This window comes from Xanthomonas sp. NCPPB 3005 (assembly GCF_041228095.2).
Taxonomy (GTDB): domain Bacteria; phylum Pseudomonadota; class Gammaproteobacteria; order Xanthomonadales; family Xanthomonadaceae; genus Xanthomonas_A; species Xanthomonas_A bonasiae.
In genome coordinates, this window is the sequence record NZ_CP166096.2 from 4093331 (window position 1) to 4205899 (window position 112569).

Below are 112569 nucleotides of genomic sequence, written 5' to 3' on the forward strand. Positions count from 1 at the left end.
CGACAGCTGCGCCCAGGTCATCTCGGCGACCTTGCCGTTGCCGTCGGTGGTGCGCTCGACGGTGGCGTCGTGGAACATCACCAGGGTGCCGTCGGCCGCGCGGCGGATGTCGGTTTCCAGCATGTCCACGCCCAGCGCCACGCAGCGCTCCAGGCCGGACAGCGAGTTCTCCGGCGCATGCCCGGGGAAGCCGTGCGCGGGCGCCGGATTGTGGCAGCCGCGATGGGCGACGACGAAGATGCCGCCGGCGGGATCGGCCAGGCGCGCCTGGCTGGCGGCGCTGTCGGCGGGGGCCGCAGCGACGGGACCGGTCAGCGCGCTGCCCAGCAGCAGGAGCGGCAACAGAGTGGATTTCATGGCGATGGGCGTCCGAAGGATTGAAGGGTTTAAAGAGAAGGCGTGAAGCGGATGCCGAACCAGTAGGTGGTCGGCACCGAGTAGGTGTCCTTCAACAGGTTCTCGCCCGGCCCGGTCACGCTGGTGATGCGGCTGTGGGTGACGTTGCTGACCTGGCCGACCACGCTGACCTGCTTGTTGACCGCATAGGTCGCCGACAGGTCCAGCTGCGAGCGCGGCGCCCAGTACAGATCCTGCCAGTCGATGTTGCTGACGATGGCGCGCAGCGCCTTGCCCTGGCGGTTGTAGGCCGCGCGCAGCTCCAGCCCGCCGACGCTGTAGAACAGCGAAGCGTTGGCGGTGTAGCCGGGCTGGCCGACCAGGCGATCGACGCTGCGCTGGCGCTGGCTCACGTTCGGCGCGCTGCCGACGCTGTACGGCACGTCCATGCCGCCGTCGAGCAAGGCCAGGTTGGCGCTGCCGCCCAGCCCGGACAGCGCCGGCACGCCGGGCAGCAAGGTGTTGAGCACCGCGCTCAGTTCCAGCCCGCGGATATGCGCCTTGGACGCATTGGCCGGGGTGCTGATCAGCACGTTCGAATAGGTGGTGCCGTTGTAGCTGAACTGGTCGGTGCGCGACAGAGTGAAGATCTCGTCCTGGATGCGCTTGTTGAACACCGCCGCGGCGAGCATGCCGTCGACCTCGTCGGGCAGGCGCCATTCCAGTGACAGGTCCAGGTTGGTCGACACGCGCGGCTTGATGTCCGGATTGCCCACGGTCACGGTCACGCCCTGCGCGTTGGGATTGCCGGCGTCGGTGCTGTTGACGAAACCGATCGAGGTGCGCGCGGCGTAGGCGTCGTAGGGCGGACGGCCGAGCGTGCGGCTGGCGCCGGCGCGCAGGTCGAGGCGGTCGCTGAGGTGGTAGGTCATGATCGCCGACGGCAGCAGGTTGGCGTAATGCGAATCGGTCGGCGCATCGACGTAGACGTACTTGCCGCTGGCCGTATCCAGCTGGCGCTGGCGGCCGACAGTGGACTGGTCGGTGTCGTCGTAGTGCAGGCCTGCTTCCACGTTGAACGCCTCGGCACGGTAGCTGACCAGGCCGTAGGCGCCGAAGATCTTTTCGGTATGGGTGAAGTTGTCCTGGTTGCTGAAGGCCGACTGGTCGGTGCTGTTGAACGCGCTCAGCGGCGTGGACTGCAGCACGTGCCGGGCCTTGTTCGGATCGATGGTGATCAGGTTCAGGCCCAGATAGCGCAGCGGCGCGTTGGACGGCGCCAGCACGTCGGCGATGTTCAGTGCCGGCGCGCTGCGGTTGGGCTCGTAGTCGTCGCGGTAGATGTCGAACGACGGCTTGTCGGTGGTGTACGACACGCCGGCGCCGAAGCCCAGGCCGCGGTCCTGCTCGCCCTGGTTGAAGCCGTAGTCCAGGCGTCCGGTGAGGATGCGGTCGCGCGCGCTGCGCTTGTAGTCCGGACGCCAGTACAACAGGCTGTAGTTGTCGTAGTTGGAGTACGCCTGCGGCGCCACCGGGAAGCGCTGGTTCAGCGCCGAGGTGTCGTAGGTGAAGGCGTAGTCGGCGCTGGGAACGACGGTAACGCCGGGGCCGGTCTGGCCGACCGGAACCGCCGCCGGGCGCGATGCGCCGGTGACATACTTGAACATCTGGATCGGCTCGTCGTAGGTCGCATCCGACCACGAACCGCGTGCGGAGAACATCTGGTGGTCGTCCGGCCGCCATTCCATGCCGGCCTGGCCGAGCTTGGTGCGGGTGGTGGTGACCTGGTTGGAATAGCCGACCTCGATGTCGCCGGCCGGATAGCTGCCGGAGGTCGCGGTCTGGTTGGCGACGCGGTTGCGGTTGCGCGGATCGATGATCAGCTCGTTGCGCTGCATGTCGTCCTTGAAATAGTAGTAACCGGCGGTGACGTAGGCCTGCAGGTCGGCGCTGGGGTGCGCCTCGAACTTGCCGGTCAGGCCGTAGCGGTCGCGCTTGTCCATCACGTACCAGTACTTGTCCTGCTGCGGCACCGCCCAGCCGTTGCCGAGGTTGCTGCCGCTCTGCAGCACGCCGTTGCCGTCGTAGAACCCGTAGTGCACCGTGTCGGTGGTCATGTGGGTTTCGGTGTAGCTGCTCAACGTCTGGTAGTTGCCCGACAGGGTCAGGCCGTATTGGCGGTCGCTGCCGAAGGTGGTGCTGCCGGTGGCGCCGAGGCGGTAGCCGGGATCGTCCTGGTCGCGCGGCTTGCCGACATCGTTGGCATGGCCGAGCGAGGCTTCGCTGGTGAAGAACGGCTTGCCGCCGTTCTCGAACGCGCTGCGCGTGCGCAGGTTGATCGCGCCGCCGGTGGCGTTGGGATCCAGATCGGGAGTGAAGGTCTTGACCACCTGCAGTTCGCTGACCATCGACGCCGGCAGGATGTCCAGGCGCACGCCGCGGGTGATCGAGCCGAGCGTGCCGTTCGGCGTGCCCGGCGACGCCACGGTCAGGCCGTCGATGGTGACGTTGTTGTAGGACGGGCCGAGGCCGCGCAGCACCGGCGTGGCGGCCTCGTCGCGCGGATGCTCGTTGTCGGTCGCCGGCAGCACCGACAGGCCGGGGATGCGGCGCAGCGCCTCGACGATGGTGGTGTCCGGCAGCGCGCGCACGTCGGTGGAACTGACCACGTCGGTGATGTTGGTCGCCGCGCGCTTGCTCTCCATCGCCGCGGCATTGGCCTTGCGCACGCCGGTGACGACCACGCTGTCCAGGGTCTTGGCCGCGCCCGCAGCGGCGGCGGCCGGCGGCGATGCGGCGGCCGGCGCAGCGGCGGCGATATCGGTGGTGTCGCCGTCCGCGGCGGAAGGCGGCAACGGCCTCGTGGCCTGCTGCGCGAGGGCGGCCTGGCAACTGGCGGCAAGCAGGCACACCAGCAACGTGCGCTGGTGGCGGTTGTGCGATCGCGTCATCTCGTATCCCCTGGAAAATTTCAAAATTAATTAATAACTTCAAAGTAGTTAATTTTATCCAGGGGGCGATGACAGGCCCATGTCACCGGGTTGGCAGTTGCGAGAGCGGCGGGTTGGCTGCAGGTCCGCCGCTGCGGGCGCCAGGTGTGGGGGATGGAGTCCAGGGTGTCGAGAGCGCGGCGAAAGGGTTGGGAGTGAGGGGGACGGTGAAACCGATCGCCGGGTGTTGCCGAACGTTCAAGGCTTCGCCGTACCCTCATCCGCCCCTTCGGGGCACCTTCTCCCGCAGGGAGAAGGGAAATGCCGGCAGGTGCGGACGGCGCGGATGCAGGGACTGCAAGCACCAAGGCCACGAGACATCCGCACAATGCGCCGCTCGCGATTGTCCAGCACGGCGCGGCAGCGTCGCGACGGTGGCGCACGGCTCACGGCCGCCCAAAACGACGATAGGGCCGCAAGGGCCCTATCGTCGTCTCCGTTCTACCTGCGGCCGGCACGCTGGCGCGTGCCCGGACCGTCGCCCGCTAGGGCTGCACGACGCTGATCGTGCCCGGGTTGCTGCGCCCCACCCCGCGCAGGTCGGGACGGTACATGTCCTCGACCAGCGGCGGCGGCACCGTGTAGGTCCCCGGGGTCACGGCGCGCACCAGGTAGAACACCTGTGCCTTGCCGCCCTGCGCCAGGCTCAGCGCGGCCACGTAGCGGTCGTCGCGGAACTCCTCGTGCTTGACGTCGGCGGCGTTGGAACGGTCGCTGATCTCGATGCCGTCCACCACCACGTCGGCCCACTGCTTGGCATCGCCCAGGTTGAAGTTCTCGATCTCCAGGCCGGCCGGCAGCAGGTCGGTCAACAGCGCGTCGGGCATGCCCACGTTGGAGGTGATGGTGACGCGCACGATCAGCGCCTCGCCTTCCTTCAGCGGCCGCGGCGTCCACGGCTTGCCGTCGGTGCCGTACCACTCACGCTCCACCTTCAGCGTGCTCTCGTCCACCTCCGGCGCCTTGCGCGGGATGCCGGCGATTTCCAGGCTGGCGTACAGCGGCGCCTCGCCCTGCGGCACGAAGCTGACCCCGCGCGCCAGCTCGGCCTCGCCGAACTGGCGGCCGAACGCCTTGGCCGCGCCGATCGCCTCGCTGCTGTCGCCGACCGCCAACTGCCCGGACACCAGCTTGCTCTGGTTGACCAGCAAGGCCTTGCCCATCCGCGCAAGGGCCACCTGCTCCTGGGTGCTCAGCCACAGCCAGCCACTGCGGCGGCGCGCGTCGATCTCGCGGCCCAGCGCCACCGCGCGCGCGTCGTACTCGGGCTTGGCCAGGCCGCGCTCGTGCAGCAGCGCGATCATCAACGCGTCGTCGCGGATCACGCTGCCGTAGTCGCCGAAGTAAGGCGGGCGGTCGCCGCTGTCCTTGGCGAAGCCGGCCGCGATCGCCGCTTCGCCGCGCTTCTTGTCGCCCTGCAGCGACAACGCCACGCCCAGGTGCACCAGCGACAGGCCGGTCAGCGCCTTGCCGCGGTCGTTGTCGTACAGCGCACGCAACGTGCCCAGCGGCGCACGATTGACGCGGGCCAGCACATAGCCGGACCAGGCCTGGTTGGCAAACTTCAGGTTCTCGCGGCGATCCTGGCCGTAGAAGTTGTTGCCGCCGGACAGCAGGTCCTCGCTGAGCCGGTTCAGGGCCTTCTGCAGCACGTTGTCGGGCACCGCGAAACCGGCGTCCTTGGCGTCGAGCAGGAACTCGGCGATGTACGGGGTCAGGCCCGGATTGACGTAGCCGTCGTCGCCCCACATCGAGAAGTGGCCGCTGGAGATCTGCATCGAGGCCAGCCGGCCGAACGCGCCTTCCATGCGCTCGCGGCGGGTCGCCGCGTCCAGCCCCTTGGCGCCGAGCAGCCTGGCGGTGGCGTCGTCGAGCAGCAGCGCGGCGTAGCCCTTGCTGGTGGTCTGCTCGGCGCAACCGTACGGGTAGTTCAGCGCGCCCTGCAGCGCGCTGGCGAACGGGATCGGCGGCAACGCGCTGACCAGCATGCGCGCGTTGACCGAACCGGCCATCAGGCCTTCGGCGTCGCTCATGCCCAGCGTCACCGGCGCCAGCGGATCCAGCACGCGGGTCTGCGCGCGCAGCACCGACGGCCACGCCGCGCGCACCGGCAGGTCGTAGCGGCGGTCGACGCTGAAGCCGTTGCCGTCGACCCGCACCCGCACCTTGGCCACGGTATAGCCCTCCTGCGCCACCAGCGGGAAGCTGAGCGTGGCCTTGCCGTCCTTGCCGAGCTTGGCGCTGCGCGCGTTCTCGGCGATCGCCAGCGGGCCTTCGCCGTCCACCTGCACCTTGAACTCGCCCGCCTGCCCGGTGAAGTTCTGCACGTCCAGGGTGACCGTGCTGCGGTCGCCCGGCGCCATCACCCGCGGCATGCTGGCCTCGGCCACGATCGGCGCGCGCACCAGCGTCTCCACGTCGCGGTTGCCGTAGCGCTCGTCCGAATACACCAGCGCCGAGACCCGCAGCGTGCCGTTGAAGTCCGGCACCGGCAGCTGCACCCGCGCATTGCCCTTGGCGTCGAGCTTCACCGAACCGGAGAACAGGTCCACGGTCTGCACCCGCGCGGTCGGGCGCTTGGCCTGCGGCAATGCCGCCAATGCCATGTCGCCGCCGAAGCGCAGCTTGCCGGTCCCGCCCTCGAAGCTCTCGATCACCCGGCCATAGATGTCGTACGCGTCCACGCCCAGGCGCCGCTGCGCGAAGAACTGCGCGTTGGCGTCGGGCACCGGGAAGCGGGTGATGTTGAGGATGCCCACGTCCACCGCGGAAATGGTCACGTGCGCCTGCTTGCCGGCCAGTTCCGGCACGCTGACCGTCACCGGCAGCGGCTGCTCCGGACGCATCTGCTTGGGCGCGACCAGGCCCACCGCCACGCGCCGGCTCTTGCGCTCCATCGGCACGAAGGCCACGCCGACCGCACGCGCCGGGGTGATCTTGCTCGGCGCCGAACCGCCGCGGAACACCAGCGCGGTGACGTAGACGTCGTGGCGCTCCCAGTCCTTGGTCACCGGGATCTCGAAGCTGCTGCCCGGCTTCACGTCGATGTCCTGCACGTACAGCATCTTGTCGCTCTCGACCATCAGCACGCCGGGACCGGCATGCGGCGGGGTCAGGGTGACCTTGAGCGTGTCGCCGGCCTTGTAGCCGGTCTTGTCCAGCGCCAGCTTGACCTTGTCCGGGCGCGCGTCCAGGCCGCGGTTCTCGTCGTTCCAGCTCCAGCCGGCGCGGAACGGATAGCGCGTGGTCAGGCCGGTGGACGGATCGAACACGTCCACGCGGTACTCGCCCCACTCCACCGGGAAATCGAACTTGGCCGCGGCGCTGCCGGCATCGACGGTGAGGGTCTGCTTGTTCTCGAAGCGGCGGGTGAAATCGTAGTCCCAGCGGTTGTCGGCGAACGCCCAGTGGTAGTCGCGCAGCTCGCGCACCAGGGTCACCTTCAGCCCCTTGGCCGGCTGCGGCTTGCCCTGCGCGTCGACCCGCATCAGCTCGAAGCGGGCGTTGGCGTTGGCATCGGCGCCGTCCTTGTCGTCGAACAGCGGGCGCACGCCGACCAGCGCCGGCGCCGGCCACAGCACGCGCTTGAGCGTGCGGGTGACGGTGCGGCCGCCGGTCTCGTACACGCTGGCGGAAACCAGCGCGGCGATGGTGCTGGTCGGCTTGGCTTCGTCCGGCAACGCGAGGTCTTCGGCGATCTTGCCGTCGGCGCCGAATTCGGTATCGATCACGTCCTTGGCTTCGCGCGGCAGCTGCAGCGTCGAGTCGCCGAAGAAATAACCGGGCAGCGACTCGACCGGATGCTGCTCGACCGCCACCGCCAGCTTGGCGGTGAAGCGGTTGCCGTCGGCCGGCGCGCCGTACAGATAGGCGGCGGTGGCCTGCAGCTTGAACGGCTCGCCCGGCTTGAGCGTCTTCTGCGCGCTGTCCAGGTCCAGCTTCATGCGCTCGGGCAGGAACTCCTCGATGCGCAGGGTCATGCCCTGCACCGCTTCCTTGCTGGACGGATCGGTGCGGAACTCCACCTGCCAGCGCCCGGTCGGCGCATCGGCGGGAATCAGCTGCTCGAAGCTGAAATAGCCCTGCTCGCCCGGCTGCAGGCGGGTCTCGCGGAAGATCTTGCCGTCGGGCTGCTTCAGCCGCAGGAACACCGGCTGCGCCCCCTTGCCGCTGGTCGCCACCGGCTTGCCGTCGTTGTCGCGCAGCAGCGCCGACACGCGGACCGTCTCGCCGGGGCGGTACAGGTCGCGACCGGACCAGGCGAACACGTCGAACCAGGCGTTCTCGCGCCCGGCCACGGCGAACTCGCTCAGGTCCAGCGCCGGCTGGTTGAACGGCAGCATCGACAGGTCGGTGCCGCTGCGCGCCACCAGCACCTGGCCGGCGTCGAGCGTGTAGTTCAGCAGCGCGTTGCCGTTGGCGTCGGTCTCGCCCTTCAGGAACAGCTCGCCCTTGGCGTCGAGGATGCGCAGTTCCACCTTCTTCAACGGCTCCCCGCTCTGCAGCGAGGCGGTGTGCACGAACAGCTTGTCCTTGTAGGCGCGCGCGTGCAGGCCGATGTCGCTGACGGTGAAGAACGCGGTGTCGTATTCGTTCTCGAACCGGCCCGGGCGCTTCATCACCGCGAAGTACAGGCCCGGTTCCTGCAGTTCCTTGATGTCCTGGATCGGCAGATAGGTCAGCGCGCGTTCGTTCTTGTCGCCGCCGAGCACGAAGCGGTTGACGTAGACCGACTCGGCCAGCTGCGAGATCGGGGTGTGGTCGCTGTAGTCGCTGTCCATTTCCCAGCTGCCGCGGCGGCCGCCGCGCTGGTACTGGGCGAAGAACGCCGGCAGCGAGCCTTCCTTGACCCGCATGAATTCCACGTCCACTTCCGGCACGTTGAGCGACACCACCGGCAGGCCGCGGCTCTCGCGCGCCGGCAGCACGCTGCCCTGCGAGGCGAAGCCGACCGCCGGCTCCAGTTCGCCGGTGTAGACCTTCTGCTTGAGCGGCTTGCCCAGGCGGCTGCCGTCGGCGGCGAGCAGGTCGGCGGAGATCAGTACGGTGTAGTCCTTGGCCGCCTCCACGTACGGATAGCGCAGGGTCTTGCCGTCGTCGGACAGCGACCAGGCGCTCTCGTCGGTGCCGACCTTCTCTTCGAAGCGCAGCAGCTTGTCGAAGTCCTGGGTGCCGACCAGCGGCCGCGAGAACTCCAGCGCCAGCGACAGCCCGTCGCCCTTCTGGTCGGGATAGGCGCGAACCAGGCCGAAGCCCTTCATCGCTTCCTTCTGGCCCTTGACCGGCTCGCCGCTGGCGTCGGGCAACTGCCCGGATTCGTTGCGCTTGCAGCCGCCCAGTGCCAACGCCAGGCCCAGCAGCAGGAAGGTGCTCAACAGCCCCGCGCGCAGGAGGCGCCACTGCCGCTTCGAATCCGTGTGCATACGTTCGCTCCGTGAAAGTGGCGCGAGTATAGAACGCGGACGCGACCGCCGGAGACTCGGAATCGAGATTGCGGACGCGGCGTTCGCCGGCGCCCGGCAAGGCGGCCGTGGACGGCGGCGGGCACCCGCCGCCGGACCGTGCACGCGGCGATTTCTGTGTATGCGGTGCGGGCTCTGTGGAAGCAGCCGATGAGGCCACAGGTTACCCAGACCGGATGCCGTCGGGACTGAAGTCCCTCCCACAGTGCACCCGACCAGTCGGCCACAAGCCCTTGTAGGAGCGGCTTCAGCCGCGACGAGCGAAGCCTGGAATCGCGGCGGCTCGGCAATCGGTCGGGGCTGAAGCCCCTCCTACAGTGCACCCGGCTGGATGGCCGCAAGTTCCCTGTAGGAGCGGCTTCAGCCGCGACGAGCGGAACCTGGAATCGCGACGGTTTCGATAACCGGTCGGGGCTGAAGCCCCTCCTACAGTGCACCCAGCTGGATGACCGCAAGTTCCCTGTAGGAGCGGCTTCAGCCGCGACGAGCGGAGCCTGGAATCGCGACGGTTTCGGTAACCGGCCGGGGCTGAAGCCCCTTCTACAGTGCACCCAGCTGGATGGCCGCAAGTTCCCTGTAGGAGCGGCTTCAGCCGCGACGAGCGGAGCCTGGAATCGCGACGGTTTCGGTAACCGGCCGGGGCTGAAGCCCCTTCTACAGTGCATCCAGTTGGATGACCGCAAGTTCCCTGTAGGAGCGGCTTCAGCCGCGACGAGCGGAACCTGGAATCGCGACGGCTCGGCAATCGGTCGGGGCTGAAGCCCCTCCTACAGTGCACCCAGCTGGATGGCCGCAAGTTCCCTGTAGGAGCGGCTTCAGCCGCGACGAGCGAAGCCTGGAATCGCGACGGTTCGGCAATCGGTCGGGGCTGAAGCCCCTCCTACAGTGCAGCCGGTTGGATGGCCGCAAGTTCCCTGTAGGAGCGGCTTCAGCCGCGACGAGCGAAGCGGCGGACTCGCCGCCGCCTCAATGCAACAAGCGCTGCATGTACAGCGCGATCAGCCGCGGCCGGTCCAGCGCAAGGCAGACCTGGGCGTTGGCGGCGCCGGGCGCCGCATGGCCGCCATCCGACGCGTCGTCGACGGCCACAGTGCCGCCAGTTGCCCTCGCGCCAGGCGGCACTTCCCGCGTATACCCCTGGTCGTCGACCGCGATGCGCAACGGCACGGTCGGGCACAGGCTCGGGTCGAGCAGTTGCGCCACCGGCACCACGTCGAACAGGGTCGGCGTGGCGCTGGCCCAGGGCTGGTCGGTGTCGCGCCACTGGTAGTAGAGCTGGGTCAGCGCATCGGTCAGCGGATCGCCATGCGCGAACAGCGCCACCCGCTCCGGTTCCTCCAGGGTCACCTGGGTCGCGTCCAGCGGCAGCATCACGATCGGCACGCCGGCGGCGAACACGCGCTGCGCGGCGCCGATGTCGGAGACGATGTTGTATTCCGGCGCCGGCGCGCTCGGCGGCCGGTAGCGCGACTTGCCGTAGCCCGCCCGCACCGACCCGCCCATCAGCACCACCTGCTTGAGCTGGGCGAAGCCCTGCGGGTCGCGCTGCAACGCGCGCGCCGCATCGGTCAGCGGTCCGAGCACCAGCAAGGTGACCTGGCCGGGATGGCGCCGCGCCTGCGCCAGAATGAAGTCCGCCGCGTCCGGCGCCTTGCGCGGCCGCGTGCCCTGCGCCGCCCAGCGCGCCTGGCTGAAGGGAATCGTGGAGGGCGTGGCATGGCCGATCGCCAACGGGATCTCGCTGCGCCCGGCCTGTTGCAACAACCGCTGCAGCAGCTGCGCGCGCAGCCCGGTGTCGCCCCACGCCGAGGCGATGCCGAGCACGTCCAGCTCCGGGCTGCGCAGCAGCAGCGCCAGCGCGAAGGCATCGTCGATGTCGTCGCCGATGTCGGTGGACACCACCACCTTCTGTGCCGGCGGCGCCGCCGCGGCGGCAACCGATGCCAACGCCAGCAGCGCCAGCGCCGCCCACCGTTTCAGACTGCGCATGCGCGCCTCCCATAAAAAGAAACCGCCGGCATGATAGCCGGCGGTCCCTGGTTCATCGCATCGCTGGCACGCCGATCAGAAATTGGCGCGGAACTGCGCGCCGACGATGCGCGGATCGTTGATGAAGCCGGTGAGGTTGTTGAAGTCGATCGCACCGGTGGCGCGGATCTGGTTGGTGCAGTTGCGGCAGAACACCGACACCTCGTACGCGCCGGCGCCCCAGTTGTAGCCGATCTTGGCGCCGCCTTCGAGCAGCGGCTGGCCGACGAATTCGCGCGAGTCGTACAGGAAGAAGTTGATCTCGCTGCGGTAGGACCAGTCGGTGTAGAAGAAGAACTCGGCGTCGTCGCCGACCGGGATGCCGTAGCGCAGCGTGGCGTTGCCCATCCACTTGGCCGCCTGCGGCAGCACGTTGCCGTCGATGATGGCGTTGCCGGCGGCGTTGAGCGGATCGGTCACGGTGCAGGTGCGGCACACGCCGACCGACAGGGTCGGATCCTCGATGCGGGTCCAGTTGTAGGCGCCGCCGAGGGTGAAGCGCAGGTTCTGGGTGAGCAGCGCCTCGAAGTCGAACTCGGCGCCGCGCGCCTTGGACTTGTCGGCGTTGAGCAGGCGCACGTCGTTGGAGGTGCCGCCGACCGCGGTCAGCTGCTGGTTCTTCACCTGGAAATCGTAGATGTCGAAGCTGATCCGCGCGCGCTTGTCGAACAGGTCGGACTTGATGCCGATCTCGTACGAGTCCACGGTCTCCGGCGCTGCCACGGTCAGCGGCGCGGTCGCCGACGGCACGCCGAAGCTGGCGCCGCGGAAACCGCGCGCGGCGCGGGCGTAGACGTTGACGTTGTCGTTGATGGTGTAGGTCGCGCTGACGTCGCCGGTGACCTTGGAATTGTCGGTGCTGCCGGTGGACGGCTCGAGCAGGGTGACGCGATCCAGCGCCAGCACGTCGAAGGTCTTCTTGTCGTAGGTGTAGCGGATGCCGGCGCGCAGGTTCAGGCGATCGGTGGCCGCATAGTTCAGCGAGCCGAATGCCGCCCACGAGGTGTTGCGCTGGCGGGTCAGCTGGTAGCTGCTGAGGGTGCCGCCGCCGAAGGTGTCGTAGGTGTAGTTCTCGCCTTCCACCGAATCGTGGAAGTAGTACAGGCCGGCCTGCCAGTTGAGCGGGCCGGCGTACTGCGACTCGGCGCGCAGCTCCTGCGAGTACTGGTCCAGGTTCTTGATGCCGCCGGCGGTTTCCACCGGGAACGCGATCACGCCGGGGCCGGACGGCGGCGCGAACACCGCGCCGTAGCCGCCGTCGATGTCGCCGCGGCTGTAGTACTTGCCGATGCCTTCGTAGCCGGTGATCGAGTGCAGCACGATGTCGCCCAGGTCCCAGGTCAGGTTGGCGCTGCCGCCGTAGGTTTGCAGTTCCTGGGTGTTGCCGCCGTCGATGGACACCTTGTCCGGATCGAAGCCGTCGACCAGCTTGTTGCTGCCCGGCTGGAAGATGTTGGCGCGGAACAGCCGCGCGGTGCCGTCGAGATGCCGCGCATGCGCGTTGAACAGCGCGCTGAAGTCCTCGCCCGGCTGGAACAGCAGCTGCACCCGCACCGCCGAGTCGGTGTAGCCCTCGAACGAACGGTTGTCCACGGTGTTGTCGACCCAGTCGTCGCGGCGCTGGCCCAGCGCCGACACGCGCGCGGCCCACTTGTCGCCCATGGCGATGCTCAGGCCGGTTTCCATGGTCATGGTGCCGTAGGTGCCGTAGGACAGGCTGGCGTAGCCGTCGTTGGCGCCGATGCTGGGCTTGACCGAGTTGAACTTGACCACGCCGGCGGGGGTGTTGCGGCCGAACAGCGTGCCCTGCGGGCCGCGCAGCACTTCCAGGCCTTCCAGGTCGAAGATCGGGAAGCCCTTCAGGAACGCGTTCTCCGCCACCACGTCGTCGTACACCAGCGACACCGGCTGCGAGGCGTAGGTGTTGAAGTCGGTGTTGCCGTAGCCGCGGATGTAGAAGCGCGGGAACACGCGGCCGTTGGAGGATTCGACATTGAGGCTGGGCGCCTTGCCGGCCAGCACGCGTACGTCCGAGCCGCTGGTGGCGATCGCGTCCAGGTATTCCGGGCGCAGCACGCTGGCGGAGATCGGCACGTCCTTGGAGTCTTCCGAACGCCGTTCGGCGGTGACCTTGACCGTGTCCAGGCGGGCGACCCCGTCCGTGCTGTCCGCCTGCTGGGCGGCGGCGGGGAACGAGAGGGCGGAAACGACGGCTACGGCAAGTGCGCTGGTGCGCAACGACCAACTGGCGGACATGGGGACTCCGGAGTGGAATGGGCAAGAGCGGATGCGCGTCGCCGGCAAGCGATGCCGCGCCGCAACATAATTAACACAAAATACACACGCTTTGCATGTCCCGGTCACTTGAACGTGTTAAGGCTGTAAGCAGCGCAATGGGCTGCCACATGTGCCCTGCAGGTGCGTTGTCCAGACGCCCCAGGTCTATCAACATCGCACTGCGGATTTCCGGCTGGCCGGCGCCACTGCGGCATCGGCCGTGCAACAGCGCGCGCCGCTGCGCCCACCCGCCCCCTGTGGAGCGGCTTCAGCCGCGACAGCAACTGCGGTTAGAACGTGTCGCGGCTGAAGCCGCGCCTACAGGAACAAGACCCGGATTTGCGGCGCCACAGCGATGCGGCCCTGCCGCCGGCGCTGCCGGCTCAGCAAATATCGCCCGGCACCCGCACCCAGCCGTCCATCAGCACCCGCGCGCTGCGGCTCATGATCGCCTTGGTGACGCTCCACTGGCCGTCCCCCTGCTGCTGCGCTTCGGCGCCGACCCGCAACGTCCCGGAGGGATGGCCGAAGCGCACCGCCTGGCGTGCGCCGCCGCCGGCCGCGCGATTCACCAGCGTGCCCGGGATCGCCGCCGCGGTGCCGATCGCCACCGCGGCGGTGCCCATCATCGCGTGGTGCATCTTGCCCATCGACATCGCCCGCACCAGCAGGTCGATGTCGGCGGCGGCGACCGGCTTGCCGCTGGAGGCGACGTAGTCGGCCGGCGGCGCGACGAAGGCCACCTTCGGCGTGTGCTGTCGCGTCGCCGCGTCTTCCAGCCTGGCGATCAGGCCCATGCGCAGCGCGCCGTAGGCGCGGATCATCTCGAACCTGGCCAGCGCCTGCGCATCGCCGTTGATCGCGTCCTGCAGTTCGGTGCCGCGGTAGCCCAGCGCCTGCGCGTCGAGGAAGATGGTCGGGATGCCGGCGTTGATCAGCGTCGCCTCGAAGCTGCCCACGCCCGGGACGTCCAGCGTATCGACCAGGTTGCCGGTGGGAAACATCGCCCCGTCCGCGCCGTCCTCGTCCGCGGCCGGATCGAGGAAGTCGAGCTGGATCTCGGCGGCCGGAAAGGTCACCCCGTCCAGCTCGAAATCGCCGCTCTCCTGCACCGCGCCGGCCACGATCGGCACCTGCGCGAGGATGGTCTTGCCGATATTGGCCTGCCAGATCCGCACCGTGGCCGTGCCGTCGTGCGGAATGCGCGCCGCATCGACCAGCCCGGCGGCGATCGCGAACGGCCCCACCGCCGCCGACAGGTTGCCGCAGTTGCCGCTCCAGTCGACGAACGGGCGGTCGATCGCCACCTGCCCGAACAGGTAGTCCACGTCGTGGTCCGCGCGCGCGCTCGGCGCCACGATCACCGCCTTGCTGGTGCTGGACGTGGCCCCGCCCATGCCGTCGATCTGCTTGGCGTAGGGATCGGGGCTGCCGATCACCCGCAGCAGCAGCGCATCGCGCGCGGCGCCGGGCAGCTGTGCGGCAGCGGGCAGGTCCTGCAGGCGGAAGAACACGCCCTTGGAGGTGCCGCCACGCATGTAGGTGGCGGGAATGCGGAGCTGGGGAACGTGGGACATGGCGTTTTTCCGATCGACGCGCAGGCGGCGAGTAGCTCAGGGGTTGGCGGGAATCTCGGCCTCGACCAGCTGCGCCAGCAGGGTCAGCGACTCCTGCCAGCCGAGATGGCAGAACTCCACGGGAATCTGTGCGGGGATGCCGTCCTGGACGATGTCCAGCTCGGTACCGCAGGCCACCGTGCGCAGCTTGACCGTCACCATCATCTCGCCGGGCAGGCCCGGGTTGTCGAAGGTGTCGGTGTGGCGGATCAACTCGCCCGGCACCAGTTCCAGATAGGTGCCGCCGAAGGATTCGCTGGTGCCGGCGCCGAAATTGCTGAAGGAGATCCTGAAGCTGCCGCCCACGCGCGCATCCAGGGCGTGCACGGTGGCGGTGTGGCCGTGCGGCGGCAGCCATTTGGCCAGCGCCGCCGGCTCCAGGAACGCGCGGTAGATGCGCTCGGCCGGCGCGCGCAGGACGCGGTGCAGGCGGACGGTACCGGTCTTGCCGTTGCTCATGATGGTGTCCTCAGCGGTGAAGGCGCGCATCAGGATGGTACGCGCCTGATGACACCGACGAACCAGTCAAGCCAGTTTCGACACTTCCAGGAAATCCTGCGCGAAGCGCTGCAGCACGCCACCGGCCTCGTAGATCGCCAGTTCCTCGGCGGTGTCCAGGCGGCAGGTCACCGGCACCTCCACGCGGCTACCGTCGGCGCGGGCGATGGACAGGGTCAGCGTCGCGCCAGGGGTGCGCGCGCCGAGCACGTCGAACACCTCGCTGCCGTCGATGCCCAGGGTCTTGCGCGTGGTGCCGGGCCGGAATTCCAGCGGCAGCACGCCCATGCCGACCAGGTTGGTGCGGTGGATGCGCTCGAAGCCCTCGGCCACGATCGCCTCGACCCCGGCCAGGCGTACGCCCTTGGCCGCCCAGTCGCGCGAGGAGCCCTGCCCGTAGTCGGCGCCGGCGACGATCAGCAGCGGCTGCTTGCGCGCCATGTAGGTTTCGATCGCCTCCCACATGCGCACCACCTGCCCTTCCGGCTCCAGCCGGGTCAGCGAACCGCGCTGCGGCTGGCCATCGACCACGGCCATTTCGTTGAGCAGTTGCGGATTGGCGAAGGTGGCGCGTTGCGCGGTGAGGTGATCGCCGCGGTGGGTGGCGTAGGAGTTGAAGTCCTCTTCCGGCACGCCCATCCGCGTCAGGTATTCGCCGGCGGCGCTGTCGGCCAGGATCGCGTTGGACGGCGACAGGTGGTCGGTGGTGATGTTGTCGCCGAGCACCGCCAGCGCGCGCATGCCGCGCAGCGTGCGTTCGCCGGCCAGCGCGCCTTCCCAGTACGGCGGGCGGCGGATGTAAGTGCTTTGCGGACGCCATGCGTACAGCGGCGCCACCTGCGCGGCAGCCAGCCCGCTGCGTGCGAACATCGGCTCGTAGACCTGGCGGAACTGCTCGGGCTTGACGCTGGCGGCGACGATCGCGTCGATCTCCGCGTCGCTGGGCCACAGGTCCTTCAGCGTCACCGGCTGGCCGTCCTTGTCCACGCCCAGCACGTCCTTCTCGATGTCGAAACGGATGGTGCCGGCGATCGCGTACGCCACCACCAGCGGCGGCGAGGCCAGGAACGCCTGCTTGGCGTAGGGATGGATGCGCCCGTCGAAATTGCGGTTGCCCGACAGCACCGCGGTGGCGTACAGGTCGCGTGCGATCACCTCCTGCTGGATCGCCGGATCCAATGCGCCGCTCATGCCGTTGCAGGTGGTGCAGGCGAAACCGACGATGCCGAAACCCAGCTGTTCCAGCTCCGGCAGCAGCCCGGATGCTTCCAGGTACAGCTGCACCGCCTTGGAGCCCGGCGCCAGCGAGGTCTTGACCCATGGCTTGCGCAGCAGCCCGCGTGCGTTGGCGTTGCGCGCAAGCAAACCGGCAGCGATCACGTTGCGCGGATTGCTGGTGTTGGTGCAGCTGGTGATCGCGGCGATGATCACCGCGCCGTCGGGCATCAGCCCCTGCGCCTGTTCGGCCTTGCCGGATGCCAACTTGGCCTCGTCGGCGATGCCGCGCGCGGCCAGCTCGCTGGTCGCCACGCGCTTGTGTGGATTGGACGGGCCGGCCATGTTGCGGGTCACGCTGGACAGGTCGAACTGCAGCACGCGTTCGTACTGCGCCGCGACCAGGTCGTCGGCCCACAGTCCTGCGACCTTGGAATAGGTTTCCACCAGCGCGACCTGCGTGTCGTCGCGGCCGGTCAGGCGCAGGTAGTCGATGGTCTGCCGGTCGATCGCGAACATCGCCGCGGTGGCGCCGAACTCCGGGGTCATGTTGGAGATCGTGGCACGATCGCCCAGGGTCAGCGCGGCCGCGCCTTCGCCATGGAACTCCAGGTAGGCGCCGACCACCTTCTGCGCGCGCAGGAACTCGGTCAGCGCCAGCACCACGTCGGTGGCGGTGATGCCCGGCTGCGGCCGCCCGCGCAGCGCCACGCCGACGATGTCTGGCAGGCGCATCCACGACGCGCGCCCGAGCATCACGCTCTCCGCTTCCAGCCCGCCGACGCCGATCGCCAGCACGCCCAGCGCATCCACGTGCGGGGTGTGGCTGTCGGTGCCCACGCAGGTATCCGGGAACGCCACGCCGTCGCGCACCTGCACCACCGGCGACATCTTCTCCAGATTGATCTGGTGCATGATCCCGTTGCCCGGCGGAATCACGTCGACGTTCTCGAACGCGCGCTTGGTCCAGTCGATGAAGTGGAAGCGGTCGGCGTTGCGGCGGTCTTCCACCGCGCGGTTCTTGGCGAACGCGGCCTTGTCGAAGCCGCCGAATTCCACCGCCAGCGAGTGGTCCACGATCAGCTGCGTCGGCACCACCGGATTGACCTGCGCCGGATCCCCGCCGCGCTCGGCGATCGCATCGCGCAGCCCGGCCAGGTCCACCAGCGCGGTCTGGCCGAGGATGTCGTGGCACACCACGCGCGCCGGAAACCACGGGAAATCCAGGTCGCGGCGGCATTCGATCAGCTGCATCAGCGAAGCGTCCAGCGTGGCCGGATCGCAGCGCCGCACCAGGTTCTCGGCGAACACCCGCGAGGTATACGGCAGCGCGGCATAGGCGCCGGGCCTGAGCGCATCGACCGCGGCGCGCGCGTCGAAGTAATCCAGCGAAGTGCCGGGCAGGGAGGTGCGGTAGTGGCTGTTCATGGCTGGCTACACTAGAAATAAAGCGAAGGCTGACCCTTCTCCCATCGGGAGAAGGTGCCCCGAAGGGGCGGATGAGGGTACGGGCGAAGCCTAATGCGAATGAGAGCCCACATGAGGCGGATGAGGGTACGAACGAAGCCTGGTGCGACCAAACGCCACGAGGCTGCGCCCGTACCCTCACCCCCGGCCCCTCTCCCGACGGGAGAGGGGAGCAATCAACTGCGCCGGTCGATCGGCACGAACGTCTGATCCTCCGGCCCGGTGTAGTTCGCGCTGGGGCGGATGATCTTGCCGTCGATGCGCTGCTCGATGATGTGCGCGCTCCAGCCGGCGGTGCGCGCGATCACGAACAGCGGGGTGAACATCGCGGTCGGCACGCCCATCATGTGGTAGCTGACCGCGCTGAACCAATCCAGGTTCGGGAACATCTTCTTGATCTCCCACATCACCGCCTCCAGACGCTCGGCGATGTCGTACATCTTGCGGCTGCCCTGCGCGTCGGACAGCTCGCGCGCCACGTCCTTGATCACCTGGTTGCGCGGGTCGGACACGGTATACACCGGGTGGCCGAAGCCGATGATCACTTCCTTGCGCTCGACCCGCGCGCGGATGTCCGCTTCCGCCTCGTCGGGGCTGTCGTAGCGTTTCTGCACCTCGAACGCGACCTCGTTGGCGCCGCCGTGCTTGGGCCCGCGCAGCGCGCCGATGCCGCCGGCGATGGCGCTGTACATGTCGCTGCCGGTGCCGGCAATGACCCGGCAGGCGAAGGTGGACGCGTTGAACTCGTGCTCGGCGTACAGGATCAGGCTGGTGTGCATCGCCTGCACCCACTCCTCGTGCGGCTTGAAGCCGTGCAGCAGATGCAGGAAATGGCCGCCGATCGAATCGTCGTCGGTCTCCACTTCGATGCGCTTGCCGTTGTGGCTGTAGTGGTACCAGTACAGCAGCATCGAGCCCAGCGAGGCCATCAGTTTGTCGGCGATGTCGCGCGCGCCGGGATGGTTGTGGTCGTCCTTCTCCGGCTGCACGCAGCCGAGCACCGACACGCCGGTGCGCATCACGTCCATCGGATGCGCCGACGGCGGCAGCTGCTCCAGCGCCGCCTTGACCGCGGCCGGCACCCCGCGCAGCGAGCGCAGCTTGGCCTTGTAGCCGCGCAGCTCGCTGTTGCTGGGCAGCTTGCCGTGTACCAGCAGGTAGGCGATCTCCTCGAACTGGCTGCTGCGCGCCAGGTCCAGGATGTCGTAGCCACGGTAGTGCAGATCGTTGCCGCTGCGGCCCACCGTGCACAGCGCGGTGTTGCCGGCGGCGGTACCGGACAGGGCCACCGATTTCTTCGGCTTGAAGGCCGGAGCGGCCTGGCTGGCGTTGGTGTCGTTCATGCGTTGTCTCCCGGGTAGCGCGGTCGTGTCATCGAGGCGGATCAGGGCGCGGGCGCGGCCGGTGGCGGGGTACCGCCGCGCTCGAGCAATTGCTGCAGCATGGCGATCTGGCGGTTCTGCAGGTCGACCAGCGTCGCCCAGTCCTGCTCGCGCAGCTGGTTGAGCTTCTCGTGCACCTGCAGGATTTCCAGCTCGGATTTGATGTTCACTTCGTAGTCGTTCTGCGCACGCAGGCGGTCCACCGCGGCCTGGCGGTTCTGGCTCATCATGATCACCGGCGCCTGGATCGCGGCCAGGCACGACAGGCACAGGTTGAGCAGGATGTAGGGATACGGATCGAACGCGTGCGCCAGCACCAGGCTGTTGAGCGCGATCCACGCCAGCAGCACCAGGCCGAAGCCGATGATGAAGCTCCAGCTGCCGCCGATCTCGGCGACCCGGTCGGCGATGCGCTCGCCGAGCGTGCGGTCGCGATCGGCCTGCTTGACGATGTCGCGCGCCACGTGGCGCTTGGCGATGAAGCGCTCCACCACCTCGCGCTCGGCGTCGGGCAGTTTCTCCAGTTCGGTCTGCAGCAGCTGCCGCGCGGTCTGGCGGCGGTCGATGCGGCCGCGTGGCGGCATGGTGCCGACGTGGGTGTTCATGGACATGCTCGGACAGGGGAACCGGCGTGGATCATGCGCCCTTGCCGGCGAACAATGCGTCCAGGCGCTGCTCGAAGGCGTGGTAGCCGATGCGTTCGTACAGCTCCTCGCGGGTCTGCATCGTGTCCACCACGTTCTGCTGGTGGCCGTCGCGGCGGATCGCCGTGTACACCGCCTCGGCGGCCTTGTTGGCGGCGCGGAACGCCGACAGCGGGAACAGCTGGATCGCCACCCCGGCCGATGCCAGTTCCTCGCGGGTGAACAGCGGGGTCTTGCCGAATTCGGTGATGTTGGCCAGCACCGGCACCTTCACCGCGTCGACGAAACGGCGATAGGTGTCCAGGTCGTAGGCGGCCTCGGCGAAGATGCCGTCGGCGCCGGCGTCCACGCAGGCGATGGCGCGCGCGATCGCCGCGTCCACGCCATCCACCTGGATCGCGTCGGTGCGCGCGATCAGGAAGAAGGCGGCATCGGTCCTGGCATCGGCCGCGGCCTTGACCCGGTCGACCATTTCGCCCTGGCTCACGATCTCCTTGCCGGGCCGGTGGCCGCAGCGCTTGGCGCCGACCTGGTCCTCGATATGGCAGGCGGCCGCGCCGGCCTTGATCAGCGACTTGATGGTGCGCTCGATGTTGAACGCGCTCGGGCCGAAGCCGGTGTCGATGTCCACCAGCAGCGGCAGCTCGCAGACGTCGGTGATGCGGCGCACGTCGATCAACACGTCGTCGAGGGTGTTGATGCCCAGGTCCGGCAGGCCCAGCGACCCGGCGGCGACGCCGCCGCCGGACAGGTAGATCGCCCGGTAGCCGGCGCGTTGCGCCAGCAGCGCGTGGTTGGCGTTGATCGCGCCGATCACCTGCAGCGGCGATTCGGCGGCCAGCGCGGCGCGGAAACGGGCACCGGCAGAAACGTGCGACATGGCGAACTCCTGAGCGAGGGCGGCGGCCCGCACGGCCGTTCCGCGATGGGCGCCAATCTGGCACCATCGCCCGGGCCGATCAATCTTGATTCAATGAATCAACCTATCAGCGGATCCCCATGTCCCCCGAAGCCGACCGCCACCTGATCTCCGCCGCCGAGGCCTGCGCCCTGCTCGGCATCAGCAGCGCCACGCTCTATGCCTACGTGAGCCGCGGCCTGCTCGGTTCCCGCGCCGGCGCCGACCATCGCAGCCGCGCCTACCTGCGCGCGGAAGTGGAACGGCTGGCGCAGCGCAAGCGGGTCGGCCGCGGGGCCGCGCGCGGCGCCGCGCAGAGCCTGGACCGCGGCCTGCCGGTGCTGGAGACGCGCATCTCGCTGATCCGGCCCGACAGCCCCTACTACCGCGGGCGCTCGGCGGTCGCCGCGGTGCGCGAAGGCGCCGGCCTGGAGGACATCGCGCGGCTGCTGTGGGAGTGCCTGGACGAAGACCCGTTCGCCGCGGCCCCGGTCGCGCCATGGCCGCAACGGGTGGCGCCGCTGGCCGGCGACGCCACGCTGCCGCCGCTGGAACGCGCCATGGCCTGCATTCCGCTGCTGGCCCTGGAACTGCGCCAACCGCTCAACGCCGCGCCGACGGTGCGCCGCGAGATCGCCGCCACCTTGCTGCGGCAGAACGCCGCGCTGCTGGTCGGCACCCAGCCGGACACCCGGCCGGTGCATCGCCTGATCGCCGACCGCTGGCGCCCGGGCGATGCCGACTTCGCCGAACTGGTGCGCGCCACCCTGGTGCTGTGCGCCGATCACGAACTCAACGTCTCCGCCTTCGCCGCGCGCGTGGTCGCCTCCACCGGCGCACCGCTGCATGCCACGGTCAGCGCCGGCCTGGCCGCGCTGTCCGGCCCGCGCCATGGCGGCGCCACCGCCCGCGCCCACGCCCTGCTGCGCGACGCCCAGGACGCCGCCGACCCGGCCGCCTTCATCGCCGAACGCTGGCAGCGCGGCGACGACCTGCCCGGCTTCCACCATGCGCTCTACCCGGACGGCGACCCGCGCGCGGCCGAAGTGCTGCGCCTGCTGCGCGAACGCTGCGGCCAGCATCCGCAGATGCGGCATGTGGAAACAGTGCTCGCCGCGGCGCAGGACTGCAGCGGCCAGGCGCCCAACATCGACGGCATGCTCGCGGCGCTCTGCCTCATCCACGACCTGCCCGCCGCACACGCCCTGGTCCTGTTCGCCGCCGCCCGGCTGTCCGGCTGGCTGGCGCATGCGCTGGAGCAGCAGGCGCTGGGCAAGCTGATCCGCCCGCGGGCGCGCTATGCCGGGGCCATGCCCGAGGGTTCGACGCCGGGCTGAGGGCGGCAGCTTGCGCGGCAAGCGCCGCATCGGCGGCGGCGTCCATTGCGCATGTCCTGCTGTTGCTGCGCGGCAATCCGCATCGCAGCCCGCCCCCTCGCACCGCAGAAAAAGGGCTGACCGGATTCAGTGAGCCGCGTCGCCAAACTGGCGATGAAGGTGTACAAATGTACACCATGGACACCCTCTCCCCACAACGCGCCGCGATCCTCGCCTACGTCCACGACTGCGCCGAGCAGGCCGGACGGCCGCCGAGCCTGGTCGAGATCGCCGAGCGCTTCGGCTTCGCCTCGCGCAACGCGGCGCGCAAGCACGTGCAGGCGCTGGTCGAGGCCGGGCTGCTGGAGCATGTGCCGCAGCAGGCGCGCAGCCTGCGACCGGTGCAGGCACAGCCGCGCAGCGGGCTGCTGCGGCTGCCGGTGCTGGGCCGGGTCGCCGCCGGCGCGCCGATCGGCGCCGATATCGGCCTGGACCAGCAGCTGCGGCTGGACCGCGCCGTGTTCGCGCTGCGTCCGGACTACCTGCTGCGCGTGCAGGGCGACTCGATGATCGACGACGGCATCCTCGACGGCGACCTGGTCGGCGTGCGCCGCAGCGCCGATGCGCGCAACGGCCAGATCGTGGTGGCGCGGCTGGACGGCGAGATCACCATCAAGCGCTATCACCACGATGGCGAACGCATCCAGTTGCTGCCGCGCAATCCGGCCTATGCGCCGATCGTGGTGCAGCCGGGCCAGGACTTCGCCATCGAAGGGCAGTACTGCGGGCTGATCCGGCAAGGCTGATGGCTGCCGTCGTCGCCCTCGACCGCCTGCTGGCCGAACGCCGGGTCTGGCGCGGCCAGCCGACCGCGCTGCCGCCCAGCGCGCAGCCAACCGGCCATGCCGCGCTCGACGCCGCACTGCCGGCGCGCGGCTGGCCGGAGATGGCGCTGACCGAACTGCTGCACGCCGCCGACGGCATCGGCGAACTGCAGCTGCTGTGGCCGACGCTGGCGCGGCTGTCGCAGGGCGGCGGCCGCATCGTGCTGGTCGATCCGCCCTATCTGCCCTACCCCGGCGCCTGGCAACAGGCCGGGGTGGCGCTGCCGCAGTTGCAGATCGTGCGCGCCGGCGCGGACGCGGCCTGGGCCGCCGAGCAATGCCTGCGCTCGGGCAGCTGCGCGGCGGTGCTGTGCTGGCCGGCGCAGGCCAACGACAAGACCCTGCGCCGGCTGCAGGTGGCGGCCGAGACCGGGCGCGCGCTGGGCTTCGCCTACCGGCCGCTGAAAGCCGCGGCCAATCCGTCGCCGGCCGCGCTGCGCATCGCCATCGATGCCGCACCGGCGCAGCTGCGCGTGCTCAAGTGCCGCGGCGGCATGCCGCCGGCGCGCGCCATTGCGCTGTCCGCGCTGGCCATGCCGTCGCCGGCCTCGGCTTGAGGACGCGCGCATGCGCTGGGCCTGCATCCTGCTGCCGCAACTGGCGCTCGACACGGTGCTGCGGCGCTGGCCGTCGCCGGACCAACCGCTGGCGCTGCTCGCCGGCCCGCCGCAGCGGCGCACGCTGAAGGCGGTCAACGCCGCCGCGCGCGCGCGCGGCCTGCAGCCCGGGCAATCGCTGGCCACCGCGCAGGCGCTGTGCGACCGCTTCGCCACCGCCCTGCACGATGCCGAGGAAAGCCGCCGCTGCCAGCAGTTCCTGGCGGCGTGGGCGTACCGCTTCAGCTCGCTGGTCAGCACCGACTATCCCGGCGCGCTGCTGCTGGAAATCGAGGCCAGCCTGGGCCTGTTCGGGCCCTGGCCGCGCTTCGAGGCGCGCCTGCGCGAGGAGTTGAGCGCGCTGGGCTTCCGCCACCGCATCGTGGTCGCGCCGCATCCGCTGGCCGCGCGCGTGCTGGCCAACGCGCACGACGGCATCGCCCTGCTCGACAACGCCGCGCTGCACGGCGCACTGGGCCAATTGCCGATCGCCCGCGCCGGGCTGGAACCGGGCCTGGCCGACGCCTTCGCGCGGATGGGCCTGCGTACGCTGCGGCAGTTGTTCGCGCTGCCGCGCAGCGGCCTGGCGCGGCGCTATCCGCCCACGCTGCTGCAGCACCTGGACGCCTTGCGCGGGCAGGCGCCGCTGCCGCTGCAGTACTACCTGCCGCCGGACCGCTTCGATGCGCGGCTGGAACTGGGCTACGCGGTGGAATACAGCCAGGCCCTGCTGTTCCCGCTGCGCCGGCTGACTGCCGATCTGGCCGCGTTCCTGGCCGGGCGCGATGGCGGCGTGCAACGCTTCCAACTGCATCTGGAACACGAAGGCCTGGACGACAGCGTGGTGCCGGTCGGCCTGCTCGCCGCCGAGCGCGATGCGGCGATGCTGTTCGAACTGGCGCGCGGCCGCCTGCAACATGCCAGCGTGCCGGCGCCGGTGCAGGCCATGCGCCTGCGCGCCGACGAACTGCCGCCGTTCGTGCCGGCCGCGCGCGAACTGTTCGACGACCGCGCGCAGCAGGCGCTGCCCTGGGAACAGCTGCGCGAACGCCTGCGCGCCCGCCTCGGCGACGACGCGGTGCACGGCCTGCGCGCGCATGCCGACCATCGCCCCGAATGGGCGTGGCGCGCCGAATCCGGCAAGCCCGCGCAGGCAGGCAAGACCAACCAACCGAGCGCGCCCCGCGCGGCTGCGTCCACCACGCTGCCGCGCCCCGGCTGGCTGCTGACCCGGCCGATTCCGCTGCGCGAGCGCGACCCCGAACGCCTGGCCGGCCCGGAACGCATCGAAAGCGGCTGGTGGGACGACGGCGACATCCGCCGCGACTACTACATCGTGCGCACCCGCCAGGGCCAGCGCGCCTGGGTGTTCGCGCCGGCCGATGCGCCGGACGCGCTGATGCTGCACGGCTGGTTCGCATGAGTCACAGCCCGCCACGTCCGCGACTGCGGGCCGTTCCGGCGCCTGCCGCGCAACCACCTGCCCCCTTGCACGACGCCACCTCCACGTCTGCACGCACGCCGCCGCCGCCGGACTACGCCGAACTGCACTGCCTGTCGAACTTCAGCTTCCAGCGTGGCGCCTCGCATGCGCGGGAACTGTTCGAACGCGCCGCACGCCACGGCTACCGCGCGCTGGCGATCACCGACGAATGCACCCTGGCCGGCATCGTGCGCGCCTGGCAGGCGGCCAGGGACACCGGCCTGGCGCTGATCGTCGGCAGCGAATTCCAGCTCGAACACGGCCCCAAGCTGGTGCTGCTGGCCGAGACCCTGCACGGCTACCAGTGCCTGTGCCGGCTGATCACCCTGGCCCGCCGTCGCGCCGACAAGGGCACGTACCGCGCCCTGCACGAGGACTTCGACGGCGATCTCGACGGCCTGCTGTGCCTGTGGCTGCCGCGCGACGACGATGGCGGCGACGCAAGCGACGGCGCCTGGCTGCAGGCGCGCTTCGCGCAACGCCTGTGGCTGGCGGTGGAACTGCTGCGCGGCCCAGACGACGACGCCCTGCTGCACGCGCGCCTGGCGCTGGCCCGGCGCCTGCACCTGCCCGCCGTCGCCAGCGGCGACGTGCACATGCACGCGCGCGGCCGCCGCGCGCTGCAGGACACGCTGACCGCGATCCGCCAGCGCCTGCCGCTGAGCGAGGCCGGCGCGCACCTGTTCGCCAACGGCGAGCGCCACCTGCGTCCGCGCGCGACCCTGGCCACGCTGTATCCGCACGCGCTGCTGGCCGAGTCGGTGCGCATCGCGCAGCGCTGCACGTTCGACCTCGGCCAACTGCGCTACCAATACCCGCACGAGCTGGTGCCGCCGGGTCGGACGCCGACGCAATGGCTGCGCACGCTCACCGAGCAAGGCGCGGCCACGCGCTGGCCGCACGGCGTGCCGGAAAAGGCGCGACGCCTGATCGAGCACGAACTGGGCGTGATCCAGCGCCTGGGCTACGAGTCGTACTTCCTCACCGTCTACGACCTGGTGCGTTTCGCCAGGTCGCGCGACATCCTGTGCCAGGGCCGCGGCTCGGCGGCGAATTCGGCCGTGTGCTATGCGTTGGGCGTCACCGCGATCGACCCCGACCGCATCGGCATGCTGTTCGAGCGTTTCATCTCCGAAGAGCGCAAGGAACGGCCCGACATCGACGTCGATTTCGAGCACGACCGCCGCGAGGAGGTGATCCAGTACATCTTCAACCACTACGGCCGCGAGCGCGCCGCGTTGACCACGGTGGCGATCCAGTACCACGGCCGCAGCGCGGTACGCGACGTGGCGCGCGCGCTCGGCCTGCCCGGCGACAGCATCGACGCGCTGGCCTCCACGCTGGGCCAGTGGGACGACGACGTTCCGCCGCACGAACGCCTGCGCGAACGCGGCTTCGATCCGGACACCGCGCTGATGCGCCGGCTGCTGGCGCTGAGCGCCGAGCTGATCGGCTTCCCCCGCCACCTGTCGCAGCACCCCGGCGGCTTCGTGATCTCCGAACATCCGCTGCACACGCTGGTGCCGGTGGAGAACGCGGCCATGGCCGAGCGCACCGTGATCCAGTGGGACAAGGACGACCTGGAACTGGTCGGGTTGATGAAGGTGGACGTGCTCGCGCTGGGCATGCTCAGCGCGCTGCGGCGCACGCTGGACCTGCTGCGTGCGCACCGCGGCCGCGATCTGGACCTGGCCAGCATTCCCGCCGAAGACGACAAGACCTACCGGATGATCCAGCGCGCCGACACCATCGGCGTGTTCCAGATCGAATCGCGCGCGCAGATGGCGATGCTGCCGCGACTCAAACCGCGCGAGTTCTACGACCTGGTGATCCAGGTGGCGATCGTGCGCCCCGGCCCGATCCAGGGCGGCATGGTGCATCCCTACCTGCGCCGGCGCAGCGGCGAGGAACAACCCGACGACTTGCCGGAGAAATTGAAGGAGGTGTTCAAACGCACCCTCGGGGTGCCGCTGTTCCAGGAACAGGTGATGCAGCTGGCGATCGTCGCCGCCGACTACGAACCCGGCGAAGCCGACCAGCTGCGCCGCTCGATGGCCGCCTGGAAGCGCCACGGCGGGCTGGAACCGCACCGCGAGAAACTGACCAACGGCATGCTGAAAAACGGCTACAGCGCCGAATTCGCCGCGCGCATCTTCGAACAGATCAAGGGCTTCGGCAGCTACGGCTTCCCCGAGAGCCACGCCGCCAGTTTCGCCCTGCTCACCTACGCCAGCTGCTGGCTCAAGTGCCATGAACCGGCGGCCTTCACCTGCGCGTTGATCAACAGCTGGCCGATGGGCTTCTACAGCCCCGACCAATTGCTGCAGGACGCACGCCGCCACGGCCTGCAGGTGCGTCCGGTGGACGTGCGCTACAGCGACTGGGATTGCGGGCTGGAAGCCTACAGCGCCGATCCGGCGGTGCAGCCGGCGATCCGCCTGGGCCTGCGCATGGTCCGCGGCCTGGCCGAAGACGCCGCGTTGCGCCTGCAGCAGGCGCGCACGCAGGCGCCGTTCCGCGATCTCGCCGACCTGTGCCAGCGCGCCGCGCTCGACGACAAGGCGCGTGACAGCCTGGCCGACGCCGGTGCGCTGAAACCGCTGGCCGGGCACCGCCACCGCGCACGCTGGGCGGTGGCCGGCGTCGAAGCGCAACGTCCACTGTTCGAGCCGCTCGCCGCCACGCCGGAACAGCAGGTGGCGCTGCCGCTGCCCAGCCTCGGCGAGGACATCCGCGCCGACTACGCGACCATCGGCACCACCCTGGGCAAGCACCCGCTGACCTTGCTGCGCCGGCAACTGCAAGCGCGCCGCTATCGCCACTCCGCCGAACTGCGCGCCCTGCCCCACGCCAGCGCGGTCGCCATCGCCGGCCTGGTGACCATGCGCCAGCGCCCGCAGACCGCCAGCGGCGTCACCTTCCTCACCCTCGAGGACGAACACGGCCTGGTCAACGTCGTGGTCTGGCGCCGCCTGGCCGACCGCCAGCGCCAGGCCCTGATCGAATCCAGGCTGCTGGCAGTGCGTGGCCGCCTGGAAACCGCCGACGGCGTGCGCCACCTGATCGCCGGCCACCTCGAAGACCTGACCCCGCTGCTGCTCGGACTGGACATCCGCAGCCGCGATTTCCACTGAGCGATAAGCACAATGCTGCATGCCATGCTCAACGAACAGACAGGCCGCTGTTATTCCGATGGCGCATCCGCTGCACGGCTGCATGCCTGCAGCGCCCGCTGCACCGCATCCGCTTCGCCCAGGCGTTCGCGGTAGATGGTGGCAGCCAGTTCGCGCCTGGCCTTGCTCGACCCGATCGAACCGTGGCTGGCGATATCCGACAACGGCCCGCCCAACTGGCGATACCTGGCCACGAGCCTGGCCGTCGCGGCCATGCTGTCGCACTCCACCGGTGCCGCCTGCACCGGCGCGCACACCATCAGCAAACACGAAAAACCCAGCGCGGCGAGTGTCTTGTTCATAGCTGCTCCCAAGCGGAGACGAAGACCGCCATCCCCATGCGGCCGCGCAGGGTTGAAGCGCTGCAGCACATCGCTGCACAGCACTGCAGCGCGCGGCGCGGCATCGCCACACCACCACCGAGAGCACCGGCAAACAGGCCGCAGCGGCATCGGGCCGCGCGTATCGCCATCCGCTCAGTGCGGACAGCGCCGATGGAAGATAGCCAAGGCAACTGCCGTCGCCAGCCGTGTTGCGACGAAACCTGGCGGCGGCGGATCGAACAATCGGATCAGCGGCGCGAAGTGCGACAGCAACGTCGCCGCGCGCCGTCCATCGCGCAAGCACGGACGGTGCCCATGTCGGAGCGTGCGCGCAGCCATCCGCTGTTCGGGACGCGTTCGGGCTGGCTGGCTGGCGCAATTCGACGGCAGAAAAGCCGCTGGCGATGCGCGGCAGACCGCAAGCACCGAACGCATGCGCGCTCGACCGTCCACCTGCCAGAAGACCTGGCTACGTCACTGCAGAACGCGACTGTGCGCAACCAGGATTTCAAGCGGGCGAACGCCCGCCTGGACTTCGTCTTCGATCAAGGCGTGCGATGCGTCGAACACACGACCGTGGTCGAGTCTTGCCGAGCATGGCGCGCACGCAGGCAGCCATGCTCTTCGGTCGAACGCCATGGACAGGCCGAATGCATCCGGTTTCTTTATCCGTCAAAACTGCGTGGATCGACTGGCAGAAACCGGCGGTGCGGCAGAGCGTGGAATTGCATCCGGCACGCTCCCCATTGCGAGGTGCCGCGCCCGCGATCAGTGGGCAGGAGCGGCCAGGCGCGCGTACTGGTCGCGGCCGATCCAACCGGTGAACGAACCATTATTGGCATTGATGAATTCGACCTGGGCCCAGCCATCCTTGAACGCCAGCACGCCCACCACATCGCCCTTGACGACATAAGCACCCTTGGGCGTCTTGGGGCCCGGCGTTTTCTGCAGATACGCCTTGTCGGCGGACACCGTCACCAGGCCGATCCATGTGTTGCTGGCGGTCCGGGTCAGGTCCAGGCCAGTGGCGATTTCCGGCATCAACACACTGAGGCAACCGGGATGCTGACGGCCCTGCTTCACGGTCAGCGTCACGCCGTCGGACGAAGCCGCCACGGTTCCGGGGTAGGCCTCTTGCGACCACGTGGTGACCGAGACCGGCGCGTTCCCCTCGGCCTTGCCCTGCAGATAGAACGAACAGCCACGGCTCACGCCCTCGCCCATCTCTTCCGAGTAGAAGCCTTCGATCCGATGCTCGGGCGTCACCGCGAGCATCAGCCCTTCGTACTTGCCCGAATGCAGCGCAGCCGTGCCCGCGAGTGCAGGCGCTACGGGGCAAAGCGAGAACAAACCAATAGCCAGAAACCGGGTGATCGCCATTTTTTTCCTTCAAGTGCTTCGCAAGTTCTTTGAAGCGTTTGTCATGGCAACCATCATAACCGTCGCAGGTATGCAGCACGGCCACCAAATCGCGCTCTTGATGGCCTCGCTCCACAGCGGACGCTTGCTGCAAAGCCGGGAACGCCTTCGATCGACTATCGCCAATGGCCACGTCACCCACTCGGAACCGAGCAGACGATGGCCGTTGCCAGACCCGATTGCGCCGCGCAGCTCGCGCGGCACCGACTATGGCTTCCGGCCCAACCCCGTCAGCAGCGTCTGTACGCCTTTCCAGCCCCAGTACACCCGATGGCACGCGATCAGGCCGCGCGCATCCAGGTCCATGACTTCCACCAGATCGACCTGATCGCCGTCCGGCGTTTCTCGCGGATATTCCCAGACCACCTGGCGCTGCGAAGCATGCCAACGACCGCTGCGATACCAGCGGCCGAGGCCGTTTTCGGGCTGGGCGAAGGACGCCGCGAAGAACGCCCTGAGCGCTTCGCGTCCCTGCAGCCTTCCATCCTGCCGCTCCGCGGAGACCACATAGGCCAAGGGCGTTTCCAGCATCGCGTCTTCCGCGTACAACGCCATCAGCGCATCCAGATTCCGCTCGACAACGCTGTGGTGCCATTGCTCGAAGATGCGGCGGGCATCGCCCTCCGATCCGTTCGATCGCGCTTCGATTTCGCTCATGCAAGACACTCCGATACAGTGCACTGCAGTCTAGGAACATGCGCAGGCCGTCGATTCGATGCGTGTCGAAGCGTTCCGGCGAGGCGCGGTCTATGATGGCCGTGCCCGCCAGGAGTGCACACGATGCCGGTCGAACAGCCCAAGCTTGCCGCGACCGCGTTCCTCATCGCCGATCCCGCCCGCGCCGCCATGTTGATGGCGCTCATCGACGGGCGTGCACTGCCTGCCGGCGAGCTCGCCTTCGCCGGCGGCGTCACCCCGCAGACGGCCAGTTCGCACCTGGCGAAACTGCTGGACGGCGGCTTGCTGGCGGTCGAGGTCCAAGGCCGCCACCGCTACTACCGGCTGGCCGGTTCCCACGTCGCGTTCGCACTGGAGAACCTCGCGACCCTCGCCGCGCCCGCCGCACCGCGATGCCGGAAAGCGGGGCGCAAGCAACAATCGCTGACCTTGGCCAGATGCTGTTACGACCACCTGGCGGGGCGACTGGGCATCGCGGTGACCGAAGCGCTGGAGCGGCGCGCGCTGATCGTCAGACAAGACGACAAGCAATACGCGGTGTCCGCCGAAGGCAGCGCATGGTTCGCGCGGATGGGGCTGGACGTTGCGCGCCTCGTCCCGACCAGGCTCGGCATCGCACGACAGTGCCTGGACTGGACCGAACGCAAGCACCACCTCGCCGGACCGCTCGGCGTCGAGTTGCTTGCGCTGCTTTGTGCCAAACACTGGCTGCGCCGCGAACAGGGCACGCGTGCGATCCACATTACCGACATCGGGTGGGCCGGCCTGCAGACCGAGCTGGGAATCGGCCGGCTTGCCGGGGACGAACTGCCGCTCGCTTCCTGAGCGGCAAACCATTCCGACGGTTGCAATGCGCTACGCAGGAGTCTCAGCATCGGATCGCGCGACAGCGAGGAGCGCCGCGGCGATCGTATAGGGATCCGAACTCACCGGCCGCGAACGACGTTTTTTTAGAAGGCTCATGCTTCGGAAGCGTCCAGCGCGTACCGGCGCTGGCAATGCTCGCAGAAGAACGCGCGCCGCTGCGCCTTGCCGAGCTGCTTGCGATAGGTCAGCAGATGGCCGTCGCGCGGACAGGTGGTCTTGGTATGCACCTGGTAGTGCTTCTTCAGCACGAAGGCCTTCTTCCAGGTGTAGAAATCGAAGCTGTACTCGCGCGCCTGCGTCACCAGTTCGGCCAGCTTACGCGGCGGCAATGCCCCGATTTCGCTCTCCGGATGCACGCGGATGCGGAACAGCACCTCGTTCTTGATGATGTTGCCGACCCCGGCGAACACGTCCTGGTCCAGCAACGCATCGGCGGCCAGCGTGCGCGGCCGCAAGCGCAGCTTGCGCCGCGCCTGCGCCGCGTCCCAATCCGGGTTCATCACGTCCCCACGCCAGTCGTAGGCCTCGTCCAGCGCGCCCTCGATGAACTTGACCGAACACGCGTAGAAGTTCAGTTCCTCGCCCTTGGCGAAGCCCAGGCTCAGCCGCGGCGTCGCGTCCTTGCGCGCATTGATCCGGTAGCTGCCGAACAGCAGGAAATGGATGCGCACGCTGAACCCGCCGAACTCGATCAGGAAGTGCTTGCCCCAGCTGCGCAGCGACAAAATCTTGCGGTTACGGATCCGTTCCAGGTCCTGCTTGCTGTTGCCGGACACCCGCAACACCTTGCGCCCCGCGAACGCGGCCGCCTCTTCTTTCAGGATGACGATCGAAGGACCTTCGGGCATGACCGCAGTATCGATGGCGGCCGTGAGCGGTTCGTGATTCCGAAAGCGAACGCTAGTGATCTGCCGTCAGATGCGGAATCCTTCCGGGATCTTGAATGGATCGCCAGACGCCGACGGACACTCATGGAAGATCTTTTCCTTGCGGACATCAATGATTCTGTAAGCCCCGCTTGGGTTGATCAAAAGCAAATGTGCGTTGAGTACGACGCGTACGGACCCATCGTCGTATGACTTGGTCATTTCGTGAGCAAGCGATGGAACCGTCCAGTCGGCGTGAGCACTGGCGGCAGCCTCCCTGAGCGCTTGCACCACGTCCTCTTTGCTTGAACACGCCGGTAGCGTTTTGAGCTTCCCAAGCATGCGCTCGAGCGCAGCCGCGACTTCCGTTTCACTCAGGGACATTTCTTCGATCCTATGCAGCAAGGGCAGACACTGCTCGGCGATTCTTGCTACGAAAACACAGCGCGATCGCCAGCCACCGGACATGCCCGCTTCCCGCGTGCGCCTGCGGCAGTTGCAGCAACCGACACGACGACGGCTAGGGCAAGCGTGCCGTACTCATCGGCACAACGAAAAAGGCCACCTGCGAGGGTGGCCTTGGTCGTCTGTCGCGTGGTGGGCGGTGCAGGGTTCGAACCTGCGACCCTTGCCGTGTGAAGGCAATGCTCTACCGCTGAGCTAACCGCCCGTGTCGCGAGCCGCACATTATAGGGCTGTCGTGGCTGGCGTCAACGGTCCTACGCGGAGGCCGTGCCGGCGCGGCCGCTACATGGTCTGGGTGGGCTTGTCGGCGTTGAGGGTGCCGGCCAGCTGGGTCTCGATCTTGTTGCGGATGGTCTCGCCTTCGCTGTTGTCCGGCAGCTGCACGCCGATGCCGGCGGTGCGGTTGCCCTGCGCGCCCATCGGGGTCACCCAGATCACCTTGCCGGCCACCGGCAGGCGCTCGCTGGAATCGGGCAGGGTCAGCAGCAGGAACACTTCGTCGCCCAGGAAATAGCGCTTGGGCGTGGGCACGAAGATGCCGCCGTTCTTCACGAACGGCATGTACGCGTTGTACAGCGCCGCCTTGTCCTTCACCGCCAGCGACAGGATGCCCTGGCGTCCGCTCATCGCACTCATCGTTGTCCCCCTCTCCGGACCGGGCGATCGCCATCGCGCCAGGCCAACAACAGTTCCGCGATGGCCAGGTCGCCACGGACGGTGGTGCGCAGCAGGTCGCGGGTGCGGTTGGCTGCGTCGAACCAGGTGGCCAGCTTGTGCAATCGCGCCGGGTCGGTCAAGCCGGCCTGCGAGGCCTGCGCCAGCGCCAGGTCGGCGGCATGGCCCAGGCGCTGCTCGGCGAAGCCGTCGGCGCTCCAGCGCTGCGCCGCCTCGACCGTGCCCAGCTTGCCCGCGGCGACCTGCTCCAGGTCCGCGGCCACCTGCCGGCGCAGCTTCAGGCCGTCCTCGCGCAGCCACTGCGCGGCCAGGCCGGGATGGCCGCGCGCGGCGGCCAGCGCTTCGCGCGCGGTCTTTTCCGGGAACTCCTGGGCCAGCAGCCAGGCGATCGCCTCGTCGGCCGGCGGCAGCTTGAATTCCAGGCGCTGGCAGCGGCTGCGGATGGTCGCCGGCAGCCGCGCCGGCTGCGCGCTGATCAGCCACAGGTAGCGGCCGGGCTGCGGCTCCTCCAGGGTCTTGAGCAGGGCGTTGCAGGCGGCGCGGTTGATCGCGTCGGCCGGGTCCACCACCACCACCTGGGCGACGCCGTACTGCGGGGTCAGCGACAGTTTCTGCGAGATTTCGCGCACCTGTTCGATGACGATCTCGGTGCGCAGCTTGTCGCCGGTGCGGTTGGGAATGAACGAGATCAGCTGCAGGTCGGGATGGGTGCCGGCGGCGATCAGCTGCGCGCTGCGCAGGTTCGCGGCCGGCTCGCCCTGGCCGAGCACGTGCGCGGCCAGCTTCAGCGCCACCGCGCGCTTGCCCAGGCCGTCCGGGCCGCAGATCAGCAGGCCGTGGCCGAGCCGGCCGGCGTCGAGCGCGGCCACGGTCTGCTCGTAGGCGCGCTGCTGCCAGGGCGCGAAGGGCAGCTCGCTCATGGCGTGCTCCCCTGCTGTACCCAGGCCGCCAGCGCCGCGGCCACGTCGTGCGCCACCGCCTGCGGCGGCTGGCTGGCGTCGATGGTGCGGAAGCGCTGCGGGTCCTGTGCGGCGCGCTGGCGGAAGCCGGCCCGCACGCGCTGGAAGAAATCGTCCTGCTCGCTCTCGATCCGGTCCGGCCACAGGTCGCGGCCGCTGGTGCGGGCGCGGCCGATCTGCACGTCCAGGTCCAGCAGCAGGGTCAGCCCCGGCTGCAGGCCGACCGCGCGCCGCTCCAGGTCGGCGATCCAGGCTCGGTCCAGGCCGCGGCCTTCGCCCTGGTAGGCGTAGCTGGAATCGGTGAAGCGGTCGCTGACCACGTAGGCGCCGCGTTGCAGCGCCGGACGGATCACCTCGCGCACATGCTGGGCGCGCGCGGCGAACACCAGCAGCAGTTCGGTCTCGGCGGCCAGCGGCTCGGCCGGCTGCAGCGCCGGCGCGTTGTTGAGCAGCAGCTCGCGGATGCGTTCGGCCAGCGGGGTGCCGCCGGGCTCGCGGGTCAGCACCACCTCGTGGCCCTGCGCCTGCAGCCAGTCGCGGATCGCGTTGATCGCGGTGGTCTTGCCGGCGCCCTCGCCGCCTTCCAGGCTGACGAAGCGATGGTGGCGCAGCACGGCCTCGCTCATGGCGTCACCGCCGCGCCGCTGCGCGCCTGGCGCAAGCGCTGCAGATAGCGCGCCACCGCCGCGGTGTGCTCGCCATAGCTGGCGGAAAACACGTGCGCGCCGCTGCCGTCGCCGACCGCGACGAAGTACAGGCTGTCGCCGGGCGCCGGATTGGTCGCCGCGCGCAGCGCATCGCGGCCAGGCATGGCGATCGGGGTCGGCGGCAGGCCGCTGCGGGTGTAGGTGTTGTACGGGGTATCGGTTTCCAGGTCGCGCTTGCGGATGTTGCCGTCGTAGGCGCTGCCGATGCCGTAGATCACGGTCGGATCGGTCTGCAGCTTCATGCCCTGCTGCAGGCGGCGCACGAACACGCCGGCGATCTGCGGCCGCTCGGCGGCCAGACCGGTTTCCTTCTCCACGATCGAGGCCAGGGTCAGCGCCTGCTCCGGCGACTGCAGCGGCAGCCCGTCGGCGCGCGCGTCCCAGGCCTCGGCCAGCGCCTTGTCCATCGCCGCATGGGCGCGCTGCAGCACGTCCAGATCGCTGTCCTCGCGCTGGTACAGGTAGGTCTCCGGCAGGAAGCGGCCTTCCGGGTGCTGCCCGGGCTGGCCGAGCTTGGCCATCAGTTCGCTGTCGCTGAACTCGGTGGCGACGTGGCGCAGCGGCGTGGCCGCGTTCAGCGCCGCGCGCAGCTGGCGGATGTTCCAGCCTTCGACGATGGTGAAGCGGTAGTGGATCACCTGGCCCTTGCGCATGCGGATCAGCAGTTCGCGCGGCGTCAGCGCCGGCTGCAGCGCGTATTCGCCGACCTTGAGCTTGCCGGCGGCATCGAGCTGGCGCGCCAGCAGTTGCCACTGCAGGTTGCTGCCCTGTTCGACCCCGGCCGCACGCAACTTGCGCAGCACGCCGTTGAACGAATCGCCGCGCGCCACCTCCACGCTGGGCTGCGCCGCGTGCAGCGGCTGGTCGGCGAAGGCGCGATAGCCCTGCCACCACCACGCGCCGGCCGCGGCGGCCAGCAGCGCAAGCACCAGCAATGCCGCCAGCAGGGTCAGACACCCGCGTTTAGCCCAAGCCACGACCACCTCGAAGCGAATTCAACGGGGTGCAGGATACCGCGCGGCCGGCATCGGCCGGTATCGCGACCGTGCCGCTCACGGTTCCAGCGCGCGCAGCAGGCCGCGCGCCTTGGCCCGGGTTTCGTCGAGTTCGCGCTCGGGCTGCGAATCGACCACGATGCCGGCGCCGGTGCGGAAATGCGCCTGCGCACCGTCCACTTCGGCGGTGCGGATCAGGATGTTCAGGTCCATGTCGCCGTCGCGGTTGAGCCAGCCGAACGCGCCGGTGTAGGCGCCGCGCGGAGTCTGTTCCAGCTCGGCGATGATCTGCATGCAGCGCACCTTGGGGCAGCCGGTGATGGTGCCGCCGGGGAAGGTGGCGCGGATCACGTCGCCGGGGCTGACCCCGGCGCGCAGCCGCCCGCGCACGTTGCTGACGATGTGGTGCACGTGGGCGTAGCTTTCCACCGTCATCAGCTCGTCGACCTCGACGCTGCCCGGCGCGCAGACCCGGCCCAGGTCGTTGCGCTCCAGGTCGATCAGCATCACGTGCTCGGCGCGTTCCTTGGGGTGCCCGACCAGCTCGCGGATGCGCGCGGCCTCGTCGTCGCCGGGCGCGCGCGGGCGGGTGCCGGCGATCGGCCGGGTCTCGACCACGTCGCCGCGCACCGATACCAGCCGTTCCGGCGAGGAACTGACCACGGCGCGGCCATGGCCGACGAACAGGCCTGCGAACGGCGCCGGATTGGCGCGGCGCAGCTGCGCGTACAGCGCGGCCGGATCCAGCGCGGCGGCGAAACGCGCCGACCAGCGCCGCGACAGGTTGACCTGGAACACGTCGCCGGCGCGCAGGTAGTCGAGGATGCGGCGCACGCCATCGACGAAGCGCTGCGGCGGGTCTTCGTCGATCGCCAGCGGCGGGGTCCAGGCCGGCAGCGGCGCGGCGGCCGGCACGGCCTGCAGATCGGCGAGCAGTTGGTCCAGCAGCCCTGCGTGCGCGGTTTCCGCCAGCGCCACGCACTCGCCGCTGGCATGGTCGCGCAGCAGCGCAGCCGGACAGCGCAACGCCAGCGCGACCGGCGCCGCCGCCTGCCCCTGCGGCAACTGCAGCACCGGCTCGACCTGCGCCGCCAGCTCGTAATCCAGCAGCAGCGCCCAGCCGCCGCGGAACGGCCAGCGCGGTTCGTCGCGCGCGCAGCGTTCGGCCTGCCAGTGCGCGTCCAGCGCGGCCAGGAAATCGCCCTCGACAACCGCGCCGCGCAAGTCGCGGGTGACGCCATCGCGGTCCAGGCGCAGGCCCTCGCCGCCGGCGATCAGCAACAGGTCCCAGCGGCCCTGCGCGGTCCCCGACGCCGCCGATTCCAGCAGCAACGGATAGCGCTGCGGCGCCAGGCGATGCAGCGCCAGCAGATCGGTGTCGGCCGGCAGGGGAACGGTACGCAGCATCGAAGACCCGGTGGAAGATGGAGGTGATGCGGATGCAGGCGGCGGCGCCCTGCTCCATGCGAACGATCGGCGCCTACAACCCGCTACCGCGCGAAGCGCCTGGCACTGGCGTGCTGCAGCATGCGATAGAACGAACCGGCGCCGTCACCGCAGCAAACTGCCAGGCTACACGACGCCTATCCGGCACCACCGCGACTGCAATTGACCTGGCGACGCGCGCCGCCAGAGCGCTGGCGCGTGCGGACTACGCCTCAGCGCTGCAGGCGCGTCATCGCGCGTACCGGACAACGCGCGACCCCAGAAGCATCCGCACCACCAGGCGTCTTGGCAGACCGACAAACAAACGAAGCGCGGATCGCGAGAGGAACCGGGACGGCTCCAGCTCTTGCCAATCCCGAATCCCCACTCCCCAATCCCGGCTCAATCACATCCGCTTGAACACCAAGGTCCCATTGGTCCCGCCGAAGCCGAACCCATTGGACATCGCCACGTCGATCTTCTTCTCGCGCGCCACGTTCGGCACGTAGTCCAGGTCGCAGCCTTCGCTCGGCTCTTCCAGGTTGATCGTCGGCGGGATGATGCCGGTGTGCAGCGCCATCACCGAGAAGATCGCCTCGGCGCCGCCGGCCGCGCCGAGTAGGTGCCCGGTCATCGACTTGGTCGAGCTGACCATGGTCTTGTAGGCGTGGTCGCCCAGCGCGCGCTTCATCGCCAGGGTCTCGGCCAGATCGCCCAGCGGCGTGGAGGTGCCGTGCGCGTTGAGGTAGTCGATCTGGTCGGGGTTGAGCTTGGCGTCCTTGATCGCCGCCAGCATGCTGCGCGCGGCGCCTTCGCCGTCCTCGCTCGGGGCGGTCATGTGGAACGCGTCGGAGCTGGCGCCGAAGCCGACCAGTTCGGCATAGATGCGCGCGCCGCGCGCCTTGGCGTGTTCGTACTCTTCCAGCACCAGCACGCCGGCGCCGTCGCCGAGCACGAAGCCGTCGCGGCCCTTGTCCCACGGCCGCGAGGCGGCGGCGGGATCGTCGTTGCGGGTGGACATCGCCTTCATCGAGCAGAAGCCGCCGACCGAGGTCGGCGAGGAGCCGCGCTCGGCGCCGCCGGCCAGCATCACGTCGGCATCGCCGTGCTGAATCATGCGCAGCGCGGTGCCGATCGAATGGTTGGAGGTGGCGCAGGCGGAGACCGCCGAGAAGGTCGGGCCCTTCAGGCCCTTGATCAGGCTCACCTGCCCGGGGAGCATGTTGATGATGGTGCTGGGCACGTAGAACGGCGAGATCTTGCGCGCGCCGCCCTCGTGGAATTTGATGGTCTGCTCCTCGATGCCGAGCAGGCCGCCGATGCCCGAGCCGAGGATCGCGCCGATGCGTTCGGCGTTGCTGTCGTCGATCACCAGGCCCGAATCGTCCAGCGCCATGAACGAGGCGCCGACGCCGTAGTGGATGAACGAATCCATCTTTTTGGCGTCCTTGACCGACACGAACTTGGTCGGATCGAAATCCTTGATCTCGCCAGCGATCTTGGTGGTGAACTGCGACGCATCGATCTGGGTGATCGGGCCGATGCCGGAACGCCCGTTGACGATTCCTTCCCAACTGCTGGCCAGGTCATTGCCCAACGGCGATACCAGGCCCATGCCGGTTACGACGACGCGACGGCTCATTGCGAAATCTCCTCGCCGCGATGCGCGCGGCGTTGACGCTGTAAAAACACAGGGCCGCATGCGCGGCCCCATGGGATTGTCACGCGGACCGGACCCACGCAGGCGCCGATCGCGATCGAGAACGGAGCATCAGCTCTTGACGTGCGCCTTGACGTAGTCGATGGCCTGCTGCACCGAGGTGATCTTCTCGGCTTCTTCGTCCGGAATTTCGCACTCGAACTCTTCTTCCAGCGCCATCACCAGCTCGACGGTGTCCAGCGAGTCGGCACCGAGGTCATCGACGAACGATGCGCTGTTGGTGACTTCTTCTTCCTTGACGCCGAGTTGTTCGACGACGATTTTCTTGACGCGTTCTTCGATGGTGCTCATTGGGATATCGCTCCAGATGGAGTAGTGGTGGTTCGAAACGCCATCGGGCTGCGATGGCCGCGTTGGATAGTGTAGTGGAAACCGCCCGGCGCTTGCATCGCTGCACAAACGCCCATCGATCAGCCACTTAGGCGCAGTCCTTGCGCCGCAGGCTTACGGCATGTACATCCCGCCGTTCACATGCAGGGTCTCTCCGGTGATGTAGCCGGCCCCGGGGCCGACCAGGAACGCCACCGCGTTGGCGATGTCGGCCGGCTGGCCGAGCTGGCCCAGCGCGATCTGCTCCAGCAGCGCGGTGCGCTGCGCCTCGGGCAGGGCCTTGGTCATGTCGGTGTCGATGAAGCCCGGCGCGACCACGTTGACGGTGATGCCGCGCGAGCCGATTTCCTTGGCCATCGACTTGGAGAAGGCGATGATCCCGGCCTTGGCCGCGGCGTAGTTGGCCTGGCCCGGATTGCCGGTCACGCCGACCACCGAGGCGATGTTGACGATGCGGCCCTTGCGCGCCTTCATCATGCCGCGCAGCACCGCCTTGGAGGTGCGGAACACACTGGTCAGGTTGGTGTCGATGATCGCCTGCCAGTCCTCTTCCTTCATCCGCATCAGCAGGTTGTCGCGGGTGATGCCGGCGTTGTTGACCAGGATCGAGACCGCGCCGAATTCCTTGCCGATCGCCTCGATCAGCGCCTCGACCGCGGCCGGGTCGGTGACGTCCAGCGCGCGGCCGTGACCGCCGTTGGCGGCCATCCGCTCGCCGATCGCCTGCGCACCGGAGGCGGAGGTGGCGGTGCCGATGACGGTGGCGCCCTGCGCGGCCAGGGTGTCGGCAATGGCCGCGCCGATGCCGCGGCTGGCGCCGGTGACCAGGGCGATCTCGCCCTGCAATGGCTTGCTCATCTGCTGTTCCTTGGGGGAAGGACGGCGCGCGAAGCGCCGCGGGAAAGGCCGCCGCCGCGGGCGCAAGCGCCCGCGCGCGGCAGCGGGATCAGGCGGCCCAGGTCTCGAGCGCGGTGGCGAAGTCGGCCGGGGTGGCCAGCGCGCGCCCGTCCAGCGACTTGTCGATGCGCTTGATCAGCCCGGTCAGCACCTTGCCCGGGCCGCATTCGGCCACGCGGGTGGCGCCGCGCGCGGCCAGCGCCTGCACGCAGCCGGTCCAGCGCACCGGCAGGTACAACTGCTCGACCAGCGCCTGGCGGATCGCATCGATGCCGTCGTGCACCTGCGCATCCACGTTCTGCACCACCGGCAGCTGCGGCGCGTGCCAGGCCATGCCGCGCATCGCCTCGGCCAGGCGGTTGGCCGCCTCGCGCATCAGCGGCGTATGCGAGGGCACGCTGACCGCCAGCTTCACCGTCTTGCGCACGCCGCGCTCGGCCAGCAGCGCCAGCGCGCGGTCGACCGCCGCCGCGTCGCCGCCGATCACCACTTGGCCGGGCGAGTTGTAGTTGGCCGGGACCACCACCTGGCTGCCGGCGGCCTGCGCGCAGACCTCCTCGACCAGCGCGTCCTCGGCGCCGATCACCGCGGCCATCGCGCCGACCCCGGCCGGGGCCGCGTCCTGCATCAACTGGCCGCGCAGGCGCACCAGGTGCGCGCCGTCGTGCAGCGACAGCGCACCGGCCGCGACCAGCGCGCTGTATTCGCCCAGGCTGTGCCCGGCCAGCAGCGCCGGCCGCGCGCCGCCCTGGGCCAGCCACAGCCGCCACAGCGCCACGCTCGCCGCCAGCAGCGCCGGCTGGGTGTATTCGGTGCGGTTGAGCATTTCCTCGGGGCCGCCCTGGGTCAGCGCCCACAGGTCGACGCCGGCGCCGTCGGAGGCCTCGACGAAGCTGTCGCGCAGCGGCGGGTGCAGTTCGGACAGTTCGGCCAGCATGCCCAGCGATTGCGAACCCTGGCCGGGGAAAACGAAGGCGAGTGTGGAATCGGTCACTGAAATGCCCAACAGCGAAAAACGAGCGGCGATGATAAGGGCGAAACCGGCCGTGCGTCTGTACCCGGGCGTATGTGCGCCTGCAGCAACGCCGGCGCCGCGCCAGGCGCGGGCGCTGCCGGAAACGCTCAATCGCGGTCGGGCGCGCCGAGCGGGAACAGGCCGCGATACGGCCGCGCCTCGTCCACGGCGCGGGCGAACGCGGCGCGCGCCAGCAAGCGCGCGCGATACGCGCGGACATGCGCGAACGAGGCGGCGATGCGATGCGTCCAGTCCGCATAGAACAGGAACGGCGCCGCCGCGCAATCGGCCAGGCTGAAGTCCTCGCCGGCGGCCCAGGTCCGGTCGGCCATGGTCCGATCCAGCCACGCATACGCGGTGTCGAGCGTGGCGCGCGCATCGGCCACGCCGCGCGGATCGCGCTCGCCCTCGGGCCTCAGGCGATCGGCCACGATCTTCTGCTGCGGCGTGGCGAGGTAGTTGTCGAAGAAGCGGTCCATGAAGCGGACCTCCAGCGCCGCGCGCGGATCGGCCGGCAGCAACGGCACCGGCCCGGGATGGTGCAAGGCCAGATGCTCGATGATGATCGTCGCCTCGGCGACGCTGCGGCCGGCGTCCACCAGCAGCGGAAAGCGTTTCAGTGGCCAGCGTGCGCCCAGTTCGGCCATGGGCTGCGGGTCGCCGCCAGCCAGCTGGCGATACGCGAACGGCGTGCCGTTCTCGTACAGCGCGACCAGGACTTTCTGGCAGTAGGACGAGAATGGATGGGCATAGAGCGTCAATGACATCGTCGTACACCTCGAAGTGAAGACCGGAGCAGGCGCGGAGGCGCTGCTGTCCTGACGACGCTCGGCGGAGACGGAAATCGACACGCGTGGATGGCGCACACGGCCGCGGGCACGGAACCGCGCGACCACAGCCCTGCGCCCGGCGGGGCGCCGGCCGGGCGCGCAGGTGTCTTGCAGGAGAGGAGACGCGGTGGCGCGGGCGGCGGGCGCCCGCGCGACGATCAGTAGCGCAGCAGTGCCGAGCCCCAGGTGAAGCCGCCACCGAAGGCTTCCAGCAGCAGCAGCTGGCCGCGCTGCACGCGGCCGGAACGCACCGCCACGTCCAGCGCCATCGGCACCGAGGCGGACGAGGTGTTGCCGTGCATGTCCACCGTCACCACCACCTGGTCCATCGACAGTTCCAGGCGCTTGGCGGTGGCTTCGATGATGCGCAGGTTGGCCTGGTGCGGGATCAGCCAGTCCAGGTCGCCCTTGTTCAGGCCGTTGGCGTCGAGGGTCTCGTCGACCACCGCGTCCAGCGCCTTGACCGCGTACTTGAACACCTCGCTGCCCTTCATCTGGATGCCGCCGGCGGAGGCGTCGCCGGTGCCGTCGCCGAGTCCGGTGGAGATGCCGACCGGATTCCACAGCAGCTCCTTCTTGCTGCCGTCGGCGTGCAGATGGGTGCTGAGGATGCCGGTGTCTTCGTCGGCGCGCAGGACCACCGCGCCGGCCCCGTCGCCGAACAGCACGCAGGTGGTGCGCTCGGTCCAGTCGACGATGCGGCTGAGGGTCTCGGTGCCGATCACCAGCACGGTCTTGGCGTCGCCGCAGCGGATGAACTTGTCGGCCACGCTGAGCGCGTAGACGAAGCCCGAGCAGGCGGCGTTGACGTCCAGCGCGGCGCAACCGACCGCACCCAGCCGCGCCTGGATCAGGCAGGCGGTGGACGGGAAGATCAGATCCGGGGTGGTGGTGCCGACGACGATCATGTCGAGCGCGGCGACCTCGATACCGGCCGCCTCGATCGCCTTCAACGCGGCTTCGTAGCCGAGGTCGCCGGCGGTCTGGCCCGGCGCGGCGATGTGCCGCTCGCGGATGCCGGTACGGCTGCGGATCCATTCGTCGCTGGTATCGACCATGTGCGACAGATCGTCGTTGGTCAACACTTTTTCAGGCAAATAGCTACCGGTGCCCGCGATCCTGGAATAGATCCGCTTGCTCATGCTGATTCCTGTTGCCTGTTACGCAGGCCGCCCGCGCGGGCGCGGCCTGTGAAGATGGGTGACTCCGTCCGCCGCGGCGCGAGGGACGGGCACGGATCAATCTTCTTCGACCTGCGAGGTCTTGGTGGCGATCACCTTCTTGCCGCGGTAGTAGCCGTCGGCGGTGATGTGGTGGCGCAGGTGGATCTCGCCGCTGGTCGGGTCGGTCGACAGCTGCTTGGCGCTGAGGGCGTCGTGCGAACGGCGCTGGCCGCGGCGGGACGGGGTGACACGGGATTTCTGCACAGCCATGGGATTGCTCCAAACTCGGTTCGTTTACATCTGTCGTCATTACGTCGCGCAGGACGCGCGCGTCCGGCAACAACCTTCAAGGCAGCGCGCCGGCGGGCCGACCGCTACTGTTTCTTCAGCGCCGCCAACGCCGCGAACGGGTTGGCCTTGCTCACCTCTTCCTCGGTCGCCGGCCAGTCCTGTTCGACCGCCTCGCTTCCGGGCGCCACCGGCACCAGCGGAACCGCCAGCACCAACTCGTCCTCGACCAGATCGGCGGGCCGCAGCATGCCGTCGTCCGGCACCAGCAAGGCCTCGTAATCCGGCGGCAGCGCGGCCTCTTCGGCCTCGCTGCGGATCAGTCCCAGCCGCTGTACGCTGGACACCGGCAGCAGGAAGCGCTGCAGGCTGCGCTGACAGATCAGCGGCAGCTCGGTTTCGAGCGTCAGTTCGACGTAGGACACTTGCAGTACAGCGTCGCGGCCGAATTCCAGCGTGTAACGGCATTCGCCTTCGGTATCGGCCAGGCTGCCTTGCAGACGGGTCATCGCCGAGAGCGGCAGGCGGTCTTCGAAGACCCTGCGCGCTGCGACCATCCGCCAGGCATCCAACAGTTCGGGCACGTTCGCGGACATAAGCCGCAGAATGTTAAGGACTAGGGCAGGCTCTGTCAAACCGTCCTGTCCTCCTGCTTGCCCGGCCGCACGCAGCGCCGCAGACTGCCGGCCCCGGCGCCCGCGCCGCCCTGCCCGACCTCGCCAATGCCGCGCCTGATCCTGGCCTCCACCTCCGTCTACCGCCGCGAGCTGCTGCAGCGCCTGCGCCTGCCGTTCGACAGCGCCCGCCCGCAGGTCGAGGAGACGCCGCTGCCCGGGGAAGCGCCGCTGGCGCTGGCGCAGCGCCTGGCGCGGGCCAAGGCCGCGGCAGTGGCCGCCGGCGCGGCCGATGCCTGGGTGATCGGCTCCGACCAGGTCGCCGAACTCGACGGCCAGCCGCTGGGCAAGCCCGGCCATGCCGAGGCCGCACAGGCGCAGTTGGCGGCGATGTCCGGGCGCAGCGTGCGCTTCCATACCGCGGTGTGCCTGCTGCGCGGCGCGCGGGCGCTGCAGCTGTGCGACCTGACCGAAGTGCGCTTCCGCGTGCTGCAGGCCGAGGAGATCGCCCGCTACGTCGCCGCCGAGCAGCCGCTGGACTGCGCCGGCAGCTTCAAGTGCGAAGGCCTGGGCATCAGCCTGTTCAGCGCGATCCACAGCCAGGACCCGACCGCGCTGGTCGGGCTGCCGCTGATCGGCCTGGCCGGGCTGCTGCGCGAGGCCGGCTACGTGCTGCCCTAGGGCGCGCCATCAATCCCCGAGCAGATCGCGCCGCTCTTGTGGGTGCACGAGGCAAGCAAGAGCGGGAAGGTATGGAGGATGGTTCCGCCCGGGCGATGACGTAGCGCCGAAGACGCACAAGAGCGGCCCTGCGGGTTGGGCCTGTCAGGCCGCCAGCCGGCGCCGCGCGGCTTGACCTGACCGCCAGTCAGGCGCTGCGCCACGCAGCGCCGGCTGGCGACCTGACAGACCCAACGCGACCTACTCGGGAATCGATGACATGCCCTAGCCCGGCGAGGCCGGCGTCAACGCCGGCCGACGCGGCACCACTGGTAGGGGAAGCGCGCCTGCCCGACCCAGGATTCGTGGACTGCGCAGGTGTCCAGCTGCAAGGTCAGGCCGTAGCGGGCCAGTTGCTGGTCGGCCAGGGCCAGCGCCGCGCGGTCGCTTGCGGCGATGTCAATGGCCCGCTCCGGCAGGATCGTCCACTGGCAGCGGCCATCGCGCTCGGTCACCGCCGCGCGTACCGGCCGGTGCGCCAGGCGCCGCATCAGCCGGCAGTCCGGCCCCCGGTCCAGGCCCAGCCGCGCAGCCAGCGCATTGAGCCGCTGCAACCGCGCGACGTTGCGATCCACCGTCGCCGGCAACAGCGCATAGCCCTGGCCGCGTTCGGCCAGCAGCGCCTGCACGCGCTCGGCGTAGGCCGGCGATTCAGGGAAATTGGACGCCACGGACGCGTACGCCGCCTGCGCCGGCAGGAACGGGATGCGCCACGACTGCGGCACGTCGCCGACCAGCAGCACCAGGCTGCGCGCCGGCTGCGGCATGCTCGGCGCCTGCACCCGGAACGCCGCGCGCGCCCAGCGCTCGTGGCCCCAGTCGCCCCAGCCCTGTAGCGCGACCAGCGCGCAGGCGATCAGCGCCCAGCGCGCCGCCGGGGCGGCGATGCGTGCCGGCAGCAAGTGCCGCAGCCCGACCCACAGCACCAGCGGCGCCAGCAACTCCGGCACCACCAGGTAGCGCTGGATGCTGAAGACCGACTGCCAGGCCAGGTACGCGACCACGAAGAACACCAGCAGCGCGCGCCACGCCGGCGCGACCACGTCGCTGGCCGCCGCGGGCCGGGGTGGCCGGCGCAGCGCGAACCGCAGCAGCGCGGCCAGGCCGACCAGGTACAGCAACGGCCAGACGATCTGCCGCAAGGCGACCTCGCTGACCCGGTTCGGCGCGAACGAGAAGTGCAGCGGCCAGCTCAGCCGCTGCAACCAGCCCTGCGGCAGCCAACGCGTATCGCTGAGCGCCACCGGCTGCGCCAGCGGCGCCAGGAAGTGGCTGTTGAACTGCGGGAACAGCGGGTTGCCGAAGGCCTTCCACACGCCCAGCAACCACGGCCCGGCCAGGACCGCGAAGCCGAGCACGGTGACCGCGGTCAGTACCGCGGCGCCGCCGACGCGTTGCCGCATGCGGCCGCCCGCGGCCAGCGCCGCCACGCCCAGCGCGAGCGCGAACGCCGCATTGGTCAGCTTGCAGGCCAGCGCCAGGCCCAGCAACGCACCAGCCAGCGCCCACCACGCAATCGCCACGCCCTGCCCGGCCGCCTGTTGCCGGCGCTGCGCGTGCAGCGCGGCCAGCAACGCGCCCAGCACCGGCAGTGCACTGCTGTTGTCGGCCATGGTGCCGGCGAATTCGGACAGGAACGCGGCGCTGCACATGCCGGCCAGGGCCAGCCACGGCGCCAGCCGCGCCCGGTCCAGGCGCGGATTCAGCACTTGCCAGGCGATGCCGGCCAGCAGCAGGAACGCCAGCGCGTGCAGCGCGCCCATCGCGAAGCCCGCCAGCGGCGCCGGCAGGCCGGTCATCAGCGCGTAGTGCAGCATGTCCAGCAGCGGATTGAAGTAGCTCTGCAGCTGCGCCGGCGCCAGGTCCGTGCCCAGGCGGCCATGCAGCGCGGCATAGCCGTTGTACAGGTGATAGTTGCGCAGATCCCAGTTGGCGTCCTGGCCCAGCAGCAGCGACAGCACGCCGCCGAGCAGGGCGACCGCGATGCCGGCGGCGATCACGTTGCCGCGGTCGTGGAAAGCGAAGCGGCGATCCAGCGCGCGCAGCAGGCGCTGGCGGCGAGTTGGACGCGGCACCGCCGCGCTTGCCGCACTCATGCGCGGTCGTCTTCGGCTGCGGGAGACGCCGCCGGCGACCGCAACGGCAGCGCCGGGATCGCCAGATAGGCCAGGCGCTTGGCCTCGACCCGGCCGCGGGTCACCGTGTCCAGGATCAGGCCGCAGGCCAGCAACAGGAAGCCGAGCAGCACCAGCGCCGAGCACAGGATCGCGGTCGGGAAGCGCGGCACCAGGCCGGTGTGCGCATAGGTGAGCACCAGCGGCACCGCCAGCCCCAGCGCCAGCAGCACGCAGGCGCCGAAGCCCAGCGAGAAGAACAGCAGCGGACGTTCGGCCTTGAACAGGCGCAGGATGGTCAGCAGGATCCGGGTGCCGTCGTGCCAGGTGCGCAGCTTGCTCTGCGAGCCTTGCGGCCGCGCGCCGTAGGCCGTGGCCACCTCCGCCACCGGCATGCGCAGCTGCAGCGCGTGCACCGCCAGTTCGGTCTCGGTCTCGAAACCGGCGGCATGGGCGGGAAACGACTTCACGTAGCGGCGCGAGAACACCCGGTAGCCGGACAGCATGTCGTCGAAACTGCGCCCGAACAGGAAGCTCACGCAGCGGGTCAGCAGCACGTTGCCGACGCGGTGCCCGGCGCGGTAGGCGGCCGCCTCGTCGCTGCGCCGCGCGCCGACCACCATGTCCAGGCCATCGCGCAGCAGGCGCTCGATCAGCGCCGGCGCCATCGCCGCGTCGTAGGTCGCATCGCCATCGACCAGCACGTACACGTCGGCATCGACATCGGCGAACAGGCGCCGCACCACGTTGCCCTTGCCCTGCAGTGCGACTTCGCGCACCTGCGCACCGGCCGCGCGCGCGTGCGCGATGGTGGCGTCGCTGGAATTGTTGTCGAACACGTGGATGCTCGCCGTCGGCAACTGCGCGGCGAACGCGGCGACGACCTGGGCGATCGTGGCCGCTTCGTTGTGGCAGGGAACCAGCACCGCGATCCGCGGCATGGCCGCGGCGTGGGCAGCAGAAAGACTCGGCATGGGCGGTGGGCGGTCCTGCGCGGCGGGCGTGGAAAGGCGCGCCATGCTATCAGCGGCGGCGCAGTTCGATCGGCTGCTCCCACCACTGCTCGACGCTGCCGTCGCGGCCATGCAGGCGCAGGCCGAGCCAATGCGTGCCCGGCGCCAATCCGCTGGCATCGAGCTCGGCGCGGAAGCCGACGTTGGGATGGCCCGGATCGGTGGAGATCTTCCAGAACGCGGTGATGTCGTAGTTCTCGCCGTAGCGCGCCTGCGCGGCGACCTTGCCGTCGAGCAGCACCTCGACCCGGGCGATGCCCACGCCGTCCTTGAACGCCCAGCCGGACACCGCGAAATGGGGCGCCACCTTGTCGCCCACCTCCGGCGCATTGAACCAGGCCATCGCCGGCGTCGTGCACGGACCCGGCAGGCGCTGCGCCGGCAGCGCGAACAGCAGGAAGCGCTGGCTGCCGTGATCGCTGGATACCACCTTCGGCGGCGGCAACGGGCCGACCAGCTCGCAGACCGCGTGATAGCGCTGCAGCAGCAGCCGGTATTTCATGTCGCTGGGCGACAGCACCAGCAGCCGCGGCCCATCGCGCCGGCCGTCGCTGAGCAGGCCCCACTGGCGCAGCTGCGCGCTGCGCCCGTGCTTGTCGTTCAGCGGATGCGGCAGCACCTCGATGTCGGCATCGCCCAGTTCGAAACCGAGCTCGGCGCCGACCTTGAAATTGTCGGCCAGCACCTGGGTGCCCGCCGGCATCGCCGCCAGTTCGCGGCGTACCGCCGACGCCAGCGGCTTCCAGCCGGCGAAGTTGCGCGGGTAGTACTTGTCGCCGGCGGCATGCTCGCGCACCGCCGGCACCGACACCGCCAGGTAGTAGCCGAACGCGCCGACCAGGCCCAGCCCGGTCAGCAGCCAGGTCGCGCGGCGCAGCGGCTTCGGCCAGCCGTGGAGGATCACCGGCGCGGCGATCAGCAAGGCCAGGTAGCCCGGCAACGGCCAATGGAAACTGATGCGCTCGGCATCGGTGAAGAAGCCGAGCAGGAAGATGCCCAGCGTGGACACGCCGCCGAGCAGGCCGAAATAGCGCCACTGCACGCGCGCGCCACCGCTGCCGCCGCCGCGCGTGGCCACCAGCGCCACTTTCCACATCGCCACCGCCAGCAGCGGCGTGACCAGCAGGCCCTGGATCAGCACGAAGGCGATGCCGCTGGGCTGGAAACTCCACGGATGCCGGTCGATCAGCTGGAACCTGACCCCGGCCTCGCCGTTGTCGGCGTTCCAGGCCAGCAACGGCAGCCAGGCGACGATGCCCATCGCCAGCGCCACCCACACCTGCGGATCGCGCAGCATGCGCCGACCCTGCGGGATCAGCAGCAGCGCGATCGCGCCGACCCCGATCACCCCGGCGAAGCGGTAATGGCTCAGCGCGCCCAGGGTCAGGCCCAGCGCCAGCTCCACCGCGCTCATTGCATCGATCTGGCGCAGCAGCCGCGCGCTGGCGTCCATGCACAGGATCGTCGCCAGCGCCATCGGCACGTCCGGCAGGGCGAGGATGCCGAGCGTGCCCGACAGCGGCATCAGCAAGGTCAGGCTGCCGGCACGCCAACCGGCCACCGCACCGAACCAGCGCGTGGCGATGCGCGCGATCAGCCACGGCATCGCTGCCGACACCAGCAGGAACGGCGCGCGCAGCGCCAGCAGGTGCTCGCCGCCGAGCGCCACGCCCAGCCGCGCCAGCCAGGCGGTCAGCCCGGGCAGATCCGAATAGGCGGCGGCCAGGTGCTGGCCTTCCTGCCAATAGAACGCCTCGTCGACGAACAACGGCAGGCGCGCGGCCACCAGCAGCTTGGCTGCGGTGACCAGCATCCACAGCACCATGAAGGTGGTGCGTGCACGTTGTTCGCCTTGCATTGCCTTTAGACTCCCCTAAACCGTTGCGAGAATGCGATGCCTACTCCGCCCCGCTTGCCGGAAATGCTAACCGATACGCTGCGCGAGGCGCTCGCGCAGGCGCAGCAGCAGGTCAATTCGCTGGTGTTGGGCAAGCCACAACAGGTGCGGCTGGCGTTTGTCGCGCTGTTGTCCGGCGGACATCTGCTGATCGAGGATCTGCCCGGGCTGGGCAAGACCACGCTGGCGCATGCGCTGGCCGCGAGCCTGGGATTGAGCTTCCAGCGCGTGCAGTTCACCTCCGACCTGCTGCCGGCCGACGTGCTCGGCGTGTCGGTGTACGACGCGCAATCGCGCCAGTTCCAGTTCCATCCCGGCCCGGTGTTCGCGCACGTGCTGCTCGCCGACGAGATCAACCGCGCGCCGCCGCGCACGCAGAGCGCGCTGCTGGAAGCGATGGCCGAACAGCAGGTCACGCTGGACGGCACCACGCATCCGCTGCCGGCGCCGTTCTTCGTCATCGCCACGCAGAATCCGGTGGACCTGTCGGGCACCTTCCCGCTGCCCGATTCGCAGCTGGACCGCTTCCTGCTGCGGCTGGCGCTGGGCTATCCCAACGCCGAATCCGAACGCGCGCTGCTCAGCGGCAGCGACCGCCGCGACCTGATCGCACAGGCGCGGCCGCTGCTCAGCGACACCGACATGGCCACGCTGCGGCACAGCGTGGAGCAGATCCATGCCAGCGACGCGCTGGTCGGCTACGTGCAGGCGCTGCTCGCGCGCAGCCGCCAGCATCCGGGCGTGCGCGTGGGCCTGTCGCCGCGCGCCGGCATCGCGCTGCTGCGCGCGGCCAAGGCGCACGCGCTGCTGCTGGGTCGCGCGCATGCGCTGCCCGAGGACGTGCAGGCGCTGTTCGTGGCGGTCGCAGAGCACCGCCTGGTGGCCGAACAGGAATCGGCCTCCGGGCAAGCGCTGGCCAAGGCGATCCTGCACAGCGTCGCGGTGGACTGACCCGAATGCGGGCACGGCTGCGCGAGTGGCGGCAGGTGCTGGCACGGCTGGCGCGGCCGCGCGATCCCGAGCCGCTGCCGGTACGGCTGGACCGGCGCCGGATCTACATCCTGCCCACGCCGTTCGGCGGCTTCCTGGCGCTGCTGCTCGGCGCAATGCTGCTCGGCGCGCTGAACTACAACAACAACCCCGCCTTGCTGCTGGCGATGCTGCTCGGCGCGGCCGCCATCGCCAGCGCGATCGCGGCGCACCTGCAGCTGTCGGGACTGCGCCTGGACGCGCTGTCGGCCGAACCGGTCGCGGCCGGCACCCCGCTGCGGCTACGCCTGGCGCTGGCCGCCGACGACGCCCGGCCCCGCCGCGGCCTGCGCGTGGCGCATGCCGACCGGCACACCTACATCGACCTGCACGGCGACGGCGCCAACGAAGCCGACCTGGAGCTGCCCACTGAACGCCGCGGCTGGCTCGACCTGCAGCGCATCCGCGTTTCCACCACCCAGCCGCTGGGCCTGCTGCGCGCCTGGGCCTGGTTCTGGCCGGACGCGCCGCTGTTGGTTTACCCGCAACCGGAACACGACGGGCCGCCGCTGCCGCACGGCGACGGCACCCCGACCCAGACCCGCCTGCACGCGCTCGGCGAAGAGCTGCACCAGTTGCGCCCGTACCGCGCCGGCGATGCGCCGCGCGCGATCTCCTGGAAGCACTCGGCGCGCCGCGACACGCTGCTGGTGCGCGAATACGAACGCCCGATCGGCGTGGACGTGGTGCTGGACTGGCGCACCCTGCCGGCGCTGCCCTACGAGCGCCGCATCGCGCGGCTGGCGCGCTGGGTCAACGAGGCCGAGCGCGACGGCCGCCGCTACCGCCTGCTGCTGCCGGGGCAGCCGCCGCTGGGTCCGGGCCGCGGCCCGCAACACCGGCACCTGTGCCTGCGCGCACTGGCGCTGCTGCCGCATGGCTGAGCCGCGCTCGCCCGCGCTGAGCGACGCCAGCCGCCACTGGGCACTCGCCGCCGGCCTGCTGTCGCTGCTGCCGCTGCTGCTGCAGTTGCCTGGCGCGCTGGCGCTGCTGTTCGCGGCGACCGCGCTGCTGATCGGCGCCAGCTCGGCATGGCGACCGCTGCCGGCCGCGCTGCGCCTGCTGCTGGTGGCGGCGATGCTGGCGGCGATCTACTGGCAGGTCGGCATGCGCTTCGGCCGCGACACCGGCTGCGCCATGCTCGCGGCGATGCTGGCGATCAAGCCGTCGGAACTGAAGACGCTGCGCGACGCGCGCAGCCTGCTCGGCTTCGCCCTGTTCGCGCCGTTCGCCGCGTTCCTGCTGGACCAGGGACCGGTCACGATGCTGCTCGGACTGGCCGCGGTGATCGCCGCGCTGCTGTGCATGCAGCGCCTGGCCGATCAGGAAGGCCACAGCGCGGCGCCGCCGCTGCGCGGCCAACTGCGCGGCGTCGGCCGGCTGCTGGCGCTGGGCCTGCCGCTGGCACTGGCCGCGTTCTGGCTGTTCCCGCGGTTGGGCTCGCCGCTGTGGGGCGTACCCGAGCGCGCGCTGGCGCGGCCTGGCCTGTCGGACACGATGAGTCCCGGCCAGTGGCTGGACCTGATGGCCGACGACACCCCGGCGCTGCGCGTGCAGTTCTTCGGCCGCGTGCCCGCGCCGGCGCAGCGCTACTGGCGCGGGCCGGTGCTGTGGGATTTCGACGGCAGCACCTGGCGTGCGCAACGCGGCAACGACTACCTGCCGGCGCCGGCGGTGCAGACCGGCGCGAACGCGTGGGACTACGAGATCGAGGTCGAGCCGACCGACCGCCGCCAACTGGTCGCGCTGGACCTGCCGCTGCAGGCACCCGAGGGCACCCGCCTTTCCGCCGACTACGTGCTGCACAGCGAGCGCCCGCTCGGCGCGCTGAGCCGCTGGCGCCTGCGCTCGGCGCCGCCGCTGCGCTTCGAGAGCGCGCTGACGCCGGCGCAGCGCCAGCGCGCGCTGGCGCTGCCGCCCGGCTACAACCCGCGCACCCTGGCGCTGGCCCGGCAATGGCGGCAACAGGCCGGCGCCGACGACGCCGCGATCGTGGCGCGCGCGCTGCAATGGATCCGCCGCGATTTCGCCTACACGCTGGAGACGCCGCTGCCCGGCCGCGACGGCGTCGACGAATTCCTGTTCCAGCAGAAGGCCGGGTTCTGCCAGCACTTCAGCTCCGCCTTCGTGGTGCTGATGCGCGGCGCCGGCATCCCCGCGCGCGTGGTCACCGGCTACGCCGGCGGCACCCGCAATCCGTTCGGCGACTACTGGGTGGTGCGGCGCATGGACGCCCACGCCTGGGCCGAAGTGTGGCTGCCGCAGCGCGGCTGGGTGCGCGTGGACCCGACCGCCGCGGTCGCCCCGGAACGCATCTACGACACACTGGAGGACCGCCTCGGCAGCGCTGCCGGCGCCCAGGGCGGCATCGCCGACTGGCAGCTGCGCGACGTCGGCGACTGGCTGCGCCGCGGCTGGAACGACCTGGTGCTGTCCTTCGACGCCAACCGCCAACAGCGGCTGCTGAGCGAGCTGGGCATCGCCAAGCTGGAGCCGGCGCAACTGGTCGCCCTGTTCGCCGGCTTCGCCGCACTGCTGTTGGGCTGGATGGCCTGGCTGCTGGCGCGCGGCGAACGCGAGCGCGACCCGCTGCTGCGCGCCTGGCGCCGGCTGGGCCGGCGTTACGCCCGGCTCGGCCTGGGCCGCGAGGCGCACGAACCGGCCTTGGCGTGGGCGCTGCGTGTACACCAGGTGATGGAGGCAAACGCGTTGCTTTCGCTCAGCCAACGTTTCGCTGATTCGCGCTACGCTGGCGCTGATTCGGACAGGGCTTCATTGTTGCGCGACCTGCGCAGGCACCGTCCGCACACCGGAGCATCTCGATGAAGATCCGATTGCTGTTCCCCGTCCTGGCCGTTCTCGCCCTGGGAGCCTGCGCGACCGCGCCCAAGCCGCTGCAAGGCCAATTCGCCACCGTCACCCCGCGCGACTCGGTCGCCGGCCAGCAGGTCGGTACCTCGGTGCGCTGGGGCGGCAAGATCATCCAGACCAAGCCCGGCCAGGGCCAGACCTGCTTCCAGATGCTGTCGCGGCCGTTGAGCGCCAGCGGCCGCCCGGACAGCGACTCGGCCGACGCCAGCGACGGCCGTTTCATCGCCTGCCGCTCCGGCTTCTACGACCCGGCGGTGTTCGAACCCGGCCGCGAGGTGACCTTCATCGGCCACGTCGCCGGCTACGAGAGCACCCGCATCGGCGAATACGACTACCGCCTGCCGAAGATCGACGCCGACGTGGTCTACCTGTGGCCGGTGGTGCGCCAGGTCGACGTGGTGCCCGCCTACCCGTACGGCCCCTGGGGCCCGTGGGATCCGTGGGGTCCGCGCTGGGGCTGGGGCCGCGGCTGGTGGTAAGCCGCCCGCTGGCACGCGTTGTGCCATGATGGAGAAGAAAACGCCGCTGAAAAGCGGCGTTTTCTGTTTGTCCGGCAGGGCTGTGGCCAATCGCGCCGCGCCGGCCGCTCAGGGCGTGCCGAAGCGGCCCAGCGGCGCGCCGGCCAGCAGGTGCAGGTGCAGATGGAACACGGTCTGCCCGGCATGCTCGCGGCAGTTCATCACCACCCGGTAGCCGTCCTCGGCCAGGCCCTGCTCGCGCGCATACGCGGCGGCGGCCAGCACCAGCTTGCCGACCAGCGGCGCCTGCTCCGGCGCCAGGTCGTCGAGGGTGGGGATCTCCACCTGCTTGGGAATGAACAGCACGTGCACCGGCGCCTGCGGCGCGATGTCCTTGAAGCCGAGCACGTCGTCGTTCTCGTACACGATGCTCGCGGGAATTTCGCGGCGGATGATCTTGCCGAAGATGGTGTCCATGGACTGGCTCGCACAGCGGAAAGGGGGCAGTCGTTATAGCCGAATTCGGCGGCACGCAGGCACTGCCGCGCGAGGCCCCCGCGTCGTCCTTCCTGGTGCTTGTTCCCGTGCACGCGCACAGGAGCGGCGCAGCCTGACGACAGGCCCTACTCGCCTGCGCCGCCCCGCGGGACCTCGTTGCGGCTGCCGAACGCATGCGACAGCGTGCCGCGGTCCACGTATTCCAGTTCCCCGCCCAGCGGCAGGCCCTGCGCCAGCCGGCTCGGGCGTACCCCATGGCGGCGCGCCAGCTGCGCCAGATAGTGCGCGGTAGCCTCGCCTTCGACGGTGGAATTGGTGGCGATGATCAATTCGGCGATCTCGCCCTGCGCCAGCCGCGTCCCCAGCCGGTCCAGGCCGAGTTCGCGCGGGCCGACGCCGTCCAGCGGCGACAGCCGCCCCTGCAGGATGAAGTACAGCCCGCGGTAGCCGGTGGCGTGCTCGATCGCCAGGCGGTCGGCGGGCGACTCCACCGCGCACAGCTGCTGGCGGTCGCGTCCGGCGCTGGCGCAGATCGCGCACAGCTCGGTCTCGCTGAAATCGCGGCACTGCGTGCAGTGGCCGACCTTCTCCACCGCCTCGGCCAGCACGTTCGCCAGGCGCAGCCCGCCTTCGCGCTCGCGCTCGAGCACGTGATAGGCCATGCGCTGCGCCGACTTCTGGCCCACGCCCGGCAGGATCCGGAAGGCCTCGATCAGTTGTTCGAGCAGGGAAGACATGAATTCGGGAGTCGGACGTCGGGATCCGGGATCGGGACGCAGCGGCTTCGCTCTTGCCTTGGCGAATCCCCACTCCCCATTCCCGAATCCCGTCTGCTCAGAAAGGCAGCTTCATCCCCGGCGGGATCGGCATGCCGGCGGTGGCCGCGCCCATCCGCGACTTGGACTCGGCGTCGATCTTGTTGGAGGCATCGTTGAAGGCGGCGGCGATCAGATCCTCGGCCATCTCCTGGTCGGAGAGGATGCTCGGATCGATCCGCACCTTGCGGCACTCCTTGGCGCCGGTCAGGGTCACGCTGACCATGCCGCCGCCGGCGCTGCCGGTGACTTCCAGCTGGGCCAGTTCTTCCTGGGCGCGCTGCAGGTTTTCCTGCATCTTCTGCGCCTGCTGCATCAATTGGGCGATGTTCCCACGCATGCTTGATTACTCTTGGTAGGGGCGGATGGAATCGGGCACGACCCGCGCGCCCTGCTGCTGGATCAGCGCTTGCACCGCCGGGTCGTGCAGGAACGCGGTCTCGGCCGCGCTCTGGCGCTCGCCGCGCTGCCGGTGCGAGCGCTCGTGCAGGGTCTCGGCATCGACCGCGATGCCGCTTTCGATCACGATCTTCGGTCGGCTGCCCAGCGCGTCGGCCAGCGCCGCGGCCAGTTCGCCGAGCGAGCGCTCGGACTGCAGGTATTCGAAGCCCGGCGACAGCGACAGCCGCAGCACGCCGTCGGCGTGGCTGACGAAGGCCGAGTTGGCCGCGAGCTGCCGCGACGGCCCGGTCAGGCCGCAATCGGCGACCAGTTCCAGCCAGTCTTCGGCGGCGTGCAGCACGCGCGGCGCGGCGTATTCGGTCGGCGTGCGCGCAGCGACGGCCAGCGGTGGCACCATCGCCATTTCCGGCTCGGCCGCGGGCGCGGAGACCGGCGCGACCGGCGCCATGGTCGCGGCGGGCGGCGTTGCCGGTGCCGGTGCCGCGGTTTCCCACGGCGGGTCGAGCACGGCGGGCGCCGCGACCGGTGCGGGTGCCGGTGCCGGCTGGTCTGCGACCGCGGCCGCTGTCGGCGCTGGCGCCATCATCGGTGCGGCGGGCGCAGGCATCGCGGCGACGGACGGCGTGGCGACGCTGGCCGCAGCGGCAGCAGGCGCCGCCGCCGGTGCGGCGGGCGCACGGCCTTCCGTCGTCGTCCCCGACCCGGATGCGGCCGGCAGCGGCGCCGCGCCCGCCGGGCGGAACGCCAGCATGCGCAGCACCGCCATCTCGAACCCGGCGCGCGGACTCGGCGCCAGGTACAGATCGCGGCGGCCGTTCAAGGCCATCTGGTACCACAGCTGCACGATTTCCGGACGCAGGCGCTCGGCGAACGGCGCCGGGTCCAGCCCGTCCAAGCCGGCCGCCGCCGCGCCCGGCACCAGCTGCCGCACCTGGATCCGGTGCAGCGCCTCGGCCAGCGCCTCCAGCACCCCGCCCCAGTCCGGCGAGAACTCGGCCAGCCCGGCGACCACCTGCAGCAGGCGCTGCCCGTCGCCATCGGCCAGCGCCTCCAGCATCGCCCCGACCTGGGTGCGGTCGACCGTGCCCAGCATCGCCCGCACCACGTCGTCGCGCAGCGCGCCACCGGCGTAGGCGATGGCCTGGTCGAGCAGCGACAGGCCGTCGCGCAGGCTGCCGTCGGCGGCCTTGGCCAGCTGCACGATCGCCGAGGCATCGACCTCGATCTGCTCGGCGGCCAGAATCCTGGTCATCTGCCCCTGGATCTGCTCCTCGTCCAGGCGCTTGAGATTGAACTGCAGGCAGCGCGACAGCACCGTCACCGGCAGCTTCTGCGGGTCGGTGGTCGCCAGCAGGAACTTGACGTGCTCCGGCGGCTCTTCCAGCGTCTTCAGCAGCGCGTTGAACGCCGCCTTGGACAGCATGTGCACTTCGTCGATCAGGTACACCTTGTACTTGCCGCGCGAGGGCATGTACTGCGCGTTCTCGATCACCTCGCGCACGTCGTCCACGCCGGTGTTGGACGCGGCGTCGATCTCCAGCAGGTCGATGTAGCGGCCGGCGTCGATGTCCAGGCACGCCGGGCACTGGCCGCACGGGTCGGCGCTGGTGCCCTGCTCGCAGTTCAGCGACTTGGCGAAGATCCGCGCGATGGTGGTCTTGCCGACGCCGCGGGTGCCGGTGAACAGGAACGCGTGGTGCACGCGCCCGCTGTCCAGCGCATTGGTGAGCGCGCGGACCACGTGCTCCTGCCCCACCAGCTCGGCAAAACGCTTGGGGCGCCACTTGCGGGCGAGAACGAGATAGGACATCAGGCAACCGTCTTCATCTGAACCGCCATTGTGCCATGTCGCGCCGCGTCGATCGTTCAGCGGCAGCCGCGACCGGCCCGCCGCCACTGGCCAGGACGGCGGCCGGCCAGCGCGCTTCCGCGACCGGAAACCGGCACTGGCGGCGCGTCCCCGCTTCCGCAGGCAGCTCTCCTTGTTAACGGGGCCCGCGACGGCTAGAATCCCGCCCCTGCCGTCGGCTACCTCGCGCCGGCAGGTCCGGAGAGGTGTCCGAGTGGTTGAAGGAGCACGCCTGGAAAGTGTGTAAGCGTCTAAACCGCGCTTCGGGGGTTCGAATCCCCCTCTCTCCGCCAGATTCGAATTGCGCTTCCCTCGCAGGGTTTCTTCGCCGCCGGCGAAAGAACTCAAAGGGAAAGACCGCGCCACGGCGCGGTTTCGTCTCTATGGTGGCCCCGTCGGCCCCTCGCGACGCTAGGTCGAAAACTCCGCCAGGGCCGGAAGGCAGCAACGGTATCGATCGACGCGGGCGCCGAGGTCAGCCGGCGGGGTCGCCACCCTAATTCTGCAACACAGCCGCACGGGTCGATTCGACGCCTTTACAGATGGCGTTGTCCGCGCGAGCTATGGCCATGGATCGCATGGCGGCAATCCGCTCAAGTCCTGGCCAGTCATTGGCACCGGCCGTGGCGACGGCCCGGACATTCCCGCAACGGCAGCGCTCCCTCAGCGCGGTCAGCCGGCGGGGTCGCCACCCTAATTTCGCAGCGCAGCCGCACGGGCCGATTCGACGCCGGCTTGCGCGGTTCGCGCCTGCTGGTCCGCCGCGTCGCGGCCGACACCGCAGGCGCTAGGTCTCCGGGTGCAACCAGCCGGCATCGCCTTCGCGGTAGCGCTCGCGCTTCCAGATCGGCACCCGCGCCTTGACCTCGTCGATGACGTAGCGGCAGGCGCCGAAGGCGGCGTCGCGGTGCGCCGCGACCACGCCCACCCAGACCGCCAGGTCGCCGATCGCCAGGTCGCCGACGCGATGCACGCAACGCAGGTCGAGGATGTCGAAGCGGGCCAGGGCTTCGTCGGCGATGCGCCGGCCTTCGGCCTCGGCCAGCGCCGCATAGGCCTCGTAGCGCAGGCCATCGACCGCGCGGCCATCGTTGTGGTCGCGCACCCAGCCTTCGAAACTGGCGTAGGCGCCGGCCTGCGCATGCGCCAACGGCGCGCGCAGCGCGGCGATGTCGAGGGCGCTGTCGGCGAGATGGAAGCGGTGCGTGTCGGACATTGGTCAGCCTCCCGAGACCGGCGGAATGAACACCACTTCGCTGCCCTCGCGCAGCGCGTCGTCCCAGCCCACGAAGGCGCCGTCCACGGCCACGCGCAGGCGCTGCGAGGGCCAGCGCAGGCCATGCCGCGCGTCGAGTTCGGCGTACAGCGCGCGCAGGTCGGCGACCGCGGTCTGCACCTGTTCGCGCTCGATGCCCGCCGCCTCGCGCAGGCTGGCGAAATACAGCACGGTCACGCGCACGCTCATGCCGCGCTCCCGACGTCGCGCTTGCCGCCGCGCTTGCCGAGCAGCCGCACCGGGCCGATCGTCATCGCGTGGGTCAGCGCCTTGCACATGTCGTAGACGGTCAGCGCGGCGACGCTGGCGCCGGTCAGCGCCTCCATCTCCACGCCGGTGCGGTGCACGGTGCGCACGGTGCATTCGATCCGCAGCACCTGCGGCGACGCCCAGTCGATCGCGAAGCGGCAGCCGTCGATCGGCAACGGATGGCAGAACGGGATCAGTTCGTGGGTGCGCTTGACCGCCATGGTGCCGGCGATCACCGCGGTGTCGACGATGCCGCCCTTGGCGCTGCGTAGCGCGTCGGCGCGCAATTGCGCGGCCACCGCCGCGGGAAAGCGTACCCGCGACTCGGCCACCGCGACGCGCGCGGTGACGGCCTTGGCCGAGACGTCCACCATCGTCGGCAGCCCCTGCGGGTCCAGATGGGTCAGCCGCTTGCGCGCCGCGACGGCGTAGTTGGCCTTTTCTTCGCTCATAGACTGCGCTGCCGCTCCCACGGCACCTTGCTCAGGCGGCGCCGGGAATCGGCGTGCCCTGGTGGAACAGCATGCGCCATTCGCCGTCGCGGCAGCGCCACAGCGAACTGCGCAGCGCATGCCGCACCGGCGCGCCGTCGCCATCGCGGCGCTCGCTGCGATAGCGCAGCTGCGCCAGATCCGGCGCCGGCAACCACGCCTGCAAATCGAACGCGCGATAGCGGACCGCGCCGGCCTCTGCCGGCAATGCCTGCAGCAACGCCTGTCTGTCGATGCTTCGCCCGGACGCGCCGAATTCGACGAACGCCTCGTCGAGCAGCGCCGACAACCGCGCCACCGAGGCGCGCGTGGCCGGCTCCAGCAATTCCAGCTCCAGCGCGAACAACCGCTGCTTCAGCGCCTCGTCCATTCCGCTCATCCGCCGATCAGGAACATCTCGACGTGCTTGCCGCGCGCCGCACGCGCATCGCCGCGCAGTTCGCTGTAGCGGTCGCCGCGCTGGCCCCACAGCGCCCGCACGCGCTCGGCCAGCGCGTCCTCGCCGCCGGCCAGGGCCGGCTTCAGGTCGGTGCCGGCGGCGGCGAACAGGCAAGTGTAGAGCTGGCCGTCGGCCGACACGCGCGCGCGATGGCAATCGCCGCAGAACGGCGCGCTGACCGAACTGACGAAGCCGATCTCGCCGCCGCCATCGACGAAGGCATGGCGCGCGGCGACTTCGCCGACGTAGTGCGGATCGAGCGCGCGCAACGGCCAGCGTGCGGCGATGCGCGCATGCAGTTCGGCCGAAGGCACCACCCGTTCGCGGCGCCAGGCATTGCAGGTACCCACGTCCATGTATTCGATGAAACGCAGCACGTGGCCGCTACCACGGAAGTGCGCCAGCAGCGGCAGCACCTGGTCGTCGTTGATGCCGCGCTGGACCACGCAATTGATCTTCACCGGCCCCAGCCCGGCCGCGACCGCCGCGTCGATGCCGGCCAGCACCTGCGCCACCTCGCCGCGGTCGCCGGACATGCGCCGGAAGGTCGCCGCGTCGATCGCGTCCAGGCTCACCGTGACCCGGCGCAATCCCGCATCGCGCAGGGCCTGCGCGTGCCGCGCCAGCAGCGAACCGTTGGTGGTCATGGCCAGGTCGTGGAGACCGGGAATGCGCGCCAGGCGCCGTACCAGTTCGGGCAGGTCGCGGCGCAGCAGCGGCTCGCCGCCGGTCAGGCGCAGCTTGCTGACGCCGTTGCGCACGAAGCCGCGCACCAGCGTCTCGAGTTGTTCGAACGACAACCGCGAGGCCGCATCGAAGCCGTAGTCGTCGGGCACCTTGTCGGCCGGCATGCAGTAGCCGCAGCGGAAATTGCAGGCCTCGATCACCGACAGGCGCAGGTCGCGCAACGGCCGCCCCAGCCGATCCAACGGCGCGATGGGCGCGAGCGGCAGCGGCGGACGCAGGACGGCGCTCATGGCGCCGGCACCTGCGGCGCGCGCGGCGTCTGCAGCGCCACGCACTCGCCCGGCCGCGCGACGCGGTGGCCGCGCGCACGCAAGGCCTCGGCATCCTCGGCGCTGGCGTAGTGGTACAGCATCATGCGTTGCAGCAACTCGGCGGGATATTCCCGTTCCAGGTCATCCACCCCAGTATGCGACGGATTGCCGTGAAGGCCGCAGTCATGCGCGACCAGCTCGCCGTCGCCGGCATAACGGCTCAGCATTTCCGGGATCGGCCGGGTATCGCCACTCCACACCAGCGCACCCTGCAGGCGCAGCCCGTAGGCGGTGTCCGGCCAGTGGTGGCGCACCGGGAACACCTCCAGCCGCACCCCGTCGTGCCAGAACGCATCGCCGACCGCGATCAGCTGGAACGCGTCCCAGAAATTGGCGCCGCCCTCGGCCAGCACGTTCGGGTAGTCGCCGATCCGGCGATGCAGCAGCGGCAGCACCGGCGCCGGCACGTAGACCCGCACCTTGCCGCGCCGCGCCGAGAAATAGGCGTCCACGAACAGCCGTTCGAACCCGGCCACGTGGTCCAGATGCACATGGGTCACGAACAGCGCCTGCGGCATCGCCGCATAGTGCGCCTGATAGGCGCTCAGGCCTTCGCCGCCGCAGTCGATGCTCAGCCACGGCGCGCCATCGCGCTCGATCGTGGCCATCGGCGACCCCAGTTCCACCGCCGACGCATTGCCGACGCCCTGGAAGCGCAGCGCCCAGGCCATCAGTAGCCCCGGTTCCAGGCCAGGTCGTAGGCGCGGCGCAGGCGCGCGTAGTCCTTGTTGACCTCGTCCACGCTGCGCTCGCCGCGCAGCTTCAGCAGCGAGCGGTGCAGGCGCTTGAGGTTGCGCTCGCGCCAGCGCGTGGCCGGAATACGCAGCACGCCACGGTCGAAATCGATCAGCCAGCCGCGGCCGTTGCCGTCGAACAGGATGTTGTGCGCGTTGAGATCGGCGTGATCCAGCCCGGCGCGGTGGAAGCGCGCGACCAGCCGCCCGGTCTCCTCCCACGGCGCGCCGCGCCCGGCGACATGCGCGCGGTCGGCCAGCGAGCGCACCCCTTCCAGCCTTTCCATCAGGATCGCAGCGCGGTAGCGCAGCCCCTGGCGCAGGTAGCAGGCAGCCAGCGGCCGCGGCACCGGCAGCTTGCGCGCGATCAACGCGCGCATCAGCCGGAACTCGGCGAAGCTGCGGGTACGGTCGGCGCCGGACCACAGGTAGCGATCGCGGCTGAGCTTGGCGACCAGGCCGCCGCGCCGGTACTGGCGCAGCACGCTGGCGCCGAACGGGGCATCGACGAACCAGGCGCCACCGCGGCCGCCCTCGTCCACCGGGCGCGCGCGCTCGGCCCAGTACGCGGCGGAGAACAGCGCCGGCTCGGCTTGCCGCAGCCGTTGGCGGTCGAACAGAATGGCGCCATAGCCGCGGCCCTCGCGGTACGGCGTCAGCGCTTCGGTGGCGTCGAATGCAACCATTCAGCGAGTCTAACAACACCATGGCAGCAACGCTCCCTTCGCTGTGCATGTTGCGCCTGTCGGCGCTGGGGGACGTGACCCATGTGGTGCCGCTGGTCCGCACCCTGCAGCGCGCCTGGCCCGCCGCGCCGCCGCTGCACTGGATCATCGACAAGGCCGGGCACAGGCTGCTCGACGGCCTGCCCGGAGTGATTTTCCACGACTACGACAAGCGCAGCGGCCTGGCCGGCATGCGCGCGCTGCGCCGCGACCTGCCGGCGCAGGGCTTCGATGCGCTGCTGCAGATGCAGGTGGCGCTGCGCGCCAACGTGCTGTCCGCGTTCGTTCGCGCGCGCCGCCGCATCGGCTACGACCGCAGCCGCTCCAAGGACCTGCACGGCCTGTTCGTCAACGAGCGCATCCCCGACCGCCCCGGCATCCACGTGCTCGACGCGATCGGCAGCTTCTGCGAACCGCTGGGCCTGCGCCAGACCGAGGTGCGCTGGGACCTGCCGATCCCGGACGACGCGCACGCCTGGGCGCAGGCGCAATGGCCCGAGGACGGCCGCCCGGCGCTGCTGATCTCGCCCTGCTCCAGCCACGTGCGGCGCAACTGGTACGCCGACCGCTACGCCGCGGTCGCCGACCACGCCGCCGCGCAGGGCTGGCGGGTGGTGCTGTGCGGCGGGCGCAGCGACCTGGAGCGCAGCACCGCCGATGCCATCGTCGCGGCGATGCGCGCGCCGGCGCTGGACCTGGTCGGCCGCGACACGCTCAAGCAGCTGCCGGCGCTGCTGCAGCGCGCCGCGCTGGTGATGACTCCCGACTCCGGCCCGATGCACATCGCCAATGCCGTGGGCAGCAAGGTGCTGGGCCTGCACGCGGCGAGCAACCCGCGCCGCAGCGGCCCGTATTCGGACATCCGCTACTGCGTGGACAAGTACGACGCGGCGGCGCGCAAGTTCCTCGGCAAACCGGCCGAACACCTGAAATGGGGCAGCAAGATCGAAGTCGACGCGGTGATGGCGCTGATCGGCGTGGACGACGCGATCGCCGCGTTCGAGCGCTACCGCGCCGACCAGGGCATGTAAGCCGGCTTGTGCGCGGGCCGAGCGCGGCTTTACCATTGCGCCTGCGCGTCCGCCACCGTTTCGGTCTGCGGACGCCGCCGTAAGCGTTTAACGTCAAGCAACGCGCCAACCGCGCCGGATTCGTCCGGGGCCGTTTCCCGTCAGCGCCCCGGCGCGTGCGGGTGGCGCCTTTGCTTCGACCGGCTTACGGAGTTCGCACCATGTCCCGTTCCCCTCGGTTTTTCCCGCGCAAGCTGCATCCCCGCCATGCCGGCTGGGTGATGCCGCTGTTGTTGTCGATCCTGATGACCTGCGTGGTCTCGATGATCAGTACCCTGCGCACGGTCGGCCTGGCGCCGGGCGTGTACGCGCTGTGGCTGGGCGCCTGGGCGTTGTCGTGGCTGATCGCCTTCCCCACCCTGCTGCTGGCGTTGCCGCTGGTGCGCCGGCTGACCGCACTCCTGGTCGCCCGCGCCTGATCCACCCGTCCCTGGCCCGCACGGGCCGCACCGGGAGGCGGCGACGCCTCCCGGATGCTTCGCTCAGGACGCCGCGCCGCGGTAGTCCTGGTAGGACTTCTCTTCGACGTAGCTGGAGCCCAGCGCCAGGTTGATCTCCTTCTTGATCCGCGCGCGCTCGTCGTTCTCGTAGTACACGCTGCGGGCGAGCTTGATGAATTCCTCGTCGAAGGCCTGCGCCTTCTCCTTGATCCGGATCTCGTCCTCGATCACCCACAGGCGCTCGTTGACCGCCTTCAGCTCCAGACGCAGGCGGGCGACGTCGCCGCTGGCGGCCGGATGCGCCATCCAGGTCTTTTCCAGCGCCGACAGCTCCGCGCGCACGTTGGCCAGCTTGGCCGCATCGCCGATGCGCTCGGACTTGATCTGCAGGATGGCGATCTTGTCGAGCAGTTCGCCGAAGGACACGGGGACGAGGATTTCGGACATGGGCACACCCAGGCGAGAGTTGAAAGGAAGTGTAACGAGCAGGCCTTAAAGCCATGTCGGCGCGGCCGCAGCCGCAGCCGCAGCCGTCAAAAACAAAAGGCCCCTGACGGGGCCTTCTGCAAAACTGGCGGGAAGGGGGGGATTCGAACCCCCGAGGCGCTATAAACGCCTGCCTGATTTCGAGTCAGGTACATTCAACCGCTCTGCCACCTTCCCGGGTGGTCCCCGGCGGACCGGGGGCGTGCATCATACGGTTCCCGCCGCGCGCGGACAAGCGCCGCGTCGCAAGGCGGCCTGGTCCCTACCCCCATACCGCCATGAACCCCGCCTGCCCCGCGGCGCGGCCGGCGATTGCCTGATGTCCGCTTGGCCGCGATGATGCCGTTTGAATGACAGGAAGCCGGGCCAGCCGCGGGCACGCAATGATCGAATTCGGACACCTCACCCACGTCGGCCTGCGCCGCGAACTCAACGAGGACACCTATTACGGCGACAACGAGCTCGGCCTGTGGCTGGTCGCCGACGGCATGGGCGGCCATGCCTGCGGCGAGGTCGCCAGCGCGCTGGCGCGCGAGGCCATCGTCCGCGAGGTGCGCGGCGGCACGCCGCTGGCGCAGGCGATCCGCATCGCCGACGAAGAGATCATCCGCGCCTCGCGCCGGCGCAACGACACCTTGCCGATGGGCACCACCGTGGTCGCCGCGCGCGTGCAGGGCAACCGCTTCGAGGTGGCCTGGGTCGGCGACAGCCGCGCCTACCTGTGGCGCGACGGCAAACTGGCCCAGCTCAGCCAGGACCACAGCTACGTGCAGGAACTGATCGCGCAGGGCGCGCTGACCGCCGAGCAGGCGCGCGCGCATCCCCACCGCAACGTGGTCACCCAGGCGCTGGGCGTGACCGATCCGCTGCACCTCAACGTGGCCACGATGACCGGCGAACTGCGCCCGGGCATGCAGTTGTTGCTGTGCAGCGACGGGCTGACCGAGGAAGTGGACGACCCCGGCATCGCCGCCACGCTCGGCCACGACGACTGCAGCGCGCAGGAATGCGTGGACACGCTGGTCGCGGCCGCGCTGGACGGCGGCGGCTCGGACAACATCACCGCGATCCTGGTGCGCTGCCACTGAGCGCAGGCAGGCGGCGCGACCGGCGCCGGCCGCGAGCGCGGTAGCGGCAGGCCGGCGGCATCGATGCCGCAGCGCGTGCCATCACAAGAAGCCGCGCGCCACCGCTGCGTCAGTACGCGCGCGCTCCTACCGGGTCATGTCCCCGCTGTACCGACATGCCGAGATGGCCGTGCGGCGTCCCGGGCCATTGCCGCACGGACCGGCTCCGGCACCGGCGTGGCGAACCTCGCCGGCGCACGCCGACAAACGCCAGCACCCGGCGCCGCGGCGACTCAGCCGGCGACAGCCTCGGCCAGCGCCGGCTCGGCGGCGTCCCACAGCGCGCGCCCGGCCTTCTTGCGCATCTTTTCCAGCCGCGCCTGGTGCGCCTCCAGCTCCGACGCGGTCGGCAGCACCCGCGGCCGCGGCAGCAACGTCGCCATGTCGAACACAGCGCGTTGACCGTCGGCGTGGTTGCCGCGCTCGTCGGCCAGGGCGAAGCCGATCTCCTCCTGCCCCGAGGTCAGCGCGATATAGACGTCGCTGAGGATCTGCGCATCGAGCAGCGCGCCGTGCAGTTGCCGGTGCGAGTTGTCCACGCCCAAGCGCTTGCACAGCGCGTCCAGCGAATTGCGCTGGCCCGGGAAGCGCTCGCGCGCCAGCAGCAGCGTGTCGATGACCGTGGCGCGGTCGAGGATGCGCCCGTAAGAGTCGCCCAGCCGCGACAGCTCGTAGTCGAGGAAGCCCAGATCGAACGAGGCGTTGTGGATGATCAGCTCGGCGCCGTCGATGAACGCCAGGAACTCGTCCACCACCTCGTGGAATTCCGGCTTGTCGGCGAGGAATTCCAGGGTCAGGCCGGTGACTTCCTGCGCGCCGGGTTCGAAGTCGCAGTCCGGGCGCAGATAGCGGTGGAAGTTGCGCCCGCTGGGGCGGCGTTCGAGCAGTTCCACCGCGCCGATTTCGACGACGCGGTTGCCCTTCTTCCATTCCAGGCCGGTGGTTTCGGTATCGAGGATGATCTGACGCATGGGGCTCGCTGCAGGATGAGGCGTGGAAAGGATCAGGACGCGACCGCGGCGCCGCCGGCGCGCACCCGCAGCGCCTGGTTGCGCGCCAGCACGTCCACTCGCTCGTTGTCCGGATCGCCGCTGTGGCCCTTGACCCAGCGCCAATCGATGGCGTGCCGCTGCGCGGCGGCATGCAGCCGCTCCCACAGGTCGCGGTTCTTGACCGGGTCGCCGCCGGCGGTCTTCCACTGCCGCCGCACCCAGCCCGGCATCCATTCGGTGATGCCCTGGCGCACGTACTGCGAATCGGTATGCAGCACGATCTGGCACGGCTCGCTGAGCGTTTCCAGCGCCATGATCGCGGCCATCAGCTCCATGCGGTTGTTGGTGGTGTGCGCCTCGGCACCGGCGACTTCGCGCTCCAGGCCCTTGTAGCGCAGCAGCGCGGCCCAGCCGCCGGGACCGGGATTGCCGAGGCAGGCGCCGTCGGTGTGGATATCAACAGTCTTCATGTACGTCCAGGAATCAAATGGAGGCGGTCGAACCGCGCCAGCGTACCGGCGCGCGCAACGGAATGGGGCCGATGCCGGCGGCGGTGCGCTTTTCCGCCTGCAGCAGGCACACCGCGCGCAGCGGCGCGCCGGAGGTCGCCGAGCCGACGCCGCCGCGGGTCGGCCACACCGGCCCCAGGTAGCGCAGCGGATCGGTGCACGGCAGCCCGGCCTGCTCCAGCAGCCCGCGCCAGCTGCCCGGCGGCCGCGCCACCAGGCCCTGGCGGCGCCAGCGCAGCCGGTACGGGCTCACCGCATTGAGCGCGAACAGCCAGATCCGGCCGCCCGGCAGCAGCACCCGCTCGCATTCTTCCAGCAGCGCCGCGGCGTCGGCGCCGAGCACGTGCTGCAGCACGATCGCATTGACGCTTTCCGAAGGCAGCGGCAGCGGCAGCGTGCACACCAGGTCGCCGGCGTAGCCGCGCGCGGTGCGGTGCAGGCGCACGCCGCGCCCTGGCAGCTCGCGCGCCAGCGGCGCGAACGGCACCGGCGCCAGCCACAACCAGGGCTGCGCGGGGCGTCCGAGCAAGGCGTCGAGGATCAACGGCTGCTCGGCCTGGAGCAGCTTTTGCGCCACCACCGTATCAAACCAGGATGAGACGGCGGCTTGACGGGGGAACGGGGTGGCAGGCATGGTGCCAATTCTATGCGACTGATCGCCCTGCCCGCATTCCAGGATAACTACATCTGGGCGATCGCCGCCGCGGATGGCCGCGCCGTGCTGGTCGACCCGGGCCAGGCCGAGCCGGTGTTCGACGCCGCCGCGCAAGGGCTGCAACCGGCCGCGGTGCTGCTGACCCACCATCACGACGACCACATCGGCGGCGTGGCGGCCCTGCGCGAGCGCTGGCCGGACCTGCCGGTGTACGCCCCGGCGGACGAGCCGCGGATCCCGTTCGCCAGCCAGCGCGTCGGCGATGGCGATAGAGTCCAGGTGCTGCAATGGGAGTTCCAGACGCTTTTCGTGCCGGGGCATACCCGCTCGCACGTGGCCTATGTCGGCCATGGCCATCTGTTCAGCGGCGATACGCTGTTCAGCCTGGGCTGTGGACGCATGTTCGAAGGTACGCCCTCCCAGATGTTGGGTTCGCTGCAACGGCTGGCCGCCCTCCCCGGTGCCACGCTGCTGTGTTGCGGACACGAATACACCCTGGCCAATGCGGCATTCGCCGTCACGGTCGATCCCACCAACGCTGCCTTGCGGCAGCGCCATCAGGAAGCCCAGGCCATGCGTCATGCTGCCCGTCCCACTGTTCCCGTCAGTCTCGCCAGCGAAGTGGCGACCAATCCGTTCCTGCGCACCGCCTCGGCGGCGATCCAGCAGGCGGTCGGCGCCCGGCTCGGCCGCGACGCCCAGGACGAAGTGGAAGTATTCGCCGAATTGAGGCGCTGGAAAGACGATTTCCGCGCATGAGGTCGCTGCTTTTGACGGCGGCGCTGACGTTGGCGATCGCCTCGACAGCCCCCTCCGCGAGCGCGGCGGCCCCCATCGGGGCGGCGCTGGAGCAGACCGTCGCCGGACTGAACGTGTTGCCGATGGACGCCGCGGCGCTGCCGCCGGCGACCACGCGTAACGGCCACACCATCCTCGCCAGCTTCCGCGACGGCCTGGCCGACGCGCAATGCGACGGCGGCGCCACCGATGCGCGCTGGAAGCAGCAGTTCGCGCGCGCGCCGGCGCGGCTGGCCAACGAGGACGAGGACGTGCTGCCGCTGTTCGGCTACGTGGTGGACGAATTGCGCGCCGCCGACCTGCCGACCGAGTTCGCGCTGATCCCGTTCGTGGAGAGCGGCTACCGCCCCGCCGCGCGCAACAGCGGCGGCCCGGCCGGCCTGTGGCAGTTCATCGCCGATACCGCCCGCAACCACGACGTGCCGGTCGAAGGCGGCTACGACGGCCGCCTGTCCGCGGTGGATTCCACCCGCGCCGCGGTGCGCTACCTGAAGACCTTGCACGGCATGTTCGGCGGCGACTGGCGCCTGGCGATCATGGCCTACAACGCCGGCGAATACCGCGTGCTGCAGTCGATGCGCCGCGCCGGCATGAACGCGCAGAACGCGCAGCCGGCCAAGTTGCCGGGGCTGTCGCCGATCACCTATGCCTACGTCGAGAAGCTGCACGCGCTGGCTTGCGTGCTGGAGCAGGCGCAGACCCGCGACGAATGGATGGCCTCGCTGGACCGCGAGGTGCCGATCCTGCAGGCGCGCACCCTGCCCGCCGGCATGGCGCTGGACGAGTGGGCGCGGCAGCAGGCGCTGCAGGGCAACCAGGTCGCGCGACTGAATCCGGCGCTGGGCAGCGTGCGCAACAAAAAGCGCGCGCTGCCGGTGCTGGCGCCGGTCGGCAGCGGCGGCAGCGCCGCCACGGCCGCTGCCGATGCCATGGCGGCGGCGGCGCAACCGCAGCAGGCCGAAGCGCCGGCGACGCGCGCCGTCGCCAGCATCGCCGAGCCCACGCCGCCGCGCATTCGTTCGCGCACGCCATCGGCGCGCCGCACCCACACGGTCCGCGACGGCGACACCGCCTGGACCATCGCCAAGCGCTACGGCATCACCGTGCAGACGCTATTGGCGAAGAACGGCCTGTCCGCGCGCAGCGTGCTGCGCCCGGGCATGGTGCTGAGCTACGAGGAATAGCCGGCCTCCCGCTGCGGCGGGGCGCGGCGAGATCGCGACAACGGCACCGGCAGCGCTGTCGATGTCGATGTCGGCCAGCTCAAGATGGCGACTTGTGGGAGCGACTTCAGTCGCGACGGGCTTCATCGGTAAAGCCTGTCGCGACTGAAGTCGCTCCTACAGCATTGCGAACTACCGGGAGAAAAGCTGGAGGTCTCAAGCGCTCCTACATTGGCCGACGCCGCAGCTGATCGCGCACGGCACCAGTGCGCATCCGACTACCCTGGCGCCCGGAGCGCAGGATCCAGAAACGAACAAGCCCGGCAGTGCCGGGCTTGTTCGCATCATGCATTGGCCAGCGGCAGTTACAGATCCGCTTCCTGCACGCTGACCTTGTAGCGCTTGCGCATCGCGTCGATGTAGGCCTTCGCCGCGGCGGCGCCTTCGATCTGGCCCAACTGCTGCTTCAACGTCGCCTGCTGCTCCGCCGGCACCTTGCTCAGGTCGCCCGGGTTCACCTTGTTGAGCACGAACAGCGCGTAGCGCTTGGCACCGCCCGGCACGCCGTTCGCCGACAGCTCGACCTTGCCCACCGACGGCTTGCCCGCGGCCGGCAGCGGCGCGCTGAAGATCGCGCGGTTGGCTTCCGGGCTCGGCATCGGCACGGTGCGCGGCAGCCCGGGCATCGGGTTGATCTGCAGCTTCTCCGGGCCGGCCAGCGCCTGCAGCGTTTCGCCCTTGCGCAGCTTCTCCAGCAGCGCGTCGGCCTTCGCCGCGGCCGCCTTGGCGGTGCGATCGGCATGCACCGCGGCCACCACCTGCTCGCGCACCTTGGCCAGCGGCTGGGTCTGCTCGGGCAGGTGCTGGGTGACGCGGATCAGCACGCTGTGGTTCGGGCCCAGGTTGATCGGATCGCTGACCGTGCCGTCCTGCACCAGCGTGTCGGAGAACGCCGCGCGCAGCACCGCCGGCTGCGCGGCGACGCCGCTGGCGTCGGCGCGCGAGAACGGCCCAAGAGTCTGCACCGGCAAGCCGACGTCCTTGGCCGCCGGCGCCAGCGCGGTCGGGTTCTTCAGCACCAGATCGACCAGCTTGCCGCTCAGATCGCTGTAGACCTTCTCGTTGTCGGCCTGCAGCTGCTCGCCGGCCAGCTGGTCGCGCACCTGCTCGAAGCTCTTGCCCTGGCCGCCCTTGATCTCGCGCAGCTGGATCACGTGGTAGCCGAACTCGCTCTTCACCGGGCCGACGATCTCGCCGGCCTTCATCGCGAACAGGGCGTCCTCGAACGGCTTGATCATCACGCCCCGCTCGACCCAGCCCAGGTCGCCGCCGGCGTTCTTGGAACCCGGATCCTCGGAATTGGCGCGGGCCAGCGCGGCGAAATCGGCGCCGGGCTGCTTGGCTTCGGCCGCGAGCTTGGCGGCCTTGGCCTCGGCGGCCTTCTGCGACGCGGGATCCTTGCCGGCGCTGATCAGGATGTGCGAGGTCAGGCGCTGGTCGGGTTCGACGAAGCGGGCCTTCTCGTCCTCGTAGCGCTTGCGCAGCGCCGCCTCGTCGGCCGGCTTGGCCGGCGGCAGCTTGCTCGCGTCCAGCTCGACGTATTCGATCGACACCCGCTCCGGCTGCTTGAAATCGGCCTGGTGCGCGTCGTACCACTGCTGCACCTGCGCGTCGCTGACCGGGGTGGTGTCGGCCGGCTGTTCCGGCAACAGCGCCAGGTCGACGTCGCGGGTCTCGCCGAGCATCTTCAGCAGGCGCTCGGTTTCCTGCTTGGTCGCGAACGCCGATTCCATCAGCGCGGACGGGATCAACGACTGCTGCAGGCCATCGCGCACCAACTGGTCGAACATCGCCGGCGTGCGCGGCGGGGTGCCCGAGGCCAGCGCCAGGCGGTAGCGCTCCGGATCGAACTTGCCGTCGTTCTGGAACGCCGGAATGGTGGCGATGTAGTCGCGAACCGCGGCATCGCCAACCACCACGTGCGCCTGCTCGGCGGCCAGCTTCACCACCTGCTCGTCGATCAACTGGTCGAGCACCTTGCGCTTGTTGTCGGCGCTCTCGAACTCGCGCGGATCGAAGTTCTCGCCCTGCTGCTCGCGCTCCCGCTGCCGCGCTTCCTCGAAGCGCGCACGGAACTGTTCGGTGCTCACCTCGTGGTGACGCCACAGCAGCGAGGCCGGCCACCACGACGGTGCCGACGACCACCACGACGGCGGCGCCTGGATCTTGGCGACGTTGTTGGCACCGACGCCACCGAGATAACTGCTGTCGATGACGAACAGGAACGGAATCATCAACAGGCCGATGATCGCGGTGGCGATCCAGCCCGAGGTCTTTTCGCGGAGTTTCTGCAGCATTGGTTGGGAACCGAGGCCTGTTGGCGAGCCGCGCAGTTTAACCCGCTTCACGCCCTGCGGCGGAAGGGCGTGCCGCGCGGCCTGCGCCCGCATGGAATCCGCGGCCCGCTTTGGGGGGCGCCGGCAACGCACTCCGGAAAAAAAGAAACCCCCGATCGCTCGGGGGTTTCGCGTACAAAACTGGCGGAGTGGACGGGACTCGAACCCGCGACCTCCGGCGTGACAGGCCAGCATTCTAACCGACTGAACTACCACTCCGCTTTTTGAACGGAGGCAGGCACGAGGCCCGCAATCTCTGCGGCATCTGCGCAGCGCAGGGCGCGGCGGATGCTTCGAGAAACGAAACCCCCGATTTCTCAGGGGCTTCGGTGCAACTGGCGGAGTGGACGGGACTCGAACCCGCGACCTCCGGCGTGACAGGCCAGCATTCTAACCGACTGAACTACCACTCCGCTTTTGAAACTTGTCGCTCGGTGCTCTGGTGGGTGCTGAGGGTTTCGAACCCCCGACCCTCTCCGTGTAAAGGAGACGCTCTACCGCTGAGCTAAGCACCCTAGCGAGTCGATTAGTTTACGGCATCCTTCAGCGCTTTGCCAGCCTTGAAGGTCGGATTCTTCGACGCGGCGATCTTGATCGAGTCGCCGGTCTTCGGGTTGCGGCCGGTGCGCTCGGCACGGTCGCGCACCTGGAAGGTGCCGAAGCCAACGAGGGTCACGCTGTCGCCCTTCTTGAGCGCCTTGGTGACTTCGGACACGAAGGCGTCGACGGCGCGACCGGCTTCGGCCTTGGAGATATCCGCAGCGGCGGCGATAGCGTCGTTCAGTTCGGCTTTATTCATTTCTTGATGACTCCATGTGCGGCAGAAAACCGCGGAATTGAGGATCGGGTGTCGGCGTGGCCTGCCTCGTCTGCGACGAGGCCCCGATTGATTTTTTCACTACCAAGCACGCGCGTTCGCAGTGCTCGCAAGTCGTGCATTTATACCAGCGGCCTCCCACCCGCGCAAGCCGAAAAGCCAGCAACGGCGCGGGTTTGAGCCACTTGGGCGGGCGCGGTTCAGCGCCCTTCAGTGCTTGACGCGCGCGTTCGAGGATGCTTTCGGCTTGGGCTTGCGCCGCACCGGCTCGCCCTCGGCGGCGGCCGCGACCTTCGGCTTCAGCGGCGTCTCCAGCGCCAGGTCGAGCACTTCGTCGATCCACTTGACCGGCACGATCTTCAGGTCGCGGGTGACGTTCTCCGGAATGTCGGCCAGGTCCTTGCGGTTCTCCTCCGGGATGATCACCGTGTGGATGCCGCCGCGCAGCGCCGCCAGCAGCTTCTCCTTGAGTCCGCCGATCGCCGAGACGCGGCCGCGCAAGGTGATCTCGCCGGTCATCGCCACATCGGCCTTGACCGGCACCTTGGTCAGCATCGACACCAGCGAGGTCACCATCGCGATGCCGGCGCTGGGGCCGTCCTTCGGCGTGGCGCCATCGGGCACGTGCAGATGCACGTCGTGCTTCTGCAGGAAGTCGACCTCGATGCCGAGCCGCTCGGCGCGCGAACGCACCACCGACAGCGCCGCCGAGGCCGATTCCTTCATCACGTCGCCGAGCTGGCCGGTCAGGATCACCGCGCCCTTGCCCGGGACCAGGGTCGATTCGATCTGCAGCAGATCGCCGCCGACTTCGGTCCAGGCCAGGCCGGTGACCAGGCCGACTTCGTTCTGCTCCTCGGCGCGGCCGAAATCGAAGCGGCGCACGCCCAGGTACTTGTCCAGGTTCTTGGAGCCGACGCTGACCCGCGCCTTGTCCTTGCGCACCGCCGCGCCCTTCTTCGCCGGCGCCTTCTTGGCCACCGCCGGCTGCGGACCGGCCAGCGCGATTTCCTTGACCACCTTGCGGCAGATCTTGGCGACTTCGCGCTCGAGGTTGCGCACGCCGGATTCGCGCGTGTAGTAGCGCACGATGTCGCGGATCGCGTCGGCGGCGATCTCCAGCTCGTCGCCCTTCAGGCCGTTGGCCTTCAGCTGCTTGGGCACCAGGTAGCGCATGGCGATGGCCAGCTTCTCGTCCTCGGTGTAGCCGGGGATGCGGATCACCTCCATGCGGTCGAGCAGCGGGCCGGGGATGTTCAGCGAGTTGGAGGTCGCCACGAACATCACTTCGGACAGGTCCAGGTCCACTTCCAGGTAGTGGTCGTTGAAGGCGTTGTTCTGCTCGGGATCGAGCACTTCCAGCAGCGCCGAGGACGGATCGCCGCGGAAGTCCATCGACATCTTGTCGATCTCGTCGAGCACGAACAGCGGGTTCTTGCTGCTGACCTTGTTGAGGTTCTGCACGATGCGGCCCGGCATCGAGCCGACGTAGGTGCGCCGATGCCCACGGATCTCCGCCTCGTCGCGCACGCCGCCGAGCGACATGCGCACGAACTTGCGGTTGGTCGCCTTGGCGATGGACTGGCCGAGCGAGGTCTTGCCGACGCCGGGCGGGCCGACCAGGCACAGGATCGGGCCCTTCATCTGCTTCACCCGCGACTGCACCGCCAGATATTCCAGGATGCGGTCCTTGACCTTCTCCAGGCCGTAGTGGTCGGCGTCCAGCGTTTCCTGCGCGACCTTCAGGTCCTTGCGCACCTTGCTGCGCTTCTTCCACGGCACGCCCAGCAGCCAGTCGAGATAGTTGCGCACGACCGCGGCCTCGGCCGACATCGGCGACATCTGCTTGAGCTTGTTGAGCTCGGCCTTGGCCTTGGTTTCCACCGGCTTGGGCATGCCCGCCTCGGCGATCTTGCGCGCCAGTTCTTCCAGTTCGCCGGGCGCGTCGTCCAGATCGCCCAGCTCCTTCTGGATCGCCTTCATCTGCTCGTTGAGGTAGTACTCGCGCTGGCTCTTCTCCATCTGCGACTTGACCCGGCCGCGGATGCGCTTCTCCAGCTGCTGCACGTCGATCTCGCCGTCGACCAGACCGACCAGCATCTCCAGCCGCTCGCCCACTTCCAGGGTTTCCAGCAGGCGCTGCTTGTCGGCCAGGCGCACGCCGATGTGCGCGGCGATGGTGTCGGCCAGGCGGCCCGGCTCGTCGATGCCCGACAGCGTCTGCAGCAGCTCCGGCGGCAGCTTGCGGTTGGTCTTGACGTACTGCTCGAACAGCGACATCAGCGAACGCGCGATCGCCTCGACCTCGCGCTCCTCGCGCGACTCGGCCGCATCGATCTCGCCGCCTTCGCCCTGCAGGGCGCCGTCGCGCTCGACCACCTTGTCGACGCTGACCCGCAACAGCCCCTCGACCAGCACCTTGATGGTGCCGTCGGGCAGCTTCAGCAATTGCAGCACCTGCGCCAGGGTGCCGACGTTGTACAGGTCGGCCGCCACCGGATCGTCGGTCTCGGCGGACTTCTGCGCGACCAGCAGGATGCGCTTGTCGGCCTCCATCGCGTGCTCGAGCGCGCGCATCGATTTGTCGCGGCCGACGAACAGCGGGATGACCATGTGCGGGAAGACCACGACGTCGCGCAACGGCAGGACCGGCAGGTCGAGGACTTCGGATTTGGACTGGGCCATGAGGGTTCCGATGTGGGGTGCGGGAATGCGGAAAGGCGGGCATAAAAATGCCGATGGCCCCGTTATGGGGCCATCGGCTGGATGATGCAAGGGCAGCGAAAAAGACCCTTTTCTTTCAAGCGTTTAGCCAGTCGCGACGGCCGCGGCAGGACAGCGCCGCGGCTTCACCCGGCACTCACTCGGCCGAGGCCACCTTCGGCGCCGGCGGCGGGGTCTGGTAGATCAGGTACGGCTCGGACTTGTGCTCGATCACCGACTCGTCCACCACCACCTTGCTGACGTTTTCCTGCGACGGCAGCTCGTACATCGTATCCAGCAGCACCGACTCGACGATGGTGCGCAGGCCGCGCGCGCCGGTCTTGCGCTTGAGCGCCTTCTTGGCGATGGCCAGCAGCGCGTCGGGCCGGAATTCCAGCTCCACGCCTTCCATCTCGAACAGCTTCTTGAACTGCTTGGTGATCGCGTTCTTCGGCTCGGTCAGGATCCGGATCAGCGCCGGCTCGTCCAGTTCCTCGAGCGTGGCGACCACCGGCAGGCGGCCGACGAACTCGGGGATCAGGCCGAACTTGATCAGATCTTCCGGCTCCACTTCGGCCAGGATCTTGCCGACTTCGCGCTTGCGCTCGGAACTCTTCACCTTGGCGCCGAAGCCGATGCCGCCGACGTCGTTGGAGCGCTGCTGGATCACCTTGTCCAGGCCGGCGAACGCGCCGCCGCAGATGAACAGGATGTTCTTGGTGTCCACCTGCAGGAATTCCTGCTGCGGATGCTTGCGCCCGCCCTGCGGCGGCACCGACGCCACGGTGCCTTCGATCAGCTTCAGCAGCGCCTGCTGCACGCCTTCGCCGGACACGTCGCGGGTGATCGACGGGTTCTCGCTCTTGCGCGAGATCTTGTCGATTTCGTCGATGTAGACGATGCCCTGCTGCGCCTTGTCGACGTCGTAGTCGCACTTCTGCAGCAGCTTCTGGATGATGTTCTCCACGTCCTCGCCGACATAGCCGGCTTCGGTCAGCGTGGTCGCATCGGCGATCGTGAACGGCACGTTGAGCAGGCGCGCCAGCGTTTCGGCCAGCAGCGTCTTGCCCGAACCGGTCGGACCGACCAGCAGGATGTTGGACTTCGCCAGCTCGACTTCGTCGTTCTTCTGCCGGCTCTCGATGCGCTTGTAGTGGTTGTACACGGCCACGGCGAGCGTGCGCTTGGCGCGCAGCTGCCCGATCACGTACTGGTCCAGCACCTCGAGGATTTCCTTGGGCTTGGGCAGGCTGCTGCGTGCGGACTGCGCCTTCTCCTCGAGCTCCTCGCGGATGATGTCGTTGCACAGCTCGACGCATTCGTCGCAGATGAACACGCTCGGCCCGGCGATCAGCTTACGGACCTCGTGTTGACTCTTGCCGCAGAACGAGCAGTACAGAATCTTGTTGCTGTCGCCGGAACGGCCTTGCCGGTCTTCGCTCATTGCTTCGCTTACCCAGTTACCCCACCCGATGAACGGGGGTTCGATTTCGAGAATAACACAGGGCCGGGAGGACGCTAGCCCGGCCCCGGCCCTGCGGAATACGCTGCGTTTTGCAGTACATGCAAGCCTTATGCCGGCTGGATCGACTCTTCCGGACGGCGCTCCAGCACCTGGTCGACCAGCCCGTAGGTCTGCGCGTCGACGGCGCTCTTGAAGTTGTCGCGCTCGGTATCGCGGGCGATGGTTTCCAGCGACTGGCCGGTGTGCTTGGCCAGGATTTCGTTCAGCCGCGAGCGCAGCGTCAGGATCTCGCGCGCGTGGATGTCGATATCGGTGGCCTGGCCCTGGAAGCCGCCCAGCGGCTGGTGGATCATCACCCGCGAGTTCGGCAGCGCATAGCGCTTGCCGGCCGCGCCCGACGCCAGCAGCAGCGCGCCCATCGAGGCGGCCTGGCCGACGCAGATGGTGCTCACGTCCGGCTTGATGTACTGCATGGTGTCGTAGATCGCCATGCCGGCGGTGACCACGCCGCCCGGCGAGTTGATGTAGATGCTGATGTCCTTTTCCGGGTTGTCCGCTTCCAGGAACAGCATCTGCGCCACGATCACGTTGGCCATGTGGTCGTCGATCGGACCGACCAGGAAGATCAGCCGCTCCTTCAGCAGGCGCGAATAGATGTCGTAGGCACGCTCGCCGCGACTGGTCTGCTCGACCACCATCGGAACCAGATTCAAGGCCTTGGTCACATTGTCCACGCGGGAACTCCTGCTCTGTGTCGTCCCTGCACGGGGATGTGCAGGGCTTCGCATCTTGTCGCGCCCCCACGGCTGCGAGGGCTTGGATTGCGTCTCCAACCCGCATGCAATATGCGGGCCGCCGCGAAGCGGCGCCTTACTGGCGGATCGCTTCCTGGAACGTCATCGCCTGCTCGGTGTGCTTGGCGCGCTCGGCGATCCAGTCGATCACCTGCTCTTCCATCACACGGCTCTGCAGTCCCCCCATCAATTGGGGATCGTTGCGGTACATCTCAATGACCTGTTCCGGCTCTTCGTAGGTCGAGGCGATCAGGCGCAGGGTTTCCGAGACCCGCTTGGGGTCCAGGCGCAGCTCGTTGCGGCGGGCGACCTCGCCGACCAGCAGGCCGACCAGCACGCGCTTGCGCGCCGCGTCCACGAAGCCCTGGTGGGCGTCGTCCGGCACCTGGCCCGGGTCGCGGCCGGAGCGGCGCATCTGTTCCACCTGCTGCGCCAGCATCGAACGCGCCTCGTTCTCGACCAGCCGTGGCGGCATTTCCACCGACGCGTAGGCGGCGATCAGCTGCTCGCCGACCTCGCGGCGCAGCCGGTTCATCAGCGCGCCCTTGAGCTCGCGCTCCAGGTTGATGCGGATGTCCTTGCGGAACTGCTCGGCATCGCCGCTCTTCACGCCGAAGCTCTTGATGAACTCCTTGTCCACTTCCGGCAGCACCGGCGCGGCGACTTCGACCGCCTTAACGTGCACCTGGACCTGCTTGCCGGCGAACTGCGGCACGCGCCAGTCGGCCGGGAAATCGACCGTCAGGGTCTTTTCCTCGTCCTTGGACAGGCCGACCAGGCCCTGCTCGATCGCCGGGAACATGACGCCCGAGCCGATCACGCTGCTGCCCTTCTCCACGCCCTCGGCGGGCAGGCGCTCGTCGCCGGCCTGCGACCAGGTTTCCAGGGTCACCAGGTCGCCGTCCTGCGCCGGACGCCCGGCGGGCTGCCAGGTGCGGCGCTGCAGGCGCAGGTTCTCGATCATCTGCTCGATGTCGGCGTCGGTGACCTCGGCGGTGTGGCGGATCACTTCCAGCTTGGCCACGTCGATGTCGCCGAACTCCGGCACCACTTCGAAGGTGGCCACGAACTGCAGCTCGTTGTCGCCGGCGCGGTCGATACGCGGGTTGCCGGCCAGGCGCAGTTCGTGCTCGCGCACCGCCGAATCGAAGGTCTCGCGCAGCAGGCCGTCCAGCGCCTCGGCGCGGATCTGCGGCCCGAAGCGCTGCTCGATCACCTTCGGCGGGATCTTGCCGGGACGGAAGCCCTTGATCCGCGCGGTGCGCGCGACTTCGCGCAGGCGGCCGCCGATATGGGTCTCCAGGCGCTCCTCCGGCAGGGTGAAGGTCAGACGCCGTTCCAAGGTACCGGTGGTTTCGATCGAAGCTTGCATGTGGACTCCTGCCACCGGGAGCCCACGGCTCTCGGCACGATGTAGAAAAATACGGGTTGACGCGGGCACGGGACGGCCGCCGCAGCCGGATAGTTTCGCCTATTCCCGCGGTGCCTGCCAGCGCACCCGGTCGGCCGGCGTCGCTGCAGGCCTGGCGCGGCGGGGGTGCGGACGGGGGGCAGGGGCGCGGCGGGCCGCGCAAGCGGCGCCGGGATGGTGCGAAAGAGGGGACTCGAACCCCTACGCCTTGCGGCACTGGTACCTAAAACCAGGGCGTCTACCAATTCCGCCACTTTCGCGCTGCGACGCCGGAAGCGCTCGCCCGCGCATTGTTGCAGGCCTGCCGGCAAAGAAAAAGGCGTCCGTCGGAGCCGATGCCGCTCCGCTCGATCCACCGCCGAGGAGCCGACGCTTGCGCGCAGCGATCGAAAACCGATGCCGCCCGGGCGTGCGATCAATGACTTACGCGGGTCGGCGCCGCCCATGACCCGCCATGCGCAGCGCGCCACCCCGGGTTCGACCATCCCCCTGCTGACGACGCAAAGCGCAGCCTGTTTCAGCCCCGGCCGCCCTTGGGCGCTCTGCGCCGCCCCCGCACCGCCGCTGGCGCCAGCACGAACGCCAGCGACATCGGCCGATCGCGCGACGGATCGCGCGGGCGGCTCAGCAGGTCGCATAGCCGCTCCAGCAGCGCATTGGCCTCGGCCAGTTCCGCCTGGTTGAGCCAGCCCTTGTTGCGCGCCGCCCACAGTTGCCGGCCAGGGCCGTCGACCTCGACATTGCGCTGTTTCAAGGCGGCCTGGAAATCGCGCTCGGCGACCTGCGCCAGCCCCTTGGCGTAGGCGGCCAGGGCCGCGGACGCCTCGTCGCTGGCCAGGTCGTAGGACAGGCGCAACGGCACGCCTGCAGTGCCCGCCAAGCGGAAGACCCGCTCCCCTGCGGCGCCCTCGCCTTCCTGCACGAGGCCGCCCTCCGCGAGGAGCTGCAGATGGTAGTAGAGCCCATCCGCCGGCCGCCCCAATTGCTCGGACAACTCGGCGACGGTCGCCATTCCCCCCAACGACGCCAGCGTGTCCACGAGTTCCTGGCGCACCGGGGACGCCAACAGACGGATATGCGCCGGATCCCGGATCGCGGTGGCGTCGAACGGCTGCTTGGCGTTTTTCGTCATGTTGAAATTATATGGTATTTTTTCAAAACATTTCCGGGGGATCTTCATGCGAAGGCCGCAACCGCTCCATGCATTCCTTTTCTTCCTTTTCTTCCTTTTCTTCCTTGCCGTGGCGTCGGCACTGGCGCCAACGGCCAAGGCGGCCGAACGCTACAGCACGCAGCAGATCCATGCCGACCTCGACGCGCTGCAGGCGGGGATCGCAGCGACCCACCCGGATCCGTCGCATTCGGTCGATCCGGCCCAGCTCCAGCTTGCCATCGCTGCCTTGCGGCAGCGGGCCTCGACCGGGCTGGACCGCGATGCGGCCTGGCGGGACTTCTCCACGCTCAACCCGCTGCTTGCCGATGGCCATTTTTTCGTCGGCTACGCCGACTGGCGCGCAGAGACGGAACAGCACCTGCGCGGCGGCGGCGTCCTGTTCCCCTTCGAGGTCACGGTCGATGCGCAAGCGCGGGTGCGGATCCTCTCCGAACTGGGCGGCACCGCGACGGCGCTTTCCGGCAGCCCGGTCGCGACCATCAATGGCGTTCCCGCGGGCGCTGTCGCCCGCACACTGCTCGCGCACGTGCACGGCGACAGCGCGCGCTTCCGCGCCGACCTGTTGTCGCGGCGCTGGTGGTTCTTCTACTGGAAGGTGTATGGCGCGCCCGCGACGTTCGAACTGACGTTCGCCGGGTCGCCGCAGGCGCGGCTGCGCCGACCTGCAAGCCACGCGCGTCCTGCGATCATGGTCGGCGAGGACGATTTCGACCGGCAGTTCGCGTTCGGACTGCGCCCGGACGCCTCCGCGGTCATGACCATCCGCACCTTCTCCTGGCCCGAACCGGCCGCATTCGTGGCGTTCGCGCATCGCGCGTTCCAGCAGATGCAGGCGAGCGGCACGCGCACACTCGTCATCGACGTGCGGCAGAACGGCGGCGGCGACGATGCGCTGTGGCTGCAGGGGCTGCTGCCCTACCTCGCCGACCGCCCCTATCGCTGGGCATCGCGCTACACCAAGAAAGCGCTTCGCGACGACCCTGCGAAACACGAACGGGCGGGCGACGTGCTGAGCGGAACCGTGGAGACGTGGAGCGCTCCGCGCACCGACGATCCCCTGCACTTCGACGGCAAGGTCTACGTCCTGATCGGCCCCGGCACTTATTCCTCGGCGGTGCTGTTCGCCAACACGATGCAGGATTTCCATGCCGGGACGCTGATCGGAGAAGGCGCCAGCGTCAGGAGCACGCAGACCGGCGGCGTGCAGAAAATCGCGCTGCCGCAGACCGGACTGGTCCTGTGGGCGCCGCGCCTGCTGCTGGTGCGGCCATCGGGCGCAGCCACGCCGCGGTGGCTGACGCCGGACATCCGCATCGACGACGATCCGCTGCACCCCGACGCGATGGTGGACGCGGCGCTGGCGATCGCGGCCGCGCAACGCTGACCGCGGCGTGCGGCAGCGGCGCCATGGCCGGCATGCGCTCGCGCACGATCGGCGCATAAAAAAACAGCCACTTGGCTTGCGCTAAGTGGCTGCTTGATTTGGTGGGCCGTCAAGGATTCGAACCTTGGACCTATTGATTAAGAGTCAACTGCTCTACCAACTGAGCTAACGGCCCTGAAACTGAGTCGCGCATCTTATGCGCTTTTTTGCTTCGTTGCAACACCCCGCGAAGCATCGGGTCACGCGATCAATGGGGTGGCTGAGGGGACTCGAACCCCCGACATCTGGAATCACAATCCAGTACTCTAACCAGCTGAGCTACAGCCACCATTGAACTCTTGCAACACCCTGTCCGGCGCCGGAGTGGCGCGCCCGACAGGAATCGAACCTGTAACCGCCGGCTTAGAAGGCCGGTGCTCTATCCGGTTGAGCTACGGGCGCCCGGGCCGGATTGTCGCATTCCTCTCCGCCGTTTGGACATCGGATTGGTCGGGGTAGAGGGATTCGAACCCCCGACATCCTGCTCCCAAAGCAGGCGCGCTACCAGACTGCGCTATACCCCGGCGGAACATCCCTCGCGGCCGAGGCCGGAAAGGTCGGCTATTGTGGGAAGCTCGCGGCCCGGTGTCAACGGCACATCGCGTGACCGGCGCCTGCGCTATGCTCGCCACTTGCGGCCGATACGGGCCAATCGTCTTCATTACAGGGAGAAACAGCATGATCCGCAGCGGCAACCCCGCCTTGAAGGAATCCACCTTCCTCGACCTCGGCAGCGGCGCCGTCGTTTCGCGCGACGGCGAGGCGATGACCCTGAACGGCACCATCCACAAGACCGGCGCCTTGCTGCTGCTGACCGTGCTGACCGCGGTGTTCGCCTGGAGCCAGTCGATCTCGATCGATGGCGCCGGCAACGAAGTGATCGCACCGGGCATCATCGGCTACGTGCTGGGCGGCGCCATCGGCGGCTTCATCCTGGCGTTGATCACCACGTTCAAGAAGACCTGGGCGCCGATCACCGCGCCGCTGTACGCGCTGGTGGAAGGTTTCTTCCTGGGTTCGATCTCGGCACTGTACGAGCACCGCTTCAACGGCATCGTGCTGCAGGCGGTGCTGCTGACCTTCGGCACCCTGTTCGCGCTGCTGTTCGCCTACCGCAGCGGGCTGATCAAGGCCACCGAGAACTTCAAGCTGGGCGTGGTGGCGGCCACCGGCGGCATCGCGCTGGTGTACCTGGCGACCATCGTGCTCGGCCTGTTCAACATCCAGATCCCCTACATCCACGCTTCCGGCACGGTCGGCATCCTGTTCAGCCTGTTCGTGGTGGTGGTGGCGGCGCTGAACCTGGTGCTGGATTTCGACTTCATCGAGAGCGGCGTGGAACAGGGCGCGCCCAAGTACATGGAGTGGTACGGCGCGTTCGGGCTGATGGTCACCCTGGTGTGGCTGTACATCGAGTTCCTGCGGTTGCTGTCGAAGTTGCAGTCGCGGAATTAAGCAGGGAGTCGGGAATCGGGATTGGGGAATCGCAAGAGCGGCTCCCTGTGATCGATGCGCGGAAGTGGCTTCAGACAAACTTCCGAGCAAAAGAAAGGGCGCCGAGGCGCCCTTTCTTTTTTTGCGATCTTCCGACGCGCTCAGAGGCGGCTGGCGATGGCCTTGGCGAAGCCCATGGTGTTGCCGCTGCCGCCCAGGTCCGGGGTCAGCCCGTCCTTGGCTTCCAGCGTGGCGACGATGGCGCTGCGCAGGCGCTCGGCGTTCTGCGGCTGGCCGACATGGTCCAGCAACTGCGCCGCGCCCAGCAGCAACGCGCACGGGTTGGCCTTGCCCTGCCCGGCGATGTCCGGGGCCGAGCCGTGCACGGCCTCGAAGATCGCCGCGTCGACGCCGATGTTGGCGCCCGGCGCCAGGCCCAGGCCGCCGACCAGGCCGGCGCACAGGTCCGACAGGATGTCGCCGAACAGGTTGGTGGTGACGATGACGTCGAACTGCTCCGGACGCATCACCAGCTGCATGCAGGCGTTGTCGACGATCATTTCCTGGAACTCGATCTCCGGGTAGTTCGCCGCCACTTCGCGCGCCACCTTCAGGAACAGGCCCGAGGTGGACTTGATGATGTTGGCCTTGTGCACCGCGGTGACCTTCTTGCGGCCGGTCGCCCGCGCCAGGTCGAAGGCGTAGCGGACGATGCGCTCGGAACCCTTGCGGGTCACCTTGGCCATCGACACCGCGGTCTCGCCGTCGGCCGACACTTCCTGGCCTTCGCTCAGGTAGGCGCCTTCGGTGTTCTCGCGCACGGTGATCAGGTCCACGCCGGCGCCGAAACGCGACTTGGTGTTCGGGAACGACTTGGCCGGACGCACGTTGGCGTACAGGTCGAACTGGCGGCGCATGGCCACGTTGATCGAGCTGAAGCCCTCGCCGACCGGCGTGGTCAGCGGGCTCTTCAGCGCGATCTTGTTCTTGCGGATCGAGTCCAGGGTGGCGGCCGGCAACAGGTCGCCGTGCTTCTCCAGGGCGACCAGGCCGGCGTCGGCGTATTCGTAGGTGAGGCCGGCGTTCAGCGCGTCGAGCACGAACAGCGTGGCGTCCATGATCTCGGGGCCGATGCCATCGCCACGAATGACCGTGATTGTCTGCGTCATAGGATTGGGGTTTCCGTACAGAGGGGGAACGCGCCGACCGGAAGCCCGGGCTGCAGGCGCAAGGAGGTTTCACCGGTAATTATGCCCGAAGCCGGTGAAGGCTCCCAAACCGCGCAGGCGCAAAACGCAGCGCGCCGCCCGCAGGCGGCGCGTACCGGGCGGATCCGGCGCCACTCAGCCGTGCGCGTGCTCCGCCGGCGCGGCGGCGGCGCCCTCCTCGAGCTTGTCGAGGAAATCCACTGCCCGACGCAGGTGCGGAATCACGATCGAGCCACCGACCACCAGACCCACCGAGAAGGTCTCGAAGAACTCGTCGCGCTGCACGCCGGCCTCCTTGCACTGGGCCACGTGGTAGCTGATGCAGTCGTCGCAGCGCAGCACCAGCGAGGCGACCAGGCCGAGCAGTTCCTTGGTCTTCACGTCCAGCGCGCCGGCCTGGTAGGTCTGGGTATCGAGCGCGAAGAAGCGCCGCACCACCTGGTTCGGCTCGGCCAGGATGCGCTGGTTCATGCGCTGGCGGAACTCGGTGAACGCGCGCACCCGGTCCTGGCCATCACCGCCCTCGCCGTCCGCCTGCGCTGCGCTCATGCCTGCGCCTCGGGCGCCTGGCCATCGAGCAGCGGCTGCAGCTTGCCGGCGCGGTGCAGCGCCATCATGTCGTCGTAGCCGCCGACATGGGTGTCGCCGACGAAGATCTGCGGCACGCTGGTGCGGCGCGCCAGGGCCACCATCTTCTCGCGCTCGGCCGGGTCCAGGTCGATGCGCACCTCGGTCCAGCTGCGGCCCTTGCTCTTCAGGAAGTTCTTGGCCGCCACGCAGTACGGGCAGATCGCGGTGGAATACAGGGTGATCGGCGGGCCGCCGGCCTGGCCGTCATCGGTAGCTTGGGTGTCCACGGGAAACTCCGGGCAAGAAATGGGGTCCAAGCCACTATGGTAGCGGCCAGGTGGATTTTCGAGTCCGCTGCCGCAACACTGCAGATCACCCCGGTTCAACCACCCTGGATTCACCCGCCGCCGCCGCGGCACCCCGCCCTGCCCTGGAGCCTCACTTGCGCCCGCTGCCGCTTGCCTTCGCGATCACCCTGGCTACCGCCGCCGCCATCGCGCCGGCGCAGGAGAACAAGCTGCCGGACATCGGCTCCTCGGCCGGCGAGCTGCTGACCCCGGCGCGCCAGGCCGAGTACGGCAAGATGATGCTGGCCGAGCTGCGCAACTACGACTACGTGCTCGAAGATCCGCTGATCGACGACTGGCTGCAGACCATGGGCACCCGGCTCGGCGCCAACAGCGACCAGCCGCAGCAGAAGTACACGTTCTTCATGCTGCGCGACCGCCAGATCAACGCCTTCGCCACCCTGGGCGGCTATGTCGCGGTCAACGCCGGGCTGGTGCTGACCGCCGAGCGCGAGGACGAGGTCGCCGCGGTGCTGTCGCACGAGATCGCGCACATCACCCAGCAGCACGTGCTGCGCGGGGTGGAGCGGGCGCAGCGCGACCAGGTGCCGATCCTGCTCGGCATGCTCGCCGCGGTGGTCGCCGCGCAGCAGGCCGGCGGCCGCTCCAGCGGCGACGCCACCCAGGCGGCGATCGCCAGCGGCCTGGGGCTGATGCAGCAGCGCCAGATCGACTACACCCGTTCCAACGAATCGGAAGCCGACCGCCTGGGCATCCGCACCCTGGCGCGCAGCGGTTACGACGTGGACGCGATGGCCGGCTTCTTCGAGCGCATGTCGCTGGCGATGCGCGGCAACCAGGGCGGCTACAGCACCCCCGACTACCTGATGACCCACCCGGTCACCACCACCCGCATCAGCGAGGCGCGGCAGCGCGCCGAACAGATGAAGAAGAACACGGTGACCCTGACCACCAGCGTGCCCGGCGGCACCCTGCAGGAGCGGGTCGATCCCAACGACGTGTCGCTGAGCCAGCCGCTGGGCGCGCCCAGCAACCCATTGCTGCCCGGGCGCCTGCAGTTGCCGTTCGAGACCTATTCGCGCGGCGCCAGCGGCCAGTTCGAGTGGGCCCGCGAACGCCTGCGCGTGCTCAGCGCCAATACCCCGGCCGATGCGGTGCGCGAATACGAGGGCCTGCGCCAGGGCAGCAAGCAGGGCCTCAGCGACGCCCAGCGCTACGGCCTGGCGCTGGCCCGGCTGCGCGGCGGCGGCAGCCCGCAGGACGGCATGCAGACCCTGGAAGACCTGCTGAAGGCGCATCCGGACAGCTGGTGGCTGAGCCTGGCGGTGGCCGAGGCCGAATCGCGCAACGGCCGCAGCCAGCAGGCCAACCAGCGCTTCGACGCCCTGCTCAAGCGCCTGCCGAGCAACCGCGCGGTGGCGCTGACCTATGCCACGGCGCTGAACGAGCAAGGCGGCCGTGCCGCCGGGCAGCGCGCGCAGGCGGTGCTGCGCCCGCTGCTGGCCGCGGCCGCCGACGACCCGGTGTTCCAGCGCACCTTCGCCCGCGCCTGCGAACTGGCCGGCGACGGCAACCGCGCCGGCGAAGCCTACGCCGAGGCCGCCTACCTGAACGGACGCCCCGAGCAGGCGCTGATCCAGCTCAACAATCTGAAGAAGCGCGACGACCTCGACTACGTGGCGCGCGCACGCATCGATGCGCGGATTGCCGCGATCACGCCCACGGTGCTGGAACTGCGCCGCCAGGGCGTCCAGGATCCAGACGTGAAACAGCGCTGAAACGCAGTGTGGCGGCGGTCATCGAATAGTAATAAAACCGTAGTCTACTGGCGACCTCTCCTCCCAGTCCCACGGTGCCGTCGTGCAGAAACGCATCCTGATCGTCGACGACGAACCCGCCATCCGCGACATGGTGGCGTTCGCCCTGCGCAAGGGCGACTTCGAACCGGTCCACGCCGGCGACGCGCGGGAAGCGCAGACCTCCATCGCCGACCGCGTCCCCGACCTGATCCTGCTGGACTGGATGCTGCCCGGCACCAGCGGCCTGGAACTGGCCCGGCGCTGGCGCAAGGATGCGATGACCCGCGAGGTGCCGATCATCATGCTCACCGCGCGCGGCGAGGAAAACGACCGCGTCGGCGGCCTGGAAGCCGGCGTCGACGACTACGTGGTCAAGCCGTTCTCCGCCCGCGAGCTGCTGGCGCGGATCCGCGCGGTGATGCGGCGGACCCGCGACGACGACGAGGACGGCAGCGTCTCGGTCGGCAGCCTGCGCATCGATGGCGCCGCGCACCGGGTGTTCGCCGGCGATGCGCCGGTGCCGATCGGCCCCACCGAATACCGCTTGCTGCACTTCTTCATGACCCACCCCGAGCGCGTCTACAGCCGCGCGCAACTGCTCGACCACGTGTGGGGCGGCAGCGTCTACGTCGAGGAGCGCACCATCGACGTGCACATCCGCCGGCTGCGCAAGACCCTGGAGCCGTTCGCGGTGGAGAACATGGTGCAGACGGTGCGCGGCTCCGGCTACCGCTTCTCCTCGTCCATCTGACTGTCGCCGTCGCCTGCTATAAACGGCGGACGACGAACACGATCCATCGCGACAGAGCGCGCTCCCGATGCCCCGCCACATGCGTTACGCCTGGCTCAAGACCCTCGGCACCCTCGCCGCACTGCTGTTGCTGGCGGTGCTGGTCGGCTGGGTCGGCGGCCATGTGTGGATGGCCCTGACCCTGACCTCGCTGATGGTGATGGGCTGGCACTACTGGCGCCTGCGCCGCGTGTTGCGCCGGCTGACCGCGCGCCAGCGCTGGGAACCGCCGGCCGGCACCGGCGTGTGGAACGAACTGGACCGGCTGCTGTACCGCAGCCAGGCGGAAATGCGCACGCGCAAGCGGCGCCTGCTGGACATGCTGCGCGCCTACCGCGCCGCCGCCGCCGCGCTGCCCGACGCGGTGGTGGTGGTGGACCGCAACAGCCAGCGCATCCAGTGGTTCAACGAAGCCGCCGGCACCCTGCTCGGCCTGCGCCATCCCGGCGACCTCAACGTGCCGGTGGTGGAACGCCTGCAGCCGATGCCGCTGGCGCACTGGCTGGCCGGCGGCCGCAACGCCGAGCCGATGCTCGACACGCCCTCGCCGATCGACGACCGGCTGCGCCTGAACCTGCGCCTGATCCCCTACTCCGACGACTACTGGCTGCTGGTCGCGCGCGACGTCAGCAAGCTGCTGCAGCTAGAGCAGGTGCGCCGCGACTTCGTCGCCAACGTCTCGCACGAACTGCGCACGCCGCTGACCGTGGTGCACGGCTACCTGGACATGCTCGACCCGGAGGATTTCCCCGATTCCGGGCCGATGATCGCCGAGATGCGCAAGCAGTCGCAGCGCATGACCCAGCTGGTCGAAGACCTGCTGACCCTGTCGCGGCTGGAATCGCAGGAACACGCCAACGAAGAGAGCATCGCGATGGCGCCGATGCTGGCCACGCTGCGCCGCGAGGCCGAAGCGCATAGCCAGGGCCGGCACCGCATCGAGGTGCACGACGAAGCCGATCTGGACCTGGTCGGATCCAACAAGGAATTGCACAGCGCGTTCTCCAACCTGGTCACCAACGCAGTGCGCTACACCCCTGCCGGCGGCTCGGTCAGCATCACCTTCGCCCGCGAAGGCGACGGCGCGGTGCTGTCGGTGCGCGACAGCGGCTACGGCATCCCGTCGCACCACCTGCCGCGCATCACCGAGCGCTTCTACCGCGTGTCCAGCAGCCGTTCGCGCGAAAGCGGCGGCACCGGGCTGGGGCTGTCGATCGTCAAGCATGTGCTGGGCCTGCACCAGGCGCGGCTGGACATCGAAAGCGAAGTCGGCAAGGGCAGCACGTTTTCCTGCCACTTCGGCGCCGGGCGCGTGCATCCGCGGCACGACCATGCCACCCTGACCTCCGCCTAACGAGTACCGCCATGCCACGCGCCGCCGCTTTGCCGCCCACGCCACCACCGGACGTTCCCAGCGACCCGCTGCGCGACCCGTCGCTGTATCTCAACCGCGAACTGTCGCAACTGGATTTCAATTTCCGCGTGCTGGCGCAGGCGCAGGATCCGAGCGTGCCGCTGCTGGAGCGGCTGCGTTTCCTGTGCATCTCCTGCACCAACCTCGACGAGTTCTTCGAGATCCGCGCCGCCACCGTGCGCCACGCGCTGGAATTCGGCTTGCCGCCGGCGCCGGACGGGCTGAGTTCGAGCGCGGTCCTCAACACCATCCACGACCGTGCCGCGCAGCTGGTCGACCATCAGTACCGCTGCTGGAACGAAGTGCTGCGGCCGGCGCTGAAGGACGCCGGCATCGGCGTGCTCGGCCGCAACAGCTGGAATGCGCGGCAGAAGCGCTGGCTGCGCGCCTATTTCCGCAACGAGATCATGCCGGTGCTGTCGCCGCTGGGCCTGGACCCGGCGCATCCGTTCCCGAAGATCCTCAACAAGTCGCTGAACATCGTGGTGGTGCTGAAGGGCACCGACGCGTTCGGCCGCGTCGGCCACCTGGCGATCGTGCGCGCGCCGCGCTCGCTGCCGCGCATCATCCAGCTGCCGGAAAGCCTGTCCGAAGGCGGACAGAGCTTCGTGTTCCTGTCCTCGGTGCTGTCCACCTTCGTCGACGAACTGTTCCCGGGCATGGAGGTGATGGGCTCCTACCAGTTCCGCGTGACCCGCAATTCCGAGCTGGTGGTGGACGAGGAGGAAGTGGAGAACCTGGCGCTGGCGCTGCGCGACGAACTGGTCAACCGCGGCTACCGGCCGGCGGTGCGCCTGGAGATCGCCGAAGACTGCCCGAAGTCGATCGTGCGCACCCTGCTGCAGAACTTCGAGTTGCCGGAAAACGCGGTCTACCGCATCAACGGCCCGGTCAATCTGAGCCGGGTTAACCAGGTCTACGACCTGGTGCAGCGCCCGGAGTTGAAGTATCCGCCGATGAATCCGCGCACGCTGCGCGACAGCGACGGCATCTTCGCCATCGTCGCCGCCGACGACGTGCTGCTGCACCACCCGTTCGATGCGTTCACCGCGGTGCTGGACCTGATCAAGCAGGCCGCGGTGGACCCGCAGGTGCTGGCGATCAAGCAGACCCTGTACCGCACCGGCAAGGACTCGGGCATCGTCGATGCGCTGGTGCTGGCCGCGCGCAACGGCAAGGACGTGACCGTGGTGGTCGAGCTGCGCGCGCGCTTCGACGAGGAAGCCAACCTGGGCCTGGCCGATCGCCTGCAGGAAGCCGGCGTGCAGGTGGTGTACGGCGTGGTCGGCTACAAGACCCACGCCAAGATGCTGCTGATCGTGCGCCGCGAGGGCCGCAAGCTGCGCCGCTACGTGCACCTGGGCACCGGCAACTACCACAGCGGCACCGCGCGCGCCTACACCGACCTGAGCCTGATCACCGCCGACGCGGACATCTGCAACGACGTGCACCTGCTGTTCCAGCAGCTGTCCGGGCTGGCGCCGAAGATCCGCCTCAAGCGCCTGCTGCAGTCGCCGTTCACTCTGCACCCGGGCGTGCTGCACCGGATCGAGCGCGAGACCAAGCTGGCCCTGGCCGGGCGCCCGGGCCGCATCATCGCCAAGATGAACGCGCTCAACGAGCCGCAGGTGATCCGCGCGCTGTACGCGGCCTCGCAAGCCGGGGTGAAGATCGACCTGATCATCCGCGGCGCGTGCACGCTGCGTCCCGGCGTGCCGGGGGTGTCGGACAACATCCGGGTGCGTTCGATCGTCGGCCGCTTCCTCGAGCACAGCCGCATCTACTGGTTCGGCAACGACGGCGCGCCGGAGCTGTTCTGCGCCAGCGCCGACTGGCTGGAGCGCAACCTGCTGCGGCGCGTGGAGACCTGCTTCCCGATCCTGGATCCGGATCTGGTCAAGCGCATCCATCGCGAGGTGTTGCAGAACTATCTGGCCGACAATCTCAATGCGTGGGAACTGGACGCCAGCGGCGCCTATCGCAAGCTGGCGCCGGGCCAGGACCAGCCGCCGCATTCGGCGCAGCTGACGCTGCTCGACGGGCTCTGAACCACGCCACCTGCGCGCCGATGGACGGCAGCCGCCGTGCATCGGCTACCATTCCGCCCATGCCTTCCATCTCCCCGTACACGCCGTTGCGCGATGGCGACCTGCTGGCCGCCATCGACCTGGGTTCCAACAGTTTCCACATGGTCGTGGCGCGGTATCAGCTCGGGCAGCTGCGGGTGGTGGACCGCCTGCGCGAGACCGTGCGCATGGCCGATGGACTGGACAACAAGGGCGGGCTGTCGGCCGAAGCGCGGCAGCGCGCGCTGGAATGCCTGGCGCGCTTCGGCCAACGCATCCGCGACGTGCCGTCGCTGCACGTGCGTGCACTGGCCACCAACACCGTGCGCCAGCTGCGCTCGCCGCAGGCGTTCCTGATCCCCGGCGAAACCGCGCTCGGCCATCCGATCGAAGTGGTCAGCGGCCGCGAGGAAGCGCGCCTGATCTACCTGGGCGTGGCGCATGCGCAGCCGCCCAAGCCGGACCAGCGCCGGCTGGTGATCGACATCGGCGGCGGCTCCACCGAATTCATCATCGGCCGCGGTTTCCAGACCCTGGAGCGCGAAAGCCTGCAGGCCGGCTGCATCGCCAGCACGCGGCGCTTCTTCCCCGGCGGCAAGCTGTCGAAGAAGAAATGGAAGGACGCGCTGACCGAGATCGGCGCCGAGTTCCAGCAGTTCGCCGGGCTGTACCGCACGCTGGGCTGGGACGAGGCGCTGGGTTCGTCGGGCACGCACAAGGCGATCGGCGAGATCTGCGCGGCGATGAAGCTGACCAAGGGCGCGATCACCGCCGAGGCGCTGCCGCTGCTGCGCGAACGCCTGCTGCTGGCCAAGCGCATCGAGGACATCGACCTGCCCGGCCTGTCCGCCGACCGTCGGCCGATCATCGCCGGCGGCGTGCTGGTGCTGGAAGCCGCGTTCCAGGCCCTGGGCCTGCAGCGCCTGATGGTCAGCAAGGCGGCCATGCGCGAAGGCATCCTGTACGACATGCTCGGCCGCGGCGGCGAGAACGATCCGCGCGAGACCGCGATCGCCGCGCTCACCCAGCGCTACGGCATCGACGAGGCGCAGGCCGCGCGCGTGGAAGCCACCGCGATGGCGCTGTTCGCGCAGGTCGCCACCGATTGGGCGCTGGATGCCGACGACGAACGCATGCTCGGCTGGGCCGCACGCCTGCACGAGTTGGGCCAGGCCATCGCGCACAGCCAGTACCACGTGCACGGCGCCTACGTGCTCGAGCACTCCGACATCGCCGGCTTCTCGCGGCAGGAGCAGCAGGTGCTGGCGACGCTGGTGCGCACCCATCGCCGCAACGTGCCCAAGACCGCATTCGACGCCCTGCCCGACCGCCTGCTGCTCAGCGCCAAGCGCAAGGCCGCGCTGCTGCGGCTGGCGGTGCTGCTGCATCGCGCGCACGAATCCGAGCCGATCCCGTCGCTGGACCTGAAGGCCAGCGGCGACGACCTGCACCTGATCCTGTCGCAGCCGTGGATCGAATCGCGGCCGCTGCAGCGCGCCGACCTGATCGGCGAGGTCGAGGGCATGGCGGGGTTGGGGATCAATTTCCGGCCGTTTGTGGCCTGAAGGCCGGGATTGGGGATCGGGAATCGGGATTCGTAAAAGCCGGGCTGCTGGAGCGCTTTTTGCGAGCCGCATTGCCCTTATCGGGGGCCGCTGGTGAAAGCGCGGCTAAACGCCCTGGGCCGGCGTCATCATTCCTACATGCGGCGGACATGTTCGCTTCACCGCCTCGCGCGAAGCTTTGGCAAACCGGAGCCTGAAGCATGCGCTACGCGATCGTCACCGAGACGTACCCCCCTGAGGTCAACGGCGTCGCGCTGACCGTGCAGGGGCTGGAACTGGGATTGCGTGCGCTCGGCCATCAGGTCGACGTGGTGCGCCCGCGCCAGGTCGGCGACCGGCACGACGACGATGCGCTGCTGGTGCGCGGCGCGGCGCTGCCGCGCTACCCCGGCCTGAAGTTCGGCCTGCCCGCGCCGCGGCGCCTGTCCCGGCTGTGGCAGGCCACGCCGCCGGACGCGGTCTACATCGCCACCGAAGGCCCGCTCGGCTGGTCGGCGCTGCGCACCGCGCGGCGGCTGGGCATCCCGATCGCCACCGGCCTGCACACCCGCTTCGACGAATACCTGCCCCAGTACGGCGCCGCCTGGCTGCAGTCGACCGCGCTGCGCTGGATGCGGCGCTTCCACAACCAGGCCGACGCCACCCTGGTGCCGACCCGCGAGTTGCTTGGCTTCCTCGCCGGGCAAGGCTTCGAGCGCGCACGCCTGCTGGCGCGCGCGGTGGACAACCGCCAGTTCGAACCGCAGCGCCGCGACGCGGAACTGCGCCGCGAGTGGGGCCTGGAGGCGGACGGTTGCGCGGCGCTGTACGTCGGCCGCATCGCTTCGGAAAAGAACCTGCCGCTGGCGGTGCGCGCGTTCCGCCAACTGCAGCGGGTGCGCCCGGAGGCGCGCTTCGTCTGGGTCGGCGACGGCCCGATGCGCGAGCGCCTGGCGCAGGAAAACCCCGACTTCATCTTCTGCGGCGTGCAGCGCGGCGACGCGCTGGCGCGGCACTTCGCCAGCGGCGACCTGTTCCTGTTCCCCAGCCGCAGCGAGACCTTCGGCAACGTGACCCTGGAAGCGATGGCCAGCGGCGTGGCCACGGTCGCCTTCGACTACGGCGCGGCGCGCGAATACCTGCGCGACGGCGTCAACGGTGCGGCGGTGGCCGACGACGACGGCTTCGTCGCCGCGGCGGTACGCCTGGCCGGCGACGACGCCCTGCGCCGGCAACTGGGCGAGGCCGCCTGCGCGGCGATGCAGCAGCTGCGCCCGGAACAGGTCGTGGCCGATTTCGAGGCGCTTCTCGGCGAACTGGCTTACAGCAGGAGGACCCATGTCGACGCGGCTTGAGATTCTGCGCGGGCACGAAACCCGCTGGTGCCGGCAAGCCAACCACTGGTGCCGGCGGCGCTCGGTGCGGCGCTTCTTCGCGCTGATCAGCCGCCTCGGCGACGGCGTGTTCTGGTATGCGCTGATGACCTTGCTGGTGGTCTGCGACGGCATGGGCGGCGTGTTCGCCTCCGCGCACATGGCCGCCACCGGCGTGGTCGCGCTGAGCCTGTACAAGGGCCTGAAGCGCTGGACCCGGCGCCCGCGCCCGTACGCGGCCGACCTGCGCATCCGCGCCTGGGTGGCGCCGCTGGACGAGTTCAGCTTCCCGTCCGGGCACACCCTGCATGCGGTGTCGTTCGGCATCGTCGCCCTGGCCTACTACCCGTGGCTGGCGCCGCTGCTGATCCCCTTCATCGCCTGCGTGGCGCTGTCGCGGGTGGTGCTGGGCCTGCACTATCCCAGCGACGTGCTCGCCGCCACCGCGATCGGCGCGCTGCTGGCCGGGGTGTCGCTGTGGGTGGTTTGAGGCTGGGAATGGAGAACCGGAAATAGGGAATGGGAAGAGCCGGCGCCTTTTCCATTCCCGATTCCCCATTCTACATTTCCGGCTCCATTACAATGCGGCAATGACCACGCTGTTCATTTCCGACCTGCATCTGGATCCGGCCCGGCCGGCGATCACCGCGCTGTTTCTGGACTTCCTGCGCGGCGAAGCGCGCGGTGCCGAGGCGCTGTACATCCTCGGCGACCTGTTCGAGGCCTGGATCGGCGACGACACGCCGTCGGAAACGGCCGACGCGGTGGCGCTGGAGCTGCGCGCGCTGAGCGACGCCGGGGTGCCGGTGTTCTTCATGCACGGCAACCGCGATTTCCTGCTCGGCGCCGACTATGCGCGCCGCGCCGGCATGCGCCTGCTGCCGGATCCGTGCGTGATCGATCTGTACGCCGAGCCGACGCTGCTGCTGCACGGCGACCTGCTGTGCACCGACGACACCGCCTACCAGGCGTTCCGCGCGCAGACCCGCGACCCGGCGTTCCAGCAGCAGTTCCTGGCGCAGCCGCTGGCCGCGCGCATCGCCTATGCGCAGCAGGCGCGCGCCGCCAGCCAGGCGCGGCAGGCGGAAATGAAGCAAGGCGACCGCGCCCAGTTCGAAACCGTCACCGACGTGGCGCCGGACGAGGTCGTGGCCAGCTTCGCGCGCTACGGCGTGGCGCGGATGATCCATGGCCATACCCACCGCCCCGCCGTGCACGCGCTGGACGCCAACGGCCGCAGCTGCACCCGCATCGTGCTCGGCGACTGGTACGAACAGGGCTCGGTGCTGCGCGTGGATGCGCAGGGCTGCCGGCTGCAGCAGCTGTAATCGGCAGCGGCGGGAAACGCGCGCGCAGAGCCCGCGACGGTTACAGCATGCCGCCGGCGTTGTCGCGCGCACGTTGCGCATAGCCGACGAAATCGCCCTCGGCCACGTCGTACCACAGGATCGCGCCGGAGCGTTCGACCCGGTAGCGGTCCCTGACCGGTGCGGTCTGCGGATCGCCCGGACAGCCGTCGCCGTGCTTCTCGCGCACCGCAAAGTCGATCGCGGCGGAGGCGCTGGCGGCGGGTTCGGTGGTCGCCGACGGCGAGGCAGCGGCGTCGGCTGCGGGTTCGGCGTCGGTCTCGGCGGCGTATTGCAGGCACTGCGCATCGGCATAGACATGGTCCGCCGCCAGACGCGTCTCCAGCATGTCCAACGCACGGGTTTCGTCGAACGCCGCCGCAGGCGCATCGCCCGTGGCGGGTGCGGTCGCAGCGGTCGCAGGCGCCTGCGGCGGTGCGGCCGCTGGATCAGCCGCCGGGCCGCAGCCCATGCTCAACATCGCCAGCGCCAAGGCCGCCGGCAGGCCAATGCTCTTCAACACCATCGCCGATTCCAGGAGTAATGAGCGGTGCGCGCCCGGCGCTGCCGGACACGTCGTCGCTCAGCATAGCCGAAGCCGGACGCCACGGCGTCCGGCCGGCCTGCAGGATCGGCAAGCGGAACGCCCCGGCGCAGGCCTGGCGCGGCCTGCACCGGAGCGCCCCTTGAACGCTACATCAGCGGAACGCGGCGACCGCCGCCTTGGTATTGACCAGCACGCGCTGATTGTCCGCAGTGCTGGCATTGCCCATCGGCACGCCGCCGTAGGAAATGTTCGGATTGGACCAATAGTTCAGCCGCGGGCAGCTGACCGGGCAGTTGTAGGCCATGATCGTGCGCCAGCTGTTGCCGTAGCGATAGCCATGGCCGTAGGCGTACGGCGAGGTGCTCGAATCGGTGGCGACGTCGTGGCGCGCGCTCTGCAGATGGCCGATTTCGTGCGCGAAGCTGTAGTAGCCGGTGGCGCAGTCCCAGTACACCGCGGCGAACGCGGTGGCGGCGGTCGAACCGATCCCCGAGGCCAGGCCGCAGTAGCTGCTGTTGTCGATGATCAGCACGCCGACGTCGGCGGCCACGCTGTTGCGCGTGGTGTGGATGCTGTCCATGTAGCCGTCACTGGTGCCGCGGAAGCGGCTCAGGTCGGTGGTGAAGTCGCCGGACTCGGTGTAGCTGGTGGTCTGGTAGCCGGCCAGTTGCATGGTGATGCCGACGTTGCTGTTGGTGTAGCCCTGGTTGGACTCGGCGACCGCCAGCTGCACCAGCGACTGCATGTTGCCGCCGTAGCTGGTCACCGCCTGGTTGGTGGCCACCACCAGCACGCGGATGGTCGCCGGCGAGCCGGACGAAGCGGCGGCGGCGGTGACGCGGTCGTCGACCACGGCCTGCGGCATCTGGATGGTCGGCAGCAGCGCGTACTCGGCCGGATGCTCGGCCGGCATGCGGCTCTCGTCGACCTCGACCAGCACGTGGCCGCCGCCGGCGATCGGGCGCAGGTGGAACAGCGTGCCGTTGCTGCGGATGCTGCCGGTGACGGTGTCGCCGCTGCGCACCAGGATCGCCGAGTTCAGCGGATCCAGGCCGGAGCGCGCGCGCGCCTTGGCCGCGGCGGCGTTGCCGAGGTTGCCGTACCAGATGCTGTTGCCGCCTTCCAGCTGTTCGGTCCTGGTCTGCGTGGCGGTGACGCGCTGGCCAAGCAGGTCCAGCTCCAGCTGCGCCTGCGTGGCGTCCACCGCGGCGGCGTCCACGCGCACGCTCTGCACCGCGCCGGTGGACGGATTGGCCAGCACCCGGCTCAATGCGGGCTCGCCGGGGATGGCCTTGGAAATGTACTGGCTGCTCTGGAACAGGGGTTTTCCGGCCGCGGAAGCGGAACCGGCGACACACAGGGCAAGCATCGCGGTAAGGCAGCACATCGACTTCATGTCGTACTCCCAGGGGTGGTGAGAAGAGACGGAGCGTCGTCCCTCGCGCAGAAGGCGTCGGGCACAGCGCACGGGGGATTCCGATTAGCCGCTCAGCCAACGTTCAGCGCAAGCAACAAAATCGATCGCGTGTCCACTCAGAGATGGCCATTCCAGTTAGCGCCGTGATCGGCATCCACGCGCTGCACTCACAGCACGCGGCCACCGCGATGGAGAGGACAGCGGCGCACGCCAAACGGCGATCGTTCGGGAACCGTCGCGCCGGCCTGCCGGGTAACGCCGGCCGCTTCGCCGCGCGCCGCCTCAGCCGGCCTGGCGTTGCAAGGCGAGCAGTTCGTCCTCGTCGAAACCGGCCAGCAGCCGCGCCGGCAGGTTGAACGGGCCGTGCAGGTAGCCGCCGGCGTATTCGCGCAGCAGCTCGGCGAACCGCGCGCGCGGCTCGATGCCGGCGCGCGCGCAATACCAGCGGTACCAGCGCGAGCCGGCGGCGACATGCGCCACTTCCTCGCGCAGGATCAATTCCAGGATCTCGACCGTGGCGGCGTCGCCGAGTGCGCGCAGCTTCACGATCATGCCCGGGGTCACGTCCAGCCCGCGCGCCTCCAGCACGCGCGGCACCAGGGCCATGCGCGCCAGGCCGTCGTGCGCGGTCTTCTCGCACATCTCCCACAGCCCGTTGTGCGCGGCGAAATCGCCGTAGTCGTGGCCCAGCGCACGCAGCCGGTCGCGCAGCAGCGCGAAATGGCGCGATTCGTCGGCGGCCACCGCTACCCAGTCGGCGTAGAACGCGTCGGGCAAGCCGCGGAAGCGGTACACCGCGTCCCAGGCCAGATCGATCGCGTTGAGCTCGATGTGCGCGATCGCATGGATGAAGGCGGCGCGGCCCTCGGCGCTGCCCAATCCGCGCCGCGGCAGGTCGCGCGGATGCACCAGCAACGGCCGCGGCGAACGCCCCGGCATGCGGATCGGTTCGGGCTCGGCGGCATCCGCCGGCACGCGCAGCGCGCCGGCAGCGAACGCGGCGGCGTAGCGCTGGGTCAGTGCGACCTTGTCCTCGGGCGCGCTGGCAGCCAGGCACAGCCGCGCCGCTTGCAGCAGATCCCCGCCGGCGTGCGCGTCGTGCATCGGTGCGCCACGCAACACCGCGTCAGGCGCGGCGCTTCTTCTTCGCTTCGTCCGAACGCAGCTGCATGATGCGCTCGAAGTAGCCCGGCTCGATGCCGGTGGTGTACTCGCCGTTGAAGCACGAGGAATCGAAGGTCTTCAGTTCCGGGTTGCCCTCGCGCACCGCGGTCTCCAGGTCTTCCAGGTCCTGGTAGATCAGCCAGTCGCAGCCGAGGAATTCCTGGATCTCCTGCTCGCTGCGGCCATGCGCGATCAGCTCGTCGGCGGCCGGCATGTCGATGCCGTAGATGTTCGGATAGCGCACCGGCGGCGCGGCGCTGGCCAGGTACACCTTGCGCGCGCCGGCCTCGCGCGCCATCTGCACGATCTGCCGGCTGGTGGTGCCGCGCACGATCGAATCGTCGACCAGCAGCACCACGCGGTTGCGGAATTCCAGATGGATCGGATTGAGCTTGCGGCGCACCGACTTCACCCGCTCGACCTGCCCCGGCATGATGAAGGTGCGGCCGACATAGCGGTTCTTGACGAAGCCCTCGCGGTACTTCACCCCGAGCACGTTGGACATCTCCAGCGCGGCGTCGCGCGAGGTGTCCGGAATCGGGATGATGGTGTCGATGTCGTGGTCCGGGCGCAGCCGCAGGATCTTCTCGCCCAGCTTCATGCCCATGCGCATGCGCGCCTTGTGCACCGAGACGTTGTCGATCATCGAGTCCGGGCGCGCGAAGTACACGTACTCGAAGATGCACGGGGTGTGGTCGGTCGGCGAGGCGCAGACCTCGGAGAACAGCTCGCCGCGGCCGGTGATCACCAGCGCCTCGCCCGGGCGCACGTCGCGCAGGCGGGTGAAGCCGAGGATGTCCAGCGCCGAGGACTCGGAGGCGACGATGTATTCGTCGCCTTCCACGCCCTCGCGCTTGCCCAGCACCAGCGGACGGATGCCGTGCGGGTCGCGGAACGCCACCAGGCCCAGGCCCAGCACCACGCTGACCACCGCATAGCCGCCCTTGCAGCGGCGGTGCACGCCGGCCACCGCGCGGATCGCCGCTTCCGGAGTCAGCATGCGCTGCGCGTCCAGCTCGTAGGCGAACACGTTCAGCAGCACTTCGCTGTCCGAATCGGTGTTGATGTTGCGCCGGTCGGCCTCGAACACCTGCTGGCGCAGCGCCTCGGTGTTGATCAGGTTGCCGTTGTGCGCCAGCGCGATGCCGTAGGGCGAATTGACGTAGAACGGCTGCGCCTCGTCCATGCCTTCCGAGCCGGCGGTGGGATAGCGGCAATGGGCGATGCCGACCCGGCCTTCCAGCACCGCCATGCGCTTCTCGTCGAAGACGTCGCGGACCAGGCCATTGGCCTTCTGCACGCGCAGGCGGGTGCCATCGGCGGTGGCGATGCCTGCGGCATCCTGCCCGCGGTGCTGCAGCACGGCCAGGCCGTCATACAGTTGCGCTGCGACATTCTGATTGCCGACGATTCCGACGATGCCACACATTTGAACGCTCTCCGCGGCGACTGCGCCGCTATTGGGAAGGTGGCCGTGCCTGGCCGTTGGATTCGACCCGTGCCGGGTCGTTTGCTGCCGGACGCGCCTGCGCCGGATCGATATTCGCAGGCAGGACCTGGGTCGGGTCGCCGCCGGGCTGCGCGGATTGGGCACCCGGACGCCCCAGGGCCTTGGACATCACGTCCTGCAGGCCACTGGCCGACAGGGCGTTGCCCAGGGCGGCATTATCGCCTGCCAGGGGCAACTTGCCCAAATCCATCTGCTGCATGTTCATCTGTTGCAGGTTCATCTGCGACATGTCCAGTTGCGGCATCTGCGGCATGCGCCAGTCCGGCAGCTGCGCGCGCATCCAGTGCACGCCGGGGCTGAGCACCGGCAGCACCACCGACTGGCGCCAGGCCTGCTCGCGGGTCAGCGGGGTAAAGCTCATCAGCAGCACCAGCACCGCGGCGAAGAACCCGCCGCGCAGCGTGCCCAGGCCGAAGCCGAGCGCGCGGTCGGTGCCGGACAGCGCGGTGGCGCGGACCGCGCTGCGGATCACCATGCCGGTGATGCCCACCACCGCCATCGTCACCACGAAGGTCAGCGCGTAGCCGCCCAGATAGTAGGTCATGCTCGGATGCGCGCCGTCGGCCAGCCAGCGGCCGGCGCTGCCGCCGAACTGGAAGGTGGCCCAGCCGGACAGCAGCCACGACAGCGTGCCGACCACGATGCCGACGAAGCCGCGCAGCGCGCCGAGCAGCGCCGAGACCAGGATCACCGCCAGCAACACCATATCGATCATGCGCGCCTCCTGCGGCCGGGCCGCACCATGGCGGCGGCAGCGCGCCGCGGTTCCCTTCCCTGGTACATGCTTGCGACTCCGCGGGCCGAAGCCCGGTTCAAGGGTGTGGACGTACCATACCGCTGATGCCGACCTTGGAGGCGACCTGCGCGCGCAGCTGTTCGGCATCGGCGCGATTGGCGACCGGGCCGACCCGCACCCGGTTCAAGGCGCCCTTGTCGGTACGCACCTGTTCGACGAAGGCGCTGAATCCGGCGGCGCGAACCTTGTCGCGCAACGCGTTGGCATCCTCGGCCTTGGCGAAGGCGCCCAACTGCACGGCGAAGCCGGTGCCGGACGCGGCCGGCACGCTCGGCACGCTCGGGGCGGGCTTGGCCGCGGCGACCGGCGCCGGCGTCGCCGCCGGCTTGGCCGGCTCGGGCTTGGGCTGCTCAGGCTTGGGCGCCGCGGCGACCGGCGGCTTGGCCGCGGCCACCGGCTTGGCCGGCTCCGGCGGCAGGGTTTCGGTCTTGGCCGGCGCCGCGGTCGCTGCCGGCGTCGCCGCGGCGGCCACCGAGGATGCGCTCGGCGCGTCCAGGGTCACCACCTGCGCATTGACGTCGTTGCGCACCTTCACCGCCTGCAGGCGTACCGACTCGGCCTGGGCGCGGTCGGCATACGGGCCGATCCGCACGCGCCAGGCCTGGCGCCCGCCGATCGTGGCCGCTTCGCGGAAGCCCGGCAGCTGCGCCTGCTTGAGCCGCGCGATCACCGCATCGGCGTCGGCCTGGGTGGAATAGGCGCCGAAATTGACCGCGTAGTTGCCGGCGGCCACGGTCGGCGGCAACGGCTGCGCGGCGCTGCCGGCCGCGGCCGGCGTGGCCAGGTCGGCGGCGTCGGGGTTGTCCTGCACCGGCGCCGGCGCCGCGGCCGGCGCGCTGGCCATGCCCACGGCACCGCCGCTGGGCGCGTCGCCCGGCGTCACCAGCGGCAACTCGCGGGTCTGGAACTGGCCGTCGGCCGGAGCGTCCGGGGCCTTCAGCGGAACATTGGCGACGCCGCTGTCGGGCGCGGGGCCCTTGACCAGCATCGGCAGGAAGATCACGGCGAGCGCCACCAGGACAAGGGCGCCAATCAGTCGCTGTTTCAGGACGGTATCCACGGAAAGCTTGAGGGGGCGGCATGGCGGAGTGCCGCAGCGATTATAAGGTCGGCCGGCTGCCGGCGCGGTCAGCCGGCTGAATGCAGCCAGTGCAAGGCGTCGGCCGCCGTATGGAACGAGCCGAACACCAGCACCCGGTCGCCCGGCCGCGCCTGCGCCAGGGCCTGCTGCAGCGCCTGCTCCACGTTATCGGCGACCACGCCTGCGGCCGCGTCGGTACCGGCCAGGCGCGCCTGCAACTGCGCGCCGCTCTGGCCGCGCGCGCCGGACAGCCCGGCCAGATGCCAGGCAGCGACCTGCCCGGCCAGCGCCTTTACCACACCGGCCGCGTCCTTGTCGGCCAGGGCAGCGAACACCGCGCGGGTGGTGCCGGCACAGGGCTGCGCCTGCAGCGCCGCGGCCAGTTCGCGCGCCGCCTGCGGGTTGTGGCCGACATCGACCAGCACCTCGACGCCGTCGCGCACGAACGGCTGCAGCCGTCCGCGCAACTGCGCCGCGGCGATGCCCTCGGCGTAGGCGGTGCGCGGCAAGGCCCTGCGCAGCGCGCGCAAGGCGGCGATGGCGGTAGCGGCGTTGGCGCGCTGCACCGGCGCGCGCAGCTGCGGCGACGGCAACTCCAGCTCGGTGCCGACGTCGCGCCAGCGCCACTGGTCGGCATCGATCGGCTCATGGAAGAAATCGCTGCCGGCGCGGATCGCATTGGCGCCGATCGCATAGGCGCGGCGCAACACGCTCGACGGCGGATCGATCTCGCCCAGCACCAGCGGTTTCCACGGCCGCGCGATGCCGGCCTTCTCCGCGCCGATCGCCTCGCGGTCCGCGCCCAGCCAGTCGGTGTGGTCGATATCGACGGTGGTGATCACCGCCACGTCGGCATCGACCAGGTTGACCGCATCCAGGCGTCCGCCCAGGCCCACTTCCAGCACCGCCAGGTCCAGCTCGGCCTGCTGGAACAGCCACAGCGCGGCCAAGGTGCCGTATTCGAAATAGGTCAGCGGCGTATCGCCGCGCGCGGCGTCCACCGCCTCGAAGCCGGCCACCAGCTGCGCGTCGCTGGCCTCTTGCCCGCCGATGCGGACGCGCTCGTTGTAGCGCAGCAGGTGCGGCGAGGTGTAGCTGCCGACGGTCCAGCCGCCGGCACGCGCGATCGCCTCGACGAAGGCCACGGTCGAGCCCTTGCCGTTGGTGCCGCCGACGGTGACGACCTTCTTCGCCGGCCGGTCCAGGCCCATGCGCGCGGCCACCGCGCGCACGCGCTCCAGGCCCATCGCGATGTCCTGCGGGTGTTGCTGCTCGATGTAGGCGAGCCATTCGGGGAGGGTTTTCATCTGTGTATTTTCAGCCTTTCGACGAGGCGCGTTCGATCACCCGCCCACCTCTTGGAAGCAACAGCTTTCGCGCTGACGCGCGAGTCACTTTTCTTTGCTTGTGCAAAGAAAAGTAACCAAAAGAAAGCACACCCGGGCGACGCGCCCTCCGCGCTTCGCGCTCCGGGTGCGCACGTGGCATGGGCATTTTTCGAAGGCACATCCATGTGCCTACGAAAAACGGCGCGCATCGTGCGCGCCGCCCCTTCGGGGTATTCGCCCATGCCACGTGCCGCGTCTCACGGGACCCGAAAAGCGAAGCAAAAGCAAAAGCGTGCACTCGGTCAGGAATCGGAGCCGCCACTCCAAATTTGCGGATTTCGCCGCCTACAGCGCCCGATGCTTGGCCTCGCCGAAGAACGGCGTGTGGTGCGCGCAATCGTTCAGCCGCACCACTTCCAGGTGCTCGACGTCCGGGCCTTCCAGCAGGTTCAGCGTGGTCGGCGCCTGGCGGAAGCTCCACAGCTTGGCAATCGGCAGGCCCAGCACCCGGCACAGGATCACCCGGTTGACCGCATCGTGCGCCACCACCAGCAAGGTGTCGTACTCGCCCAGGCCCTCGGCGGCGCGGGTCAGGCCGCGCCAGGAACGGTCCAGCACCTGGCGCAGCGATTCGCCGCCCGGCATCAGCACCGTGTCCGGCTCCTCGCGCCAGGCGCGCAGGCGTGCCGGATCCTTGTCGTTGATCTCGCTGGCAAGCAGGCCTTCCCATTCGCCGTGCGCGATCTCCTGCAGGTCCGGATCGGTCAGCAGCATCGCCTCGCGCTGCGCGCCCAGCGCGTAGCGGGCGGTGCTCTGCGCGCGCGACAGCGGCGAGGCCACCGCGCGGGTCAGCGGCACCTCGCGCAGGCGCGCGCCGAGCGCCTGTGCCTGCGCCTCGCCGACCGGCGACAACGCGATGTCGATCTGGCCCTGGTAGCGGCCTTCGGCGTTCCACGGGGTTTCGCCATGACGAGCGAGCAGGATGCGCATGCGCTGGAATTCCGTTGGGGGAGAGGTTGCCGTCTCGCGAGCGAAAACGGAGCGGCATGATACCTGCTTCGCCGCCGGAAACCCCCGAACCGCATCCCGCTCCGCGGCCGCCACGCCGGGCGTTTAACGCCCGGCAGGCCGCGCAATGGCGGCACAGGCCGCCGCCACGCCAGGCGCGGTTACTGCGCCAGGTTCAGTTCCTTCAGCAGCCGCGGCGCCGGCGCCACTTCCTGCATGATCCAGTGCAGGTAGCGCGAATCCACCGCGATCATCCGGGTCATGGCCGGGTCGAACACCCAGTTGGAACTCACCGACTCCCAGTTGCCGTCGAACGCCAGCCCGACCAACTTGCCCTGCGCATCGAGCACCGGCGAGCCGGAGTTGCCGCCGGTGATGTCCAGGTCGGACAGGAAATCGACCGGCACCGAACCCAGCCGCTTGTCCTCCAGCCCGCCGTAGCGCTTGGCCTTGGCCGCGTCGAGCAGGGCTTTCGGCGAATCGAACGGATCGGCGCCGGTGTCCTTGGCCAGCACGCCTTCCAGCGTGGTGAACGGGGTGTAGGCCACGCCATCCTTCGGCGCATAGCCCTTGACGTTGCCGAAGGTGATGCGCAACGAGGAGTTGGCGTCGGGGTAGACCGACTCGCCCTGGCTCTTCTTGTAGTCGGCCAAGGCCTGCAGGTAGCGCGGACGCGCCAGCAGTTCCTCGCCTTCGCGGCGCTTCTCCTCGTGCTCGATCTGCAGCAGCGCCGGCATCAGCGCCACCGCATAGCGCAGCGCCGGGTCGTCGCTGGATTCGAACGCGGCACGGTCGGCGCGCAACCACTTCAGGCGTTCCTCGGTGCTGCCCAGCTTGGTGCCGGCCAGCCGCGCGGCGGCGGCCTGCGCATCGGCGCCGGCCAGCCACTGGTCCAGCGCCGGCAACCGCTGCGCCTTCGGCAGCTTCAGGTACTGGTCGAACCAGTAGCGCTGCAGTTGGCCGTCCATCGACGCGACGTAGCGGCGTTCCATCTGCTTCTGCGCGCCCTCGATCTCCGGCAGGTCGCGTTCCTGGTAGCCGGGTTCGCGCTCGGCATCGGGCTTGGCCCGCTCGATCGACAGGCGGTACAGCGACAGCGCGCTGCCGAGCACGCCGGTGCGGCGCATCTGGCGCAGGATCAGGTCGCGGTCGCGGGTGGCCTTGGCCTGCTCGTCCAGCGCCAGCAGCTGCGCATGCGCCTGCAGCGCGGCGCGGCCGTCGCGGCCCTGGCGCTTGAGCCAGGCCAGCACCGCGCGTTCCTCGGCCTGCTTCTGCGCGGCCGCGTCGATGCGATTGAAGCCTTCCAGCTGCCCTTCGTAGTTCTTGGCGACGTTGTTCCAGCTGGCCATCGTCGCCGCGTACTTCACCTGGATGTCCGGGTCCTGCTTGCCGGCCTGCTCGACCAGCGCGATCAGGTCGCGGTACTGGCGCGCGGCGGTGGGATAGGCCCAGCTGGCGGTGGCATCGAATTCCGAAGCCAGCGCATAACGGTTGGTGCGGCCCGGATAGCCGGCCACCATCACGAAGTCGCCGGCGCCCAGCGGCTGGTCGGCGAACTTCAGGAAATGCCTGGGCTGGTACGGCACGTTGTCCTTGGCGTAGGCCGCGGGCTTGCCGTCCTTGCCGACATAGGCGCGGTAGAACGAGAAATCGCCGGTGTGGCGCGGCCACATCCAGTTGTCGACGTCGCCGCCGAACTTGCCGATGCCCGACGGCGGCGCGTACGCCAGGCGCACGTCGCGGATCTCCAGGGTGCGGAACAGCCGGTAGGTATTGCCGCCGGAAAAGCTGTACAGCTCGCAGCGGTAGCCGGCCTCGGCTTCGCAGGCCGCGACCTGCGCCTTGTCGAACGCCTCCAGCGCCTGGGTGCGCTTGAGCGCGTCGCTGCCGGCGGCGGCCATCGCGGCCTTGGCCTGCTCGGTGACGTCGCTGATGCGGTCGAGCACGTAGATGCGCGCGTTCGGCCCGGCGCTGAGCTCGGCGCCGTTGCTGGCCGCGCTGAAACCGTCGCGGATCAGGTTCTTCTGCGGCGTGGAATTGAGCTGGATCGCGCCGTAGGCGCAATGATGGTTGGTCACCACCAGGCCCTGCGGCGACACGAAGCTGGCGGTGCAGCCGCCCAGCGACACCACCGCGCCCATCGGATCGCCGGTCAGGTCGGCCAGTTGCTGCGGCGACAGCTTCAACCCGGCCTGCTGCAGTTGGCCGGCGATATCCGGCAATTGCTGCGGCACCCACATGCCTTCGCCGGCACGGGCGGCCGGGGCACAGGCCAGGGTGGCGACGACGGCGACAGCCAGCAGATTCGAGCGCATCGAATGGATTCCTTCGCGACTAACGTTAGACAGACGTTAGATTGTAACGAATGCAACCGCCGCCACGACCGTGACCAATGGCACCCCGGCACGCGCCGCAACATGGCCGCGTTCGTGGCCGGCTTATACTTCGCGCCCTCTCAACCCGAGTCTTGCACCGCCATGGCGCAAACAATGAAGGCGCTGGTCAAGCGCGACGCAGCCAAGGGCATCTGGCTGGAACAGGTGCCGGTGCCGGTGCCCGGCCCCAACGAAGTGCTGATCAAGCTGGAGAAGACCGCGATCTGCGGTACCGACCTGCACATCTATCTGTGGGACGAATGGAGCCAGCGCACGATCAAGCCCGGCCTGACCATCGGCCACGAGTTCGTCGGCCGCATCGCCGAACTCGGCTCGGCGGTCAGCGGCTACCAGGTCGGCCAGCGCGTCTCGGCCGAAGGCCACATCGTCTGCGGCCATTGCCGCAACTGCCGTGGCGGGCGCCCGCACCTGTGCCCGAACACGGTCGGCATCGGCGTCAACGTCAACGGCGCCTTCGCCGAATACATGGTGATGCCGGCCTCCAACCTGTGGCCGATCCCGGACCAGATCCCGTCCGAACTGGCCGCGTTCTTCGATCCGTACGGCAACGCCGCGCACTGCGCGCTGGAGTTCGACGTGATCGGCGAGGACGTGCTGATCACCGGCGCCGGCCCGATCGGCATCATCGCCGCCGGCATCTGCAAGCACATCGGCGCGCGCAACGTGGTGGTCACCGACGTCAACGATTTCCGCCTCAAGCTCGCCGCCGACATGGGCGCCACACGTGTGGTCAACGTCGCCAACACCTCGCTGAAGGAGGTGATGGCCGACCTGCACATGGAAGGCTTCGACGTCGGCCTGGAGATGAGCGGCAACCCGCGCGCGTTCAACGACATGCTCGACTGCATGTACCACGGCGGCAAGATCGCGATGCTCGGCATCATGCCGCGCGGCGCCGGCTGCGACTGGGACAAGATCATCTTCAAGGGCCTGACCGTGCAGGGCATCTACGGCCGCAAGATGTACGAGACCTGGTACAAGATGACCCAGCTGGTGCTGTCCGGCTTCCCGCTCGGCAAGGTGCTGACCCACCAGCTGACCATCGACGAGTTCCAGAAGGGCTTCGACCTGATGGAAGAAGGCAAGGCCGGCAAGGTGGTGTTGAGCTGGTGAGGTCCGGCGCGGCGGCGGCGATGCCGCGCTGCGCCGCCAGGACATGCGTCGTCGGCCTGGCGATCGCACAAAAAGAAGGGCGCCGCAAGGCGCCCTTCTTCGTTCGCGACGGTGTTGCGCGGATCAGAACGCGATCGTTCCCGAGACCGCGAAGCGGTGGTCGGCCAGCTTCTTGGTGAAGTTCTGGTTGCCCTTGTCGTCGGTGTCGTAGTAGCCCACGCTCAACGCCAGCGGACCGACCATCTTGCCGACGCTGACGCTGTAGTCGGTGTAGTCCTGGTACTGCGCCAGCGCGCTGGCATAGGTGGTGCGGCCGACGTGCGCGCCGATGCTGAAGTCGTTCGGCAGGCTCCAGTTCCCGTCCAGCGCGTAGTAGAAGCTGTCCTCGTCCAGGTTGTAGACGTCGTCGGTATACGCCACGGTCAAGGAGTAGGTCTTGAGGAACTTGGTCTTGGTGATCAGTTCGTTGTAGTTCGACTTGCCGGAGCCCGGGTAGCCGTAGCGGTTGACCATCACGTCGAAGTTCCAGTTCTCGGAGAAATCGACGTTGTAGCCGATGAAGCCGTCCACTTCCCAATCCGGGTCGCCGGCGCCGAAATCGACGTTGGAACCCCAGGTGCCGACATACAGGCCGAACGGCGAGGTGTAGGTGAGGCCGGCCTGGAACGCAGGGCCTTCGTTGGTCTGCGAGACGCCGCGGAACACGTAGTCGCTGACCACGCCATAGGAGCCGGTAATCGGCGAGGCAGCAGCCTCGTCCTGGGCCAACGCACTCAGCGGGGAGGCGGCCAGCGCCACGGCCAGGGCGACACCAAGCTTGATCTTGTTCACCGGTAATTCTCCTGCGGGTTGACGAGGGGGTGGTTCCAGCGCGCACTGCCATGCTGGCTTCACACTTTTTTAACCGGTTTTTTCTTGCAGTGCAACACTTTCAAGACAAACCAAGTCATCGCAGGCCTTGCGGCTGCGTCCTTCGGGTCAAACCTTGTCTACGCCATGCGCCCGCGGTCTGCGCCGCGCCAGCGGGCCGGCCCGCTTCTCGTTCTGATTGCCGGCCGCAAACACTGTGGGAGCGACTTCAGTCGCGACGGGCTTCCCAGGTAACGGGCGTCGCGACTGAAGTCGCTCCCACAGAAGTCGCTTCCGCACAAAGACGACGAGCGAAACGCGCGAGCGCCGTTGCGCGCCGTATCCCGAATCCCCTACCCGCGCTGCTGCGCGAACAGACCGAAGCGGCGTGCGCTCAGCTGCAGCACTTGGCCGGGCGCATAGCGCGTCGCGCCCTCGCCCGCCGGCAACTCCACTTCCACTTCGTCCTGGCCATGCGCCAGCTGCGCGCGCAGGCGCAGGCGCGAGCCGCTGCGCTGCGAGGACAGCACCGTCGCCGCCCAGCCGCTGTCGCTGGGCGCCAGGTCTTCCGGGCGCACGTACAGGTCGACCGGGCCGCTGGACAGCGGCGTGTCCGGCGCCGGCAGCGCCAGGCCGGCGACCTGCAGCTGGCCGTCGTGCAGCTGTGCCGGCAGCCGGTTGACCGCGCCGACGAAGCCGTACACGAACGGCGACACCGGGCGGTCGTAGACGTCGGCCGGGCTGCCGAGCTGTTCGATGCGCCCGCGGTTGAGGATCGCCACGCGGTCGGCCAGTTCCAGCGCTTCTTCCTGGTCGTGGGTGACGAACACCGTGGTCAGCCCGGTGCGGTCGTGCAGCTCGCGCAGCCAGCGCCGCAGGTCGCGCCGCACCTGCGCGTCGAGCGCGCCGAACGGTTCGTCCAGCAGCAGCACGCGCGGCTCGATCGCCAGCGCGCGCGCCAAGGCCACGCGCTGGCGCTGGCCGCCGGACAGCTGGGTCGGGTAACGCGACTCCAGGCCGTCCAGCTGCACCAGCGCGAGCAGTTCGGTCACCCGCGCCCGGATCGCCGATTCGGCCAGGCGCTCGGCGCCGCGGCGCACGCGCAGGCCGAAGGCGATGTTGTCGCGCACGGTCATGTGCCGGAACAGCGCGTAGTGCTGGAACACGAAGCCGACCCGGCGCGACTGCACCGGCAGACCGGTCGCGTCCTCGCCGTCGATCAGCACGCGCCCGGCGTCGGCATGCTCCAGCCCGGCGATCACCCGCAGCAAGGTGGTCTTGCCCGAGCCGGACGGCCCCAGCAATGCCAGCAACTCGCCCTGGCGGATGTCCAGGCTGACGTCGTCGAGCGCGACGAACTCGTCGAAACGCTTGCCCAGGTGCTGTACGCGGATGGTCATCGCAACCTCAGTGTCGGTGATTGGCGGCCAGCGATTCGCCGTGGCGCCATTCCAGGTAGGACTTCAGCGCCAGGGTCAGCAGCGCGGTCAGCGCCAGCAGGCTGGCGCAGGCGAACGCGGCGCTGTAGGCGTACTCGTTGTAGAGGATCTCCACGTGCAGCGGCAGCGTGTTGGTGCGCCCGCGGATGTGCCCGGACACCACCGACACCGCGCCGAACTCGCCCATCGCCCGCGCACTGCACAGCAGCACGCCGTACAGCAGGCCCCAGCGGATGTTGGGCATGGTCACCCGCCAGAACATCTGCCAACCGTTGGCGCCCAGGCTCAACGCCGCCAGTTCCTCGTCGCTGCCCTGCTGCTCCATCAGCGGCATCAGCTCGCGGGCGATGAACGGGAAGGTGACGAAGGTGGTCGCCAGCACGATGCCGGGCAGCGCGAACACGATCCGCGGCAGTTGCAGCAGCACCTCGCCGAACACCGGCAGGTGCAGCCGCCAGCCTTCGTCGATCAGCGGCCAGGCCCAGCCGCTGCGGCCGAAGATCAGGATGAAGACCAGGCCGGCGACCACCGGCGACACCGAGAACGGCAGGTCGATCAGGCTCACCAGCAGGCGCTTGCCGGGGAAGGAGTGCTTGCTCACCGCCCACGCCGCGGCCACGCCGAACACCAGGTTCAACGGCACCACGATCGCGGTCACCAGCAGGGTCAGGCGGATCGCCGCGAGCGCATCGGGATCGGAGATCGCCCGCCAGAACACGCCGATACCGCCGCGCAGCGCCTCGACGAACACCAGCAGCAGCGGCAGGAACAGGAACGACAGCAGGAAGCCCAGCGCGCCGAGGATCAGCAGCACCTGCACCCACCACGGCTCGGTGGTGACCGAAGCGGCGCGACGGCGGGCAGCAGGCGGCGATGCGCTCAACGCAGTCTCCGAGAACGGGATGGTCAAGCTGGACACGGTATCGTTCATCTCAATGCGCCGCCAGACCGCGCCGCGCGAAGCGCGCCTGCACGCCGTTGACCACCAGCAGCATCAGCAACGACAGCAGCAGCATCGCCGCGGCGATCGCGGTCGCGCCGGCGTAGTCGAATTCCTCCAGGCGGATGGTGATCAGCAGCGGCGCGATCTCGGTCGCGTTGGGCAGGTTGCCGGCGATGAAGATCACCGAGCCGTACTCGCCGATGCCGCGCGCGAAGGCCAGCGCGAATCCGGTCAGCACCGCCGGCCACAGCGCCGGCAGCACCACGCGGCGGATGGTCTGCCAGCGGCCGGCGCCGAGCGTGGCCGCGGCCTCTTCCACGTCGCGCTCGGCCTCGGCCAGCACCGGCTGCACGATCCGCACCACGAACGGCAGCCCCACGAACACCAGCGCCACCACGATGCCGAGCTGGGTGTAGGCGATCTTCAGCCCCAGCGGTTCCAGCCAGCGGCCGACCCAGCCGTTGCCGCCGTACAGCGCGGTCAGCGCGATGCCGGCCACCGCGGTCGGCAGCGCGAACGGCAGGTCGATCATCGCGTCGAACAGGCGCTTGCCGGGAAAGCGGT

Annotated in this window: 97 protein-coding genes, 11 tRNA genes and 1 other RNA gene (2 of these 109 only partly in view); 29 read left to right on the forward strand and 80 right to left on the reverse strand. The window is 69.4% G+C overall.

What is annotated here, in order from left to right:
- The 11 genes from AB8810_RS17590 to prpB form a co-directional block, all read right to left on the reverse strand.
- Positions 1-357, reverse strand: the start of a protein-coding gene (locus AB8810_RS17590; protein WP_369914402.1) for a glycerophosphodiester phosphodiesterase family protein. It extends 591 nt beyond the left edge of the window; 357 of the gene's 948 nt are visible here — the first part of the coding sequence; its start codon is at positions 355-357; the stop codon falls past the left edge of the window.
- Positions 358-386: 29 nt separating this feature from the next.
- A complete protein-coding gene (locus tag AB8810_RS17595) occupies positions 387-3287 on the reverse strand; it encodes a TonB-dependent receptor (protein ID WP_369914404.1) in 2901 nt (966 codons plus the stop codon).
- Between the two features lie 524 nt (positions 3288-3811).
- Positions 3812-8749, reverse strand: a complete 4938-nt coding sequence (locus AB8810_RS17600) for an alpha-2-macroglobulin (RefSeq protein WP_369914406.1) — start codon at positions 8747-8749, stop codon at positions 3812-3814.
- 1005 nt (positions 8750-9754) lie between these two features.
- Positions 9755-10777, reverse strand: coding sequence for a nucleoside hydrolase (locus tag AB8810_RS17605; RefSeq protein WP_369914407.1), 1023 nt, complete (start codon positions 10775-10777; stop codon positions 9755-9757).
- A 75-nt stretch (positions 10778-10852) separates the two neighbouring features.
- Positions 10853-13072, reverse strand: coding sequence for a TonB-dependent receptor (locus AB8810_RS17610; protein ID WP_179570685.1), 2220 nt, complete (start codon positions 13070-13072; stop codon positions 10853-10855).
- Positions 13073-13476: 404 nt separating this feature from the next.
- On the reverse strand, positions 13477-14670 hold the full coding sequence (gene prpF, locus AB8810_RS17615; RefSeq protein ID WP_369914408.1) for a 2-methylaconitate cis-trans isomerase PrpF: 1194 nt from the start codon (positions 14668-14670) through the stop codon (positions 13477-13479).
- A 36-nt stretch (positions 14671-14706) separates the two neighbouring features.
- A complete protein-coding gene (locus tag AB8810_RS17620) occupies positions 14707-15168 on the reverse strand; it encodes an SRPBCC family protein (RefSeq protein ID WP_179570683.1) in 462 nt (153 codons plus the stop codon).
- 66 nt (positions 15169-15234) lie between these two features.
- Positions 15235-17850 carry a Fe/S-dependent 2-methylisocitrate dehydratase AcnD gene (acnD, locus tag AB8810_RS17625; RefSeq protein WP_369914409.1) on the reverse strand — a complete coding sequence of 872 codons (2616 nt, stop codon included), beginning with the start codon at positions 17848-17850 and terminating at the stop codon, positions 15235-15237.
- A 215-nt stretch (positions 17851-18065) separates the two neighbouring features.
- Complete coding sequence (gene prpC / locus AB8810_RS17630) at positions 18066-19232, reverse strand: 2-methylcitrate synthase (RefSeq protein WP_369914410.1); 1167 nt, start codon at positions 19230-19232, stop codon at positions 18066-18068.
- 41 nt (positions 19233-19273) lie between these two features.
- Entirely contained in the window at positions 19274-19876 is a 603-nt protein-coding gene (locus AB8810_RS17635; protein WP_191825007.1) for a DUF1003 domain-containing protein, read from the reverse strand.
- Positions 19877-19907: 31 nt separating this feature from the next.
- On the reverse strand, positions 19908-20795 hold the full coding sequence (gene prpB, locus AB8810_RS17640; protein WP_369914411.1) for a methylisocitrate lyase: 888 nt from the start codon (positions 20793-20795) through the stop codon (positions 19908-19910).
- A gap of 119 nt (positions 20796-20914) precedes the next feature.
- Between prpB and AB8810_RS17645 the strand changes: the two genes are divergently transcribed.
- The 5 genes from AB8810_RS17645 to AB8810_RS17665 all read left to right on the forward strand — a co-directional run bounded on the left by AB8810_RS17645 (position 20915) and on the right by AB8810_RS17665 (position 28226).
- On the forward strand, positions 20915-22150 hold the full coding sequence (locus AB8810_RS17645) for a citrate/2-methylcitrate synthase (RefSeq protein WP_369914412.1): 1236 nt from the start codon (positions 20915-20917) through the stop codon (positions 22148-22150).
- 176 nt (positions 22151-22326) lie between these two features.
- On the forward strand, positions 22327-22935 hold the full coding sequence (lexA, locus tag AB8810_RS17650) for a transcriptional repressor LexA (RefSeq protein ID WP_369914413.1): 609 nt from the start codon (positions 22327-22329) through the stop codon (positions 22933-22935).
- Positions 22935-23570: a translesion DNA synthesis-associated protein ImuA gene (imuA, locus tag AB8810_RS17655; protein WP_179570676.1), complete on the forward strand. Its 636-nt coding sequence runs from the start codon at positions 22935-22937 to the stop codon at positions 23568-23570. Before lexA ends, imuA begins: the two co-directional genes overlap by 1 nt.
- Before the next feature lie 10 nt (positions 23571-23580).
- Positions 23581-25032, forward strand: coding sequence for a DNA polymerase Y family protein (locus AB8810_RS17660; protein WP_369914414.1), 1452 nt, complete (start codon positions 23581-23583; stop codon positions 25030-25032).
- Complete coding sequence (locus AB8810_RS17665; protein WP_369914415.1) at positions 25029-28226, forward strand: error-prone DNA polymerase; 3198 nt, start codon at positions 25029-25031, stop codon at positions 28224-28226. Before AB8810_RS17660 ends, AB8810_RS17665 begins: the two co-directional genes overlap by 4 nt.
- A 50-nt stretch (positions 28227-28276) precedes the next feature.
- Here AB8810_RS17665 and AB8810_RS17670 read toward each other — a convergent pair whose 3' ends face one another.
- The 3 genes from AB8810_RS17670 to AB8810_RS17680 all read right to left on the reverse strand — a co-directional run bounded on the left by AB8810_RS17670 (position 28277) and on the right by AB8810_RS17680 (position 30664).
- A complete protein-coding gene (locus tag AB8810_RS17670; protein ID WP_369914416.1) occupies positions 28277-28567 on the reverse strand; it encodes a hypothetical protein in 291 nt (96 codons plus the stop codon).
- 789 nt (positions 28568-29356) lie between these two features.
- Positions 29357-29968: a hypothetical protein gene (locus AB8810_RS17675; protein ID WP_241093964.1), complete on the reverse strand. Its 612-nt coding sequence runs from the start codon at positions 29966-29968 to the stop codon at positions 29357-29359.
- A gap of 246 nt (positions 29969-30214) precedes the next feature.
- Complete coding sequence (locus AB8810_RS17680) at positions 30215-30664, reverse strand: nuclear transport factor 2 family protein (RefSeq protein WP_369914417.1); 450 nt, start codon at positions 30662-30664, stop codon at positions 30215-30217.
- 123 nt (positions 30665-30787) lie between these two features.
- Here AB8810_RS17680 and AB8810_RS17685 point away from each other — a divergent pair, with 123 nt between their 5' ends.
- A complete protein-coding gene (locus AB8810_RS17685) occupies positions 30788-31510 on the forward strand; it encodes an ArsR/SmtB family transcription factor (protein ID WP_369914418.1) in 723 nt (240 codons plus the stop codon).
- Positions 31511-31644: 134 nt separating this feature from the next.
- Here AB8810_RS17685 and AB8810_RS17690 read toward each other — a convergent pair whose 3' ends face one another.
- From AB8810_RS17690 to AB8810_RS17765, 16 genes are all read right to left on the reverse strand, one after another.
- A complete protein-coding gene (locus tag AB8810_RS17690; RefSeq protein WP_206229933.1) occupies positions 31645-32400 on the reverse strand; it encodes a DNA-formamidopyrimidine glycosylase family protein in 756 nt (251 codons plus the stop codon).
- Between the two features lie 66 nt (positions 32401-32466).
- Positions 32467-32802, reverse strand: a complete 336-nt coding sequence (locus tag AB8810_RS17695) for a hypothetical protein (protein ID WP_206229932.1) — start codon at positions 32800-32802, stop codon at positions 32467-32469.
- A 211-nt stretch (positions 32803-33013) separates the two neighbouring features.
- Positions 33014-33088, reverse strand: a tRNA-Val gene (locus tag AB8810_RS17700).
- Between the two features lie 77 nt (positions 33089-33165).
- Complete coding sequence (locus tag AB8810_RS17705) at positions 33166-33519, reverse strand: PilZ domain-containing protein (protein ID WP_003468813.1); 354 nt, start codon at positions 33517-33519, stop codon at positions 33166-33168.
- Positions 33516-34478, reverse strand: coding sequence for a DNA polymerase III subunit delta' (locus tag AB8810_RS17710; RefSeq protein WP_179570669.1), 963 nt, complete (start codon positions 34476-34478; stop codon positions 33516-33518). Before AB8810_RS17710 ends, AB8810_RS17705 begins: the two co-directional genes overlap by 4 nt.
- Entirely contained in the window at positions 34475-35143 is a 669-nt protein-coding gene (gene tmk / locus AB8810_RS17715; protein WP_179570668.1) for a dTMP kinase, read from the reverse strand. The genes AB8810_RS17710 and tmk overlap by 4 nt, the downstream gene beginning before the upstream one ends.
- Positions 35140-36207 carry an endolytic transglycosylase MltG gene (gene mltG / locus AB8810_RS17720; RefSeq protein WP_369914420.1) on the reverse strand — a complete coding sequence of 356 codons (1068 nt, stop codon included), beginning with the start codon at positions 36205-36207 and terminating at the stop codon, positions 35140-35142. Before mltG ends, tmk begins: the two co-directional genes overlap by 4 nt.
- A 69-nt stretch (positions 36208-36276) precedes the next feature.
- Entirely contained in the window at positions 36277-37626 is a 1350-nt protein-coding gene (locus AB8810_RS17725; protein ID WP_179570666.1) for an aminodeoxychorismate synthase component I, read from the reverse strand.
- A gap of 424 nt (positions 37627-38050) precedes the next feature.
- Positions 38051-39286, reverse strand: a complete 1236-nt coding sequence (gene fabF / locus AB8810_RS17730; RefSeq protein ID WP_179570665.1) for a beta-ketoacyl-ACP synthase II — start codon at positions 39284-39286, stop codon at positions 38051-38053.
- A gap of 129 nt (positions 39287-39415) precedes the next feature.
- Positions 39416-39655, reverse strand: a complete 240-nt coding sequence (acpP, locus tag AB8810_RS17735) for an acyl carrier protein (protein WP_046981398.1) — start codon at positions 39653-39655, stop codon at positions 39416-39418.
- Positions 39656-39808: 153 nt separating this feature from the next.
- Complete coding sequence (gene fabG / locus AB8810_RS17740; RefSeq protein ID WP_179570664.1) at positions 39809-40552, reverse strand: 3-oxoacyl-ACP reductase FabG; 744 nt, start codon at positions 40550-40552, stop codon at positions 39809-39811.
- A gap of 88 nt (positions 40553-40640) precedes the next feature.
- Positions 40641-41585 carry an ACP S-malonyltransferase gene (fabD, locus tag AB8810_RS17745; RefSeq protein WP_191825020.1) on the reverse strand — a complete coding sequence of 315 codons (945 nt, stop codon included), beginning with the start codon at positions 41583-41585 and terminating at the stop codon, positions 40641-40643.
- A gap of 128 nt (positions 41586-41713) precedes the next feature.
- Positions 41714-42373: a glutathione S-transferase family protein gene (locus AB8810_RS17750; RefSeq protein WP_369914421.1), complete on the reverse strand. Its 660-nt coding sequence runs from the start codon at positions 42371-42373 to the stop codon at positions 41714-41716.
- A 221-nt stretch (positions 42374-42594) separates the two neighbouring features.
- On the reverse strand, positions 42595-43578 hold the full coding sequence (locus tag AB8810_RS17755) for a beta-ketoacyl-ACP synthase III (protein ID WP_179570661.1): 984 nt from the start codon (positions 43576-43578) through the stop codon (positions 42595-42597).
- Positions 43579-43674: 96 nt separating this feature from the next.
- Positions 43675-43869 carry a 50S ribosomal protein L32 gene (rpmF, locus tag AB8810_RS17760; RefSeq protein ID WP_009608206.1) on the reverse strand — a complete coding sequence of 65 codons (195 nt, stop codon included), beginning with the start codon at positions 43867-43869 and terminating at the stop codon, positions 43675-43677.
- Between the two features lie 104 nt (positions 43870-43973).
- Positions 43974-44483, reverse strand: a complete 510-nt coding sequence (locus tag AB8810_RS17765; protein ID WP_179570660.1) for a DUF177 domain-containing protein — start codon at positions 44481-44483, stop codon at positions 43974-43976.
- Between the two features lie 126 nt (positions 44484-44609).
- Here AB8810_RS17765 and AB8810_RS17770 point away from each other — a divergent pair, with 126 nt between their 5' ends.
- Positions 44610-45182, forward strand: coding sequence for a Maf family nucleotide pyrophosphatase (locus AB8810_RS17770; RefSeq protein ID WP_369914423.1), 573 nt, complete (start codon positions 44610-44612; stop codon positions 45180-45182).
- A gap of 284 nt (positions 45183-45466) precedes the next feature.
- Here the strand turns inward: AB8810_RS17770 and AB8810_RS17775 are convergent, their stop codons facing one another.
- The 3 genes from AB8810_RS17775 to AB8810_RS17785 form a co-directional block, all read right to left on the reverse strand.
- Entirely contained in the window at positions 45467-47317 is a 1851-nt protein-coding gene (locus tag AB8810_RS17775) for a hypothetical protein (protein WP_369914424.1), read from the reverse strand.
- Positions 47314-48276 carry a glycosyltransferase family 2 protein gene (locus AB8810_RS17780; RefSeq protein WP_369914425.1) on the reverse strand — a complete coding sequence of 321 codons (963 nt, stop codon included), beginning with the start codon at positions 48274-48276 and terminating at the stop codon, positions 47314-47316. The genes AB8810_RS17775 and AB8810_RS17780 overlap by 4 nt, the downstream gene beginning before the upstream one ends.
- Before the next feature lie 82 nt (positions 48277-48358).
- Complete coding sequence (locus AB8810_RS17785; protein ID WP_369914426.1) at positions 48359-50206, reverse strand: ArnT family glycosyltransferase; 1848 nt, start codon at positions 50204-50206, stop codon at positions 48359-48361.
- 36 nt (positions 50207-50242) lie between these two features.
- Between AB8810_RS17785 and AB8810_RS17790 the strand changes: the two genes are divergently transcribed.
- The 4 genes from AB8810_RS17790 to AB8810_RS17805 are packed head-to-tail and all read left to right on the forward strand — an operon-like array spanning position 50243 to position 54624.
- Complete coding sequence (locus AB8810_RS17790; RefSeq protein ID WP_191825026.1) at positions 50243-51196, forward strand: MoxR family ATPase; 954 nt, start codon at positions 50243-50245, stop codon at positions 51194-51196.
- Between the two features lie 5 nt (positions 51197-51201).
- Positions 51202-52158, forward strand: a complete 957-nt coding sequence (locus AB8810_RS17795) for a DUF58 domain-containing protein (protein WP_369914428.1) — start codon at positions 51202-51204, stop codon at positions 52156-52158.
- Entirely contained in the window at positions 52151-54100 is a 1950-nt protein-coding gene (locus AB8810_RS17800; RefSeq protein ID WP_369914429.1) for a transglutaminaseTgpA domain-containing protein, read from the forward strand. The genes AB8810_RS17795 and AB8810_RS17800 overlap by 8 nt, the downstream gene beginning before the upstream one ends.
- Positions 54097-54624 carry a Slp family lipoprotein gene (locus AB8810_RS17805; protein WP_179570652.1) on the forward strand — a complete coding sequence of 176 codons (528 nt, stop codon included), beginning with the start codon at positions 54097-54099 and terminating at the stop codon, positions 54622-54624. Before AB8810_RS17800 ends, AB8810_RS17805 begins: the two co-directional genes overlap by 4 nt.
- Positions 54625-54732: 108 nt before the next feature.
- On the opposite strand, the gene AB8810_RS17810 is transcribed toward AB8810_RS17805, so the two are convergent.
- From AB8810_RS17810 to dnaX, 4 genes are all read right to left on the reverse strand, one after another.
- On the reverse strand, positions 54733-55080 hold the full coding sequence (locus AB8810_RS17810) for a histidine triad nucleotide-binding protein (RefSeq protein WP_003479777.1): 348 nt from the start codon (positions 55078-55080) through the stop codon (positions 54733-54735).
- Between the two features lie 146 nt (positions 55081-55226).
- Positions 55227-55838, reverse strand: a complete 612-nt coding sequence (gene recR, locus AB8810_RS17815) for a recombination mediator RecR (protein WP_179570651.1) — start codon at positions 55836-55838, stop codon at positions 55227-55229.
- A gap of 97 nt (positions 55839-55935) precedes the next feature.
- Positions 55936-56256, reverse strand: coding sequence for a YbaB/EbfC family nucleoid-associated protein (locus AB8810_RS17820; RefSeq protein WP_003479775.1), 321 nt, complete (start codon positions 56254-56256; stop codon positions 55936-55938).
- A gap of 6 nt (positions 56257-56262) precedes the next feature.
- The gene (gene dnaX, locus AB8810_RS17825) at positions 56263-58128 is read right to left on the reverse strand and encodes a DNA polymerase III subunit gamma/tau (RefSeq protein WP_369914430.1); all 1866 of its coding nucleotides are present in this window, start codon (positions 58126-58128) and stop codon (positions 56263-56265) included.
- 239 nt (positions 58129-58367) lie between these two features.
- On the opposite strand from dnaX, the gene AB8810_RS17830 reads away from it, so the two are divergent.
- A tRNA-Ser gene (locus AB8810_RS17830) sits at positions 58368-58460 on the forward strand.
- Between the two features lie 99 nt (positions 58461-58559).
- Positions 58560-58656, forward strand: an RNA gene (gene ffs / locus AB8810_RS17835) — signal recognition particle sRNA small type.
- 298 nt (positions 58657-58954) lie between these two features.
- Here the strand turns inward: ffs and AB8810_RS17840 are convergent.
- Genes AB8810_RS17840 through AB8810_RS17870 form a run of 7 tightly spaced genes read right to left on the reverse strand, consistent with a single transcriptional unit; the run spans position 58955 to position 63100 of the window.
- The gene (locus tag AB8810_RS17840; protein WP_179570649.1) at positions 58955-59383 is read right to left on the reverse strand and encodes a molybdenum cofactor biosynthesis protein MoaE; all 429 of its coding nucleotides are present in this window, start codon (positions 59381-59383) and stop codon (positions 58955-58957) included.
- Between the two features lie 3 nt (positions 59384-59386).
- On the reverse strand, positions 59387-59632 hold the full coding sequence (locus AB8810_RS17845) for a MoaD/ThiS family protein (protein ID WP_369914431.1): 246 nt from the start codon (positions 59630-59632) through the stop codon (positions 59387-59389).
- Positions 59629-60144 carry a cyclic pyranopterin monophosphate synthase MoaC gene (gene moaC / locus AB8810_RS17850; protein WP_179570648.1) on the reverse strand — a complete coding sequence of 172 codons (516 nt, stop codon included), beginning with the start codon at positions 60142-60144 and terminating at the stop codon, positions 59629-59631. Before moaC ends, AB8810_RS17845 begins: the two co-directional genes overlap by 4 nt.
- A gap of 31 nt (positions 60145-60175) precedes the next feature.
- Positions 60176-60553, reverse strand: coding sequence for a DUF4440 domain-containing protein (locus AB8810_RS17855; RefSeq protein ID WP_179570647.1), 378 nt, complete (start codon positions 60551-60553; stop codon positions 60176-60178).
- A gap of 5 nt (positions 60554-60558) precedes the next feature.
- A complete protein-coding gene (moaA, locus tag AB8810_RS17860) occupies positions 60559-61599 on the reverse strand; it encodes a GTP 3',8-cyclase MoaA (RefSeq protein ID WP_369914432.1) in 1041 nt (346 codons plus the stop codon).
- Positions 61596-62351: an MBL fold metallo-hydrolase gene (locus AB8810_RS17865; RefSeq protein WP_191825030.1), complete on the reverse strand. Its 756-nt coding sequence runs from the start codon at positions 62349-62351 to the stop codon at positions 61596-61598. The genes moaA and AB8810_RS17865 overlap by 4 nt, the downstream gene beginning before the upstream one ends.
- Complete coding sequence (locus tag AB8810_RS17870; RefSeq protein WP_179570644.1) at positions 62351-63100, reverse strand: 3-deoxy-D-manno-octulosonic acid kinase; 750 nt, start codon at positions 63098-63100, stop codon at positions 62351-62353. The genes AB8810_RS17865 and AB8810_RS17870 overlap by 1 nt, the downstream gene beginning before the upstream one ends.
- A gap of 20 nt (positions 63101-63120) precedes the next feature.
- On the opposite strand from AB8810_RS17870, the gene AB8810_RS17875 reads away from it, so the two are divergent.
- Both AB8810_RS17875 and AB8810_RS17880 read left to right on the forward strand, forming a co-directional pair.
- Positions 63121-64170 (forward strand): glycosyltransferase family 9 protein, encoded by a 1050-nt coding sequence (locus tag AB8810_RS17875; RefSeq protein ID WP_369914433.1) that lies wholly within the window; start codon positions 63121-63123, stop codon positions 64168-64170.
- Between the two features lie 200 nt (positions 64171-64370).
- On the forward strand, positions 64371-64628 hold the full coding sequence (locus AB8810_RS17880; protein WP_179570642.1) for a DUF2798 domain-containing protein: 258 nt from the start codon (positions 64371-64373) through the stop codon (positions 64626-64628).
- 63 nt (positions 64629-64691) lie between these two features.
- Here the strand turns inward: AB8810_RS17880 and AB8810_RS17885 are convergent, their stop codons facing one another.
- Positions 64692-65096: a DUF6165 family protein gene (locus tag AB8810_RS17885; RefSeq protein ID WP_179570641.1), complete on the reverse strand. Its 405-nt coding sequence runs from the start codon at positions 65094-65096 to the stop codon at positions 64692-64694.
- A gap of 125 nt (positions 65097-65221) precedes the next feature.
- Positions 65222-65312, reverse strand: a tRNA-Ser gene (locus AB8810_RS17890).
- A 206-nt stretch (positions 65313-65518) separates the two neighbouring features.
- Between AB8810_RS17890 and AB8810_RS17895 the strand changes: the two genes are divergently transcribed.
- On the forward strand, positions 65519-66223 hold the full coding sequence (locus tag AB8810_RS17895) for a PP2C family serine/threonine-protein phosphatase (RefSeq protein WP_145701570.1): 705 nt from the start codon (positions 65519-65521) through the stop codon (positions 66221-66223).
- 272 nt (positions 66224-66495) lie between these two features.
- Here AB8810_RS17895 and dnaQ read toward each other — a convergent pair whose 3' ends face one another.
- Genes dnaQ through AB8810_RS17910 form a run of 3 tightly spaced genes read right to left on the reverse strand, consistent with a single transcriptional unit; the run spans position 66496 to position 68397 of the window.
- Entirely contained in the window at positions 66496-67233 is a 738-nt protein-coding gene (gene dnaQ / locus AB8810_RS17900; RefSeq protein ID WP_179570640.1) for a DNA polymerase III subunit epsilon, read from the reverse strand.
- 32 nt (positions 67234-67265) lie between these two features.
- The gene (gene rnhA / locus AB8810_RS17905) at positions 67266-67724 is read right to left on the reverse strand and encodes a ribonuclease HI (protein ID WP_179570639.1); all 459 of its coding nucleotides are present in this window, start codon (positions 67722-67724) and stop codon (positions 67266-67268) included.
- A gap of 13 nt (positions 67725-67737) precedes the next feature.
- Entirely contained in the window at positions 67738-68397 is a 660-nt protein-coding gene (locus tag AB8810_RS17910) for a hypothetical protein (protein ID WP_369914434.1), read from the reverse strand.
- 12 nt (positions 68398-68409) lie between these two features.
- On the opposite strand from AB8810_RS17910, the gene gloB reads away from it, so the two are divergent.
- Both gloB and AB8810_RS17920 read left to right on the forward strand, forming a co-directional pair.
- A complete protein-coding gene (gene gloB, locus AB8810_RS17915) occupies positions 68410-69177 on the forward strand; it encodes a hydroxyacylglutathione hydrolase (protein WP_369914435.1) in 768 nt (255 codons plus the stop codon).
- A complete protein-coding gene (locus AB8810_RS17920) occupies positions 69174-70400 on the forward strand; it encodes a lytic transglycosylase domain-containing protein (RefSeq protein ID WP_191825034.1) in 1227 nt (408 codons plus the stop codon). Before gloB ends, AB8810_RS17920 begins: the two co-directional genes overlap by 4 nt.
- 344 nt (positions 70401-70744) lie before the next feature.
- Here the strand turns inward: AB8810_RS17920 and AB8810_RS17925 are convergent, their stop codons facing one another.
- The 11 genes from AB8810_RS17925 to AB8810_RS17975 form a co-directional block, all read right to left on the reverse strand.
- Entirely contained in the window at positions 70745-72736 is a 1992-nt protein-coding gene (locus AB8810_RS17925) for a peptidylprolyl isomerase (protein WP_191825035.1), read from the reverse strand.
- Between the two features lie 181 nt (positions 72737-72917).
- A tRNA-Asp gene (locus AB8810_RS17930) sits at positions 72918-72994 on the reverse strand.
- Positions 72995-73111: 117 nt separating this feature from the next.
- Positions 73112-73188 (reverse strand) — tRNA-Asp (locus AB8810_RS17935).
- Positions 73189-73215: 27 nt separating this feature from the next.
- Positions 73216-73290, reverse strand: a tRNA-Val gene (locus AB8810_RS17940).
- Positions 73291-73301: 11 nt separating this feature from the next.
- Positions 73302-73574 (reverse strand): HU family DNA-binding protein, encoded by a 273-nt coding sequence (locus AB8810_RS17945; RefSeq protein ID WP_009607753.1) that lies wholly within the window; start codon positions 73572-73574, stop codon positions 73302-73304.
- Between the two features lie 228 nt (positions 73575-73802).
- Positions 73803-76277: an endopeptidase La gene (lon, locus tag AB8810_RS17950; RefSeq protein WP_369914437.1), complete on the reverse strand. Its 2475-nt coding sequence runs from the start codon at positions 76275-76277 to the stop codon at positions 73803-73805.
- 175 nt (positions 76278-76452) lie between these two features.
- On the reverse strand, positions 76453-77739 hold the full coding sequence (gene clpX, locus AB8810_RS17955) for an ATP-dependent Clp protease ATP-binding subunit ClpX (RefSeq protein WP_003468538.1): 1287 nt from the start codon (positions 77737-77739) through the stop codon (positions 76453-76455).
- 128 nt (positions 77740-77867) lie between these two features.
- Positions 77868-78494 (reverse strand): ATP-dependent Clp endopeptidase proteolytic subunit ClpP, encoded by a 627-nt coding sequence (gene clpP / locus AB8810_RS17960; RefSeq protein WP_179570633.1) that lies wholly within the window; start codon positions 78492-78494, stop codon positions 77868-77870.
- A 136-nt stretch (positions 78495-78630) separates the two neighbouring features.
- Complete coding sequence (gene tig / locus AB8810_RS17965; protein ID WP_191825036.1) at positions 78631-79926, reverse strand: trigger factor; 1296 nt, start codon at positions 79924-79926, stop codon at positions 78631-78633.
- 214 nt (positions 79927-80140) lie between these two features.
- Positions 80141-80225 (reverse strand) — tRNA-Leu (locus AB8810_RS17970).
- Between the two features lie 257 nt (positions 80226-80482).
- Positions 80483-81145 carry a helix-turn-helix domain-containing protein gene (locus tag AB8810_RS17975; protein ID WP_206258464.1) on the reverse strand — a complete coding sequence of 221 codons (663 nt, stop codon included), beginning with the start codon at positions 81143-81145 and terminating at the stop codon, positions 80483-80485.
- Here AB8810_RS17975 and AB8810_RS17980 point away from each other — a divergent pair.
- The gene (locus AB8810_RS17980) at positions 81096-82523 is read left to right on the forward strand and encodes a S41 family peptidase (protein WP_369914438.1); all 1428 of its coding nucleotides are present in this window, start codon (positions 81096-81098) and stop codon (positions 82521-82523) included. The two genes, AB8810_RS17975 and AB8810_RS17980, sit on opposite strands and share 50 nt — an antisense overlap.
- A 99-nt stretch (positions 82524-82622) precedes the next feature.
- Here AB8810_RS17980 and AB8810_RS17985 read toward each other — a convergent pair.
- The 4 genes from AB8810_RS17985 to AB8810_RS18000 all read right to left on the reverse strand — a co-directional run bounded on the left by AB8810_RS17985 (position 82623) and on the right by AB8810_RS18000 (position 83086).
- Positions 82623-82698, reverse strand: a tRNA-Lys gene (locus AB8810_RS17985).
- A gap of 76 nt (positions 82699-82774) precedes the next feature.
- Positions 82775-82851: transfer RNA gene (locus tag AB8810_RS17990), tRNA-His, on the reverse strand.
- Between the two features lie 36 nt (positions 82852-82887).
- A tRNA-Arg gene (locus AB8810_RS17995) sits at positions 82888-82964 on the reverse strand.
- Between the two features lie 45 nt (positions 82965-83009).
- Positions 83010-83086, reverse strand: a tRNA-Pro gene (locus AB8810_RS18000).
- A 154-nt stretch (positions 83087-83240) separates the two neighbouring features.
- Between AB8810_RS18000 and AB8810_RS18005 the strand changes: the two genes are divergently transcribed.
- Positions 83241-84017 carry a Bax inhibitor-1/YccA family protein gene (locus tag AB8810_RS18005; RefSeq protein WP_225209829.1) on the forward strand — a complete coding sequence of 259 codons (777 nt, stop codon included), beginning with the start codon at positions 83241-83243 and terminating at the stop codon, positions 84015-84017.
- Between the two features lie 140 nt (positions 84018-84157).
- On the opposite strand, the gene AB8810_RS18010 is transcribed toward AB8810_RS18005, so the two are convergent.
- From AB8810_RS18010 to grxC, 3 genes are all read right to left on the reverse strand, one after another.
- Positions 84158-85165 carry an isocitrate dehydrogenase gene (locus AB8810_RS18010; RefSeq protein ID WP_179570629.1) on the reverse strand — a complete coding sequence of 336 codons (1008 nt, stop codon included), beginning with the start codon at positions 85163-85165 and terminating at the stop codon, positions 84158-84160.
- Positions 85166-85339: 174 nt separating this feature from the next.
- Positions 85340-85753: a carboxymuconolactone decarboxylase family protein gene (locus AB8810_RS18015; RefSeq protein WP_179570628.1), complete on the reverse strand. Its 414-nt coding sequence runs from the start codon at positions 85751-85753 to the stop codon at positions 85340-85342.
- Positions 85750-86061 (reverse strand): glutaredoxin 3, encoded by a 312-nt coding sequence (gene grxC, locus AB8810_RS18020; protein ID WP_179570627.1) that lies wholly within the window; start codon positions 86059-86061, stop codon positions 85750-85752. Before grxC ends, AB8810_RS18015 begins: the two co-directional genes overlap by 4 nt.
- A 155-nt stretch (positions 86062-86216) precedes the next feature.
- Between grxC and AB8810_RS18025 the strand changes: the two genes are divergently transcribed.
- The 8 genes from AB8810_RS18025 to lpxH all read left to right on the forward strand — a co-directional run bounded on the left by AB8810_RS18025 (position 86217) and on the right by lpxH (position 96396).
- A complete protein-coding gene (locus AB8810_RS18025; protein WP_179570626.1) occupies positions 86217-87860 on the forward strand; it encodes a M48 family metalloprotease in 1644 nt (547 codons plus the stop codon).
- Between the two features lie 82 nt (positions 87861-87942).
- A complete protein-coding gene (phoB, locus tag AB8810_RS18030; RefSeq protein ID WP_003468516.1) occupies positions 87943-88632 on the forward strand; it encodes a phosphate regulon transcriptional regulator PhoB in 690 nt (229 codons plus the stop codon).
- Between the two features lie 67 nt (positions 88633-88699).
- Positions 88700-90025 (forward strand): phosphate regulon sensor histidine kinase PhoR, encoded by a 1326-nt coding sequence (gene phoR / locus AB8810_RS18035; RefSeq protein ID WP_369914440.1) that lies wholly within the window; start codon positions 88700-88702, stop codon positions 90023-90025.
- An 11-nt stretch (positions 90026-90036) separates the two neighbouring features.
- Positions 90037-92133, forward strand: a complete 2097-nt coding sequence (ppk1, locus tag AB8810_RS18040; RefSeq protein WP_191825040.1) for a polyphosphate kinase 1 — start codon at positions 90037-90039, stop codon at positions 92131-92133.
- Between the two features lie 59 nt (positions 92134-92192).
- Positions 92193-93716 carry an exopolyphosphatase gene (ppx, locus tag AB8810_RS18045; RefSeq protein ID WP_179570623.1) on the forward strand — a complete coding sequence of 508 codons (1524 nt, stop codon included), beginning with the start codon at positions 92193-92195 and terminating at the stop codon, positions 93714-93716.
- A 200-nt stretch (positions 93717-93916) separates the two neighbouring features.
- Complete coding sequence (locus tag AB8810_RS18050) at positions 93917-95050, forward strand: glycosyltransferase family 1 protein (protein WP_191825041.1); 1134 nt, start codon at positions 93917-93919, stop codon at positions 95048-95050.
- Entirely contained in the window at positions 95034-95558 is a 525-nt protein-coding gene (locus AB8810_RS18055) for a phosphatase PAP2 family protein (RefSeq protein ID WP_191825042.1), read from the forward strand. The genes AB8810_RS18050 and AB8810_RS18055 overlap by 17 nt, the downstream gene beginning before the upstream one ends.
- A gap of 100 nt (positions 95559-95658) precedes the next feature.
- Positions 95659-96396 carry a UDP-2,3-diacylglucosamine diphosphatase gene (lpxH, locus tag AB8810_RS18060; RefSeq protein WP_179570620.1) on the forward strand — a complete coding sequence of 246 codons (738 nt, stop codon included), beginning with the start codon at positions 95659-95661 and terminating at the stop codon, positions 96394-96396.
- Positions 96397-96436: 40 nt separating this feature from the next.
- Here the strand turns inward: lpxH and AB8810_RS18065 are convergent, their stop codons facing one another.
- The 9 genes from AB8810_RS18065 to AB8810_RS18105 form a co-directional block, all read right to left on the reverse strand.
- A complete protein-coding gene (locus AB8810_RS18065; RefSeq protein WP_369914441.1) occupies positions 96437-96940 on the reverse strand; it encodes a hypothetical protein in 504 nt (167 codons plus the stop codon).
- A gap of 172 nt (positions 96941-97112) precedes the next feature.
- Positions 97113-98357 (reverse strand): zinc-dependent metalloprotease, encoded by a 1245-nt coding sequence (locus tag AB8810_RS18070; protein ID WP_179570618.1) that lies wholly within the window; start codon positions 98355-98357, stop codon positions 97113-97115.
- A 303-nt stretch (positions 98358-98660) separates the two neighbouring features.
- Complete coding sequence (locus AB8810_RS18075) at positions 98661-99482, reverse strand: ferritin-like domain-containing protein (protein WP_369914442.1); 822 nt, start codon at positions 99480-99482, stop codon at positions 98661-98663.
- Positions 99483-99504: 22 nt separating this feature from the next.
- The gene (purF, locus tag AB8810_RS18080) at positions 99505-100971 is read right to left on the reverse strand and encodes an amidophosphoribosyltransferase (protein ID WP_179570616.1); all 1467 of its coding nucleotides are present in this window, start codon (positions 100969-100971) and stop codon (positions 99505-99507) included.
- Between the two features lie 28 nt (positions 100972-100999).
- On the reverse strand, positions 101000-101767 hold the full coding sequence (locus tag AB8810_RS18085; RefSeq protein WP_179570615.1) for a CvpA family protein: 768 nt from the start codon (positions 101765-101767) through the stop codon (positions 101000-101002).
- Positions 101768-101864: 97 nt separating this feature from the next.
- Positions 101865-102908, reverse strand: a complete 1044-nt coding sequence (locus AB8810_RS18090) for an SPOR domain-containing protein (RefSeq protein WP_191825045.1) — start codon at positions 102906-102908, stop codon at positions 101865-101867.
- 68 nt (positions 102909-102976) lie between these two features.
- Positions 102977-104236: a bifunctional tetrahydrofolate synthase/dihydrofolate synthase gene (gene folC, locus AB8810_RS18095; protein WP_369914443.1), complete on the reverse strand. Its 1260-nt coding sequence runs from the start codon at positions 104234-104236 to the stop codon at positions 102977-102979.
- 366 nt (positions 104237-104602) lie between these two features.
- Positions 104603-105247, reverse strand: a complete 645-nt coding sequence (locus tag AB8810_RS18100; protein WP_179570612.1) for a histidine phosphatase family protein — start codon at positions 105245-105247, stop codon at positions 104603-104605.
- 179 nt (positions 105248-105426) lie between these two features.
- Entirely contained in the window at positions 105427-107580 is a 2154-nt protein-coding gene (locus AB8810_RS18105; protein ID WP_369914444.1) for a S46 family peptidase, read from the reverse strand.
- Positions 107581-107742: 162 nt separating this feature from the next.
- On the opposite strand from AB8810_RS18105, the gene tdh reads away from it, so the two are divergent.
- Positions 107743-108774, forward strand: coding sequence for an L-threonine 3-dehydrogenase (tdh, locus tag AB8810_RS18110; RefSeq protein ID WP_179570610.1), 1032 nt, complete (start codon positions 107743-107745; stop codon positions 108772-108774).
- Between the two features lie 123 nt (positions 108775-108897).
- Here the strand turns inward: tdh and AB8810_RS18115 are convergent, their stop codons facing one another.
- The 4 genes from AB8810_RS18115 to cysT form a co-directional block, all read right to left on the reverse strand.
- On the reverse strand, positions 108898-109605 hold the full coding sequence (locus tag AB8810_RS18115; protein ID WP_179570609.1) for a TorF family putative porin: 708 nt from the start codon (positions 109603-109605) through the stop codon (positions 108898-108900).
- A 371-nt stretch (positions 109606-109976) separates the two neighbouring features.
- Entirely contained in the window at positions 109977-111023 is a 1047-nt protein-coding gene (locus AB8810_RS18120; RefSeq protein ID WP_179570608.1) for a sulfate/molybdate ABC transporter ATP-binding protein, read from the reverse strand.
- A 7-nt stretch (positions 111024-111030) separates the two neighbouring features.
- A complete protein-coding gene (gene cysW, locus AB8810_RS18125) occupies positions 111031-111993 on the reverse strand; it encodes a sulfate ABC transporter permease subunit CysW (RefSeq protein WP_369914446.1) in 963 nt (320 codons plus the stop codon).
- A 1-nt stretch (position 111994) separates the two neighbouring features.
- On the reverse strand, positions 111995-112569 hold the 3' portion of the coding sequence (cysT, locus tag AB8810_RS18130) for a sulfate ABC transporter permease subunit CysT (RefSeq protein WP_206258447.1). Its footprint extends 286 nt past the window's final position; the window shows 575 of its 861 coding nt (coding positions 287-861); its start codon lies beyond the right edge, outside the window — the gene reads right to left on this strand; its stop codon occupies positions 111995-111997.

What these genes read in the sequence shown, in the direction of transcription:
- AB8810_RS17945 (WP_009607753.1), bottom strand. Translation starts at nt 73,574, where the DNA reads ATGAATAAAGCCGAACTGAACGACGCTATCGCCGCCGCTGCGGATATC.
- AB8810_RS17705 (WP_003468813.1), bottom strand. Translation starts at nt 33,519, where the DNA reads ATGAGTGCGATGAGCGGACGCCAGGGCATCCTGTCGCTGGCGGTGAAG.
- AB8810_RS18065 (WP_369914441.1), bottom strand. Translation starts at nt 96,940, where the DNA reads ATGGTGTTGAAGAGCATTGGCCTGCCGGCGGCCTTGGCGCTGGCGATG.
- ppk1 (WP_191825040.1), top strand. Translation starts at nt 90,037, where the DNA reads ATGCCACGCGCCGCCGCTTTGCCGCCCACGCCACCACCGGACGTTCCC.
- rnhA (WP_179570639.1), bottom strand. Translation starts at nt 67,724, where the DNA reads ATGAAGACTGTTGATATCCACACCGACGGCGCCTGCCTCGGCAATCCC.
- moaA (WP_369914432.1), bottom strand. Translation starts at nt 61,599, where the DNA reads ATGAGCGCCGTCCTGCGTCCGCCGCTGCCGCTCGCGCCCATCGCGCCG.
- AB8810_RS17895 (WP_145701570.1), top strand. Translation starts at nt 65,519, where the DNA reads ATGATCGAATTCGGACACCTCACCCACGTCGGCCTGCGCCGCGAACTC.
- AB8810_RS17865 (WP_191825030.1), bottom strand. Translation starts at nt 62,351, where the DNA reads ATGGCCTGGGCGCTGCGCTTCCAGGGCGTCGGCAATGCGTCGGCGGTG.
- AB8810_RS18075 (WP_369914442.1), bottom strand. Translation starts at nt 99,482, where the DNA reads ATGCACGACGCGCACGCCGGCGGGGATCTGCTGCAAGCGGCGCGGCTG.
- AB8810_RS17780 (WP_369914425.1), bottom strand. Translation starts at nt 48,276, where the DNA reads ATGCCGCGGATCGCGGTGCTGGTTCCCTGCCACAACGAAGCGGCCACG.
- AB8810_RS17870 (WP_179570644.1), bottom strand. Translation starts at nt 63,100, where the DNA reads ATGGTTGCATTCGACGCCACCGAAGCGCTGACGCCGTACCGCGAGGGC.
- rpmF (WP_009608206.1), bottom strand. Translation starts at nt 43,869, where the DNA reads ATGGCTGTGCAGAAATCCCGTGTCACCCCGTCCCGCCGCGGCCAGCGC.
- AB8810_RS17805 (WP_179570652.1), top strand. Translation starts at nt 54,097, where the DNA reads ATGAAGATCCGATTGCTGTTCCCCGTCCTGGCCGTTCTCGCCCTGGGA.
- AB8810_RS17675 (WP_241093964.1), bottom strand. Translation starts at nt 29,968, where the DNA reads ATGGCGATCACCCGGTTTCTGGCTATTGGTTTGTTCTCGCTTTGCCCC.
- AB8810_RS17755 (WP_179570661.1), bottom strand. Translation starts at nt 43,578, where the DNA reads ATGAGCAAGCGGATCTATTCCAGGATCGCGGGCACCGGTAGCTATTTG.
- AB8810_RS17880 (WP_179570642.1), top strand. Translation starts at nt 64,371, where the DNA reads ATGTCCCGTTCCCCTCGGTTTTTCCCGCGCAAGCTGCATCCCCGCCAT.
- AB8810_RS17695 (WP_206229932.1), bottom strand. Translation starts at nt 32,802, where the DNA reads ATGTCCCTGAGTGAAACGGAAGTCGCGGCTGCGCTCGAGCGCATGCTT.
- AB8810_RS18015 (WP_179570628.1), bottom strand. Translation starts at nt 85,753, where the DNA reads ATGAGCGCAGCGCAGGCGGACGGCGAGGGCGGTGATGGCCAGGACCGG.
- AB8810_RS17725 (WP_179570666.1), bottom strand. Translation starts at nt 37,626, where the DNA reads ATGCTGCGTACCGTTCCCCTGCCGGCCGACACCGATCTGCTGGCGCTG.
- recR (WP_179570651.1), bottom strand. Translation starts at nt 55,838, where the DNA reads ATGTCTTCCCTGCTCGAACAACTGATCGAGGCCTTCCGGATCCTGCCG.
- AB8810_RS17885 (WP_179570641.1), bottom strand. Translation starts at nt 65,096, where the DNA reads ATGTCCGAAATCCTCGTCCCCGTGTCCTTCGGCGAACTGCTCGACAAG.
- AB8810_RS17680 (WP_369914417.1), bottom strand. Translation starts at nt 30,664, where the DNA reads ATGAGCGAAATCGAAGCGCGATCGAACGGATCGGAGGGCGATGCCCGC.
- AB8810_RS17875 (WP_369914433.1), top strand. Translation starts at nt 63,121, where the DNA reads ATGGCAGCAACGCTCCCTTCGCTGTGCATGTTGCGCCTGTCGGCGCTG.
- AB8810_RS17750 (WP_369914421.1), bottom strand. Translation starts at nt 42,373, where the DNA reads ATGTCATTGACGCTCTATGCCCATCCATTCTCGTCCTACTGCCAGAAA.
- AB8810_RS17685 (WP_369914418.1), top strand. Translation starts at nt 30,788, where the DNA reads ATGCCGGTCGAACAGCCCAAGCTTGCCGCGACCGCGTTCCTCATCGCC.
- AB8810_RS17600 (WP_369914406.1), bottom strand. Translation starts at nt 8,749, where the DNA reads ATGCACACGGATTCGAAGCGGCAGTGGCGCCTCCTGCGCGCGGGGCTG.
- AB8810_RS17670 (WP_369914416.1), bottom strand. Translation starts at nt 28,567, where the DNA reads ATGAACAAGACACTCGCCGCGCTGGGTTTTTCGTGTTTGCTGATGGTG.
- AB8810_RS17645 (WP_369914412.1), top strand. Translation starts at nt 20,915, where the DNA reads ATGTCCCCCGAAGCCGACCGCCACCTGATCTCCGCCGCCGAGGCCTGC.
- AB8810_RS17810 (WP_003479777.1), bottom strand. Translation starts at nt 55,080, where the DNA reads ATGGACACCATCTTCGGCAAGATCATCCGCCGCGAAATTCCCGCGAGC.
- AB8810_RS17920 (WP_191825034.1), top strand. Translation starts at nt 69,174, where the DNA reads ATGAGGTCGCTGCTTTTGACGGCGGCGCTGACGTTGGCGATCGCCTCG.
- AB8810_RS18055 (WP_191825042.1), top strand. Translation starts at nt 95,034, where the DNA reads ATGTCGACGCGGCTTGAGATTCTGCGCGGGCACGAAACCCGCTGGTGC.
- AB8810_RS17770 (WP_369914423.1), top strand. Translation starts at nt 44,610, where the DNA reads ATGCCGCGCCTGATCCTGGCCTCCACCTCCGTCTACCGCCGCGAGCTG.
- AB8810_RS17665 (WP_369914415.1), top strand. Translation starts at nt 25,029, where the DNA reads ATGAGTCACAGCCCGCCACGTCCGCGACTGCGGGCCGTTCCGGCGCCT.
- dnaX (WP_369914430.1), bottom strand. Translation starts at nt 58,128, where the DNA reads ATGTCCTATCTCGTTCTCGCCCGCAAGTGGCGCCCCAAGCGTTTTGCC.
- AB8810_RS17710 (WP_179570669.1), bottom strand. Translation starts at nt 34,478, where the DNA reads ATGAGCGAGCTGCCCTTCGCGCCCTGGCAGCAGCGCGCCTACGAGCAG.
- AB8810_RS17660 (WP_369914414.1), top strand. Translation starts at nt 23,581, where the DNA reads ATGCGCTGGGCCTGCATCCTGCTGCCGCAACTGGCGCTCGACACGGTG.
- AB8810_RS17980 (WP_369914438.1), top strand. Translation starts at nt 81,096, where the DNA reads ATGTTGAAATTATATGGTATTTTTTCAAAACATTTCCGGGGGATCTTC.
- AB8810_RS18070 (WP_179570618.1), bottom strand. Translation starts at nt 98,357, where the DNA reads ATGAAGTCGATGTGCTGCCTTACCGCGATGCTTGCCCTGTGTGTCGCC.
- AB8810_RS17775 (WP_369914424.1), bottom strand. Translation starts at nt 47,317, where the DNA reads ATGAGTGCGGCAAGCGCGGCGGTGCCGCGTCCAACTCGCCGCCAGCGC.
- AB8810_RS18100 (WP_179570612.1), bottom strand. Translation starts at nt 105,247, where the DNA reads ATGCGCATCCTGCTCGCTCGTCATGGCGAAACCCCGTGGAACGCCGAA.
- acnD (WP_369914409.1), bottom strand. Translation starts at nt 17,850, where the DNA reads ATGAACAGCCACTACCGCACCTCCCTGCCCGGCACTTCGCTGGATTAC.
- prpC (WP_369914410.1), bottom strand. Translation starts at nt 19,232, where the DNA reads ATGAACGACACCAACGCCAGCCAGGCCGCTCCGGCCTTCAAGCCGAAG.
- AB8810_RS18105 (WP_369914444.1), bottom strand. Translation starts at nt 107,580, where the DNA reads ATGCGCTCGAATCTGCTGGCTGTCGCCGTCGTCGCCACCCTGGCCTGT.
- dnaQ (WP_179570640.1), bottom strand. Translation starts at nt 67,233, where the DNA reads ATGCGTCAGATCATCCTCGATACCGAAACCACCGGCCTGGAATGGAAG.
- AB8810_RS17800 (WP_369914429.1), top strand. Translation starts at nt 52,151, where the DNA reads ATGGCTGAGCCGCGCTCGCCCGCGCTGAGCGACGCCAGCCGCCACTGG.
- AB8810_RS17910 (WP_369914434.1), bottom strand. Translation starts at nt 68,397, where the DNA reads ATGCCTGCCACCCCGTTCCCCCGTCAAGCCGCCGTCTCATCCTGGTTT.
- lpxH (WP_179570620.1), top strand. Translation starts at nt 95,659, where the DNA reads ATGACCACGCTGTTCATTTCCGACCTGCATCTGGATCCGGCCCGGCCG.
- moaC (WP_179570648.1), bottom strand. Translation starts at nt 60,144, where the DNA reads ATGAGCGAAGAAAAGGCCAACTACGCCGTCGCGGCGCGCAAGCGGCTG.
- AB8810_RS17840 (WP_179570649.1), bottom strand. Translation starts at nt 59,383, where the DNA reads ATGTCCGACACGCACCGCTTCCATCTCGCCGACAGCGCCCTCGACATC.
- AB8810_RS17620 (WP_179570683.1), bottom strand. Translation starts at nt 15,168, where the DNA reads ATGAGCAACGGCAAGACCGGTACCGTCCGCCTGCACCGCGTCCTGCGC.
- folC (WP_369914443.1), bottom strand. Translation starts at nt 104,236, where the DNA reads ATGAAAACCCTCCCCGAATGGCTCGCCTACATCGAGCAGCAACACCCG.
- AB8810_RS17595 (WP_369914404.1), bottom strand. Translation starts at nt 3,287, where the DNA reads ATGACGCGATCGCACAACCGCCACCAGCGCACGTTGCTGGTGTGCCTG.
- ppx (WP_179570623.1), top strand. Translation starts at nt 92,193, where the DNA reads ATGCCTTCCATCTCCCCGTACACGCCGTTGCGCGATGGCGACCTGCTG.
- AB8810_RS17975 (WP_206258464.1), bottom strand. Translation starts at nt 81,145, where the DNA reads ATGAAGATCCCCCGGAAATGTTTTGAAAAAATACCATATAATTTCAAC.
- prpF (WP_369914408.1), bottom strand. Translation starts at nt 14,670, where the DNA reads ATGTCCCACGTTCCCCAGCTCCGCATTCCCGCCACCTACATGCGTGGC.
- imuA (WP_179570676.1), top strand. Translation starts at nt 22,935, where the DNA reads ATGGCTGCCGTCGTCGCCCTCGACCGCCTGCTGGCCGAACGCCGGGTC.
- AB8810_RS17690 (WP_206229933.1), bottom strand. Translation starts at nt 32,400, where the DNA reads ATGCCCGAAGGTCCTTCGATCGTCATCCTGAAAGAAGAGGCGGCCGCG.
- AB8810_RS17855 (WP_179570647.1), bottom strand. Translation starts at nt 60,553, where the DNA reads ATGGACGAGGCGCTGAAGCAGCGGTTGTTCGCGCTGGAGCTGGAATTG.
- AB8810_RS17635 (WP_191825007.1), bottom strand. Translation starts at nt 19,876, where the DNA reads ATGAACACCCACGTCGGCACCATGCCGCCACGCGGCCGCATCGACCGC.
- acpP (WP_046981398.1), bottom strand. Translation starts at nt 39,655, where the DNA reads ATGAGCACCATCGAAGAACGCGTCAAGAAAATCGTCGTCGAACAACTC.
- AB8810_RS17785 (WP_369914426.1), bottom strand. Translation starts at nt 50,206, where the DNA reads ATGCAAGGCGAACAACGTGCACGCACCACCTTCATGGTGCTGTGGATG.
- AB8810_RS18010 (WP_179570629.1), bottom strand. Translation starts at nt 85,165, where the DNA reads ATGACGCAGACAATCACGGTCATTCGTGGCGATGGCATCGGCCCCGAG.
- fabG (WP_179570664.1), bottom strand. Translation starts at nt 40,552, where the DNA reads ATGAGCAAGCCATTGCAGGGCGAGATCGCCCTGGTCACCGGCGCCAGC.
- gloB (WP_369914435.1), top strand. Translation starts at nt 68,410, where the DNA reads ATGCGACTGATCGCCCTGCCCGCATTCCAGGATAACTACATCTGGGCG.
- AB8810_RS18005 (WP_225209829.1), top strand. Translation starts at nt 83,241, where the DNA reads ATGATCCGCAGCGGCAACCCCGCCTTGAAGGAATCCACCTTCCTCGAC.
- AB8810_RS18085 (WP_179570615.1), bottom strand. Translation starts at nt 101,767, where the DNA reads ATGATCGATATGGTGTTGCTGGCGGTGATCCTGGTCTCGGCGCTGCTC.
- AB8810_RS18120 (WP_179570608.1), bottom strand. Translation starts at nt 111,023, where the DNA reads ATGACCATCCGCGTACAGCACCTGGGCAAGCGTTTCGACGAGTTCGTC.
- AB8810_RS17790 (WP_191825026.1), top strand. Translation starts at nt 50,243, where the DNA reads ATGCCTACTCCGCCCCGCTTGCCGGAAATGCTAACCGATACGCTGCGC.
- lexA (WP_369914413.1), top strand. Translation starts at nt 22,327, where the DNA reads ATGGACACCCTCTCCCCACAACGCGCCGCGATCCTCGCCTACGTCCAC.
- cysW (WP_369914446.1), bottom strand. Translation starts at nt 111,993, where the DNA reads ATGAACGATACCGTGTCCAGCTTGACCATCCCGTTCTCGGAGACTGCG.
- AB8810_RS17820 (WP_003479775.1), bottom strand. Translation starts at nt 56,256, where the DNA reads ATGCGTGGGAACATCGCCCAATTGATGCAGCAGGCGCAGAAGATGCAG.
- lon (WP_369914437.1), bottom strand. Translation starts at nt 76,277, where the DNA reads ATGGCCCAGTCCAAATCCGAAGTCCTCGACCTGCCGGTCCTGCCGTTG.
- AB8810_RS17925 (WP_191825035.1), bottom strand. Translation starts at nt 72,736, where the DNA reads ATGCTGCAGAAACTCCGCGAAAAGACCTCGGGCTGGATCGCCACCGCG.
- purF (WP_179570616.1), bottom strand. Translation starts at nt 100,971, where the DNA reads ATGTGTGGCATCGTCGGAATCGTCGGCAATCAGAATGTCGCAGCGCAA.
- AB8810_RS17605 (WP_369914407.1), bottom strand. Translation starts at nt 10,777, where the DNA reads ATGCGCAGTCTGAAACGGTGGGCGGCGCTGGCGCTGCTGGCGTTGGCA.
- prpB (WP_369914411.1), bottom strand. Translation starts at nt 20,795, where the DNA reads ATGTCGCACGTTTCTGCCGGTGCCCGTTTCCGCGCCGCGCTGGCCGCC.
- AB8810_RS17795 (WP_369914428.1), top strand. Translation starts at nt 51,202, where the DNA reads ATGCGGGCACGGCTGCGCGAGTGGCGGCAGGTGCTGGCACGGCTGGCG.
- AB8810_RS17610 (WP_179570685.1), bottom strand. Translation starts at nt 13,072, where the DNA reads ATGTCCGCCAGTTGGTCGTTGCGCACCAGCGCACTTGCCGTAGCCGTC.
- AB8810_RS18050 (WP_191825041.1), top strand. Translation starts at nt 93,917, where the DNA reads ATGCGCTACGCGATCGTCACCGAGACGTACCCCCCTGAGGTCAACGGC.
- phoR (WP_369914440.1), top strand. Translation starts at nt 88,700, where the DNA reads ATGCCCCGCCACATGCGTTACGCCTGGCTCAAGACCCTCGGCACCCTC.
- clpX (WP_003468538.1), bottom strand. Translation starts at nt 77,739, where the DNA reads ATGAGCGAAGACCGGCAAGGCCGTTCCGGCGACAGCAACAAGATTCTG.
- AB8810_RS17765 (WP_179570660.1), bottom strand. Translation starts at nt 44,483, where the DNA reads ATGTCCGCGAACGTGCCCGAACTGTTGGATGCCTGGCGGATGGTCGCA.
- tig (WP_191825036.1), bottom strand. Translation starts at nt 79,926, where the DNA reads ATGCAAGCTTCGATCGAAACCACCGGTACCTTGGAACGGCGTCTGACC.
- AB8810_RS17845 (WP_369914431.1), bottom strand. Translation starts at nt 59,632, where the DNA reads ATGAGCGTGCGCGTGACCGTGCTGTATTTCGCCAGCCTGCGCGAGGCG.
- fabF (WP_179570665.1), bottom strand. Translation starts at nt 39,286, where the DNA reads ATGAGCCGTCGCGTCGTCGTAACCGGCATGGGCCTGGTATCGCCGTTG.
- tmk (WP_179570668.1), bottom strand. Translation starts at nt 35,143, where the DNA reads ATGAGCGAGGCCGTGCTGCGCCACCATCGCTTCGTCAGCCTGGAAGGC.
- tdh (WP_179570610.1), top strand. Translation starts at nt 107,743, where the DNA reads ATGGCGCAAACAATGAAGGCGCTGGTCAAGCGCGACGCAGCCAAGGGC.